Raw genomic sequence first — 115,343 nt, 5'->3', positions numbered from 1 at the left:
TCGCCGAACAGGCTGCCGCCGGGGGAGAACTTCCGGAAGGCGATCACGTTGCCGGCCATCGGCAGGTAGCGGAAGACCAGGAAGAACAGCAGCGGCGCCACGGCGAGGGAATAGAGCTGCCAGTCCTTGCGCAGCGCCTGCCGCCAGGTGCGGCGTCGACCCCGGCGGCGCGGCGCGGGGCGGCCCGCCGGCGCGGGGGCGTCCCGCGTCGGGGGCACCGGCGGGGGATCGAGGGTGTCGGGGACGGTCATCGACGGCCTCCAGGACGGGGCGGAGGTGCCTAGGCGGACTGCGGGACGGCGGCCGGGGCGACCCGCGCCGTCGACACCAGCCGGCGGTGGTGGCCGACGGCGCGTTCGGCGCCGACGAGGCGCAGCGGGAGGGCGGCGGCGAACTCGCCGCTGGAGCGGCCCAGCCGCAGCTCCACGTCGCCGGGCTCGACGACGCGCCGGCCGTGCGTGCCGGTGAACGACGTGACGTCGGCGGGCACGCCGAACGTCACCCGGGCGCTCTCGCCCGGCGCGAGCGGGACGCGGGCGTAGCCGACCAGGCGGACCACCGGCCGGGTGGTCTGCGCGACCGGGTCGTGCAGGTAGAGCTGGACGACCTCGACGCCGGCCCGGTCGCCGGTGTTGCGGACCGTGACGTCGACCTCGACCTCGCCGTCGACCGCCCAGTCGAGGCGGTCGCCGCCGCCGGCGTCGGCGGTGGGGACGTCGTCGACCCCGCGTACGCCCGCGTCGCTCCACTCGAACGTCGTGTAGCTCAACCCGTGGCCGAACGGGAACGCCGGGGTGGGGTCGACCGACGACACCTCCGACCGGCGGCCCAGCGGCGGGTTGAGATAGGTCGACGGCAGGGCGCCGGCGTCCCGGGGCACGCCGACGGGCAGCCGCCCGGACGGGTTCACCGCGCCGGTGAGCACCTCGGCGATGGCCTGCCCGCCGCGCTGGCCGGGGAAGAACGCCTGCACGACGGCCGCGGCGGCGTCGACCTCGGGCCCGAGCGCGTAGGGCCGCCCGGCCAGCAGCACCAGCACCACGGGCGTGCCCGTGGCGAGCACCGCCCGGACCAGCTCGGGCTGCACCCCGGGCAGCCGCAGGTCGGTGGCGTCGCAGCCCTCGCCGGACGTGCCCCGGCCGAACATCCCGGAGCGGTCGCCGACGGCGAGCACACACACGTCGGCCGCGGCGGCCGCCGCCACGGCCGCGGCGAAGCCGGCGGTGTCGTCGCCGGTGACCGCGCACCCGGGGGCGTGGGTGAGCCCCGGCACCAGGCGGCCGAGGGCCTCGCGCAGGGAGGGCAGCTCCACGCCGAGCCCGTGCTCGGGGTGGCGCACCCCCACGTGGGAGGGGAACGTGTAGCAGCCGAGCATCGCCATCGGGTCGTCGGCGACCGGGCCGACGAGGGCGACGCGGCGGCCGGCGTCCAGCGGCAGCAGCCCGCCGTCGTTGCGCAGCAGCACCACGGACTCGCGGGCCAGGCGCAGGGCCACCTCCTGCGCGCCCGCGTCGTCGAGGCGCAGCCCGTCGACGCCGTCGGGCAGCGGCCGCCAGCCCTCGTCGAGCAGGCCCAGCTCGGCCTTCTGCGCCAGCACCCGGCGCAGCGCCCGGTCGACGAGCGCCTCGTCGACCGCGCCGGCCCGGACCGCCTCGACCAGCGGGGGACCGAACGCGTCCACGGTGGGCAGCTCCACGTCGATCCCGGCGCGCAGGGCCAGCCGCGCCGCCTCGACGCCGTCGGCGGCGACCCGGTGCAGCGTCTGGAGGAAGCGTACCGCGAAGTAGTCGGCGACCACCGTGCCGGTGAAGCCCCACTCGTCGCGCAGCAGCCGGGTCAGCAGGCCCTCGTCGGCGGCGGCGGGCAGGCCGTCGATCTCGGCGTAGGAGTGCATCACCGAACGGGCGCCGCCGAGGCGCAGCGCCATCTCGAACGGCGGCAGGATCACGTCGGCCAGCTCCCGGCGACCCATCGACACCGGGGCCAGGTTGCGTCCGCCGCGCGAGGCCGAGTAGCCCGCGAAGTGCTTGAGGGTGGCGACGATGCCGGCGGCCTCCAGGCCGCGCACGTAGGCCGCGCCGGTCGTCCCGACCAGGTACGGGTCTTCGCCGATGGTCTCCTCGGTGCGGCCCCACCGGTAGTCGCGGGTGACGTCGAGCACCGGCGCGAGCCCCTGGTGGACCCCGGCCGCCCGCATCGACCGGCCGATGTGGCCGGCCATCTGCTCGACCAGCTCGGGGTCGAAGGACGCGCCCCAGCCCAGGGGCGTCGGGTACACGGTCGCGCGCCAGGCGGCGAAGCCGGTGAGGCACTCCTCGTGCACCTGCGCGGGGATGCCGAACCGGCTCGCCGCCGCGATCTCGGCCTGGGACGCGGCCAGCGAGCGCGCGCCGGCCACGGGGTCGACCGGCGCGGTGCCGAACGGCCGGGTCAGCTGGCCGAGCCCGTGCCGGATGACGTCGTCCCACCGCAGCTCGCCGTCGACCATGTCGGCCTGGTGCGGCGCGACCCCCTCGCCGGAGGCGTCGGCGCCGACCCACACCCCGACCAGTTGGGCGACCTTCTCCTCCAGCGACATCAGCGGCAGCAGGGCGTCGGCGCGCTCGGTCGGGCTCAGCCGCGGGTCGCGCCACCGCGCGGCGTCCGGGGACGCCTCCGCGTCGTGCACGGGCAGCTGACTGTTCATGCCACACCCCTTCGGTCGGGCCCGGGAGGCTCCCCGGTGGCCCGCGACGACTGACGACGGCGAGCCGGCCCGAAATTTTTCGGAAATCTCCGCGTGACCTATTTCGGGCAACTTAAGGGCCTTAAATGGGCATGTCAAGGCTCGTCCCGCCCGAAGCGGATCGACGGTGGTCATCGTACCCGGGCATCGCGCATGGTACAGTCCTCGAAAATTTCGGAGAGGTTCCATGCCCCAGTTCGACCTGCCCCTCGACCAGCTCCGGCAGTACGTCCCCGCCGTGGCCGAGCCCGCCGACTTCGACGCCTTCTGGCGGGCCACCCTCGCGGCGGCGGCCGAGCACCCCGTGCTCGGCGAGGTCCGGCCCGAGCCGACCCACCTGCGCCTGGTCGACACCTGGGACGTCACGTTCGCCGGCTACGGCGGTGACCCGGTGCGGGCCTGGTACACCCGGCCCGCCGGGGCGGCCGGGCCGCTGCCCGCCGTCGTGGAGTACGTCGGCTACGGGCGCGGCCGGGGCCTGCCGCACGAGCGCCTCACCTGGCCGGTGGCCGGCTACGCGCACCTGCTGATGGACGCCCGGGGCCAGTCCGGCCACTACGCGGCCGGCGACACCCCCGACCCGCGCGCCGGCGCCCCGGGCGGCCCCTGGCCGGTGACCTGGGGCATCCTCGCGCCCGAGAACTACTACTACCGGCGGTTGATCACCGACGCCGTGCGGGCCGTGCAGGCGGCCCGCGCGCTGCCGGGCGTCGACCCCGGCCGGGTCGTCGTCGCCGGCAACAGCCAGGGCGGGGGGCTCGCCCTCGCGGTGGCGGGCCTCGTCGACGACCTGGCGGCCCTGATCACCACCGCGCCCTTCCTGTGCCACGTCCAGCGGGCCATCGAGATCACCGACGCCGAGCCGTACGGCGAGATCGCCCGCTACCTCGCCGCCGACCGGACGGCCGAGGACGCGGTGCGGCGCACCCTGTCCTACGTCGACGGCGTCGCCTTCGCCCGCCGGGCGGTCGCGCCCGCGCACTTCGGCGTCGGCCTGCGCGACACCGTGTGCCCGCCGAGCACCGTGTTCGCCGCCCACAACCAGTACGGCGTCGCCAACGGCCGGCCGGGGCCGCCGCGGCGGGTGATGCACGTCTACCCGTTCAACGGCCACGAGGGCGGGGAGGCGGTGCAGGTCCGCCGGCAGCTCGCGTGGCTCGCCGGGGTGCTCGCCGCGCCGGGCGACGCCACCGGCCCCGCCACCGAGACGACGGAGGAGACCGCGTGAGGATCGTCGACGCCCGGGTCATCGTGACCTGCCCGGGCCGCAACTTCGTCACCCTCAAGATCGTCACCGACGAGGGTGTCACCGGGGTCGGCGACGCCACCCTCAACGGCCGCGAGCTGGCCGTCGAGGCGTACCTGCGCGAGCACGTGGTGCCGCTGCTGATCGGGCGCGACCCGGCCCGGATCGAGGACACCTGGCAGTACCTCTACCAGGGGGCGTACTGGCGGCGCGGCCCGGTCACCATGAGCGCCGTCGCGGCGGTGGACACCGCGCTGTGGGACATCAAGGGCAAGGTCGCCGGCCTGCCGGTCTACCAGCTGCTCGGCGGCCGGTCCCGCGAGGGCGTCACCGTCTACGGCCACGCCAACGGCGAGACCGTGGACGAGGTGCTGGCCGAGGTGGCCCGCTTCGTCGACCTCGGCTACCGGGCGGTGCGCGTGCAGTGCGGCGTGCCGGGCCTGGCCAAGACGTACGGCGTCAGCGCCGACAAGATGTTCTACGAGCCGGCCGACGCGGCGCTGCCCACCGAGACGGTCTGGTCGACGGCCCGCTACCTGGCCCACACCCCCGACGTGTTCGCCCGGGTCCGCGAGGAGTTCGGCCCGACCCTGCGGCTGCTGCACGACGTGCACCACCGGCTCACCCCCATCGAGGCGGCCCGGCTCGGCCGCAGCCTGGAGCCGTACGCGCTGACCTGGCTGGAGGACCCGGTCCCCGCCGAGTTCCAGGAGGGCTTCCGGCTCATCCGGCAGCACACCACCACGCCGATCGCCACCGGCGAGGTGTTCAACTCCGTCTGGGACGCCACCACGCTCATCCGTGAGCAGCTCATCGACTACGTCCGCACCACCGTGGTCCGGGCCGGCGGCATCACCCACCTGCGGCGCATCTTCGACTACGCCGCGCTGCACCACGTGCGCAGCGGCTCGCACGGCGCGACCGACCTGTCGCCGGTCTGCCTGGCCGCCGCCCTGCACCTGGACATCGCGATCCCGAACTTCGGCCTCCAGGAGTACATGCGGCACACCGAGGAGACCGACGCGGTCTTCCCGCACGGCTACCACTTCGCCGACGGCTACCTGCACCCCGCCGAGGCCCCGGGGCTCGGGGTGGACATCGACGAGGAGGCCGCGGCCCGCTACCCCTACTCCCCGGCGTACCTGCCGGTCAACCGGCTGGAGGACGGCACCCTGCACCCCTGGTGACGCCGCCGGCCGGCAAGCCCCGCGAGGGCGCGGTGTCGGGGGGATCTTGTAGCGTCCGGGCCCGTGAGCGCCCAACAGACGTACAGGTACCTCGGATCCTCCGCCCTGAGCCGGTCCGGCCTCGCCCTGTCCACCAGCGGCGGGCCCGCGCCGAACCCCCGCTTCTTCAGCGGCTTCCTCACCACACCGCAGGCCGCCGCCGTCGGGCTGCTCGCGGTCGCCGAGGTCGCCCGCACCCGCTACTTCCGGCCGGTGAGCCCGGCCAGCCTCGACCCGGTGGTCACGGGCAGCCGCGACCGGCTGCGCTTCGAGTCGTTCTCCGGCTGCTGCGGCGTCTACGCCCGCCTGGACGCCCTGCCCGAGGGGCTCGACGGCGACGTGCTGGAACACGGCACCACCAACGTGGACGTCAACAACCCGCTGCGCGAGGCGCTGTCGCGCGTCGGCGGCCTCGACCCGCTGCGCCTGTCCGTCGGCCCCGACGACCTCACCGTGGAGACGATGGACGGCGCGGTCGTGGAGAAGAAGGTGCCGCTGCCGCAGCGGTGGCTGCGCGGCTTCGCCGAGGTGCAGGTGCTCGCCGCCGGGTTCGAGCCGCGCGCCCAGCTCCCGGCGGCCGAGGCGGCGGCGTTCCTGCGCCGGCTGCCCACCGCCACGGACCGGTCGGTGCTCTGGGCCGTGCCCGCCGGGCGGAGCCTGCGGCTGACCTCCCGGCCCGTGGCCGGCGCGGTCTGCCTGGCCGGCGCGGGCCGGCTCGCCGCCCTGCGCGGCCTGCTGCGCCACGCCCGCACCCTGACCGTCTACGGCCCGACCGTCGCGCCCGGCGTCGGGGCGCTGCCCAGCACCTGGGAGCTGGACACCGGGGCGCTGCGGCTGTCGCTGACCCTGTCGCCCGAGCCCTACCGGGGCTTCTCCGGCGAGGGTGCCGCGCTGGCCGCCCTGGCCGGCGACGACGTCGCCGACGACGCCGAGCTGGTTTCGGCGCTGCTGGCCTGGGACCCGACGATCGACGTGGACGCCCTGGCGACCTCCGCCGGCCTCGACGCGGCCCGGGTGCGGGGCGCCCTCGCCCAGCTCGGCACCGCCGGCCGGGTCGGCTACGACGTCGCCGAGGCGGCGTACTTCCACCGCGTGATGCCCTACGACGCCGGCCGGGCCGAGCGCGACAACCCCCGCCTGGTGGGCGCGCGGGCGCTGGTCGAGTCCGGCGCCGTCGACCCCGACGACGCCGGGGCCACCGTCCGCAGCGCGGGCCAGGTCTACCGGGTCCGGCGGCTCGCCGACGACGCGTACACCTGCACCTGCCCCTGGTGGGCCAAGCACCGCGGCCAGCGCGGGCCGTGCAAGCACGCGCTGGCCACCCGGATGGCGGGCGTCGGCGAGCGGGAGGCGGTGTGAAGTCCACGGTCCGGCGTCGGCGGGAGCTGGCGGCCGGCGGCAGCAGCGACCTGTTCGACCTCGTCGACGCCGGGTCGGCCGACCTCGTCGCCGTGGCCCTGACCGGGCTGCCCGAGCAGCGCCGCCGGGCCGTCGGCGTCGAGCTGACCGAGTGGTTCAAGACGCACCGGTCCACCTTCTGGGGCAGCGCCAAGGGCACCGCCCTGGCCGTCGCCGTGGTCGGCTGCCTGCCCACGGCCGCCCAGGCCGCCGCGCTGCTGAGCCGCCGGTCCGTCGCCATCGACGGCGACCGGGCGGCCCGGCTCGTCCGCGTCGTCGCCGTCGAGCGGGGCATCGACTGGCTGCCCGAGCTGGCCCGCCGGATGGCCGACAAGCTGACCCGCGACGTCTGGCTCGGGCACTGGCGGTTCGTCGCCGGGTTGCTGCCCGCCGACGCCGCGCCGCCGACCGGGGAGCGCTTCGTCGAGCTGTGGGTGCAATCGCTGGGCACTCCCGACCGCCGCCGCGGCGCGCCCGTGCCGCTGGTCGACCGGCTGCGCGCCGACCCGCTGCTGCCCGCGCTGCTGCCCCGGCTGTTCGAGATCGACGGGCTCGGCGGGCCGATGATGTTCGACGAGGTCCACACCGACTGGGAGAACCGGCGGCGTCACGTCCTGCCGACCGCGCTCGCGCAGCTCGCCGCCGAGGGCGTCGTCGACCGGGCCGCCCTGCTCGACGGCGCGCTCGGCCGGCTCCTGCGTGGCGACCGCCCGGCCGCGCTGCGCGCGTTCACCGTCCTGCTCGACGAGCTCCAGCCCGGCACGCAGGAGGTCGCCGCCCGCGCCACCGACTACCTGCGGCTGCTCGCCGACGCCCCGGCGCCCGTCGCCGTCATGGCGCAGAAGGCCCTGCGCGCCCTGCCCGACCCCGAGCCGGAGGCGGTGCTCGCGGCCTCCCGCGAGGTGCTGCTGCGCCCCGACAAGGCGCTGGTGCGCGGCCAGCTCACCTGGCTCGACCGGCTCGCCCGCCGGCACCCGGACCGCGCGGCCCAGATCGCCGAGGTGATCGCCGTCGCGGCGGGGCACCCCGCCGTCGACGTGCGCGACCGGGCGGCGGCCCTGACCGCCCGGCACGGTCCCACCCCGGCCGCCGGCGGTCCCGCCCCGGCCGCCGAACCGGCGTCGGCCGGCGGTCCGGCGGTCGCCGGCGCGCGCGGCGACGACCTGCCCCACCCCGGGCCGCCCGCGCCCGCGCCGGCCCCGATCACCGACCTCGACGAGCTCACCGAGGAGGTCGCCGCGCTCGTCGGCACCGAACACCGCGGCGAGCCCCTCGACCGGATCCTCGACGGGCTGGTCCGGCTCGCCCCCACCGACGGCCCGCGGCTGCGCGCCGCGCTCGACCCCGTCCTCGCCCGCAGGCACTGGGCCTGGGCCGCCGAGCACAGCTGGGACCCGTGCTGCCTGTGCGGCCTCGTCAGCGACCTGCTGGAGACCGCCGGGGAGCCCCGCCCGGCCGCCCCGCAGCGCGGCCGGTGGGCCGCGCTGCTCGCCGCCGTGCGACGCACCGACCCGCAGGGGCCGCCGCGCGAGCTGACCGTCACCGACCCCCGGGTGCCGGCGCCGCACGCCCTGCTGCGCGCCCGCCTCGCCGAGGTCGGCCACCACCTCGGCGAGCCCGGCCACCCCGGCCTGCTCGCCGCCCCCACCTCGGCCAACGGCGCGCTCGACCCGCTGGCCCTGCTGGAACGGCTCACGGCGCTCGGCGAGCGCCAGCCCTGGCGGTGGGACCTCACCCAGGCGCTGCTGCGGCTGCCCACCGGCGTCGACGACACCCTCGCCGGCAAGGCGGAGGCGCTGCGCACCCCGGCCGGCGACCGGGTGGCCGCCTGGCTGCGCGCCGGCGGGCTGCCCGACCCGGTCGCCCGGCTCGTCCCGCTCGCCCGCCGCCCCCGCAAGGTCGGCTACGACTGGCAGCACGACCAGCTCCCGCCCCGGCGGATCGCGGTCGAGCTGCGTCCCCCGGCCGGCTACCCCGACCCGTACGGGCTGCTGACCGTCGACCCGCCGCCGATGGAGACGGACCACGCCACCTGGGCACGGATGTGGCCGTCGGTGCTGCCGCACCACCTCGGCGTCGTCGCCGCGTACGTGCTGCCGCAGGTGACCGCCGCCGCCGACCTGGACCGGCGCGACGGCGCGCTGGCGCTGCCCCTGCTCGCCGAGTGCGGCGGCCCCGGCGGGCCCGCCGTCGACGTGGCGCTGGCCTACGGGCTCGCCGCGCGCCACGGCGTCGACCGGGTCGCCACGCTGGACGCCCTGCTCGGCCTGGCCGCGACGGGCCGGCTGGACGCCGCCGGGGTGGGCGCGCGGCTGGGTGACCTGGGCGCGGGCCAGCTGGTGAAGCTGACCCGGGCCGTCGAGCCGCTGCGCGACGCGGCCGGCGCAGGCGCGCCGCTGAGCGTGTGGCGACTGCTCGCCGCGGCGCTGCCGCCGCTGCTCGCCGCGGCGACCCCGCCCCGGGGCCTGCCCGACCTGCTGACCCTGGCCGCCGAGACGGCCACGGCCACCGGGGTGCGCATCGAGGTGCCGGGGCTGGCCGAGGTTGCCGGGCGCGGCGGGACGAGCCGGGTGGTGACCGAGGCGCGCCGCCTGCACCGGGCGCTCGCCGCCGGCTGACCGCCGGTCAGCCGGCGGCGGGAGCGGCGAGCGGGACGCTGTCGCGCAGCGCCCAGTCGCGGCTGATGTCGGCGGCGGTGCGCAGCAGGCGCGGCAGGTGCTCGTCGACCAGGGTCTCCACGCTGGTGTCCGCCGCGTGCACGGTCACGTTCAGCGCGGCGACGATGCGGCCGTCGCCGTTGCGGACGCCGGTGGCCACCGAGCGGATGCCGGGGGCGAGGTCCTGGTCGGCGAGCGCCCAGCCCTTGGCCCGCACGTCGCGCAGCGCCCGGTCCAGCTCGGCCCGGTCCGGCTGCCACCGCGAGACGACCCCGGAGCGGCCCGGCTCCGCCAGGGCCCGGTCCAGGTCGGCGGGGTCGAGCGCGGCGAGCAGGACCTTGCCCATCGACGTGGCGGGGGCGGGGAAGCGGGTGCCGATGGTCACCGCCAGGGTGACGATCTTCGGTACGGCGACCCGCGCGACGTAGACGATGTCGCCCCCGTCGAGCTGGGCCATCGAGGTGGACTCGCCGGTCTGCCCGACGAGCCGCTGCATGTGCGGCCGGGCGACGTCCCACATGGTCAGCGAGTTGATGTAGGACATGCCGAGCTCCAACACCCGGGGGGTGAGCGCATAGCCCCGGTCGGCGACCCGGACGTAGCCGAGCTCCTCCAGGGTGAGCAGGATGCGGCGGACGGTGGGCCGGGCCAGGCCGGTGACGCCCGCGACCTCGCTGAGCGTCATCACCGCCTGGCCCGGCCGGAAGCAGCGCAGCACGTCGAGCCCGCGGGCCAGGGCCTCGATGAAGTCCGGTCCCGCCTCGCGTGCCATCGGGCTCCCTCCGTCCGTGCTCGACCGGCCGCCCGGGCGGTCACCCGGGCGGCAGGCTAATGCTTCCACTGGGCCGAGCCGGCGTCCCACTCGGTGTACGTGTACGGGTTGTCGAGCACCGCGGTGGCCGGGATGTCGGGGTTCATGCCCGTGCGCCACGCCTCCTCGCCCATGGCGTCCATCAGGTACGACACCGTCGCCTCGACCCCGCGCCGCGCGGCGGCCAGGTCCACCCCGACCAGCCGGTGCTCGTGCTTGACCACCCGGCCGTCGACCAGCACGGTGTGCACGTCGCCGCGCTGCGCCTGGAAGGCCACGTGCCCGTACGGGTTGAGCAGCGGGAACATCACCGGCGAGGCGTCGTTCTTGAGCAGCACCACGTCGGCCCTGCGGCCAACCTGGAGGCTGCCCACCTGCGAGTCCATGCCGAGCGCGCGGCTGCCGCCCCGGGTGGCCCAGTCGACGACGTGCTCGGCGCGCAGGTGGGCGTGGGTGACGGTCTCCTGGCGGGCGTGCGCGTCGAGGTGCTCCCGGGCGCGGTCCGCGCCGAGGGTGGCGCGCATGGCCGAGAAGAGGTCCCCGCTCCACCAGACGCTGGTGTCCATCGACAGCGACACGCCGATGCCGTGCCGGCGCAGCGCCCAGGTGGGCGGGTAGCCCTGGCCGGCGCTCTGCTCGCTCTCGGTGGAGACCGACACGGAGCCGCCGGTGGCGGCGATGCGGTGGTACGAGTCGGGGTTCAGCGTCGCCGCGTGCACGTAGACCGTGGACGGCGTCATGAAGCCGTGCTCGTGCATGAGCCGGATGCCGTCGTCGTTGGTGGCGCCCCACACCCCGGCGTGGGTGGTCACCGGCACGTCCAGCTCCCGGGCGACCTCGAAGGCGGCCTTCTCGGGGAACGACGGGTCGCCGGTGACGTCGAAGGCGAGCTGGAAGCCGAGGCGGCCCCCGTCGATGCGGCGGCGGTGGAAGTCGCGGAACTCGGTGCTGGTGGCCCACTCCCAGGGGCCCTGCTGGATGTTGCCGTAGGCGAGGACGAACCGGCCGGGCACGGATTCGAGGGCGTCGGCCGCCGCGTCGGCGTGCTCGACGGTGCGCAGGCCGTGCGACCAGTCGACGGTGGTGGTGACCCCGGCGTCGATCGCCTCCAGGGCGGCGAGCACGTTGCCGGCGTGCACGTCCTCGGGGCGGAACAGCCGGCCGTGGTCCAGGTAGTACCAGACGAAGTACTGGGTGAGGGTCCAGTCGGCGCCGTAGCCGCGCATGGCCGTCTGCCACATGTGCCGGTGCGTGTCGATCATCCCGGGCATGAGGATCCCGCCGGTGGCGTCGATCTCTACCGCGTCGGCGGGTGCTTCGAGGCCGACGCCCACGGCCGCGATGCGGCTGCCGACGACGAGGACGTCGGCGTCCGGCAGCACCGTGTGCCGGTCGTCCATGGTCAGCACCAGCCCGTTGCGGAACACCACCGGCCGGCCGTGCGCCATCGGGTCGCCTGCGCTCATCGCGGCCACCACCCCTTCCCGGGTCGGGGCCCGCCCATCCTGCGGACGGATGTCCGCTCAGCGGTCGGCGAGCCGATTGGCGCAAGTGTGTTCCGGGCCACGAGGCATGTCAAGAACGTGTTTCGGTACCGGCCATACTAGCCCCTTGCCGGGCATTTCGGTCAGGCGAGGTGTCCAGCGTATTGCCAGCGTGCGGCCGTTGACAGCGGCACGGCGGGCGGCAAGACTGGCGAAGCGGCGGACGCTTGTCCGCCTAGCGGTCGAGGAGGGGTGATCGGGTCATGGGGGAGCAACGCTCGGGGCCACTGGACGGGCTCCTCGTCGCGGACTTCTCGCGCATCCTCGCCGGGCCCTACGCGACGATGCTGCTGGCCGACCTCGGCGCGCAGGTGATCAAGGTGGAGGGCCCGGCCGGCGACGACACCCGCACCTGGATGCCGCCGGTGCGCGACGAGGTCTCCACCTACTACCTCGGCATCAACCGCAACAAGCGCTCGATCGCCCTGGACCTGAAGGACCCCGCCGACCTCGACGTCGCCCGGCGGCTCGCCGCCCGCGCCGACGTCATGATCGAGAACTTCCGGCCCGGCGGCCTGACCCGCTTCGCCCTGGACTACGACACCGTCGCCGCCGGCAACTCCCGCGTCGTCTACGCCTCCATCAGCGGCTTCGGCACCGGCGCGGGCGCGAACTACCCCGGCTACGACCTGATGGTCCAGGCGATCTCCGGCCTGATGAGCCTCACCGGTGATCCCGACGGCCCGCCCTACCGGGCCGGGATCTCCGTGTTCGACGTGATGGCCGGCCTGCACGCCAGCATCGGCATCCTCGCCGCCCTGCACCACCGCGCCCGCACCGGCACCGGCCAGCACGTCGAGGTCAACCTGCTCTCCTCGGCCCTGTCCGGCCTGGTCAACCACAGCAGCGGGTACGTCGCGGGCGGCACCGTGCCGTTCCGGATGGGCAACGCCCACCCGAGCCTGTTCCCCTACGAGCCGCTGCCCACCGCCGACGGCGAGCTCATCGTCATCGCCGGCAACGACGGGCAGTTCCGCAAGCTGTGCCAGGTGCTCGACCTGCCCGACCTGCCCGACGACCCCCGCTTCGGCCGCAACCAGGACCGCACCGCCCACCGCGAGGCCCTGCGCCCGATCCTCGTCGAGCGGCTGGCCCGGCGCACCAAGGACGAGTGGTTCCGCGACCTGCTCGCCGCCGGGGTGCCCTGCGCCCCCATCAACACCATCGACGGCGGGGTCGCCCTGGCCGAGGAGCTCGGCCTCGACCCCGTGGTCACCGTCGGCGACGTGCCCGGCGTCCGCAACCCGATCACCTTCTCCGACACCCCGGCCCGGTACGAGCTGCCGCCGCCGGGTCTCGACGAGCACGGCGAGGAGATCCGCGCATGGCTGACCAGCTGAGCTTCCCCACCTCCCTCGGCACCTCCGACCCGACCACGATCCGGCTGCTCGGCCACGACCTCGCCGCCGACCTGATGGGCTCGGTCGGGTTCGGCGAGCTGGCCTACTGGCTGGTCGCCGGCCGCCGTCCCACCCCGGGCGAGGTGCGCGTGTTCGAGGCCGTGCTGGTGGCGCTCGCCGACCACGGCTTCACCCCGACCGCGATCGCCGCCCGGCTGACGTACCTCAGCGCGCCGGAGTCCCTCCAGGGCGCGCTCGCCGCCGGCCTGCTCGGCGGCGGCTCCCGCTTCCTCGGCGTCACCGAGGACTGCGGGCGTTTCCTCGCCGACACCCTCTCCGCCGCCGACGACGCCGCGGCGACCGCCGCCGGGCCCGGCGACTGGGACGCCATCGCCCTCGACGCGGTGCGCCGCGCCCGCGCCGACAGGCGCCTCGTCCCCGGGCTGGGCCACCCGGTGCACAAGGAGCGGGACCCGCGCACGCCGGTGCTGATCCGCATCGCCGAGGAGGAGGGCCTGCGCGGGCCGCACCTGCGCCTGTTCGAGGCCATCGGCCGGGTCCACCCGCAGGTGCTGGGGCGCACCCTGCCGCTCAACGGGGCCGGCGTGTGCGGCGCGGCGCTGGCCGACCTGGGCCTGCCCGTCGAGCTGCTGCGCGGCTTCGCCCTGCTCGCCCGCGCCGCCGGGCTGCTCGGCCACCTGGCCGAGGAGCGCCGCGACCCGATCGGCATGGACGTCTACCTCGCCGTCGACCGCAACGCCGTCTACCAACCACCCGAGAGCTGACCGTCAAGGAGCCGCCATGGCCACCGTCGTCGCGGTGATCGCCTCCACCCACCACCCGTTCTACTACCGGGCCAGCACCGCCACCGGCGCGGACCGTCCCCCCTTCGCCGACGAGTGGGTCAGCAAGATCCTCGCCTTCCGGGAGACCCTGACCAGGGCGAGGCCGGACGTGCTGGTGATGGTCGGCTCCGACCACTTCCACCAGCTCTGGCTCGACAACATGCCGCAGTTCCTCGTCGGCAAGGCCCCGTTCTACGACGCGAACTGGTACAACGAGGAACGCGAGTTCGGGCTGCCGCGGATGCTGCTCACCGGCCAGGAGGACCTGTCCGGGCACATCCTGCGCGCCGGCCTGGACGCCGGCTTCGACCTGGCGTTCAGCAACGAGCTGCGCATCGACCACAGCATCACCTGCCCGATCGTCACGCTGCGCCCCGAGGCCGACCTGCCGATCGTGCCGATCTACACCAACATCTTCGCCCCGCCGCTGCCGCAGCCGAAGCGCTTCGTCCAGCTCGGCCAGGCCATCCGCGAGATCGTCGAGTCGTGGCCGTCGCACCTGCGGGTGGCGATCATCGGCACCGGCCACCTGTCGCTGGAGCTCGGCGGGCCCCGCCAGTTCGGCCCGCACGGCCCCGACCCCGAGTTCGACCGCCGGGCCGTGGAGTGGATCGCCAACGGCGACCTCGACGGCTGCCTGTCGGAGGTGACCCTCGACAGCCTGCACGCCCCCGGCAACGCCACCCACGGCTTCATGGACTTCATGCTCATGATGGGCGTCGCGGGCGCGGGCGCGAAGGCCGACCACGTCGACACCCTCGACCTGTTCCACACGATGGAGGCCTACTTCACCTGGTACCCGAACGGAGCGCCGGCATGAGCAGGTACCTGGTGGACAAGTTCCTCTACACCGTCGACCGGGACCCGGAGCTGGTGGAGCGCTACCGGGCCGACCCGGAGGCCCTGGTGCGGTGGTGGGAGGCCGAGCGGGCCAACGCCGTGCTCAACTGCCACACCGGCGAGGCCAGCACCTGGCTGCGGTTCACCCCGGCCGAGCGGGCCGCCCTGATCGCCCACGACCACGTCGCGCTGTTCCGGCTGGGCGCCCACCCGTTCCTCACCCTGACGCTGTTCATCGCCATGTTCGAGCGGGACAACACCGAGCCGCTGGAGTACCAGAAGGCGTACGCCGCCCGGCTGGCCCACTTCGACCTGCCGTACCCGGACATCGCGACCTGACCGGTGGGCGCGGCGGCCGGGAAGCCGCGATGTGCGCGCTCACACCGGCCGGCCCCACCCATTCGGGTACGTCGACCAGTGGCGCGTCGTGGCGGTGGCCCGGCCGGGCCACCGCCACGCGCGGGTCAGCTCAGCAGGAAGGTCGTCCGGTTCCCGGCCGCCGGCCCGACGATCAGCCGGCCCCGGTCGTGCCGCAGGTACGCGGTGGCGTCGCCGGCGAGCTGGAGGGAGATCCCGCCACCGTCGCGGGGCACCCGGCGGAAGCTCGCCGAGGTCGCCTCGGGGCTGCCGGCCACCACCGGGACGATCTGGACGGTCCCGTCGACGACCCGGACGTGCCGGTCGGGGAAGTTGACCGACCGCAGCGACTCGGTGCCCGCGCCGGCCAGCCCCGGCACGAACCGGAACTGGGTGTCGGCCAGCTCGCGCACGCCGGAGTCGACCCGCAGCACGTACTCCCAGTGCCGCACGAACGCGCCGCGGGCGTCGGCGGGGGACAGGCGCACGATCGGGCCGCCCTCGCCCACGGGCACCCCGAACAGCGGCGAGCCGTCGCCGTGCCAGTACAGCCGCTGCACGCGCGTGTGCCGGTTGGGGTCGTAGAGCGGGTCGCCGGTGATGTCGCGGTAGTCGCGGGCGTGGTAGACGAGCACGTCGGTCACCCCGTCCTCGGCGACGGTGAACGAGTTGTGCCCCGGGCCGTACCGCCGGGTCTGCTCCCAGGTGGCGAAGACCGGGTCGGGGGTCTTCACCCACGACCGGTTGTCCAGCAGGTTCGCGCCCGCGTCGGCGGTCAGCAGGCCCATGCAGTAGCGGGCGTCCGTGGCGCTGGCGGAGAAGGTCAGGAACACCCGCCCGTTGCGCACCAGCACCGCCGGGCCCTCGTTGACCGCGAAGCCCTGCGTCTCCCACGCCCGCGTCGGGGTGGCGATGCGCACCGGCTTGGTGCGGATGGACCACGGCGTGTTCATCTCGGCGATGTACAGGCTGGTGTTGACCGCGATCTCTGGCTCGGCCTGCGCCCACACCAGGTAGCGCCGCCCGGCGTGCGCGAAGGTGGTCGCGTCGAGGGAGAAGTCGTCCCACTCCGTGGCGATCTGGCCGCGCAGCGTCCACCCGGCGGGGTCGCGCGGGTCGGCCAGCCCCGACTCCAGCACGTACATCCGGATGCGGAACACGTTGTCGGAGTCCCCGGCGGCGAAGTAGACGTACCACCGCCCGTCGATGCGGTGCAGCTCCGGCGCCCAGATGTGCCCGGCCATCTTCCCGCTGGCGGGCCGCCGCCAGATCACGGACTCGGCCGCGGTGGCCAGACCGGCGATGGTGGACGCGCCCCGCACGACGATCCGGTCGTACTCCGGCACGGAGCCGGTGAAGTAGTACGTCCCGGCGACCGGCCGGGTGATGAACGGGTCGGCGCGCTGGGTGATCAGTGGGTCGACGGTGGTGACGCCGTAGACCTCGGCGTCGGTGCGGGCCACGCCGGGCCGGGGGCCGGCGGTGGCCGCGGAGGACAGCCCGGCGACCATGCCGGTCGCCGCCACCCCCAGCCCGCCGCGCAGCAGGACACGTCGGCTCATCGGGTACGTCATCGTGGCTACCTCACTTGGTCCGGATGCGCAGGAAGGTGACGGAGTTGGGCGCGAAGGTGCGGGTGAAGGTGCCGGCGATGCCGCCGACGGTCCGGGTGGCCGGCTGGATCGGCTCGGCCGAGCGGGTGTTCTGCTCGCCCGGGTCGCCGGTGATCACGGTCATCCGGGCCCGGTCGCGCACCCGCAGCCCGCCCAGGTCCACCCGGGTCACGGCGGGCCGGTCCTGGGCGTTGACCACCTTGACGATCAGCTCGCCGGTGGCGTCGTCGCGGGTGACGACCTGGGTGAACGTGCGGGTCACCCGGTCGTCGGTGAAGCTGGCCCACTCCTGGCCGTCGAGGAACAGGGTGACCCTGGTGCCGCGCACCTGCACCTTGACGTCGTAGGTGGCGCCGGTGGTGATCCGGTTCGGCTTGGCGAGCAGGGTCTCCTTGGCCCCGTTGGTGGCCTTCTCCACCGCGCCCTGGGTGTTGTTCCAGCCGCCGAGGTTCCACCAGTAGAAGTTGCCGGAGTCCTGCACCCCGAACGCGACGAGGAAGCCCTCCGCGCCGGCGTTCTTGCGGGCCTTGAGCGTCAGGTCGTAGTCGCTGGCCGTGACGTCGGCGGCCCTGACCAGCGTGTCCTGCGCGCCGGTGTCCGACTGGGTGTACGCGCCGTCGACCACCGACCAGGAGCCCCGGTTCGCCAGCGGCGTCCAGGCGTCGGCCCCGGCGGAGAAGTCGTCGGCGAACAGCACCGTGCCGTCGGGGGTGGTCACCCGCACGTCGTCGTACGTCGCCGAGGTGGCCCAGGTCGACAGGCCGATCCCGCCGGTGATCGGCGTCGGCGCGGTGGACGGGCCGGTGACCCGGCTCGGCACGGTCCGGTCGCCGACGTTGTTCATGAACAGCTTCTGCACCTGGTAGCTGGTGGAGCCCCACGACTCGTCGTTGTCGAACCAGATCAGGTCCGGGCGCCACTGGACGTTGTCCACGTTGGCCAGCAGCGGCGCGTACGAGGCCATCCGCACCACGTCGGCGTTGCGCTCCAGGCCGGTCAGGTACGCCGCCTCGGCCAGCGAGTTGGCCAGCTTGTTGCCCTGTGAGGCGTACTCGCCGAGGAAGACCTTCGGGCCGGCGCGGTCGTAGGAGTCGTAGCGGGTGGTGTTCTGCAGGAACCACGCCGGGCTGTTGTAGTAGTGCTCGTCGACCATGTCGACGCCGGCGTCGCGGTTGAGCTGCCAGAGCCGGTCGAAGGTCGCGCCGGCGTCGTCGGGGCCGGAGTTGCCGATGACGGTGATCCCCGGGTGCGCCGCCTCGATCGCGGCGCGGAACCTCTGGAAGTTGGCGAAGTAGGCGTCGGGCAGGTTCTCCTCGTTGCCGACGGCGAGGTGGGTCAGGCCGAACGGCCGGGGGTGCCCCATCGAGGCGCGCAGGCGGCCCCAGGTGGAGCTGGCCGGCCCGTTGGCGAACTCGATCAGGTCGAGGGTGTCGGCGATGTGGCGTTGCAGCAGGGCCTCGTCGGCGGTGGCCTGGTTCTGGCCGCAGCCGGTGACCAGGGCGGGCACGACGGGCAGCGGCATCGCGCCGATGTCCTCGGCGAACTGGAAGTACTCGTAGTAGCCCAGGCCGTAGGACTGGTTGTAGCCCCAGAAGTTGGCGTTGGTGGCACGGGTCTCGACCGGGCCGACGGTGTCCTTCCACTGGTAGGAGCGGGCCCGGGGCCAGTTCGAGGCGGCGTCGTAGCCGTACATGCTGCCGGTGTTGACCAGGCAGCCGCCGGGGAAGCGGACGAAGCCGGGCTTCAGCGCCGCGATCTTCTCGGCGAGGTCGCGGCGCAGGCCGTTGGGGCGCTTGCGGAAGGTGTCGCGGGGGAACAGCGAGACCATGTCCAGCCGCAGGACGCCGGTGCCGCCCGCGCGCACGGACAGTCGGCCCGCGTCGGTGCTGCGGGTCGCCTTCAGCGTTCCGGTGTACTTCGTCCAGCGGTCGCCGCGCACGGCGCGGGTCAGGGGCACGGCGAGCGGCTGGCCGGCGGCGTCGTGCAGGGTGACGGTCAGGGGGGTCCCGGCGGCGGCGTCGGTGCGGGCCCAGACCGAGAAGTCGTACGCGCCGCCGGCGCGCAGCGCGATCCCGGTGGTGAAGCCGGCGTTCGTCACGCCGTACCGGCCGCCGCCGGGGTTGTCGAGGTCGAGGCGCAGGTAGGTGCGGTTGCGCTCGTGCAGCCGGGCGGCGTCGTCCGCCGTGGACGCGACGCCGACGCCGCCGGCGTCGGCGGTGGGTGTCCAGCCGGTCAGCGGGCTGTAGGACGGGTTGTCGGCCGGGCCGAACTCGAAGGAGCGGTTGCGGACCAGCTCGGCGTAGAGCCCGCCGTCGGCGGCGAAGTTGATGTCCTCGAAGAACACCCCGTACAGGGAGTGGCTGATCGGGGTGCCGGCGGCGGCCGGGTCGACGGTGATGGTGTATTCGGGCTGCGGGGCCGGCGTCCTGGCCAGGCCGGGCGCGGCGGTGGCGACGGTGGTGGCCACCAGCGCGGCCGCCGCGAGGCCGAGCAGTGGGTGCGGTCGGAACATGTGTGCCTCCTGGACATCGGCACCGCCCCGGGCGCGCCGGGGCCGGGGCCCGACGCGCCGCGCCCCGGCCGGCCGGACGGACCTGGATGTGAGCGCTAACACGGGGGAGTATTGCCGGCCGATGAAAACCGGTCAATAGCCGGGTTACCGGGAAGTGCCTCCGGAGCGCCTCTTCCTGCGGCCGGCGTACCCCCGGTGGCGCTGCGCGACCGGGCGGTCACCCTGGCCACCTGCCCGCCGGGCCGCCCCGGCGCGACGGCTCCGGCCCGGCGGGGTGACCGCGCTCACGGCCGCGATCGGTCCGCGTGAAAACGGCGTCAAGAAACGGCCCGTCGCCGTCACGGTCGCGTTATGGCCCCTGTCCGCGCGCCGCGCGGCGGGATGTGATGGCCCGGCGCGGCCGGCCCGGTCGCGGCGACCGCGTCCGGTAGGAGGAAACGACCGTGTCCGACCTGGGGTACGTGCTGGTGACGGTGGCGCTGTTCGCGGCGCTCGCCCTCCTGGTGAGGGGCGTGGAGAAGCTGTGAACGCCGTCAACGCCGTCGGCCTGGTGCTGGCGATCGGCCTGGGCGTGTTCCTGGTGATCGCCCTGCTGTTTCCGGAGCGGTTCTGATGACCACGACGACAGCCGGCGTGCTGTCCGCGCTCTCGCTCGTGGCGGCCCTGGCCGTCGCCTACCGGCCGTTCGGCGACCACCTGTACCGCGTGGTGGCGGGCACCCGGCACGCCCGCGTCGAGCGGGTCGTCTACCGCCTGGTCGGGGTCGACCCGGCCGCCGGGCAGACCTGGGGCGTGTACGCCCGCGCGGTGCTGGCCTTCTCCGCCGTCTCGATCCTGTTCCTGTACGCGTTCCAGCGCGTGCAGGACCACCTGTGGCTGTCCCTGGGCTTCGCCCCGGTGGTGCCGCACGGGGCGTGGAACACCGCCGTGTCGTTCGTGACCAACACGAACTGGCAGTGGTATTCGGGCGAGTCGACCATGGGCCACCTGGTGCAGATGGCCGGGCTGGCGGTGCAGAACTTCGTCTCCGCCGCCGTCGGCATCGCCGTCGCGGTCGCCCTGGTCCGCGGGTTCGCCCGGGGCCGCACGGGTGAGCTGGGCAACTTCTGGGTCGACCTGACCCGGATCGTGCTGCGGGTCCTGCTGCCCGTGGCGGTGCTCGGGGCGCTCGTGCTGATGCTCGGCGGCGTGGTGCAGAACCTCTCCGCCGGCAGCGACGTCACCACGCTCACCGGCGGGACCCAGACGATCACCGGCGGGCCCGTGGCCAGCCAGGAAGTGATCAAGGAGCTGGGCACCAACGGCGGCGGCTTCTACAACGCCAACAGCGCCCATCCGTTCGAGAACCCGACGGCCTGGACGAACTGGCTGGAGATCTTCCTCCTCCTGGTGATCCCGTTCAGCCTGCCCCGGGTGTTCGGCCGGATGGTCGGCCAGCACCGGCAGGGGTACGCCATCGCCGCGGTCATGGCGGTCCTGGCGGTGGCGAGCGTCGCCCTGACCAACGTCTTCGAGCTGGCGGGCCACGGCACGGTGCCGCAGGCGGTCGGGGCGGCGCTGGAGGGCAAGGAGGTGCGCTTCGGGGTGTCGGGCTCGGCGACCTTCGCCGCGGCGACGACGCTCACCTCCACCGGCGCGGTGAATTCGTTCCACGACTCGTACACGGCCCTGGGCGGGATGATGCCGCTGGTCAACATGATGCTCGGCGAGGTGGCGCCCGGCGGGGTGGGCTCCGGCCTCTACGGCATGCTGGTCCTCGCGGTGATCACCGTCTTCGTCGCCGGCCTGATGGTGGGCCGGACCCCGGAGTACGTGGGCAAGCGGATCGGCGCGCGGGAGATCAAGCTCGCGTCGCTGTACTTCCTGGTCACCCCGGCGCTGGTGCTGACCGGCACGGCGGCTGCCTTCGCCACCGGCAACGACTCGACGGCCCTGAACACCGGCCCGCATGGCCTGTCCGAGGTGCTGTACGCGTTCACCTCGGCGAGCAACAACAACGGCTCCGCGTTCGCCGGCATCACGGTCGGCACCCCGTGGTGGAACACCGCCCTGGGCCTGTGCATGCTGCTGGGCCGGTTCCTGCCGATCATCTTCGTGCTCGCCCTGGCCGGCGCCCTGGCCCGCCAGACGCCCACCCCCGCCACCGAGGGCACCCTGCCGACCCACCGGCCGCTGTTCGTCGGGATGGTCGTCGGCGTCACGGTGCTCCTGGTGGCGCTGACCTTCCTGCCCGCCCTCGCGCTCGGCCCCCTCGCCGAGGGGCTGTGACCACCATGAGAGAGAAGGACATGACCACGTCCACGCCGGCACCGCACGGCACCGCCGGCACGCCCGCCACCCGGGGCAACCCGGCCGGCGGCGGCCTGCTCGACCCGGGGCAGCTCCTGGCCGCCCTGCCGGACGCGCTGCGCAAGCTCGACCCGCGCACCCTGTGGCGCAACCCGGTGCTGCTGATCGTGGAGCTCGGCGCGGCCTTCACCACCGTGCTCGCCGTGACCGACCCCTCGGTCTTCGCCTGGGCCATCACCGGCTGGCTCTGGCTCACCGTCGTCTTCGCCAACCTCGCCGAGGCCGTTGCAGAGGGACGCGGCAAGGCCCAGGCCGCCACCCTGCGCCGGGCCAAGCAGGAGACCATCGCCACCCGGCTGGTCGGCTGGTCTGCGGGCGCGCCCGCAGACGCGTACCGGGACGAGGCGGTGCCCGCCGCCGAGCTGCGGCAGGGCGATGTCGTGCTCGTCCGCGCCGGCGGGACCATCCCCGGCGACGGCGACGTCGTCGAGGGCATCGCCAGCGTCGACGAGTCGGCCATCACCGGCGAGTCCGCCCCCGTCATCCGGGAGTCGGGCGGCGACCGCAGCGCCGTCACCGGCGGCACGAGGGTGCTCTCCGACCGGATCGTCGTGCGGATCACCCAGCGGCCGGGGGAGAGCTTCGTCGACCGGATGATCGCCCTGGTCGAGGGCGCGAACCGGCAGAAGACGCCGAACGAGATCGCGCTCAACATCCTGCTCGCCGCGCTCACCCTCATCTTCCTGCTGGCCGTGGTCACGCTCCAGCCCCTCGCCATCTTCTCGAAGGGCTACCAGGGCGCGGCGCCCGAGACCGGCGCGATCACCGACGCCGGCGTCAGCGGCGTGGTGCTGGTGTCGTTGCTGGTCTGCCTCATTCCCACCACCATCGGCGCGCTGCTCTCGGCGATCGGCATCGCCGGCATGGACCGCCTGGTGCAGCGCAACGTGTTGGCCATGAGCGGCCGGGCCGTCGAGGCCGCCGGTGACGTGCACACCCTGCTGCTGGACAAGACCGGCACCATCACCCTCGGCAACCGGCAGGCGGCCGAGTTCCGGCCCGTCGACGGGGTCGACGCCGCCGAGCTGGCCGACGCGGCCCAACTGTCCAGCCTCGCCGACGAGACCCCCGAGGGCCGGTCCGTGATCGTCCTCGCCAGGAACGACTTCGGGCTGCGGGAGCGGGAACCGGGCCTCGTGCCGCACGCCACGTTCGTGCCGTTCACCGCCCAGACCCGGATGAGCGGCGTCGACCTCGCCCCGGACGGCGCCACCGGTCCCGCCCGGCGGGTCCGCAAGGGCGCGGCGGCAGCCGTGACGAATTGGGTCCGTGAGCACGGCGGCCACCCCACCGAGCAGGTCGGCCAGGTGGTCGACGAGATCAGCGGGCTCGGCGGCACCCCGCTCGTGGTGGCCGAGCACGTCCGGGGCGCACCGGCGCGGGCGCTCGGCGTGATCCACCTCAAGGACGTGGTCAAGCCGGGCATGCGGGAGCGCTTCGACGAGATGCGCCGGATGGGCATCCGCACCGTCATGATCACGGGCGACAATCCGCGCACCGCGCAGGCGATCGCCGACGAGGCCGGGGTGGACGACTTCCTCGCCGAGGCCACGCCGGAGGACAAGCTCGACCTGATCAGGCGCGAGCAGGCCGGCGGCCGGCTGGTCGCGATGACCGGTGACGGCACCAACGACGCCCCGGCGCTGGCCCAGGCCGACGTCGGGGTGGCCATGAACACCGGCACGTCGGCGGCGAAGGAGGCCGGCAACATGGTCGACCTCGACTCCGACCCGACCAAGCTCATCGAGATCGTCGAGATCGGCAAGCAGCTCCTCATCACCCGGGGCGCCCTGACGACCTTCTCCATCGCCAACGACGTCGCGAAGTACTTCGCGATCATCCCGGCCATGTTCGCCGGCATCTACCCGGGCCTGGACACGCTGAACGTCATGCGGCTGGCCAGCCCGGAGTCCGCGATCCTCGCGGCCGTCGTCTTCAACGCGATCGTCATCGTCGCGCTCATCCCGCTGGCCCTGCGGGGCGTGCGCTACCGGCCTGCGGCGGCGGCGACGCTGCTGCGCCGCAACCTGCTGGTCTACGGCCTCGGCGGCATTGTCGTGCCGTTCGTCGGCATCAAGCTCATCGACCTGCTCGTCCAGTTCGTCCCGGGGATCTCGTGATGCGCCCACCCACCTGGCTCGCCCAACACCTGGCCGCCCTGCGCGCCCTGCTCGTGCTCACCGCCCTGCTCGGCCTCGCGTACCCGCTCGCCCTGGTCGCCGCCGCCCGGCTGCCCGGCCTCGACGCCCGCGCCGACGGATCGCTCGTCACCGCCGGCGGCCGGACCGTCGGCAGCGCGTTCCTCGGCCAGGCGTTCACCGACGCCGCCGGCGACCCCGTCCCGCGCTACTTCCAGTCCCGCCCCTCGGCGGCCGGCGACGGCTACGATCCCACCGCCACGGCGGCGAGCAACCTCGGCCCGGAGAGCGTCGTCGACACCCTGGCCGCCGACCCCGCCGATTCGTCGACGAGCCTGCTCACCCGGGTCTGCGCCCGCAGCCGGGCCGTCGGCGCGCTGAACGGGGTGGACGGGCGGCGGCCGTACTGCACCGCCGACGGGGTCGGCGCCGTCCTCGGCGTGTTCCGTCGCGACGGGTTCACCGGCCCGGTCACCCGCGTCGTCAGCGTCAACCAGACCGCCCCCGCCACCCCGTTCGTGGCCACCTGGCAGGGCGTCGCGGTGGAGCTGGCGCGGCCCGGCGAGGACTACGTCGCCGCCGGCGCGGTGCTCGTCCCGGTGCGCGGCGACGCCCCGGCCGACCCGGCCGTGCCCGCCGACGCGGTCACCGCCAGCGGCAGCGGCCTCGACCCGCACATCAGCCCCGCGTACGCCGAACTCCAGGTCGCCCGCGTGGCCCGCGAGCGCGGCGCGGACCCGGCGGCCGTCCGGCGGCTGGTGGCCGCGCACACCACCGGCCGGGCGCTGGGCTTCCTGGGCGAGCCCGGCGTTAACGTGCTGGAGCTGAACCTCGCCCTCGACCGGCGGCTCCCCGGTCGTTGAACCCTGGCCGGGGCGGACCGCCGACGCCCGCCCCGGCCCACGTCGGCCACGTCGACCCATGGAAGGAGGAACACGGTGCCCACCGGAGAGCTGCGCGTCTACCTCGGGGCCGCGCCCGGCGTCGGCAAGACGTACGCGATGCTCGAAGAGGCCCGACGGCGGGCCGCGCGCGGCACCGACGTGGTGATCGGGCTGGTCGAGACCCACGGCCGCCCGCACACCGCCGCCATGGTCGGCGACCTCGAACAGGTGCCCCGGCGGGTCCTCACCCACCGGGGCGTGCAGCTCACCGAGCTGGACCTCGACGGCGTGCTGGCCCGCCGCCCCGAGGTCGTCGTCGTCGACGAGCTGGCCCACACCAACGTGCCCGGCTCCCGCCACGAGAAGCGCTGGCAGGACGTGCGGGAGCTGCTCGACGCCGGCATCACCGTGCTGACCACCGTCAACGTCCAGCACCTGGAGTCGCTCAACGACGTGGTCGCCCGGATCACCGGCACCACCCAGCGCGAGACCGTCCCGGACGCCGTCGTCCGCGCCGCCGAGCAGGTCGAGCTCGTCGACATGACCCCGGAGGCGCTGCGCCGGAGGATGGCCCACGGCAACGTCTACGGCCCCGACCGGATCGACGCCGCCCTCGGCAACTACTTCCGGGTCGGCAACCTCACCGCCCTGCGCGAGCTGGCCCTGCTCTGGCTCGCCGACACCGTCGACGACCAGCTCGGCGCGTACCGCGCCCAGCAGGGCATCTCCGACACCTGGGAGGCCCGCGAACGCGTCGTCGTGGCCCTGACCGGCGGGCCGGAGGGGGACACGCTGATCCGCCGCGCCGCCCGGATCGCCGCCCGGGGCCGGGGCGCGGACCTGCTGGCCGTGCACGTCGCCCGCAGCGACGGCCTGGCCGGCGCCGACCCCGCCCGGCTGGCCCGCCAGCGGGTCCTCGTCGAGGGCCTCGGCGGCACCTACCACCAGGTGCTCGGCGCGGACGTCCCGGCGGCGCTGCTCGACTTCGCCCGGGGTGTCAACGCCACCCAGCTCGTGCTCGGCGCGAGCCGCCGGGGCCGGTTCGCCCAGCTCTTCTCCCGGGGCGTCGGCGTCACCACCACCGCCCTGTCCGGGCCGATCGACGTGCACCTGGTCACCCACCCCGAGGCCGGGCGCGGCCGGCGGGCCGCCGCCACGCCGGCCGCCCTGTCGCGGCGGCGCAGGCTGCTCGGCTTCGCCCTCGCGGCGCTCGGCATGCCGGCGCTCACCCTGGGGCTGCGCACCCTGCCGGATCTCACCCTCACCAACGACATCCTGCTGTTCCTCGCCGGGGTCGTGGGGGTGGCCCTGGTCGGCGGCCTCTGGCCGGCGCTGGTCGCCGCCCTCGGCGGGTCGCTGCTGCTCAACTGGTTCTTCACCCCGCCGTACCGCACGCTGACCATCGCCGAGGCCGACAACCTGCTGGCGCTGGGCGTCTTCGTCGGCGTCGCCGTCGCCGTGAGCTGGGTCGTCGACGTTGCCGCCCGGCGCACCAGGGAGGCCGCCCGGGCCTCCGCCGACGCGCAGACCCTCGCCACCGTGGCCGGCGGCGTGCTGCGCGGCGAGCGTCCGCTGCCGGCCCTGCTGGACCGGCTGCGGGAGACGTTCGCGCTGCGCGCGGTCAGCGTCCTGGAGCTGGTCGACGAGGCGCGGGGCCGCCCCGACCGGGACCGGGACCGGGCCGCCTGGCGGGTGGTGGCCAGCGTCGGGGACGCCCCGGCCGGCAGCCCCGACGCGGGGGAGACGGCCGTGCCCGTCGACGACACGCTCACCGTCGTGCTGTCCGGCCGGCGGTTGGCGGCCGCCGACCGGCGCGTCGTCGAGGCGTTCGCCGCCCAGGCCGCCGTCGCGCTGCGGCAGGAACGCCTCGCTGTTCAGGCCGCCGCCGCCGGGCCCCTCGCGGAGGCCGACCGGATGCGCACCGCGCTGCTCGCCGCCGTCAGCCACGACCTGCGTACGCCCCTGGCGTCGGCGAAGGCGGCGGTGAGCAGCCTGCGCAGCCCCGACGTCGAGTTCGACGCCGACGACCGCGAGGAGCTGCTCGCCACCGCCGACGAGTCCCTCGACCGGTTGGGTCGGCTGGTGGCGAACCTGCTGGACATGAGCCGGTTGCAGGCCGGCGCGCTCGGCGTCACCGCCACCGCGGTCGGGCTGGAGGACGTGGTGCCCCGGGCGTTGGACGAGCTCGGCCCGGCCGCCGCCGACGTCGGCACCGACCTCCCCACGGACCTGCCCGCCGCGTGGGCCGACCCCGGGCTGCTGGAACGCGTGCTGGTCAACGTCGTCGCGAACGCCCTGCGGCACAGCCCGCCCGGCCGGCCGCCCACCGTCGCCGCCAGCGCCCACGCCGGCCAGGTCGAGCTGCGGGTGGTCGACACCGGCCCCGGCATCCCCGCCGACCAGTGGGAGCACGTCTTCCTGCCGTTCCAGCGCCTCGGCGACCGCGACAACCAGACCGGGGTGGGCCTCGGTCTCGCCCTGTCCCGCGGCCTCGTCGAGGCCATGGGTGGCACCATCACCCCCGAGACCACCCCCGGTGGGGGGCTGACCATGGTGCTGCGCCTGCCCGCCGCCGGTCCGCCGGTCCGCCCCGGGCCGCCGGAGGCCGGGGAACGGGGTCAGCCGCAAGCGCAGCACCAGCCGGAGGGGCCGCAGGAATGAGCCGCATCCTCGTCGTCGACGACGAGCCCCAGATCCTGCGCGCGCTGCGCATCAACCTGCGTGCCCGCGGCTATGACGTGCGGGTCGCCGAGACGGGCACGGCCGTGTTGAAGGCCGCCGCCGCCCACCCGCCGGACCTGGTGGTGCTCGACCTCGGGCTGCCCGACCTCGACGGCGTGGAGGTGATCCGGGGCCTGCGCGGGTGGACGAGCGTGCCGATCATCGTGCTGTCGGGCCGGGCCGGCAGCGAGGACAAGGTCGCCGCCCTCGACGCGGGCGCCGACGACTACGTCACCAAGCCCTTCGGCGTCGACGAACTGCTCGCCCGCATCCGCGCCGTCACCCGCCGCCTCGCCACCCCGTCGGCGGACGGCGCGACCCCGGCCCCGCGGGTGGGGCGGCACACGGTCGACCTGGTCGACCGCACGGTCACCCGCGACGACGGCGCGCCGGTGCGGCTCACCCCCACCCAGTGGGCGGTGCTCGACAAGCTGCTGCGCCACCCCGGCAAGCTGGTCAGCCAGCGGCAGCTGCTGCACGACGTGTGGGGACCGGAATACCAGAACGAAACCAACTACCTGCGGCAGTACATGGCCCAACTGCGGCGCAAGCTGGAGGACGACCCGGCCCGGCCCCGGCACCTGATCACCGAACCGGGCATGGGCTACCGCTACCGCCCCTGACCCCGACGGCGCAGGTCATTGCCGGGCCGCCGGCTCGGCGGCGTCGCGCTCCTCGGGGCCGGCCGACGATCCGGCGGCTACGGCGCGTCGACGACCTCCCGCCCCAGGGGCCAGAACGCGGCGGGGACGAGCTTGAAGTTGGCGATCCCGAACGGGATGCCGATGATCGTGACGCAGAGGGCGACGCCGGCGACGATGTGCGACAGGGCCAGCCACCAGCCCGCGAGCACCACCCACAGCACGTTGGCCAGACCGGAGCCGACGCCCGCGCCCGGCTTCGGCACCACCGTCCGGCCGAAGGGCCACAGCGAGTAGCTGGCCAGCCGCAGCGACGCGACGCCGAACGGGATCGTGACGACCAGCACGAAGCAGATCAGCGCCGCGATCCCGTACCCGAGGGCCAGGACGATCCCGCCGCCGAAGACGAGCCACAATACGTTCAACAGAAAGCGAATCACCCTTCGAGCATGACCGACGCCCGCCACCGGCGGTCGGGCGTGGACCCTCACCCCCGGGTGCGCAGGGCGCGGCGCGGTGGCCGGCCGAGCAGCGCGTCGAGGCGCGCGTCGAGCTGGTCTGGGTCGCGCAGCGGCCGGGCGAAGGGCAGTCGCACGTCGTGCGCACGCGCGGTGGACCCGGCGGGGGCCTGCACCCGCAGGACGATGCCGGCGCGGTCCAGCCGCAGCAGGTGGATCCGGGCGTCGGCCGGCCGCAGCCGCGCGGGGACCAGCCCGGTGAGCTGTTCCACGGTGCTCGCGTCGGTGGCGAGGCGACGCAGCAGCTCCGTCTCGGCGGGGGCGAGCGGGTCGGGGCGGGCCGTGGCGAACGCGTCCGGGTCGACCGGGGTGGTGCCGCCGGTGTCGGTGATCCCGGCCGTGGCGAGGTGCAGCACCGCGACGAGGTCGGGCCGCCGGCCGCGCAGCCCCTCGACGGTCAGCCAGCCGGTGAGGGTGGCCCGGCCGCGTACCCGGTCGGGCATCGGGACCGGGGCGAGGTCCGCCGCGTGCACGACGGCGGGCAGGTCCCCCTCCCGGGCCAGCTCCCGGGCCGCGCCGGAGTCGGCCGGCAGCTCGACGCGGAGCCGGCCGTCGGGGCCCACCCGGTGCCGGCCGGTGAGCTCGGCCCGGTGTGTCGGGGTCAGCAGCGTCACCGAGTCGGCGGCAACGAGCAGGGTACGCAGCCGCTCGGCCGGTGTGCCGGCGGCCACCGCGACGGTGGCCGGGGGGATGTTGCCCGACATCTGCACCTCCTATTAGGTTAGGCTTACCTTACCTGAGAGGCAGATGATGAATCAGTCCCGCCCCAAGGCCAAGCGGTCGCGCCGCCTCGGCATCGCCCTGACCCCCAAGTGCGTGCGGTACCTGGAGCGCCGCCCGTTCCCGCCCGGGGACCACGGCCGGGCCCGGACCAAGGACAGCGACTACAAGGTCCGGCTGCTGGAGAAGCAGCGCCTCAAGGCGCAGTACGACCTGCGGGAGGGGCAGCTGCGGCGGGCGTTCGACCGGGCGGCGCGCCGGCCGGGCAAGACCGGCGAGGAGCTCGTCGTCGACCTGGAGACCCGGCTCGACGCCCTCGTGCTGCGCGCGGGGTTCGCCCGCACCATCTACCAGGCCCGGCAGCTCGTCACCCACCAGCACCTGACCGTCAACGGCCGCCGGGTGGACCGTCCGTCGGCGCGGCTGCGCCCCGGCGACGAGATCGCGGTGGCCGCGCGCAGCCGGGGCAAGACGCCGTTCCTGGTCGCCGCCGGGGGAGCGCACGCGCCGCAGCGGCCCGCGCCGTACCTCGACGTCGACCTGGCGGGCCTCGCCGCCCGGCTCACCCGGCTGCCCCGGCGGGCCGAGGTGCCGGTGATCTGCGACGAGCAGCTCGTCGTCGAGCACTACTCCCGCTGACCGGGCGGGCCGGCCCCGCCGGTGCTGGTCAGCCGTTGAGCTCCAGGTGCCGGTCGATCATCGCGTTGACCTGGTCCGGCACCTCGAGCTGGACGAAGTGCCCCGAGCCGGCGGCCTGGCCGATGTTCGCCTGCGGGGCCAGCCGGGCGAGCCGGGCGTAGTCGGCGAACGGCGCGTTGCTGCCGACCAGGAGCAGCGGGCGGTCCCACCGGGTCAGGGCCGCCTCGTCGCCGCCGTCGCCGACGAACGCGGCCAGGGCGGCGATCGGCGCGTACGCGACCTCGGTGGACGGGCGCGCCATGGCCGAGACCACCCACTCCACCAGCCGGGGGTCGGACTGCGGCAGGAAGTACGACCGGACGATCGACTCCCGGACCGCGCCGGTGGTGTCGTCGCGCAGCGACCGGGCGATCTCCTCGATCGCGCCGGCGGCACCCGGCGGCCCGGCCACGGCGGAGTCGAGCATGACCAGGCCGGCGAAGCGGTCCCGGTCGCCGGCGGCGGCGGCGAGCGACCAGACCCCGCCCAGGCTGTGCCCGATCACGACCACCCGCCGCAGGTCGAGCTCGGCGGCCAGGGCCCGGAGCCGGGCGGCGAGCTGCTCCACGCCGTAGCCCTCGGGCGGCGGCGGGCTCTGCCCGTGCCCCGGCATGTCGACCGCGATCACCCGGGCGGGTCGGCCGGCCAGGTGCCGGGCGACCGGCTCCATGAACCGGTGGTCGCAGCACCAGCCGTGCACCAGCAGAAACGTGTCGCGCCGGCCGCGTCCGTACGTCCAGTAGCGCATCCCGGCGGCGGTGTGTCGGTCGGTCATCGGGCCCTCCCGGGCGGTGGGTGGATGAGCTTCTCGTTCCACTGAAGCGCGGCCGTCGCGGGCCGCCATAGCGTACTGTGGCCTTCGTGCCATTACATCCGTTTCGTCAGCTATAGCGGAAGGGGTGTGCGGGTGCGTGGTGACAGGAGCGCCCCGTGAGCGCGGAACTCGACCGGTTCTTCACCGGCCTCCCGGAGGCGTCCCGGGGCCGACTGCCCACCACGCCCACCGGGCTCATCGCGTTCCGCTTCGTCACCGACGACGGGTCGACCAGCACCTGGTTCGTCACCCTCGACGGCGGGCGGGCCCGGGTGGCCCGCCACGGCCACGACCCGGACTGCCTGGTGGAGATGCGGCCCGAGACGTTCGAACGGCTGGTCGCCGGCGCCGACCACAGCGTGGCGATGCTCTTTCGCGGCGTGGTGTCCGTCGAGGGCGACCTGCCGTTGTTCCTGGTCTTCCGCCGGCTGCTGCCCGTCCGCGCCGACAGCCGTGCCACCGGACCGGGCGCCGACGTGCTGCCCGACGTCGAGCGCGACGGCGTCGGGTCGCACGACACGACCAGCATCTTCTACGGCAACATGTTCATGATCAGCTCCCGCAACGGGGACGTCGTGGCCGAACCGGTCACCCCGCTCGGCCTCTTCTTCTTCGACACCCGCTTCCTGTCGACCTGGCGGCTGAGCCTCGACGGGGAACGACTCACCGAACTGTCGATCGACGACGTGCGCTCCTTCGAGTCGAAGTTCGCCCTGGTGCCCGGCGAGCCCACCCACTACGTCAACGCCACCACGTCGATCCTGCGGCACCGCTTCGTGGGGGAGGCCTTCGAGGAGGAGGTCACCCTGTTCAACTACGGTGCGGACCCGGTGCGGTACACCGTCCGGCTGGACGTCGGGGCGGACTTCGCGGAGGTGCAGGACATCCGCGACGGCCTGCGCCGGGCCCGCGAGGTGACCACCACGATCGACGGCAGCTCGCTGCGGCTGCACTACCGCAGACACACCCTGCACCGGGAGACGGTCGTCTCGGCCAGCGCGCCCGCCAGCGTCGACGAGCGCGGATTCTCCTTCGCGGTCTCCGTCGCCCCGCACGACACCTGGACGGTCCGGCTGCGCGTGCTGACCCTGGTGCGGGACCTGCGCCGACGGGACCTGCGGGAACGGCTGCGCAGCTCCATCCACCGGTCCCGCGCCGAGGCCGGCCGGGAGATCGACGAGATCGTCGCCGGGGTGCCCGAGCTGCGCGCCGACCACGGGCCGCTGGCCGAGGCGTACCGGCGCAGCGTGCGCGACCTGGCCGCCCTGTACTACCCGGGCCTCAACTACCGCGACCGGCTGCCCGCCACCGGCCTGCCCTGGTCGATGACCCTGCTCGGCCGGGAGAGCCTGGTCAGCAGCCTCCAGGTGCTGCCGTTCCTGCCGCACCGGGCCGTGAGCACGCTGCGGATCCTGGCGCTGAGCCAGGGCGCCCGGATGGACCCGTTCCGCGGCGAGCAGCCGGGCCGGATCGTCCAGGAGAGCCGCTACGGCGAGTCGGCCGCCTTCGCCGACACCCCCGACGCGACCGACTTCTCCGCCGCCGACACCACGCCGCTGTTCGTCATCCTGCTCGACGAGTACGAACGCTGGACCGGCGACGCCGAGCTGGTCCGCCGCTACGAGTTCGAGGTCCGCGCCGCGATCGGCTGGCTCGACGACTACGCCGACGCGGTCGGCGACGGCTACGTCTGGTCCAGCCGCCGGCAGCGCCGGGCCGGGCCGGTCAACGAGAGCTGGCGCAACTCGGCGCAGGCCATCTGCTTCCGCGACGGCCGGCTCGCCAGCTACCCGCAGGCGATCTGCGAGATCCAGGGGTACGCCTACGACGCCCGGCTGCGGGCGGCCCGGATGGCCCGGCTGTTCTGGAACGACCCGGCCTACGCCGACCGGCTCGAACGCGACGCCGTCGCCCTGCGGGAGCGGTTCGACCGGGACTTCTGGATGCCCGACCGGGGCTGCTACGCGCTGGCGTTGCAGGCCGACGGCCAGCGGGTCGACGCGCTGGCGTCCAACCTCGGGCACCTGCTGTGGAGCGGGATCGTCGCGCCGGAACGCGCCGCGGGCGTGGTGGGCCACCTCCTCGGGCCGGCCCTGTTCTCCGGCTGGGGGGTGCGCACCCTGGCCAGCACCGAGGGGCAGTTCAATCCGCTGGGCCACCACACCGGCGCGATCTGGCCGGCGGACAACTCCCTCATCGTCTGGGGGCTGCGCCGCTACGGCTTCCGCCAGGAGGCGGCCCGGATCGCGCTGGCGCTGCTGGAGGCGGGACAGCACTTCGAGGGCGCGCTGCCCCCGTACTTCGCCGGCTACGACCGGGCCGTCACCCGGGTGCCCGTGCCGCACCACTTCACCGACAACCCGTACGCGCCCTCCGCCGGGGCGCCGCTGCTGCTGCTGCGCGCGCTGCTCGGCCTCGAACCCCACAACGACCACCTGGCGGTCGACGCCGGGGTGCCGGAGGAGATGGGCCAGATCGAGCTGCTCGACATCCGGGGCCGCTGGGGGTACGCCGACGCCCTGGGCCGGGGCCGGCCCTTCCGGTGATCCGCCCCGGTGACCGTCACAGGCCGGCGCACGGGGTGTCCGCCACCGCGCACGCCTCGGGCGCCTTGACGAACGGGTCGGCGTCGCGGACGTCGAACCGGACGGTCTGCGATCCGCCCGGTGGCACCGCCGGCCCGGTGATGGTCACGGACCGGCCGTCCTGCTCCCACTCGCCGCCTTCGACGTCGTCGATCGTGCTGCCCGAGGGCAGGGTGAGCACCACCGTCCAGTCGCGGGCCGCCGCGCCGGCCGCGTTGTCGACGACCACCTCGCCGGTGTAGCCGAAGAACCGGGTGTCCACGGTCTCGTACCGGGCGGCGAGGGGCGTCGCCGGCGTCGGGGCCGCGGTGGGCGTCCGCGACGGCGTGGGCGGGGCGGAGCGGCTCGGGCGGGCGCTGGGGGTGGCCTCGCGGGTGGGCCGGGCGGTCGGGGTGGCCCGGGGCGGACCGCTGGTGGCGGCGGTGGTCGCGACGGGCGGGACGGTCGCCGGTTCCGGGGCGGCGGCGCGGTCCGGGTCCGAGGGCAGCAGCGCCCAGGTCGCGAGCCCGGTGACCAGCACGCCACCGCCGAGCGCCGCGACCAGCGGGGCCCGTCGCCGACGGCGCGCCCGGGGCGCGGGGCCGGCCGCCTCGACGACCGGCATCTCGGCCGTCGGCGGGCCCTGGTCGCGGAGCAGGTCGACCTGCTGGAACGCCAGCCAGTCGAGGATGGCGGGCAGCCGGCCGGTGAGCGCCTGCTGGTAGAACTGCTCGCGGCGCACGCGCTGCTCGACGGGCCAGGGGCCGTGGTCGAGGGCTTCGCGGACCGTCAGCCGGCAGCCCTCGGCGGTGGGGGTGACGGCGCAGCTCAGCAGGGTGCGCCGGCCGGCCTCCTGGCAGCGCAGGGCGAGCGCGTCCGGCTCCCGCCGCTCGGTCACCTCCGCGTCGACGGCGGCGTCGAAGCCGGGCAGCCCCGCCGTGTAGAGCAGCAGCCGGCCCGGCCGGCCGACGGCGGGCTCGACCTCGGTGTACCAGCGGGCCAGCAGCGTCGGGTCCGTCAACGCGCGCCAGACCCGGCCGGTGGGGTGGGGCAGGTCGACCCGTGCGCCGATCTCGATCACGGCGAGACTCTACGGGTTCCGCCGCCCGCCGGCCCGCCGGGGCGACGCCCCGGGTTCCCCCGGTGACCCTCCGGAACTGGCAGGAGTCTTGACGGAAAGATGATGCATCGACAGACTTCGCTATAGAGAGAGCGCTCTCTGCGCGCCGTCGCCGGGCGGCCGCCTCACTCTCGTCGCCGCCCGGACCGTCCACCGAGGAGACCCAGTGACCAGACTCCGATCCGTCCCCCGGGCGCTCGCCCTCGCCGCCGCCGCGCTCGTCGCCTCCACCGTGTCCCTCGTCCTGCCCGGCCACGCCGAACCCGCCGCCGCGGCCATCGGGGCGATCACCTGGCAGGACGAGTTCAACGCCCCGGCCGGCACGCCCGTCGACCAGAGCCGGTGGCGGTTCGACATCGGCGGCAGCGGCTGGGGCAACAACGAGCGGCAGTACTACACCAACAGCACCAGCAACGCCGTGCACGACGGCCAGGGCAACCTGGTCATCACCGCGCGCAAGGAGAACCCGGCGAACTACCAGTGCCACTACGGCCGGTGCGAGTACACCTCCGCCCGGCTGCTGACCGCCGCGACCTTCACCCAGGCGTACGGCCGGTTCGAGGCCCGGATCAAGATTCCCCGGGGCCAGGGCATCTGGCCGGCGTTCTGGATGCTCGGCAACGACATGGGCAGCGTCGGCTGGCCGAACGCGGGCGAGATCGACATCATGGAGAACATCGGCCGCGAGCCGAACACCGTGTACGGCACCATCCACGGCCCCGGCTACTCCGGTGGCGGCGGCATCACCAACAGCCGCACCATCGGCGCCCCGCTGGCCGACGCCTTCCACACCTACCGGGTCGACTGGGAGCCCAACTCGATCATCTGGTACCTCGACGGCGTCGAGTACCACCGGGTCGACCCGAGCCGGCTCGGCGGCAACCGCTGGGTGTTCGACCACCCGTTCTTCATGATCCTCAACGTGGCGGTGGGCGGCAACTGGCCGGGCTACCCCGACGCCACCACGCAGTTCCCGCAGCAGATGCTGGTCGACTACGTCCGGGTCTCCGGGTACACCTCCGGCGGCAACCCGCCGGCCGGCACCACCCGGCTGCGCGGCGCGCAGAGCGGCCGGTGCGTCGACATCCCCAACGCCGACCCCGTCGACGGCGCCAAGCTCCAGATCTGGGACTGCAACACCACCGCCGCCCAGGCCTGGACGTTCGCCTCCGACGGCACCGTGCGGGCGATGGGCAAGTGCATGGACCCGGCCTGGGCCGGCACCGCGAACGGCACCGAGGTCAACCTCGTCACCTGCAACGGCAACCCGGTCCAGCGGTTCACCCTCAACGGCAACGGTGACCTGGTGAACCTCAGCGCCAACCGCTGCGTCGACGTCCGCGACCAGAACCCGGCCAACGGCGGCAAGCTCCAGCTCTGGGACTGCACGGGCGCGGCCAACCAGAAGTGGTCGCGTTACTGACCGGACCCACCCGCGCCACGCCGCCGCCGGGGTGCCGGCGGCGGCGTGGCCGTCCCGCGCGGGGCGGCCGGTGGCGACGACCGGAACGCCGCGCCGGGCGTCGATCGATCCCGGCCCCGGATCCGTACTCCCCGGTGCCGCCCACCGGGAGAGAGGTCAGCGCATGTCCGTACCCGAGACGCGTCCCGCACCGTCCGACGCCGACGGTCGCCGGCCGCGCGTCGTCACGGGGGTCGTGGTGGAGCCCGATCCCCACGTCGACGTCGACGCCGCGCGCCGGGCCGACGCGTACGGCGGGTCGGGCTTCTTCGCGGGCCCGGTGATCGACGTCGAACCCGGGCGCCGCGCGGGCCCCCGCCGTCGACCGGTCCTCGGCGTCGTCGGAGTCGGGGTGATCCTGGCCCTGCTCGCCGCCGGCGCGTTCGCCCTCGCCTCGGGCCCGCCCGGCCTGCGCGCGGCGGGGACCGGGCCGGCGGTGGGCGGCGGTGGCCCGGCAGCCGGCGGTGGCCTCCCGCACACGGTCACCGCGCCCCTGGGCGGGCGGTCCCGGGCCGCGTTCGAGCTGGTCACCGGCACGACCGCCGTCGACCTGCGCCTCGCCGACCTCGGCGCGGACCTCTACCGGATCAGCACCCCGGTCGACGGCGACAGCGTCCCGCGGCCGGTGCGCACCGCCGAGGGCGTCGCGCTGCACCTGACGCCCACCGGCCGCGCCGGCCCCGGGGCGGTGCAGATCCGGCTCACCTCGCGGGTGGCCTGGCGGCTGGTGATGGGCGGCGGCGCGAGCACCCAGCTGCTCGACCTGCGCGCCGGCCGGCTGATCGGCGTGGATCTCGCCGGGGGCACCGACCGCACGGAGCTGCGGCTGCCGGCCGCGGCGGGCAGCCTGGCCGTGCGGCTGACGGCCGGGGCCAACCAGCTCACGGTGACCATGCCGGACCTGCGGCCGGTGCGGGTGCGGGCCGTCCGGGGGGCCGGCTCGGTCACCGTGCACGCCGAGCGGCGCGTCGGCGTGGCCGGCGGCGCGGTCATCGCCACCCCGGGCTGGGAGACCGCCACCGACCGCCTCGACCTGGACCTGGTCGGCGGGGCCGAGGCGGTCACCGTGCTGCGGCGCTGACCGAGCGTCCCGCCCGCGCGGCCCGCGGGCGGGACGGTCACCGGGGCGTCAGGGGCCGCAGTAGAGCATCCGGTTCGGCGAGCCGGCGCCCGCGCTGCCGACGACACCGACGGTCGCGGTCGCGGCGAGGTGCGCCGCCACCTGCGCCGGCGTCCAGGTGGGATGGTCGGAGAGCACGAGGGCGGCGCAGCCGGCGACGTGCGCGGCGGCCATCGGGCTGCCGCTGACCGTGTTGGTGGCCGTGTCGCTGGTGTTCCAGGTCGAGGTGATGCTGCCGCCGGGGGCGAAGATGTCCACGCAGACGCCGTAGTTGGCCGAGCTCATCTTCACGTCGGTGGGGAGGGTGCCGGAGACCGTCAGCGCCGTGGGCACCCGCGCGGGCGAGAAGTTGCAGGCGTCGCTGGACGAGCTGCCCGAGGGCACCGTGTACGTGACGCCGGAGCTGATGGAGGCGGTCAGCGCGGCATCCACGGTGCTGCTGGCGCTGCCGCCGAGGCCCATGGTGGCCACGGCGGGTTTCACCGCGTTGCGGGTGACCCAGTCGATGCCGGCGATGACCTGGGCCCAGGTGCCGCTGCCGGTGCAGTTGAGCACCCGCACCGGCACCAGCCGGACGTCCTTGGCCACCCCGTGCAGCTGGCCGCCGACCGTGCCGGCGAGGTGGGTGCCGTGGCCGTTGCAGTCGTCGGCCGGCAGCGCCCCGTCGACCGCGTCGTATCCGCCGGTCACCGAGCCGCCGAAGTCGACGTGGCTGGCGCGGATGCCGGTGTCCAGGACGTAGGCGCGCACGTTCGGCGCGGTGTTCGGGTAGGCGTACCGGCCGTCGAGCGGGAGCGCGCGCTGGTCGATGCGGTCCAGTCCCCACGAGGGCGGGTTGAGCTGGACGCCGGCCGCGAGCGTCGTCACGTGGTTCTGCTCGACGTACGCCACGGCCGGGTCGGCGGCGAGGCGGCGGGCGGCCCGCTCGGGCAGGCGGATCTCGAAGCCGCGTACGGCGGCGTGGTAGACGTGGCCGCGTACGCCGCCGAACCTGCCGGCGAGGCGGTCGGCGGTGGCGGCGACCGCGGCGGCCGACCCGGCGGCGGCCCGGTCGTCCAGCAGCACGAGGTAGCTGTCGGGCACGGCGGTCGCGCCGCCGGCGTGCCGGATGGGTCCGGTGGCCGCGGCGGCCGGCGACGCGGCGGCCGGGCCCGCGCCGAGCGCGAGGGCGACGCCGAGGGCGGCCGCCAGCGACCGCCGGCGTCGGGTGCCAGGAACGATCATGTCCGGTCCTTTCCTCCGACGCGCCGGCCCCGGGGTGGTCACCCCGGGGCCGGCGGCTGGTCGTCAGGTCAGCTGGTGGGGGAGAGGTAGAGCAGGCGGTTCGGCGAGCCGCTGCCGGGGCTGCCCACCGTGCCGGTGCTGGCGGTGGAGGTCAGGTACGACGCCACCTGCGCCGGGGTCCACGACGGGTTGTTCTGCAACACGCGGGCGGCGCCGCCGGCCACGTGCGGCGAGGCCATCGAGGTGCCGCTGATGGTGTTGGTGGCCGTGTCGCTGGTGTACCAGGCGGACAGCACGGCCGAGCCCGGCGCGAAGATGTCCAGGCAGGAGCCGTAGTTCGAGTACGACGCGCGGGCGCCGTCGCTCTGGGTCGCGCCGACGGTGAGGGCCGTGGGCACGGCGGCCGGGGAGGTGTTGCAGGCGTTGGCGTTGGAGTTGCCGGCGGCCACCGCGTAGGTGACGCCGTCGGCGATCGAGTTGGCCACGGCGGTGTTCAGGGAGGTGTTGAGGCCGCCGCCGAGGCTCATGTTCGCCACCGCCGGCTGGCCGGCCTGGTGGTTGGAGGTCACCCAGTTGATGCCGGCGATGACGCCCGCGGTGGTGCCGCTGCCGGAGCAGTTGAGCACCCGCACGGCCACCAGCCGGACGCTCTTGGCCACGCCGTAGGTCGACCCGCCGACGGTGCCGGCGACGTGCGTGCCGTGGCCGTTGCAGTCCGCGGCCGGCAGGGCGTTGTCGACCGCGTCGTAGCCGTCGACGGCCCGCCCGCCGAACTGGCTGTGGGTGGTCCGGATGCCGGTGTCGATGATGTACGCGGTGACGCCCGAGCCGGTGCTGACGTAGCTGTAGGTGCCCGACAGCGGGAGGGCGGCCTGGTCGATCCGGTCCAGGCCCCACGGCGGGTTGGTCTGGGTCGTGGTGGCCGTCACGGTCTGGTTCTGCTCGACGTACGCCACGGCCGGGTCGGCGGCCAGCCGCTTGGCGGCCCGCTCCGACAGCCGGACCTCGAAGCCGTTGAGCGCCTCGCCGTACACGTGGCCGACAGTGGCGCCGTACCGGCCGGCGAGGGTGCCGGCCGAGCTCGCGACGGCGGCGGCCCGGGTACCGGCCCGGCCACCGACGGCGCTGTCCTTCAGCACCACGATGTAGCTGTCCTTGACCGCCGTGGCGCTGCCGGCGGACAGGATCTCGCCGGTGGCGGGCGCCGCGCTGGCCGGCGCACCGACCGTGGCGGCGGCCAACGCGGCGGTGGTGAGGACGCCGAAGGCGGCCAACCGGCGGGGGCTCGTGCGGGGGAGTGTCATCTCCCGGTCCTCCCTTGTTCTGGCCGGCCCGGGCTTCGTGAACCCGTAGGGCCGGTCCGAGCGGTTGTGGGGAGCCTAAGGTCAATCCGCGGACATCGATATATACCGAACGGTTCATAGCGTGGCCCTATGGTCGGCGGGTCGGATCCCGGGCTCGCCCGCGCGGTCCGGCCGCGGCGCGCCGGCCCGGCGGTGCCGCCGGAAACAAATGCCCCATATGGTACGAAAGCCGCAGGGATCATCTTCGCGAAGGAGGCCTAAGCCTCCTTTCGGCGCTGTTCGGCGCGCTTCCAGGTTGCGGGAATGTTGCCGCGAAATGTCGGCGTAGCCCTTGACACCGCCCTTCGGCGATCCTTACGGTCCCCTGAGTTGTACATGGTTGTCCATGAACATGGGGTCGGGATGAAGATAGCAGTGATCGGCAGCTACGGCGCCGGGCTGACCATGCGGGTGCCCCGGGTGCCGGTGGCCGGGGAGACCCTCTCCGGCGGCAGCTTCGCCTCGGGCCACGGCGGCAAGGGCTCGAACCAGGCCGTCGCCGCCGCCCGGCTCGGCGCGCGGGTCAGCCTGCTGACCGCCGTCGGCGCCGACCAGTTCGGCGCCGCCGCCCGGGAGCTCTGGGCGCGGGAGGGGGTGGACGCGGCGGGCGTGCGCACCACCACCGCCTCCGCCACCATGGTCGGCGTCATCCTCGTCGACGCCGACGGCGAGAACCGCATCGCCATCGCCCCCGGCGCGCTCGACGAGCTGACCCCCGCCGACGTCGCGGGCTTCGCCGACCGCATCGCCGAGGCGGACCTGGTCGTGGTCTCCCTGGAGATCCCGCTGCCGGTGGCCCTCGCCGCGCTGCGCACCGCCCACGAGCGCGGCGTACGCACGCTGCTCAACCCCGCCCCCGCCGTCGCGCTGCCCGACGAGGCGTGGGCCTGGATCGACGTGGTCACGCCCAACGCCAGCGAGGCCCGGGTGCTCACCGGTCGCGACCCCGCGGACCCGGCCACCGGCGACGAGCTGGTGGACCTGCTGCGCACCCGGTACGCCGGGACGATCGTGCTCACCCTCGGCGCCGACGGCGCCCTCGTCGACCACGACGGGCGGCGCACCCGCGTCGACCCGGTCACCGTCGCCCGCGTCGTCGACACCACCGGCGCGGGTGACGCGTTCACCGGGGCGCTCGCCGTGGCCCTGGCCCGTGGCGACGCCCTCACCGACGCGGTGCGCTTCGCCGCCGCGGCCGGCGCGCACGCCGTCGGCGTCGCCGAGGTGATTCCCGCCCTGCCCTACCCGGACGACGTCGCGGCCCTGCTGAGGAGATGAGACCGATGGCCCAGACCACCACCCCCGTGGCGCCCCCGGTGGCGAAGCCCGCCGCCGCCCCGCCCGCCCGTTCCCCGCTGCGCCGCTTCCTGCACGCCCGGGAGGCCAGCACCTTCCTCGCCCTCGTCGTGCTGTTCGCCCTGGGCACCCTGATCGCCCCGGGCTTCGTGGGGACGGGCAACTTCCTCACCGTCGGTCAGCAGATCGCCCAGATCGGCATCATGGCCGTCGGCGTCACGTTCGTGATCATCAACGCCGAGATCGACCTCTCGGTGGGCTCGATCTACGGCCTCGGCGCCGTCGTCTGCGGGCTGCTCATGACCTCCGACGTCGCCTGGCCGCTGGCCGCCCTCGGCGGCATCGCCGCCGGCGCGGCCGCGGGGCTGCTCAACGGGCTGATGACGGTCGGCTTCGGCATCCCGTCGTTCATCGTCACGCTCGGCACCCTGAGCGTCTACCGGGGCGTGACGCTGCTGCTCAGCGGCGGCGCGCCGATCTCGCTGTCGGCCAAGGACCCCGCCGTGGCCGAGTTCAACCTGCTCGGCCAGGGCAAGCTGTTCGGCGTCGTGCCGATGCAGCTCGTGCTGTTCGCGCTCGTCGCCGTCGTCGGCACGATCGTGCTGTCCCGCTCCCGCTACGGCTTCAACACCTACGCCGTGGGCGGCAGCGCCGAGGCCGCCCGGCTGTGCGGCATCGACACCGGCCGGGTGAAGGTCGCCGCGTTCACCCTGTCCGGGACGCTCGCCGGCCTGGCCGGCGTGCTCGGCCTGTCGTTCCTGTCCTACGTGCAGGGCGTGACCGGCACCGGCATGGAGCTGACCGCCATCTCCGCCGTGATCATCGGCGGGGCGGCCCTGTTCGGCGGCTCCGGCACCATGCTCGGCACCGTCATCGGCGTCGCGTTCATCGGCGTCCTGCAGAACATCCTCAACCTGCGCGGCATCTCCTCGTTCTGGCAGACCGTGGCGACCGGCGCGGTGATCATCCTCGCCGTCGCCGCCGACACCTGGCTGCGCAGACGCTCCGGGCGTCGGTGACCGTCCCCGGCCCGCGCCTTCTCCCCTTCCCCCCACACCCCAAGGAGCCAACCCGATGAAGCTGTCCCTCCGGCGCCGGGTCGCGGTCGTCGCGACCCTCGGCCTGGCGCTGCTGGCGAACTCCGCCTGCGGCGCGGTCACCCCGGCCAGCACCGCCTCCGCCGAGAACGGCGGCGGGTTCAAGCTCGCCGACTACATCAAGGAAGCCGTAGAAAAGGGCGAACCGCTCAAGATCAAGCTCAGCTACCACGACCCGTCGCTGGCCTTCGCCGTCCCGATCCGGCAGGGCATGGAGCGCGGCGCCAAGGAGTTCGGCGTCGACGCCCAGATGATCGGCCCGTCCGGCGGCAACCCCGCCGACCAGGTCGCCGAGCTGCAGACCCTGATCAACCAGAAGCAGATCCACGGCCTCGCGGTCTCCTCGGCCAGCAACGACGCCCTCAAGCCGGTCATCGCCCAGGCGTACGACGCCGGCATCCCGATCATCTCGTTCAACACCAACAACCCCGAGTCCAAGCAGATGGGCTTCGTCGGCCAGGATCTCGTCGCCTCCGGCCGGTCCCTGGCCAAGGAGCTGCTGGGCGTGCTCAAGGGCAGGACCGGCAAGGTCGTCGTCGCCTCGGTCGACTCCGGCGCCGGCTGGTCCAACGACCGGTTCTCCGGCTTCCAGGAGGGGGTCAAGGACTCCGGCCTGCAGATCGTCGGCCCGGTGAACACCGGCAACGAGCCCAGCGCCGCGTACAACACCATCGAGTCGACGATGGCCGCGCAGAAGGACGCGATCGCCCTGGTCTCGCTCGACTGCTGCAGCTTCACGGCCGGGGCCAAGTGGCTCCAGCAGTCCGGCAACGTCGGCAAGATCCACTCGGTGGGCTTCGACGTGCAGCCGCAGACCGTCGAGTACCTCAAGGCCGGCGTGGTCGACCTGACCATCAGCCAGGCCCCGGCCGAGCAGGGCTACCAGGCGGTCAAGCTGCTGGCCGAGTTCCTCAAGAACGGCACCCCGATCGCCGGCGTCGACACGGGCGTCCTCGTCGTCACCCCCGCCACCGTCGACGACGTGCCGGTGGAGGGCTGACCGATGACCAGCCCGGCCACGATCGCCGCACCGCCGACGGCCGCCGTCGAGGTGACCGGCCTGTCGAGGCACTTCGGCGTCGTCCGCGCCCTGCAGGACGTCACCCTGAGCGTCCCCGCCGGCAGCCTCACCGCCGTGATGGGGGAGAACGGCGCCGGCAAGTCGACACTCATGAAGATTCTGGCCGGGCTGGACACGCCCACCACCGGTACGGTCCGGGTGGCCGGCGAGGAGGTACGCCGCTTCGACCCGGCCACCCTGCTCAGCCGCCACCGCGTCGCGCTGGTCCCGCAGGAGCTCGCCCTGGCCCAGGACCGCACCGTCGCCGAGAACATCATGCTCGGCGCCGAGCCGGGATCCCGGCCCTTCCCGCACCGGCGGCGGATGGACGAGCGCGCGGCCGAGCTGCTGGACCGGCTCGGCCTGCGGGTCGACCCCCGGCGCACCGTCCGCCACCTCGACGCCGCCGCGCAGCAACTGGTGGTGGTCGCCCGGTCCCTGGCCCGCGAGGCGCGGGTGGTCATCCTCGACGAACCGACGTCGATCCTGTCCCCGGCCGAGTCGGACCGGCTGTTCGAGGTGATCCGCTCCCTGCAGGCCGACGGCGTCACCCTGCTCTACGTCTCGCACCGGATGCCCGAGGTCTTCGCGCTGTCCCAGCACATCCACGTGCTGCGCGACGGTCGGCACGTCGCCGACTGGCCCACCGCCCGGGTCAGCCCCGACGAGGTGGTCTCGGCGATGGTCGGCCGCGAGCTGGCCGCCGAGTTCGCCCGGCACGACACCGTCGCTCCCGCGGCGACGGCCACCCCACGGCTGCGGATGCGGGCCGTGACCGGGGCCGGGTTCACCGGCGTCGACCTCGACGTCGCGCCCGGCGAGGTGCTCGGCGTGGCCGGCCTGCCCGACAGCGGCCGCGTCGAGCTGCTGCGCGGCGTCTTCGGCGCCGACCCGGTCCACGGCGGCGAGCTGCGGCTCGACGGCGAGCCGTTCGCCGCGCGTAGGCCCCGCGACGCGATCCGCGCCCGCGTCGCCTACCTGCCCGGGGAACGCCGGCAGCAGGGCATCCTGCCGACGATGAGCGTCGCCGACAACGTCAACGTCCTGACGCTCGGCCGCCGGCAGCGCCTCGGCCTGCTGCGGCGCGGGGCGCTGCGCCGCGACGCCGACACCCGGGCCCGCGAGCTCACGGTGAAGACGTCCGGCACCGCGCAGGGCATCACCCAGCTCTCCGGCGGCAACCAGCAGAAGGCCCTGCTCGCCCGCTGGCTGTCCATCGAGCCCCGGCTGATGCTGCTCGACGAACCCACCCGCGGCGTCGACGTCGGCGCCAAGGCGGAGATCTACCGGCTGTTCCGCCGCCTGACCTCCGACGGCGTGTCGATCGTCGTCTCCTCCTCGGACCTGCCCGAGCTGCTGACCGTCAGCGACCGGATCGCCGTCATGGCCGCCGGGCGTCTGGTCGGCGTGCTCCCGGCGGAGCAGGCCACCGAGGAGAAGGTCATGGCGCTGGCCACCGGCGCGCACACCATGAAGGAGAACGCATGAAACGCAGAGGCCTGCTCCACGCCGAGCTGTCCGGGGTGCTCGCCACCCTCGGCCACACCGACCTCCTGCTCGTGGTCGACGCCGGGTTCCCGATCCCCCGCACGGCGCACCGCATCGACCTCGCCGTCGCCGAGGACCTGCCTGGGCTCACCACCGTGCTCGACCTCGTCGCCGACGAGATCATCGTCGAGGGCGTCGTCGTGGCCGAGGACGTGACCACCCACAACCGTCCCCTCGCGGACTGGCTGGGGCAGCGCTTCCCCGGCGCGCCGCTGACCACCCGCCCGCACGCCGAGATGCTCGGCGAACTGGCCCACCAGGCCAAGGCGATCGTCCGCACGGGCGCGTTCAACCCGTGGGGCAACGTCGGGCTGGTCTGCGGCGTGGACGTGCCGCGCTGGTTCGACGAGCCCGGCGTCGTCGTCCCCGACTACTACCGGGACCGCATGTAGCCCGGCATCCGCCCGCACCACGACGCACCGACTTGGAGAAGAACGTGAGCACAGCCATCCTGCCCGACGCCGAGATCACCCCGGCGGCGCTGGCGCCCTACATCCAACACACGCTGATCGACGTCGGCGTCACCCGCGACCGGATGGTCGCGCACGCCGAGGAGACCCTCCGGTACGGCTTCGACGCGGCCATGGTGCCCGGCTCCTGGGTCGCCGAGGTGGCCGAGGTGCTGCGCGGCACCGACGCGGGCGTCGCCTCGGCGCTCGACTTTCCCACCGTCGGCGTGACCACCAGCGCCGGCAAGGCCGCCGAGGCGGAGAGCCTGGTCCGGGCCGGGGCCACGCAGATCGACATCGGCGTGCAGATCGGCTGGCTCAAGAGCGGCCGCTACGACGACTTCCGCGACGACATCGCCGGCGTCGTCCGGGCGGCCGGCGTGCCGATCAAGGTCATGCTGGAGCTGCCGCTGCTCACCCCGGCCGAGCGGGAGGCCGCCGTCGAGCTGTCCATCGAGGCCGGCGCCGCGTACCTGAAGAACGCCAGCAGCGGCACGGTGGAGATCGCCAACCCCGACAGCGTCGCCTACCTGGTCGCCCGCGCCCCGCAGGGGGTTCGGGTCAAGGCCTCGGGCGGCATCAAGTCCTTCGCGCAGGCCGTGTCCCTGTTGCGGGCGGGGGCGGTGCTGCTGGGCACCAGCGCCGGGGTGGCTATCGTCACCGACGAAGTCAACGAGCACACCACGAGCTACTGACCGTCCGTCGCCCCTCGACGCCGGTGGCGGCACCGGCCACCACGTCGAGGGGCGGCGGCCCCCACGGGAAGGCGCCATGTCCGACCAGTCCAGCCCGCACGAGGCGACCGAGCAGCTCGACCGCGACGCTCCGGCGCCCCTGCACGCCCAGGTGTCGGAGCAGATCCGGGCCCGGATCCTGGCGGGCGAGTGGCCGCCGCACTACCGGCTGCGCAGCGAGCCCGAGCTCGCCGCCGACCTGGGCATCTCCCGGGGCACCCTGCGCCGGGCCCTGTCCACGCTGATCCGCGACGGCCTGCTCGTGCAGGTCCGGGGGAGGGGCACCTTCGTCACCTCCACCGCCATCGAGCCGTCCATCGCCCAGAAGCTGACCACGCTGTCCGAGGACTTCGCCCGGCAGGGCGTCTCGTACACCACCCAGGTGGTGACCCAGCGGGTGATGGCGGCTCCGCCGCCGCTGGCGACGCTGCTCGACCTGAACCCCGGGCAGTCCGTGCTGCGGCTGGAGCGGCTGCGCTGCGCCGCCAGCGGGCCGGTGGCGTGGCTGGTCAACTATGTCCGCACCGACCTGGCCCCCGGTCTGGAACGGGCGGACCTGGCCGACCGGTCCCTGTTCGGCCTGCTGGAGAACGACTACGGGCTGAAGATCACCACCGGCCGGCGGACGTTCACCGCGACCGCGGCCACCGGGCGCATCGCCGAGGCCCTCGGCGTGCCGGAGCACTTCCCCCTGCTCTACCTGGAGCAGATCACCTACCTCGACGACGGTCGCGCGATCGAGTATTCCGACGTGTGGATCCACAGCGAACGGATGCGGGTCACCTCCCTGCTCAGCCGCCGCTGATCGCGGGAGCACATCGGGTCGGCCCGATTATGGGCACCCCGCGCGATGTCCGCCAGGTGGAACGTGATCCCGATCTCATTGTCTCGTCTCGATGTGTTGCGGGCGCGTTGCGATCCTGTGTGTGAGCTGTGGAAGGCTGCCGGCCGTTTCCCCGGCGGCGCGGCGTGCGAGGTCGGCGAACGGGTCGTGCCCGGGGTGGGGTGCCGCGCCGCGTCGGATACCGGAGAGTCGTCTCGCGAAATTGTCATCCGTGGGATTCGCGCGGCGCACTGCGGCCCCACGTTCCCGGGCGCCGATGGCGGTCGTCCGACCGGGGTCGGACGGTGTCACTCGGGAGTGACATGGGGATCGCGGCTGCTGGGGCGGCGGTTCGCCGGGTGTCGGGCTCCGCGCCCGCCGTCGCCCGGCTGCGCGGTGGAGCCCGCCGCGGGGTGCGCCGTCGCCGCCCGGCAGGCAAGGGGCGATTCGTCCGCGCGTTGTCGTGGGGCCTGCTGGCCGCGCCTGCCCGTCCACTGAATGGCGAATGTGATTCGGCGAGTGCCACGGACAGTTCCGCGGGCAATCGTCCACCGGTGCCCGGCCCCGCCGAACGTACGGGTTTTCGCGTCCGGGGACGACGATCCCTCCGTCATTTTCGCGGCGGCGGGGCGGAAACGAACGATCCGGGCGGGCTTCGGATCTGCCAACGGGCGGCCGGCGTGCCTTTTCCCATTACATATTCGGCCTGCCGAAATGCGATCCCGCCCCGATTCTGGTCTTCGGCTGCTCGGTCCGCCGGCCCGGCGGCGCGGCTGAGCAACCACGGTGCGGGGCAGGGGCGGGCCGGACGGGCCGAGGCCGATCGGTCCGCCTCGACGCTCTGTGGTTATCCAGGGCAAATGTTCTCCGAGGCAACCACATGATGTTGTAGAAATCGCCAGAGGAAACCGACCTGATCTCTCGGTGACCGGCGGGCGTCACGTCGGTTAATTGTCGTCGATCAACCAAGCTGGCCGCATCGCCGCAGCTCAGAGTGGTGATGACCGGAATGTAGCCTTCGGTGTGAACGGCTGGACTGGCCCCCATCTCGGCTCGTTCGCCGCCTTATGGGGCTGATCCCCACGCCTGCGGTCTTCGCCGGCAAGGATCCCTTCCGTCGGCATGAGGCGAGGTGTCCACCAGCTCAGCGCTGCGGTTTCCGGTGTTGTTACGTACTACTGATAGTGATTGCCGCTGGTCAGCGGCATTCCCAGCTTGCTTTCAGGAAACTTTATGGATGTGATACACGTCACACGTGGCCCGGGTATTTGTCGGGGTTCATGGTCAACATGCAGGGGCTTACTGCGTCGGCGGTCTTTCCGATAGGTGCCTGCGGCAACCGGGTGCCCTGCCTATCCATTGACCGACAGGAACGCCGTAACTAGCCTCTTGGCCATCCCACACCCGCATTGGACGGCTGCTTTATCTCGGGCTGACGACTGATCGGAGCAAGCCCATGTTCGATGTAATCGTTGTCGGTGCGCGCTGCGCTGGTTCGCCGGTCGCAATGCTATTGGCCAGGCGCGGCCACCGGGTCCTGATGGTCGACCGCTCCTCCTTTCCGAGCGACGCGGTGTCGACCCACTACATCCACCAGTCCGGGCTCGCCCGCCTCCAGGCATGGGGCCTGCTCGACGAGGTGATCGACGCGAAGACCCCGGCCATCCGCAAGATGAACTACGCCAACCACGGCATCCCCCTGGTGGGCTTCGCCGATCCCATCGACGGGATCGACGCGGTCTACTGCCCCCGGCGCATCGTGCTCGACGAGATCCTGGTCAACGCCGCCCGCCGCGCCGGTGTCGAGGTTCTCGAGCAGTTCACCGTGTCCGACCTGGTCTTCGCCGACGGCCGGGTGGTCGGCATCCGCGGTCGCGAGGGCGACGGGCCGGACCGGGAGTTCCGGGCCAGCGTCGTCGTGGGCGCCGACGGGTTCCACTCCACCGTGGCCAGGAAGGTCGGCGCGGAGCTCTACAACGTGCGGCCCGCCGCCGGGTTCACCTACTACTCCTACTACAGCGGGCTGGACTGGGGCCTGCACCACAAGACCGGCTTCCACGAGCAGTGGTACGGCACCTGGCCGACCAACGACGACCTGAACATGGTCGCCGTCATCTGCACCCGGCGGCAGCTCAAGGAGTTCCGCCAGGACCCCGAGGCCCGCTTCCTGGCGGTCCTCGACGACGTCGAGCCGGAGATGGCCCAGCAGCTGCGCGACCAGGGCCGGCGCGAGGAGCCGCTGCGGCCGATGCGCTACCCCGACAACTACTACCGCCAGTCGCACGGGCCGGGCTGGGCGCTCGTCGGCGACGCCGGCTACCACAAGGACCCGATCACCGGCTGGGGCATGACCGACGCCTTCCTGCACGGCGAGCTGCTCGCCGACCGCATCCACGAGGGACTGTCGGGGGCGCGGACCATGGACGACGCCCTCGCCGACTACGTCAAGGTGCGCGACGAGGAGACCGCCCCCGTCTACGACTACACGACGAGCGTCGCCGAACTCACCCTGACGCCCTACCTGGAGACGGTGCTGGGCGCGATCAGCAGCAGCCAGGAGTGGACCACCAAGATGCTCGGCATCATCGCCGGCGGGGTGGAGGGTTACGAGATCTTCGCGCCGGACAACCTGGACCGGCTCTACGACGACGCCGGCGTGCCCCAGCACAAGCGCATCTACGAACCGTCCTGACCTGACTGAGGCCGCGCCGGGCGAGCGCGGCACGACGGGGGAGGGCCGCGGCCCTCCGCCCCTCGTTCGGTGCACTTCATCCTCAAGGAGTCAAGCAGATGACGCGCGCGTCCAGCATGTTCGACCTCATCGGCCAACAGGACGACCAGCGGGCCTACTACGACACCGGCGGCCGTGGCCGGTCCCACGCGTTCTACACCGGCGAGGAGCAGTACCGCCGGGAGATGGAACGCATCTACGGCCGCCGGTGGCTGCCGGTGGACCACGTCTCCCGGTTCCCCGAGAAGGGGTCCTACGTCACCCTGACCATCGGCACCGGCTCGGTGCTGATCATCAACGGCGACGACGGCATCCAGGCGTACCACAACTACTGCCGGCACCGCGGCTACCGGCTCGTGGAGGAGGCCGCCGGCAAGCGGCAGAGCCTCGTCTGCATCTACCACTGCTGGGTCTACGACCGCAACGGCAAGCTGAAGAGCCTCAACGGCACCTACTTCGACCACTTCTTCGACAAGGAGAAGAACGGCCTGCTGCCGGTGCGCACCGAGGTCCGGTACGGCGTCGTCTTCATCACCTTCTCCGAGGACGCCCCCGACCTCGACGCCTCCCTCGGCGAGTTCGGCGAGTTCGCCCGCGTCTACGAGCTGGCCGACCTCAAGTGCGTGCAGGCCAAGGACTACCCGGTCGCCTCCAACTGGAAGCTCGTGGCGCACAACGTCAACGAGAGCCTGCACTTCCCGACGGCCCACAAGGACCTGCACCGGATCACCGACTTCGACGACGCGGGCACCTACGAGCTCAAGGGCGACATCGTCGGCGCCTGGCAGGTCATCCGGGACAGCTACAACTCGGTCTCCATGACCGGGCGCAGCCAGCGCGCCCCCATGCCGCTGGTCCCCGAGGCCGACCTCAAGAAGATCAACTGGATCACGATCCTGCCGAACCTGCTCTTCGGCTTCACCGCCGACTACGTGATGATGCAGTGGGTCTGGCCCGAGAGCCCCAGCACCTGCATCGTCCGGCACTTCTGGCTGTTCCACCCCGCCGAGACGGCCAAGAGCGACTTCTCGCACGAGGCCGTCTTCGCCCTCTGGGACAAGGCCAACTACGAGGACTGGGAGCTGTGCGAGCGCACCCACCGCGGCCTGTCCAACCCGCTGTGGTCGCCCGGCCAGCTCTCCCTCGACGAGGAGGTCGTCTCCCAGATCGACGCCTGGGTGGCCCGGGAGACCGCTGACCCCGTCGAGAACGAGGGATGACTGCCGTGGTCAACTGCTTCCTCATCGGCGGCACCCGGGTCCTCGCCCGCTGCGCCGACCAGCTCGTCGCGGCCGGCGTACGCGTCGAGGGCGTCTTCACCGACGATCCGGCCGCCGCCTGGGCGGCCGAGCACGGCGTGCCCGTGCTCGACCCGCGCGCCGACCTCGTCGCCGCCCTGACCGACACCCCCGTCGACTACCTGTTCAGCATCGTCAACTTCCGCATCCTGCCCGGCGCCGTGCTGGAGCTGCCCCGGGTGGCCGCCGTCAACTTCCACGACGGCCCGCTGCCCCGCTACGGCGGCAGCAACGTCGCCGCCTGGGCGCTCTACGAGGGCGCCTCCCGGCACGCCGCGACGTGGCACCGGATGACCGAACGCGTCGACGCGGGCTCCGTCCTGCTCGAACGGTGGTTCCCGATCCGGACCCACTCCACCGCCCTGTCGCTGACCTACGAGACGGCCGAGGTCGGCATCGCCCTCTTCGCCGACCTCGTCCCGCACGTCGCGGCGGGGACGCTGCCCGAACCCGTCGACACCAGCGGGCGGGAGCGCCGCTTCTACCTCCAGTCCGACCGCATCGCCGCCGGTGGCCTCATCCACGCCGGCACCACGGCCGCCGAGGCCGAACGCATCTCCAAGGCCCTCGACTACGGCACCTTCCCCAACCCGCTCGGCGTGCCGACCCTCGTCACCGCCCAGGGCGCGGTCTTCACCCGCCAGGTCCGCCGCATCCCCCGCGAGGACCCGCTGCCCGAGACCGTCGCCACGGCCGTCACCGACTCGGCCCTGACGCTGTCCGCCCCCGACGCCGACCTGCTGCTGAGCGACTTCGTGGCCGTCGACGGCAGCGCGCTGTCCGCGCGGGCCGCCGCCCAGCGCCTCGGCATCGCCCCGGGTCGGCCGCTGCCCGCCGCGCCGCCCGAGCGGCTCGCCGCGATCGCCGGGGCGCAGGCCCCGCTGCGCCGGCACGAGCCCTGGTGGAAGGCGCGCCTGGCCGACCTGCGTCCCGCGCCGCTGCCCGCCGCCGACTTCTCCGCCGCCGCCGCGCACTACGGCCGCTACGAGCTGGCCTACCTGCCCCGGACCCGGGCCGAGACCGTCAGCGTCGTCCGCGCGTTCCTCGCCGTGCTCGCCGAGCGCATGGAGGCCCCCACCTTCGACTTCGCCTGGTCGCCGCCGTCGGCCCGCGCGCTGGCCGAGGCGACCTGCGGGCTCGCCGCCGCGCGCGTGCCGGTCCGGTTCGACGCCGCCGACGCCGAGGCCCTCGCCGACCGGCTCGACGAGGCCGCCGCCCGCCACGGGTACGCCACCGACCTGGAGGTCCGCCTCGGGCTGGCGTACCGCCCGCCCGGCTCCGACGGGCCGACCTTCACCCGCGTCATGGTGCTGGAGCGCGACCCCGACGAGGAGGCCGCCACCGACCCGGACACCGAGATCGCCCTGCTCTGCCTGCACGACGGGCCGCCGATCGTGTTCGTCCGCGAGACCGCGATGGCCGCCGACGACGCCCTCGACTTCGCCGAGCGGGTCGAGGACATCGCCCTCGGCGCGATGCTCCCCGGCGCGGCCGGTCCGGCCGCGCCGCGCGCCGCCGCGCCGGTGTCGCCGGCCCCCGAACCGGCCGCCGGAGCGACCCCCGCGCCGGCCGCCCCCGCGCCGGCCGCGGCGTCCGGCAGCGCCGCGGTCGACAACGTGGCGTCCGACGCCGCCGGGGCGGAGCCGACGTCGACCGGCCCCACCGTGCTCGACCTGGTCGCGGCCACCGTGGCCGCCCGGCCGCACGCCGTCGCCGTGCGCGCCGGCGACCGCAGCATCGACTACGCCACCCTGGACGCCTGGGCCGACGCCGTCGCCGCCCACCTGTACGACCAGGGCATCGAGGCCGGCAGCGTCGTCGGCCTGCTCACCGAGCGCGGCCCCGACCTCGTCCCCGCGATGCTGGGCATCCTGCGCGCCGGGGCCGCGTTCCTGCCGCTGGACCCCAACTACCCGGTGGAGCGGCTGCGCCGCTACGTGGAGGTCGCCCAGTGCGACCTGATCCTGGCCGACGCGCCCAGCCGCGCCTTCGGCGAGACCGTCGGGACCGTCCTGCCCATCCCCGGCCCGGACGCCTCCGCGCTGGCCGTGCCGCCCACCGTCACCGGCGCGGACCTCGCCTACGTGCTGTTCACCAGCGGCTCCACCGGCGAGCCGAAGGGCGTGGAGATCGGGCACGCCGCGCTGGCGAACTTCCTCACCGGCATCGGCGGGCGACTCGGCTCCTCCGCCGCCGACGTGATGCTCGCGCACACCACCGTCGCCTTCGACATCTCCCTGCTGGAGCTGCTGCTGCCGCTGACCGTCGGCGGCACGGTCGCGCTCGCGTCCCGGGCCGTGGCCCGCGACCCGCACCGCCTGGCCGACCTCATCGGCGAGGTCACCGTCGCCCAGGCGACCCCCAGCATGTGGCGGCTGCTGCTGGAGACCGGCTGGACGCCCGGCCCGGGGCTCACCGTCCTCTCCGGCGGCGAGGCCCTCGCGCCGGCCGTCGCCGAGCGGCTGCACGCCACCTCCCGCGCCCTGTGGAACCTGTACGGCCCCACCGAGGCGACGATCTGGGCGTCCGCCCACCGGGTCGACGCCGTCGGGTCGTACCTGCCGCTCGGCGAGCCGCTGCCCAACCTGGACCTGCACGTCCTCGACGCCGAGCTGAACCCGGTCGCCCCCGGCGGCGCCGGCGAACTCCACCTCTCCGGCGTCGGCCTGGCCCGTGGCTACGCCAACCGCCCCGACCGCACCGCCGAGGTCTTCCTCACCCACCCGGCCACCGGCCTGCGCCTCTACCGCACCGGCGACACGGTGCGGCTGCACACCGACGGCACGATCGAGTGGCTGGGCCGCGCCGACTCGCAGGTCAAGGTCCGGGGCAACCGGATCGAGCCGGCCGAGATCGAACGCGTCCTCGGCGGCTACGACGGCGTCACCGCCGCCGCCGTGATCGCCGTCCCGTTCGAGGGCCGCGGCGAGCCGCGGCTCACCGCGTACCTGGTCGCCGACCGCACCCTCGTCAAGGCCGACCTCGACGAGTTCGTCGGGCAGCGCCTGCCGGAGTACATGGTGCCCGACGCCTACGTGCGCCTCGACGCCATGCCGCTGACCGACAACGGCAAGATCGCCCGGTCGCGGCTGCCCCAGCCGTCCCGGGACACGATCATCCGCACCGGCGTGCCCTCCGTCGCCGCCGTCGAGCAGCCGACGGCCGAGTCGACCGAGCCGCCGGCGCAGCGCATCGCCCGGATCTTCGCCACCGTCCTCGGCCACGACGTCTTCCTGGCCACGGACAACTTCTTCGACCTCGGCGGCGACTCGGCCAACGTCACGATCGCGGCGGCGGCCCTCACCGAGGAGTTCGGCGTCGAGGTGACCCCGCCGGCCGTCTTCGCCACCGGCACCCCGCAGCGGCTCGCCGAACTGCTCCAGCCCGGCGCGGCCCCGGCCGACCGGCCCCGCACCGGGACCGGCACGGTGCGCAGCGGCGCCGGCAAGACCCCCGAGCAGGCCGTCGTCGCCGCCGCGGAGGCGGTCGTCGCCGCCGAGGCGGGGGCCGCGACCGACCCGGCGGAACAGCCCGCGACCGGCGCCCCGGCCGCCGACCGGCCGGAACCGGCCCGCCCCCGGCCGCCGGCCGCGCCCCCGGCCGCCCCGGCCGCGGGCGACACCCGCGCCGACCAGGGCCGGGCCCGCGCCGGCCACGACACGGCCCGCGCCGGCCACGGCGACGTTCCCGCCGACGCCCCCGCCGACCACGGCGACGCCCTCGCCGTCATCGGCATGGCCTGCCGCTTCCCCGGCGCGGCCACCCCCGACGAGTTCTGGGTCAACCTCGCCGGCGGCGTCACCAGCGTCGGCGACGCGCCGGCCGGCCACCGGGGCTGGGCGCACCTGTGGACCGACGCCGACGAGGTGCCGACCGGCTGGGTCGACCGCGTCGAGTACTTCGACGCGGCCCGCTTCCACCTCACCGACCGGGAAGCCCGGCGGCTGGACCCGTTGCAGCGCATCCTGCTCAGCGTCACCGACGAGGCGCTGGAGAGCTGCGGTCACGACGCCGCCTCCCTCGGCACCGCCACCGGCGTCTTCGTCGGCACCATCGCCAGCGACTTCCCCGAGCTGGTGGCCGGCAGCATCGGCCCCGGCGACCCGCACGTGGCCACCGGCACCGCCGTGTCCATGGTCGCCAACCGGCTGTCGCACGCGTTCAACTGGACCGGGCCGAGCTTCGCCGTCGACACGGCCTGCTCGTCGTCGCTGGTCGCCCTGCACCAGGCGGCCATGTACCTGCGTACCGGCGAGATCGACGCCGCCGTCGTCGGCGCGGCCAACCTGGTCCTCACCCCGACCAAGACCCGGTCCTTCCTGCGCAACGGCATGCTCTCGCCCAACGGGGTCTGCCGCACCTTCGACGACGACGCCGACGGCTACGTCCGCGGCGAGGGCGCCGGGGTGCTCGTCCTCAAGCGGCTCGCCGACGCCCAGCGCGACGGCGACCCGGTCCTCGCCCTCGTGCGGGGCGCCGCGGTCAACCACACCGGCGCCGCCGGGTTCCTCACCGCGCCCAGCAGCACCGCCCAGGAGGCGGTCATCCGCACCGCGATGCGGCGGGCCGGCGTCGACGCCGACGGCGTCGGCTACGTCGAGGCGCACGGCACCGGCACCCAGCTCGGCGACCTCATCGAGCTGGAGGCGCTGCGCGCCGCCCTCGGCGGGTCCGGCCGCGCCACCGTGGCCGTCGGGTCGGTGAAGACGAACATCGGCCACCTCGAACCGGCGGCCGGCATCGCCGGGCTGATCAAGACGATCCTGGCGTTGCAGGCCGAGCGCATCCCGCCCTCGGCCAACCTCACCTTCCCCAACCGCGGCTTCCGCTTCGAGGACTCGCCGCTGTTCGTCCCCGACCGGCTCGTGCCCTGGACGGGGCCCCGGGTCGCCGGGGTCAGCAGCTTCGGCTTCGGCGGCGTCAACGCCCACGCCGTGCTCGCGGCCGCGCCGCGACCCGCCCCGGCCCCCGTCGACGCCGGCCCCGGCCTGCTCACCCTGTCGGCGGACTCCGCCGAAGGGCTGCGGACCCTCGCCGGCCGACTGGTCCTGCTGCTGCGCTCGCCGTACTGCCCGCCGCTGGCCTGGCTCTGCGTGGCCAGCCGCCAGCGCCCCGCGGCGACCCACCGGCTCGCCTGCGTCGTCGACACCGTCGAGCAGCTCGACGACAAGCTCATGCTGTTCCTCGCCCGCGCCGAGGGCACCCGCAACCTGCACGTCGGCGTCGTCGACCCGGCGGCGACCGGCGGCACCATCGCGCCGCCGGGCGTCGACCGCGACGCCCTCGACGCGGCGGCCCGCCGCTTCGTCGCCGGCGACACCCTCCCGGCCACCGAACGCGCCCCCGTGCGCTTCCCCACCGCGCCCCACGAGGAGAAGCACCTCTGGCTCGAACCCGTCCCCGCGCAGCTCACGGCGGCTCCGCCGCGCCCGCGTGGCTGGACGTGGAGCGAGCACCCCGAGGCCGGCGAGCACGTCGTCCTGGGCAACCCCACGCTGCCCGGCTCCGGCTACCCCGGCAAGGTCGCCGAGGTCGTCGGCCGCGCCGCGTACGCCCTGCGGGACCTCACCTTCCGGGCGACCGTGCAGCCCCCGGCCACGCTCACCGCCGAGCGCACCGGCGACCGGATCACCTTCCGGGACGGCACCTCCGGCGTCGTGGCCGACCTGGAGCTGACCGAGCCGACGCCCGCCGACCCGGCGCTCACGCCCCCGGCGAGCGCGGTCGGCTTCACCCCGGTCGGCCTCGACGAGATGTACCGCGACTTCGACCGCAACGGCCTGCGCTACGGCCCCGGCTTCCGCTGCGTGCGGTCGCTGTCCACGGCGTACGGGCAGGCGCTCGGCGCCCTGCGCGCCGACGGCGACCCCACCGGCGCGGTCGACGCCCGGCTGCTCGACGGCGCCTTCCAGGTGGCCCTCGCCGCCTGCGGGGCCCAGGGCCTGTACGTGCCCTTCACCATCGCGCGGCTGACCGTGCACGCCCCGCTCCCCGCCGCCGTGCGCGTCTACGCCCGCCGCGACCGCGGCAGCGCGCCCGACGCGGGCCTGCTCACCGCCAGCCTCGTCGTCCTCGACGGCGACCGGCCCGTGCTCACGGCCGAGGGCATCACCTGGCGGCGGATCTCCCCGGCCCCGCCGCCCGGCCAGCCCGGCTCCGCCGGCGCGCAGGACCGGGCCCGGCACGACGGCGCGGCCACCGCGACGACCGCCGCCGGCAACGGCCGCGCCCCGGCCGCGCCCGCGCACCCCGCCGTGCCGAGCGGCCACCACCGCGCCAACGGCTCCGCCGCCTCCGCCTCCCTCGGGCCGGCGCTGGCCCGGTGGATCGCCGAAGGGCTGGAGACCGACGTCGAGTCCCTCGAACTGGACCGCCCGCTGGAGGCCCAGGGCCTCGACTCGATGCTCGCCGTGTCCCTGGCCCAGGACATCCGCGCCCGGCTCGGCGTCGACATCCCGGTGACGCTGCTGCTCGAAGTGGGGACCGTGGAGAACCTCGTCACCGAGCTGCGCGACACGTACGGGGTCACCGCCGTGCCCGGGGCCGAGGCCGCCCCGGCCGCGCCGCCGACCGTCGCGCCCCCGGCCGAAGCGCCGGCCGGCGGGTCACCGACGCCCGCGCCCACCCCGGCGGCCGCGCCGCCGCCTGCCGTCGCGGCCGCCCCCGCCGCCCCCGTGGCCCCGGCGGCGGTGGCCCCGGCGGCGCGGCAGGCGACCGACCGGCACGACATGGCGATCGTCGGCTTCGACGGGGTCTTCCCGAACGCCGGCAGCCCGGACGAGCTGTGGGAGGTCGTCACCAGGGGCGAGGACTGCCTGCGCGAGGTGCCCAAGTCCCGCTGGGACATCGACGACTACTACTCCGAGGACGCCGAGCCCGGCACCGTCTACCTGCGCCGCGCGGGCTTCGTCGACGAGCTGACCGGCTTCGACGCGGCGTTCTTCCGGATCTCGCCCGCCGAGGCACAGTGGATCGACCCCCAGCAGCGCCACCTCATCCAGTCCGCCTGGCGGGCCCTGGAGGACGCCGGGCTCTCCGGCCGCGCCGCCGACCGGTCGACGGGCGTGTTCGTCGGCGCCAGCTACCAGCACTACCGCGACATGGTCGTCGGCGACGTCGTGCAGACCGCCGCCGGCCTCGGCAACCACAACGCGATCCTGGCGAACCGGGTGAGTTATTTCCTGGATCTGTCGGGTCCGAGCATGACGATCGACACGTTGTGTTCGTCGTCGTTGGTGGCGTTGCACACGGCGGTGCGCAGCATCCGCAGCGGCGAGTGCGACCAGGCCATCGTCGCCGGCGTGCACCTCGCGATGTCCCCGCAGTACTTCCAGCTCGGCTCCCGGCTGCGGTCGTTCTCCCCGACGGGTGCGTCGCGGGCGTTCGACGCGGCGGCGGACGGGTTCGTGCCGGGGGAGGGTGTGGTCACGGTGGTGATCAAGCCTCTGGCCGACGCGGTGCGTGACGGGGACCGGATCCGTGGGGTGATCCGGGGAACGGCGGTGAACCACGGTGGCCGGACGAGCGGGTTGACGGTGCCGAGCAGCTCGGCGCAGCGGGACGTGATCCTGGCGGCGTTGCGGGATGCGGGGGTGGGTCCGGACGGGATCGGTCTGGTGGAGGCCCACGGCACGGGTACGTCTTTGGGTGATCCGATCGAGGTGGAGGGTTTGACGCGGGCGTGGCGGGAGTTCACGTCGCGGACGCAGTTCTGTGCGATTGGTTCGGTGAAGTCGAACATTGGTCATTTGGAGCCGGCTGCGGGTTTGGCTGGTGTGGTGAAGGTGTTGTTGGCGTTTGAGCGGGAGCTGATTCCGCCGACGTTGCACGTCAACCGGCCGAATGATCATATCCGGTTCGAGGAGTCGCCGTTCTTTGTGGCCGATCAGGCTCTCCCGTGGCCTTGGGTGGCGGGTTCGCCGCGGCGGGGTGCGGTGTCGGCGTTCGGGATGGGTGGGGTGAACGCTCACGTGATTCTGGAGGAGCCGCCGGTTGTCGCTCTGCGGGAGGCGATTGCTCAGGAGTCGTTTGTGGTGCGGGTGTCGGCGTCGGGTGAGGAGGGTGTGCGGCGGTTGGCGGGTGATTATGCGCGGGCGTTGTCGTCGGTGTCGGATGTGGGTGGGTTGGGGGATTTCGGGTTTACGGCGAATGTGGGTCGGGCGTCGCATCGGTTCCGGGTGGCGGTGTCGGGTGTGGATGGTGTGGGTGTGGTGGAGGGGTTGTCGGCGGTGGCGGCGGGTGGTCGGCCGGTGGGTCGGTTGGTGAATGCGGCGCCGGTGTCGGTGTTCATGTTTTCGGGTCAGGGTTCGCAGTATGCGGGGATGGCTCGGGGTTTGTATGGGGTGGAGCCGGTGTTCCGGTCGGCGTTGGATGAGTGTGCGGAGTTGGTGTCGTCGTTGGGTGTGCCGTTGTTGGATTTGTTGTTCGGTGGTCGGGGTGAGGAGTTGGTGGAGACGCGGTTTGCGCAGGTGGGGATTGTGGCGGTGCAGGTGGGGTTGGTGCGGTTGTTGGAGTCGTGGGGGATCCGGCCGGGGTTGGTGGTGGGTCATTCGGTGGGTGAGTTGTCGGCGGCGTGGGCGGCGGGGGTGTTCGGGTTGGGGGATGTGTTGGGTTTGGCGGTGGTGCGGGGCTCGTTGATGCAGGGGCAGCGGTCGGGTGGGGCGATGGCGGCGGTGTTCGCCGAGGCGGCCGAGGTGGTGGGGTCGGTGGTGGGTTCTTATCCGGGGTTGGAGGTGGCGGCGTCCAATGGGCCGCGGAGTGTGACGGTGTCGGGTCCGGCCGAGGTGGTGGACGCGTTCTGCGTGAACTCTGGTTTGCGGTGTCAGCGGCTGGTGGTGAGTCATGCGTTTCATTCGGAGGCGATGGCGGGTGCGGTCGAGCCGTTTGCGGAGGCGGTGTCGCGGGTGGCGGTGTCGGCGCCGCGGGTTGGTTTCGCGTCGTCGATCACTGGCGGGTGGCATGACGCGGAATCGGTGGCCGATGCCGGGTTGTGGGGTGTGGGGATTCGTCGGCCGGTGTTGTTCGGTGAGGCGTTGGGGTTGGTGGGTGCGGCTGGTGGTGGGGTGTTCTGGGATATCGGTGCTCATCCGGTGTTGGCGGGTCTGGGGAAGCAGGTGTTGCCGGATCCGGGGTTGGTGTGGTTGTCGACGTTGCGGCGCGACCGTTCGGATCAGGCGCAGTTGCATGCGGCGGTGGCGGAGTTCTACAGCCGGGGCCTGGGTGAGGTGGACTGGGCGGGGGTGCACACCGGCAAGGGACACCGCACGACCACCATTCCCACCTACCCGTTCGAACGCCGCGAGCTGAGCGCGCCCCGCGTCCACGAGACCGCCGCCGCGCACCGCCGTCGCCCCGAAGCACAGGTTTCCGTACCCACCGCAGGTGACGAGGCCGGCGGCCATCCGCTGTTCGACCGTCACTACGAGCACTGAGCGAGGGAACGTGACGTACCGGGTTGAGACCTACGAGAAGACCTTCGCGGGGCACGAGCCGTTCATCGCCCAGCACCGTTCCTCCGGCTTCGGCATCCTGCCCGCGTCCGTACAACTGGAGATGGCCCTGCTCGGGGTCGCCCAGCGCCGGGCCTTCGCCCCGCTCGAACTCGTCGACGTCGCCTTCGTCCGGCCGTTCACCGTCGCCGACGGCGAGCGGGTCACCGGCCGACTCGACGTGACCTTCGCCGAGCGGACCCGCTTCGAGCTGAGCGCGGTCACCCCCGACGGCCGCAAGGCCGTCTCGACCGGTACCGGCGGGCCGCTGCCGGCCGACGCCCGGCCGCCGGCCGCGTGGGAGGTGACCTGCCCGGTGCCGGTCCCGCCCGAGCGGATCTACCGCGGCTGGGCCGAGGCCGGCCTGACCTACGGGCCGGACTTCCACACCGTGCGCCGGCTCTCCGTCGGCGCCGGCGCCGCCGAGGCGAGCCTCGCCACGGTGGCCCAGCCGGTGCCCTGGTACTCCCACCCCCTGCTCGTCGACGGCGTCTTCCAGGTGGTCAGCTGCGCCCTTCAGGATCTCGCCGACGGCGACGCGCCCGGCCCGATGCTGCCCATCGGCGTCGCGCGGTTCACCCTGTACGCGAACCTGTCCGCGCTCACCACCGGGGTGACCGTCCGGGTGCGCCGCACCGCCGTGCAGGACGCCTGGTCCGTCGCGGACGCCGTGCTGCTGGACCCCGCCGGCCAGGTCGTCGCCGAGCTGACCGGGGTACGCATGCGCCGGCTGCCGGCGCACCGGTCCGCCACGGCTCCCGGGCTGCTCACCCGCATCGAATGGACCGCCGCCGACGCCCCCGCGCCCCGCCGCCCGGCGACCGGCACCTGGGTCGTCCTGCGCCACGGCGGCGCCGACGCCGCGGGCGCGGCCACGGTGCGCGCGCTGCGCGCCGACGGCGCCCGGGTCGTCGAGGTGCTGCCCGAGGGGCCCACCCCGGCGGCCGGGGCCGACCTGCGGGTCGTGCCCCAGCCCGACGAGGCCGCGTTCCGGCAGCTCTGGGAGGAACTCGCCACGCCCGTCGAGGGCGTCGTGCACCTGTGGAACACCGGCCCGGCCCGACCGGAGCAGGCCGAGCTGGGCGGCGGCCTCTACGCCTGCCTCGCCGCCCTGAAGACCCTCGGTCAGCGGCAGCGCACGGGCCGCTTCCTCGTCGTCACCGAACGGGCCCAGCCGGTCGCCGCCGGGGACGCCCCCGAGCCGGCGCGCGCCGCCCTGTGGGGCCTGGTCCGCACCGCCGCCATCGAGTACCCGGGGCTGCGGCCCCGCCTGGTCGACCTCGACCTGGACCCCGCCTCCGCCGACGCGCTCGCGGCCGAGCTGGGCGGCGACGGGCCGGTCGAGGTCGGCTACCGCGCCGGCCGGCGGCACGTGCCGGTCCGCGCCCCGCTGCGCGCGTCCGACGGCGGTCGGCCGCCCGTGCGGCGCGACGGCCGGTACCTGATCCTCGGTGGGCACGGCGGGCTGGGCCTCGCCGTCGCCCGCCGCCTCGCCGGCGACGGGGCCGGCCTCGTCGCCCTGGTCAGCCGCTCCGGCGGGACCGGAGCCGACGCCGACGCCCTGGCCGGGATCGAGTCGTACGGCTGCCGCACCGCCTCGTTCGCCGCCGACGTCGCCGCGCCCGGCGCGCTGACGGCGGTGGTGGCGGAGATCCGGCAGCGCTTCGGCGACCTGCACGGCGTGGTGCACGCCGCCGGCGCCCTCCGCGACGGCCTGCTGCGCGGCACCACCGCCGAGGACGTGGCGCAGGTGCTGCGCCCCAAGGTCGACGGGCTGCACGAGCTGACCGCCGCCGTCGCCGGCACCGACCTGGACTTCGCGGTGCTGTTCGCCTCGGTCTCCGGGACGTTCGGCAACCTCGGCCAGGGCGGGTACGCCGCCGCCAACGCCTACCTCGACGCGTACGCGCACGCGCGGGGCGCCCCCTGGACCAGCGTCGACTGGGGACTGTGGGGCGAGGTGGGCATGGGCACCGGCGTCGCCGAGCAGCTTCGCCGTCGCGGCGTCCGGCCGCTGGGCACCGTCGAGGCGCTCGACGCCCTGATGACCGTGCTGCGCGACGACGTCCGGCAGGTCGTCATCGCCCACCCCGACGCCCCGGCCGGCACCCGGGCCGAGGCGGCGACCGGCACGGCGTCGGCCACGCCGCCGACACCGGTGGTGCCGGCGGCCCCGGTCCCCGCGCCCGCCACGGCGACCGGCCCGGCCCCGGCCGGTGACGTCGACGCCGGGCGCACCGAGGACGGGCTCGCCGAGTTCCTCGCCGAGCGGCTCGGCGTCGACGGCTTCGACCGGACCGCGCCGCTCACCGACTACGGCATCAACTCGATCATGAGCGTCGAGCTGGCCGAGGAGCTGTCCCGCCGCTGGCGGGTCACCCTCCCGGCGACCCTCTTCCTCGAGTACGGCGACTTCGCCGAGCTCGCCGCCGCCCTCGCCACCCGCTACGCGGCCGGACCCCCCGCCGCCCCCGAGTCAGCTCCCGCCGCCCCCGAGCCGCCGGTCGCCGCCCCGGCCACCCCCACGCCCGCGCCGGCCGCCTCCACGCCGACCACTCCCGAGCCGGAGCCCGCGTCGGTGTCCACACCCGCGCCGGTGTCCATGCCCGCGTCGGTGTCCACACCCGCGTCGGTGTCCATGCCCGCGTCGGTGTCCACACCCGCCCCCGAGCCGGCCGCCCGGCCCGCTGCGCGCGGCGGCGACATCGCGGTGGTGGCCGTGTCCGGCGACCTGCCGGGCGCCCGCGACCTGACCGACCTGTGGCCGATGCTCCGCTCCGGCGCGGACGCCTTCACCGAGATCCCGGCCCACCGGTGGAACATCGACGAGCACTTCCAGCGGCGCGGCCCCGAGATGACCGGCACCTACTGCCGCACCGGCGCGTTCGTGACCGCGATCGACCGCCTCGACCCGAGGTTCTTCGGCATCGCCGTGCGCGAGGCACAGGAGATGGACCCGCAGCAGAAGCTGCTGCTGGAGCACGCCTGGTCCGTCGTCGACGACAGCGGCTGCGCCGGGCGGCGGGACGTCGGCGTCTTCGTCGGCGCCACCTACACCCACCACCGCGACGCCACCGGCCTCGACGCCGTCGGGCCGCACACCGCCCTCGGCTCGATGAACGCCGTCCTGGCCAACCGCATCTCCTACGCGCTGGACCTGACCGGCCCCTCGCAGACCGTCGACACCCTCTGCTCGTCGTCCCTGGTCGCCCTGCACCAGGCGGTGGTGAGCCTGCGCACCGGGCAGTGCGGGGCGGCCATCGTCGCCGCCTGCCACGTCGGACTGACCCCCTGGTACTACCGCAGCCTCAGCCAGCTCGGCGCGCTGTCGCCCACCCGCCCCCGGCCGTTCGACGACCGGGCCGACGGGTTCGTGCCCGGCGAGGGCGCGGTCGCGGTCATGCTCAAGCGGCTCGACGACGCCGAACGCGACGGCGACCGGATCCACGCGGTGATCCGGGGCGCGGCGGTCAACCACGGCGGCCGGGGCAGCGCCCTGCCGGTGCCGCGCAGCGAGGCGCAGGTGGCGGTGATCCGGGCCGCGCTGGCCGACGCCGGCCTCGCCCCGGCCGACATCTCCCTGGTCGAGACCCACGGCACCGCGACCCGGCTGGGCGACCCGATCGAGATCGCCGCCCTGGCCGAGGTCTTCGCCGGCGACCGGACCGAGCCGGTGCACGTCGGCTCGGTCAAGGCGAACATCGGCCACTTGGAGCCCGCCAGCGGCCTGGCCGGCCTGGTGAAGGTCCTGCTCTGCCTGCGGCACGGCGAGATCCCGCCGCTGGCCGGGTTCGAGACGCTCGGCGCGCACATCGCGCTGCCCGCCGGCCGGCTGGCCATCCCCACCGAGCCCCGGCCGTGGCGCTCCGTCGGCCCCCGCCGGGCCGGCATCAGCGCCTTCGGCATGGGCGGCACCAACGCCCACGTCGTCGTCGAGGAGTACGTCCCGGACCCCACCGGCGTCGCCGCCCGCCCCGACGAGCCCGTCCGCGAACACCTGCTCGTCCTCTCGGCGCACACCCCGCAGCTGCTCGTCCGGCGGATCGCCGACGTGGAGCGGCTGATCGGGCGGGACCGGTCGGTCGACGCCGGGGCGCTGTGCTTCTCCGCGTCGGTCGGGCGCGCCCACCTGCCGTACCGGATCGCCGTGCTCGGCGCGACCGCCGACGAGCTGGGCGCGGGCCTGCGCCAGGCCCTGCGTCTCGGGCCGGACCCGTCGGCGACGGTGCTGCGCGGCGCGACCGTCCTGGCGGGCGACCCGGTCCCCTGCGGCCCCGACCTCGCCGGCCGGCTCGCCGCGTACGTGCCGCTGACCGCCGAGCGGATCGCCGCCGGGCTGCGCACCCCCGACGGCTCGCCGACCGCCGCCCTGGCCCACCTGTACGTCGCCGGGCGCGACGTCGACTGGCGGCGGTTCCACGCGGGCGGCGGGCAGCGCCGGGTGCCGCTGCCGTCCTACCCCTTCCGCGACCTCGCCGGCCCCGCCCGGCCGGGCCCCGCCGGCCCGTCCCGCCCGGCCAGCCCCGCCGCGCCCGACGACCGCGTCCTGGACCGGCTGCTGGGCGCGCACCGGGTCTTCGGCGAGGAGACGCTGCCGGCCGCGTTCCTCGTCGCCAGCGGCTTCGCCCGCGCCGCTGTCCTGCGCCGGCTCGCGTTCACCGCGCGGGGCACCGGCCGGCACCGGCTCACCGGCGACGCCTCCGGCGACACGACGATCTTCTCCTACGGCGGGCGGCCCGTCGGCCACCTCACCGTCGGCCCGGCCGAACCCGCCGACCCCGCCCCCGAGCCGGTGGCGCTGGACGCGCTGCGCGCCGGCTACCCCCGCACGCTCGACCCCGCCGGCCTGTACGCGTGGTTCGCCGCCAAGCACGTCGACTTCGGGGCCCCGCTGCGCGTCATCGGGCACGTCGCGTACGGCGCCACCGGCGTACTCACCCAGGTCGACCTCGCCGACGCGGACCCGGGCGTGCGGGCGGTGGCCGCCCTCGACGCGGCGTTGCAGACCATGGCGGTGCTGACCCTGGCCGACCCGGCCGCGTCCACGCTGACCTACCTGCCGGTCTCGATCGGCCGGGCGGTGCGTTGGGGCGACCCGGCCGGCACCCGCCACGTCCACCTGCGCCTCGCCGGGCAGGACGCCGACGGCAGCCGGCGGGCCGCCGCCACCCTCCTGGACGCCGCCGGCCGGGCCCTGGTCCTCCTCGACGACGTCGTGTACCGGCCCGTCGCGGCGGGCGCGCCCGATCCGGGCCGGGTCACCCCGCCGGCCGCCGCCCCCATGCCCGACCGGGTCCCGCCGGCCAGCGGCCCCGCCGCCGGCCAGCCGCCGGCCGGTGCCGTTCCGGCCCCGTCCCGCCCCCGGGTGACGGAGGAGACGGTGGTCGACCTGGTCCGCGCGGTGCTGCGGGACCCGCAGGTCAGCGCGACGAGCCCGCTCGCCGCCGCCGGCATCGACTCCATGCTGGCCACCATGGTCGCCGCCGAGGTGCAGGACCGGCTCGGGGCGACGCTGAGCCCGGTCGACGTGCTCCAGGCGCGCGACTGCCGGGCCCTCACCGCCGTGGTGGCGTCCCTCGTGCCCGACGAGCCCGCTGCGCCGGCCGCCCCCGACGCGCCGCCCACCCCCGACGCCGCCCCCACCGGGTCGGACGCGGCGACCGGCGGGGACGCCCGCGACATGGCGATCGTCGGCATCGCCTGCGCGCTGCCCGGCGCGACGGACCCCGAGGGGTTCTGGTCCCTCCTCGCGGGCGGGGGCAGCGGCGTCGGCCCGGCGCCCGCGTTCCGCTGGCCCGCCGACGGCGACCCCGACGGCACGCCGGTGGGCGGCTTCCTCGCGCAGGTCGACGAGTTCGACGCCCGGTTCTTCGACTTCTTCGCCAAGCAGGCGGAGGTGCTCGACCCGCAGGTCCGCTGGCTGCTGCGCACCGCGTGGGAGGCGCTGGAGTCCGCCGGGACCGCGCCGCTGTCCACGCCCGCCTCGACCGGCGTCTTCGTCGGCGCCAGCTACCAGCACTACAAGGACTACAACATCCCGCCGGAGCTGGACGCCGCCGCCGGCCTCGGCAACCACAACGCCTTCCTGGCGAACCGGGTGAGTTACTTCCTGGATCTGTCGGGTCCGAGCATGACGATCGACACGTTGTGTTCGTCGTCGTTGGTGGCGTTGCACACGGCGGTGCGCAGCATCCGCAGCGGCGAGTGCGACCAGGCCATCGTCGCCGGCGTACGCCTCGCCATGTCGCCCCTGCACTACACCGCGATGCGGAACCTGCGCGCGCTGTCCCCGACGGGTGCGTCGCGGGCGTTCGACGCGGCGGCGGACGGGTTCGTGCCGGGGGAGGGTGTGGTCACGGTGGTGGTCAAGCCCTTGGCCGACGCGGTGCGTGACGGGGACCGGATCCGTGGGGTGATCCGGGGAACGGCGGTGAACCACGGTGGCCGGACGAGCGGGTTGACGGTGCCGAGCAGTTCGGCGCAGCGGGACGTGATTCTGGCGGCGTTGCGGGATGCGGGGGTGGGTCCGGAAGGGATCGGTCTGGTGGAGGCGCATGGGACGGGTACGTCTTTGGGTGATCCGATCGAGGTGGAGGGTTTGACGCGGGCGTGGCGGGAGTTCACGTCGCGGACGCAGTTCTGTGCGATTGGTTCGGTGAAGTCGAACATTGGTCATTTGGAGCCGGCTGCGGGTTTGGCTGGTGTGGTGAAGGTGTTGTTGGCGTTTGAGCGGGAGCTGATTCCGCCGACGTTGCACGTCAACCGGCCGAATGATCATATCCGGTTCGAGGAGTCGCCGTTCTTTGTGGCCGATCAGGTCGTGCCGTGGCCTCGGGTGGTGGGTGTGCCGCGGCGGGGTGCGGTGTCGGCGTTCGGGATGGGTGGGGTGAACGCCCACGTGATCCTGGAGGAGCCGCCCGTCGCCGCCCCGCGCCAGCCGGTGCCGCCGCGATCGCACCTGGTCCGGGTCTCCGCCGCCAGCGAGGAGGCGGTCCGCCGGCTCGCCGCCGCGTACGCCGAGGTGTTCGCCGCCTCCGACGACGACCGGCGGACCGCCGACCTCTGCCACACTGCGAACGTCGGCCGCTCCCCCCTCGGCTACCAGAGCGCGGTCACCGGCCCCACCGGCCCGGCCCTCGCCGAGCAGCTCCGGGCCGTCGCCGACGGCCACCTCCCGGTGGCCCGCGTCGACGCCGCCCTGGCCGCCGCCGCGCCGCCGGCCACTCCCGACGGGCCGCCGGACGTCTGGCACGAGGCGCTGGCCGACCTGGCCCGGCGCGGCCACCCCGGCATCGACTGGGCGGCGCTGTCCGCGCCGGGCTCCCGGATCGTCGCGCTGCCCACCTACCCGTTCGCCCGGGGCCACTACTGGCACACCCGCAGCGCCCCGGCGACCGTGGCGACGACGGCGGCGGCCGCACCGTCGTCCACCGCGCCGCAGCCCGCCGCGTCGGCCGGCGCTCCTACAGCCACCGCCGCCGCGCCCGAGGCGCTGTGCACGCGGTGGCGGGCCACCGCGCCCCGCACCGGTGGATCGGCCTACGGCGTCACCGTCCGGGTGGTCGCCGCCGACCGGGCCACCGAGGGCGTCGTCTCCGCCGCGCTGTCCGCCCAGGGCGCCGACATCGCCGCCCCGGGCGCGCCCGCCCGCGCCCTCGTCGTGGTCGCCGACCCGGCCGCGCCCACCGACGCCGAACCGGACCTGAGCGGCTTCTGGGAGCAGCTCCGCGAGGTCACGGCGACCCTCCCGGCGCAGGCGAGGGTGGTCTGGGTCGAGCACCGGTCGGCCCCGGTCGACGAGGCCGACCGGGCCCTGCTCGACCCGGCGGCCGCCGCGCGGGCGTTCACCGTCCGCGCCGCCGCCGCCGAGCACCGGTTCGCCGTCGCGGCCCTCGACCTCGACGCCGGCGACCCGGCCGAGACCCGCGCCCGGCAGATCGCCGCCGAGTTCGCCGCGCTGCGCCCCGGCGTCAACACCGCCGTCGCCTACCGGCGGGGCATCCGGTACGCCCCGGAGCAGGTCGCGGCCCGGCCCGGCCCGGCGACCCCGCTGGACGGCGACGGGTACCACCTCGTCACCGGCGGTCTCGGCGCGATCGGCCGGCGGCTCGTCGCGCACCTGGTGCGCGGCGGCGCGCGACGCGTCGGCATCGTCGGCCGGTCCCCGGTCGACCCCGGCGCCGAGGCGTTCCTGGCGCAGCTGCGGCCGCACGCCGAGGTCGACTACCTCCGGTGCGACGTCGCCGACGCCGCCGCGCTCGCCGACGCCGCCGCGTCCTTCGGTAGCCGGTGGGGCCGGCTGCTCGGCGTGGTGCACTGCTCCGGCGGGGTCAACCCGTTCGGGTCGCTGCGTCGCCGGCCCTGGTCGGAGGCGGCCCGGGTGGCCGCGCCGAAGGTCGCCGGCTCCCGCAACGTGACGCGGCTCGCCCGCGCCCAGGGCGCGGGCTACGTCGCCCTGGTCTCCTCGATCGCCGGCGCGCTGCCGCCCGCCGGCCGGGGACTGGTGGACTACGCCCTGGCCAACGCCTACCAGCTGGCGCTGGCCGAGGCCGCCGGCGACGACGGCACGACGGTGACCGCGCACGCCTGGCCGAACTGGGTCGGCATCGGCATGGAGGCCGACGAGTCCGTGGCCGCCGGGCACTCGATCACCCTCGACCAGGCGCTGACCGGATTCACCACGCACCTGCGCACGGGCGGGGGCGTCGTGTTCCCTGGCGCCGCCGCGCCGGACAGCGCGCCGCCGACCGCGCCCCCGACGGCATCCGCCCAGCCGGCCCCGACAGCACCGGCCATGGCGGCCCCGGCCCCGACAGCACCGGGCCCGGCGGCACCGCGACCGGCGTCGGCCGCGCGACCCGCCGCCGAGCCCGCGCCGGCGACGGCCGCCGCGCCCGGCCCCACGTACACGCTGGTGCGCGACGCTTTCGTCGACGTGCTCGGCGAGGACCCCGGCGACTGCCCCCTGCCGGACCTCGGCCTGGACTCGCTGGTCATCGTCGACCTCACCAACGCCATCGAACGGCTCGGCGGGATCACCGTCGACCCGTCCCTGGTGATGCGGGCCCGCACCATGGCCGACCTCGCGGCCCGGCTGCCCGGCGTCGCCGGCGCGCAGCCCGCCGCCCCGCAGGAGGCGGCCGGGTCCGGCACGCCGACGCCCGACGCGGACGGACCGGCCCCCGCGCCGGCCCCGGACCTCGGCGCGCTGCTGCGGCCCCTGCTCGTCCACGGCCAGCAGCAGGGCCACTGACATGCCCACCGAGCGGGACGGAAGGAGCGACGCGACCATGACGGACGATCGGATCGCGGTGATCGGCATGGCCGTACGGCTTCCCGGCGCCGAGGACGTGACCGACCTGCGGTGGATGCTGACCCACGACTCGGTCGAGGTCGACGAGGTCCCGCCCAGCCGCTGGGCCCGCGACCTCTACCTCGGCGACGGCGACCACCAGGGCACCCACCACCGGGGGGCCTTCCTCCAGGACCCGTTCTCCTTCGACCACGAGGCGTTCGGGCTCACCGCGGCCGACGCCGTCCTGCTCGACCCGCAGCAGCGGGTCATGCTGGAGGTCGGGGCCCGCGCCCTGGAGGACGCCGGATACCTGGCCGCCCGGCGGCGGCTCGACGCGGGCGTCTTCGTCGGCGCGCGGATGAACTCCTACGGCTTCGACCACGGCCGCGGCGTCGCCCCCGCCGGCCGGGCCGGTGCCCCGGCCGCCGGCCCGCCGGTCCCGGCGGCCCTCTGGGGGCGCTCGCAGAACTTCGTCGCGGCCTGGCTGTCCGACCGGCTCGACCTCGCCGGCCCCAGCCTGGTCGTCGACACCGCCTGCTCGTCGTCGCTGACGGCGGTCTGGCTGGCCTGCCAGAGCCTCGCCGCCGGCAGCTGCGAGATCGCCGTGGTCGGCGCGGTGGACCTGCTGGTCGACCCGCTGACCTTCGTGCTGCTGTCCCGCACCGGCGCGCTCTCCCCGGACGGGCTGTGCCAGACCTTCGACGAGAAGGCCAACGGGTACGTCCCCGGGGAGGGCGCGGTCGCCCTGGTGCTCAAGCCGATGGCGGCGGCCGTCGCCGACGGCGACGTGATCCTCGGGGCGATCACCGGCACCGGCGTCAACAACGACGGCCGCACCATGGGGGTGACCACCCCCAACCTGGAGGCCCAGGTCGAGCTCCTCACCCGCGTCTACGACCGGGTCGACCCCGCGACCGTCCAGTACGTCGAGACCCACGGCACCGGCACCGCCATCGGCGACCCGATCGAGGTGCGGGCGCTCACCGAGGTCTTCGGTCGGCACGGCGTCGCCCGGGGCAGCGTCGCGCTGGGCTCCCTGAAGCGGCGCATCGGGCACCTGCACTCGGCGTCCGGCCTGGCCGGGCTCGCCAAGATCGTCCTCTGCCTGCGGGACGGGACGGTGCCGGGGGCGCCGGTGCCCGCCGTCAACCCGCGCCTGCGGCTGGACGCCAGCCCGTTCCACCTGCCGCCGCGCGCCGCGCCCTGGCCGGCGGCGTCGACCCGGCGGGCCGCGGTGAGCGGCTTCGGCTTCGGCGGCACCAACGCGCACGTCGTCGCCGAGGCGGCCGGCCCGCCCGCCGTACCGGCCGGCGTCGGGCGCGCCGCCGAGGTGCTGCTCCTGTCCGCCGACAGCCCGGACGGCCTGCGCGAGCTGGCCGCGCAGTGGCTGGAGTTCCTCCCGACGGTCGCCGACGACCTGCCCGACGTGCTGGCCACCGCCCGGCTCGGGCGGCCCCACCGCGCCGTGCGGTGCGCCGTCACCGGCACCGACGCCGCCGGCCTCGCCGCCGCCCTGCGGGCCCGCCTGCTCGCCGCCGACGCCCCGCTCGGCGAGACCCCCCGGCGGCGGCCCGCCGTCACCGTGCGCCCGGCCGCCGCGCCGGCCCCGCCGGCCTGGCTGCTCGCGCTCACCGGGGCCGTGCCGGCGGTGCGGGAGATCGTCGCCCGGTTCGAGGCCGCCGTCGGCAGCCCCGTGACGACGTTCTCCGGGCCGCTGCTGCGGATCTGCGCCGGGGTCGTGCTGACCGTGGCGCTGCGCGACACCGGCGTGCCCGAGCAGGCGGTGGACCTGCCGGCCGGCTGGGCGCCGATCGCCGACTTCGCGCACGGGCGTACCACGCTGGAGCAGGCGCTGAGCGCGGTCCTGACCGGCCCGGCGGCGACCGACGTCGAGCCGGCCGCCGGCCCCGACGCCGACGCCGGCCCGGAGCTGTGCGCCCGGCTGGCCGACGCCACGGACGAACGCGACGTCGCCGCGCTGCTCGCCGCCGTCGCGGCGGAGTTGCACGAGGCCGGCGCGGACGTCGACTGGGCCGCCTTCCAGGGGCCGGGCGGGTGGCGCAAGCGGCTGCTGCCCGCCGCCCAGGCCCGCGGGCCCGCGCTGGACCTGCGGGAACCCCTGCGTTCCGCCGAGCCCGGCGGCCCGACCACCCTGGACGCCGACGAGGGCCCGGCCGGGTACGCCTTCTCCCGGGTGTTCGGGGCGGGCGAGACGCCCATCGCCCAGCACTCCGTGTACCGCCGGATCATGCTCCCCGGCGTCGCCTGGTTCGACTTCCTGCGCCAGGGCGCGCTGCTGCGCGGCGACGCGTTCCACGGGGTGCGGGACGTGCTGTTCCACCGGCCGCTGATCCCCACCGGCGCGCACCGCGTGCTGTGCCGGGTCGACGGGCAGGGCCGGTTCACGGTCGCCGACGCCGACGGCACCCCCTTCGTCACCGGCCGGTACGCCCCGCAGCCCGACCCGGCCCCGACCACCGAGCCGCTGCCGGAGCTGCTCGCCGCCTGCTCGCGGCTGCACGCCGGCTCCACGGTCTACCGGTGGCTGCGCCGCATCGGCTACCACCACGGCCGGTACTACCGCAACATCTCCTGGGTGGCCGGCCTCGCGGGCGGGGGCACGCTCGCCCGCATCGAGGGCGGCCGGCAGCGCGGGCTGAACCCGGCGGACGTCCAGCTCTTCCCGGGCCTGCTGGACAGCGTCACCATCGCCGCCATCGACCCGGACAACCCCGTCTTCGGCACCGAGCACGCGTCCGCGTTCATCCCGCTGTCGGCGGACCGGGTGAGCGTGCACGGCCCGCTCGACGACGCCGCCTACGTCCGCACCGAGGTCTCCTTCTGGAACGAGGAGGCGTGCCGGGTCACCCAGGTCGTCCTCGACGCGCGGGGCGTACCCCTGCTGACCTTCGGCGACATCTCGTCGAAGCGGGTGCCCCTGCTCGCCTTCAGCGACCAGCCGCCGGCCCCCGCCGCGCCCCGCCCGGCCCCGGCGGCCGTCGCGTCCGCCCCGGCCCCGGTCGCGGCGGCCCGGCCTCCGGCGCCCCCGGCCCCGGCCGTCCCGGCCGGGCAGCCCACTCCGGCCGGGGCCGCGCAGCCCACCCCCACCGCGGCCCCGCCCGCTCCGGCCGCCACGCCTGCACCGCCCCCGGCGGCGCGTGCCGGCGGTGTCGCGTCGGCGTCGCCCGTCGCGCGGGCGCTCGCCTGGTTCCTGGCCCTGTCCGGCACGGACGCCGAGCACGCCGACACCGAGTTTCTCTCGGCCGGCTTCGACTCCGTCGGCCTGGTCGGGCTGAGCGACCGGCTGTCCCGGGAACACGGCCTGGCGCTCTACCCGACCGTCTTCTTCGAGTATCCGACGCCCCGCAGCTTCGCCCAGCACCTCGTCGACGAGGCCCCCGACTTCGTCGCCTCGCTGGCGGCACCGCCGGCCGAGCCGGCGGGCCCGGCCACCGCCGACCCGACCCGGGACCGGCCCGCCGACCCGACCCCGGCCGCCGGGCCCGCCGTGCCGGCTGCCCCTGCCGGGCCGACCGCGTCCGGGCACGCCGTGGCTCCCGAACCGGTCGAGGTGGTGCCGTCGGCCGCGACCGCCGGGCCGCCGCCGGTGGTCACCGCGCCCCCGACCGTCGACGACGCGCCAGCCGCCGGGCGTACGGACACCGGGCGCGACATCGCCGTCGTCGGCGCCGCGATCCGGGTGCCCACCGCCGACGACCTCGACGGGTACTGGTCCCTGCTGGCCGAGGGGCGCGACACCGTCCGCGCCCTGCCCGAGGGCCGCTGGCAGCGCGCCGAGGAGGGCCCGGTCCCGCAGGCGTCCTTCCTGGACCGGGTCGACGAGTTCGACCCCGTGCCGTTCCGGATCTCCGCCCGGGAGGCGCCGCTGATCGACCCGCAGGCCCGCATCGTGTACGAGACCATCTGGGCGGCCCTGGAGGACGCCGGCCGGATGGGGCGGGGCGACCGGGAGAACCGGATCGGCCTGTGGATCGCCTACAGCCACGACCACTACCACGAGGAGCGGTCCCGGCACGGGGTGCCCGACGGGCGTGGCCTCGGCCTAGAGGCGATGATCCCGAACCGGCTGTCGTACCTGATGGACTGGCACGGACCGAGCGTCGTGGTCAACACGCTGTGCTCGTCGTCGCTGGTGGCCCTGCACACGGCCCTCCAGCACCTGCGCGCCGGCGACATCGACACGGCGGTCATCGGTGGCGTGCACGCCGCGATCAGTCCCGAGTACTTCCGGTCCATGCAGGACCTCCGGGCCCTGTCGCCCACCTTCCGGTGCCGCGCGTTCGACGTCGACGCCGACGGCTTCGTGCCCGGGGAGGGCGCGGTCGCGGTCGTGCTGCGCCGCCGTGCCGACGCCGAGCGGGACGCCGACCGGATCCGGGGCCTGATCAAGGGCGCGGCGGTCAACCACGGCGGCCGGACCACCCGCTACTCCGCCCCGAGCCCCGCCGGACAGCGGGACGTGATTCTGGCGGCGTTGCGGGATGCGGGGGTGGGTCCGGAAGGGATCGGTCTGGTGGAGGCGCATGGGACGGGTACGTCTTTGGGTGATCCGATCGAGGTGGAGGGTTTGACGCGGGCGTGGCGGGAGTTCACGTCGCGGACGCAGTTCTGTGCGATTGGTTCGGTGAAGTCGAACATTGGTCATTTGGAGCCGGCTGCGGGTTTGGCTGGTGTGGTGAAGGTGTTGTTGGCGTTTGAGCGGGAGCTGATTCCGCCGACGTTGCACGTCAACCGGCCGAATGATCATATCCGGTTCGAGGAGTCGCCGTTCTTTGTGGCCGATCAGGTCGTGCCGTGGCCTCGGGTGGTGGGTGTGCCGCGGCGGGGTGCGGTGTCGGCGTTCGGGATGGGTGGGGTGAATGCTCACGTGATCCTGGAGGAGCCGCCGGTTGTCGCTCGGCGGGAGGCGATTGCTCAGGAGTCGTTTGTGGTGCGGGTGTCGGCGTCGGGTGAGGAGGGTGTGCGGCGGTTGGCGGCTGATTATGCGCGGGCGTTGTCGTCGGTGTCGGATGTGGGTGGGTTGGGGGATTTCGGGTTTACGGCGAATGTGGGTCGGGCGTCGCATCGGTTCCGGGTGGCGGTGTCGGGTGTGGATGGTGTGGGTGTGGTGGAGGGGTTGTCGGCGGTGGCGGATGGGTCTCGGTCGGTGGGTCGGTTGGTGAATGCGGCGCCGGTGTCGGTGTTCATGTTTTCGGGTCAGGGTTCGCAGTATGCGGGGATGGCTCGGGGTTTGTATGGGGTGGAGCCGGTGTTCCGGTCGGCGTTGGATGAGTGTGCGGGGTTGGTGTCGTCGTTGGGTGTGCCGTTGTTGGATTTGTTGTTCGGTGGTCGGGGTGAGGAGTTGGTGGAGACGCGGTTTGCGCAGGTGGGGATTGTGGCGGTGCAGGTGGGGTTGGTGCGGTTGTTGGAGTCGTGGGGGGTTCGGCCGGGGTTGGTGGTGGGTCATTCGGTGGGTGAGTTGTCGGCGGCGTGGGCGGCGGGGGTGTTCGGGTTGGGGGATGTGTTGGGTTTGGCGGTGGTGCGGGGCTCGTTGATGCAGGGGCAGCGGTCGGGTGGGGCGATGGCGGCGGTGTTCGCTGATGCCGAGGTGGTGGGGTCGGTGGTGGGGTCTTATCCGGGGTTGGAGGTGGCGGCGTCCAATGGGCCGCGGAGTGTGACGGTGTCGGGTCCGGCCGAGGTGGTGGAGGCGTTCTGCGTGAACTCTGGTTTGCGGTGTCAGCGGCTGGTGGTGAGTCATGCGTTTCATTCGGTGGCGATGGCGGGTGCGGTCGAGCCGTTTGCGGAGGCGGTGTCGCGGGTGGTGGTGTCGGCGCCGCGGGTTGGTTTCGCGTCGTCGATCACTGGCGGGTGGCATGACGCGGAATCGGTGGCCGATGCCGGGTTGTGGGGTGTGGGGATTCGCCGGCCGGTGTTGTTCGGTGAGGCGTTGGGGTTGGTGGGTGCGGCTGGTGGTGGGGTGTTCTGGGATATCGGTGCTCATCCGGTGTTGGCGGGTCTGGGGAAGCAGGTGTTGCCGGATCCGGGGTTGGTGTGGTTGTCGACGTTGCGGCGCGACCGTTCGGATCAGGCGCAGTTGCATGCGGCGGTGGCGGAGTTCTACAGCCGGGGCCTGGGTGAGGTGGACTGGGCGGGGGTGCACACCGGCAAGGGACACCGCACGACCACCATTCCCACCTACCCATTCGAACGCCGGACGTACTGGGTCCCCAGTGGACGAGGCGAGTCGATGATCGCCGCGACGAGCCGTCCCGCTTCCTTGAGGGAGGAAACACGCAAACCTAAGATCCACCTCTACCCGCCCGCTGAGGGAATCTCTGTCGTGAAGGACCGGATGCAATGACTGGCGAATACGGACTCAAGCGCCACTTCAACGGTGACGCCGCCCGCCTCATCGGTGGGAAGATCCGCGAGGTCCACCCGGAGTTCGATGTCGAGGACTACGCCGTCGAGGTCGAACGGCGGATCCCCGGAAAGGAGCTGAAGGACCGCGTCCTCGTCCTGGCGGAGGGGCTGCGCAGCCGGCTCCCGCAGGACTACCCCGAGAGCGTGCGCATCCTCGTGTCGATCCTCGGCGACGAGCTCGCCGAGGGGGAGGGGATGTTCAACGTCAGCTGGTACCTCATGCCGGTGGCCCGGTTCGTCGAGGAGTACGGCCTGGACCACCCGGAGGTGTCCCTCGACGCCCTCGTCGAGATCACCAAGCGGCACACCGCCGAGTACGCCATCCGCCCGTACATCGAGCAGCACTACGACCTGACGATGAAGCGGATGGCCGACTGGGCGCGCGACCCCAGCCACAACGTGCGCCGGATGGCCAGCGAGGGCACCCGCCCCCGGCTGCCCTGGGCGCGCACGCTCACCATGTTCGTCAGGGACCCGCAGCCCGTCCTGGAGATCCTCGAACCGCTGCGCAGCGACCCCTCGGAGTACGTCCGCAAGTCCGTGGCGAACAACCTCAACGACATCTCCAAGGACGCCCCCGACGTCGCGTTGACCACGGCGCTGCGCTGGCGGCAGGAGAGCCCGACGCCGGAGACCGCCTGGATCGTCCGGCACGCGCTGCGCACCCTGGTCAAGAAGGGCAACCAGGAGGCCCTCGCGATCGTCGGCGTCACCGGCGGCGAGCACATCCGGGTGCCGTCGATGCGGCTGTCGCCCCGGTCGCTGACCCTCGGCGAGTCGACCCTCATCCGCCTCGACGTCGAGAACACCGACAGCCGTCGGCACACCGTCGCCGTCGACTACGTCGTGCACCACGTGCGCAAGAACGGCCAGAGCATCCCGAAGGTCTTCAAGCTCACCACCCTCGAACTGGCCCCCGGCGAGCGCCGGACGGTGGAGAAGTCCCACCCGGTGCGGGAGGTCTCCACCCGGCGCTACTACCCCGGCGAGCACCTCGTCGACATCCAGGTCAACGGCCAGGTCCTGGCCACCGACAGATTCGACCTGCGGCTGTGAGCGGCCACCGCATCCCGCTGGCCGCCGACGACCCGGTGCTGCGCGACCACCGGATCGGCGGGACGCCCGTGCTGGCCGGGGCCGCGCAGGTCGACGCCGTGCTCACCGCGTGCGACGCGGCGCGGCCCGGCGGGAGTTGGTCCCTGGACCAGGTCGCGTTCCTCGCGCCGCTGCGGGTGCCGCCCGGCACGACCGTCGAGGTCGAGACCACCCTGACCGACGACGGGGAGTGCCTGCTCGTCTCCTGGGCGCCGGGCGCGTCCACCCCGACGCCGCACAGCCGGGCCCGGGCCACCCGCAGCGCGCTGCCGCCCCCGCACTACCTGGACGTGGCCGAACTGCGCGCCGGCTGCGTCGACGAGGTGCCGCTGGCCGCCGTCGCCGACTGGCGGCGGGGCAGCGGCATCGAGTACGGCCCGACCTTCCACGCCATTCGCGCCGCCCACCGGGGGCCGGGCCGGATGCTGGCGCTGCTCCGCGCGTCCGGCGGGCTGACCGACCCGCACCTCGTCCCGCCGGCGCTGCTGGACAGCGTCTTCCAGTGCCTCGGGATGCTCGACGACGGCACCGCCGGCCCCTGCCTGCCCTGGTACGTGGGGCGGGTCACCGTGCGGCGGCGGGTCACCGGCACGGTCCTGGCGCTGGTCGAGCGCACCGACCCGCCGGGCGGGTCCGGCGGCTCGGTGCGCGGGCGGGCCACCGTCTGCAACCAGCAGGGCGAGGTGCTGCTCGAACTCGACCGGATCGTCCTGAAGGCCCCGGGGCGGGCCGGCGGATCCGACCACCCGGCGGGGGCGCCGGCCCGGCACCGGCCGGTCCCCGCCGGGTCGGTCACCGCCGTGACCTGGCAGCCCGTCGCCCCGACGCCAGAGCCGGAGCCGACGGGCGGCCACACCTGGCTGGTGTCCCGGGAGCTGTCCGCCGGATCGCCCGACGATGGGCCCGTGCTGCTCGACCCGACGGACCTGCACGACGAGCGCGTCGACCGGGCGCGCGCGCAGACCCCGCCGGCCGAGGTGGTCTACGTCGCGCCGCGCGGGGTGCGCGACGCCGACGAGGCCGCCGCCGTCCTCCAAGGCGTGTTCACCCTCGTCCGGCGGCTCGCCGCGCAGCCGCCGATGCCGGCGCTCACGATCGTCACCAACGCCGCCCACCAGGTCACCGGCGGCGAGCCGGTCGAGCCCGTGCAGACCGCGCTGTGGGGGCTGGCGCGCACCCTGCGCATCGAGCACCCGCAGGTCCGCGTACGCCTGGTCGACCTCGGCCTCGGCGGTGCCACGCCCCCGCCGACGCTCGACGAGGTGCGCCACGGCGAGGCGGAGCTGGCCTGGCGCGACGGCACCTGGTACGCCCCGGCGCACCCGGCGGTCGACGCCGCCCCCGGCGAGCCGGCGGGCCGGGCGGTCGGCGGCCGGTTCCTGATCACCGGCGGCCTGGGCGGCATCGGCCTGCACGTGGCGGAGTCCCTGGCCGGCGCGGGCTGCGCCCACCTCACGCTGGTGGGCCGGACGGTGCCGACGCAGGGGCCGGCGCGGGACCGGCTGGACAAGCTCGCCGCCGCCTGCGACCTGCGGCTCCTCGCCGCCGACGTGCGCGACCTGCCCGAGGCGCTGGCCGACGCGGAGCCCTTCGACGGGGTCTTCCACGCCGCCGGCGTCCTGCGCGACGGGCTGGCGCGCAGCCTGTCGCCCGAACGCGTCGACGAGGTGTTCGCCCCGAAGATCGGCGGCGTGCACGCGCTCGACGCGGCGTTCGGCGCGCGGGCGCGCCCCGGGTACGTGGTGCTGTTCTCCTCGATCTCGGCCACGCACGGCAACCTCGGCCAGAGCTCCTACGCCTGCGCCAACGCCTACCTCGACGGCTACGCCGCGCGCCGCCGGGCCGAGGGGGAGGCCTGGTACAGCCTCGGCTGGGGCCTGTGGGCCGTCGGCATGGGGGAGCGGGTCGCCGACGCGGCGGCGGCGCGCGGCATCCCGGCGCTCGCCGCCGACGACGGCGTCGCGCTCCTGCGGCACACCCTCGGGCTGCCGCCCGGCAACTACGTCCTGTCCGCAGTCGACACCCCGAAGGACGACGAGATGACGACCCCTGTGACCTCTCCCGACAGCCGGCTGTGGCCGGAGCTGTCGGCGATCCTGAAGCGGACCCTGCACGTCGCCCAGGTGTCGCCGGAGGACAACCTGCTGGACCTGGGGCTGGACTCGATGATGGCGGTCGAGGTCTCCGCCGCGCTGGCCGGCGCGGGCGTCGAGATCGACCCGGCCACCTTCTTCGACCACCCCGGCGTCGGCGCGCTGCTGCGGCATCTGGAGGGGCTCCCGCGCCCCGCCACCCCGGCCGCGCCCGCCCCGCCCACCGCGCCTCCGGCGACCGGGCCCGCCGGGCCGCCCGCGCCCGTCGCCGTACCCCCGGTGGCGGCCGCGTCGCACCCGGCCGTCGGGTCGGGCGGGCCGGCGGGCCGCCCGTTCGTCCCGGACTGGGACCGGTTCCGCGACGCCGACGCCGTCGTGCGCCGCCCGGCCGGGCGCGCCGCCGAGCCGGCGGCGCTCGACGGACGGCCCCCGGCGGCGAACGGGCGGCCCGCCGCCGCGCAGCCCCCGGCGGCGGCGAACGGGCGGCCCGCGCCCGCCCCCGCCGCCGGCCACCGCCCGGCGCCGGCCGGGCCGCCGCCGGCCGCGCCCCGGCCCGCCGGGCCGCCCGGTGTCGCCGCAACCCCCGGCGGGTCGGTTCCCCGCCGCACCCTGCCCGGCCGGCTCGCCGACCGCCCCGACGGCACGTTCCTCGACCGGCGCATCGACGCGCTGTCGGTGGACGACCGGCTCGTCATCGCGCGGGACGACTACTTCTACGAGCCGGTCATCGAGGAGTCCAAGGGCGCCTGGATCAAGTTCGACGGCCGCTGGTTCCTCAACTTCGCCTCCTACAGCTACCTGGGGCTCATCGGCCACGACTACATCAACCACCAGGCGCAGCGTGCCCTGGAGCGGCACGGCACCGGCGCGCACGGCGTCCGGCTGCTCGCCGGCACCCTGCACCTGCACCGCGAGCTGGAGCTGGCGATCGCGCGGTTCGTCGGCGCCGAGGACGCCATCGTCTACACCAGCGGCTACATGGCCAACGTGGCGACGGTCGGCGCCCTGGTCGGCCCGGGCGACGTGGTCATCGGCGACGTCTACAACCACGCGAGCATCCTCGACGGCTACCGGCTGTCCGGCGCGACGGTCATCACCTACGCCCACAACGACCTGGCCGACCTGGAACGCGCCCTGCGCCGGGCGGGCGACGCCGGCAAGCTGGTCGTCACCGACGCGGTGTTCAGCATGGACGGCGACGTCGCCGACCTGCCCGGCATCCTGGAGCTCTGCGAGCGCCACGACGCGCCGCTGATGGTCGACGAGGCGCACAGCCTCGGCGTCCTGGGCGCCACCGGCCGGGGCATCACCGAGCACTTCGGCATCGACCCGGCCCGGATCGCGGTGAAGATGGGCACGCTGTCCAAGACGGTGCCGAGCACCGGCGGCTACGTGGCGGGCTCCAGCGACCTGATCTTCGCCCTGAAGAACAACGCCCGGGGCTGGATGTTCTCCGCCGCCGGCACCCCGATGCAGGTGGCCGCCGCGCGGGCGGCCGTCGAGGTCATGGAGGCGGCCCCGCACCTCACCGGCGAGCTGCGGGAGCGCACCGACCGGTACCGCGCGCAGCTGCGCGGCCTCGGCTTCGACACCCTCGGCAGCGTGACGCCGGTGGTGCCGATCATCTGCGCCAGCGCCGGCCAGGCCCAGGAGATGGCCCGGCTCTGCCAGCGCGAGGGCATCTTCGTCCAGCCCATCGTCTATCCCACCGTGCCCAAGGCGCTGCCGCGCCTGCGGACCATCGTCAACCTCAGCCACTCCGTCGACGACCTCGACCACGCCGTCACCGTCTTCGCCGACGCCGGCCGGCGGGTCGGGCTCATCGCCTGAGAGCAGCCGGGAGCGTTCCGGTCGCGACACCACCCGTGTAGCCGGCCGCCCGCAGCGGGCGCGCCGGCGGAAGAAACCCCGTCGAGAGGAGACCACAGTGAGCGACATCGACAGCAGGGCCTTCTTCGGTGCCGTCCTGAAGGCCATCGCCTGCACCCGCAACCACAACCCGGACGAGTCCGGCTACGCCGAGGGCGTGCTCGCGCCCACGGCCCGCATCCGCGAGTTCGAGAAGGAGCTGGGCGACCGGCCGCTCGGCCCCGCCGAGGTGGACCAGGTCCTCGCCTGGCTCGACTCCACGTTCCGGACCAAGCACACCCCGGCCGAGGAGCGGGAGCACTACCTGCGTCGCGTCGCCGAGGTGACCGGGCAGGCCCGGGCCCGGGCGGCCGTCGCCGCGTAACCGGTCGCCCCCCGAGCGGGCCGCGGCGTCGACACCCCCCCGTCGGCGTCGCGGCCGGCGACCACCCGCCCCCTCCGACCCGAGCGCCAAGGACGTCGCACATGTCGAATCTCGCCTGGTACAGCCACGAGGTCTGCTTCTGGCACGACCCCGGCCAGGGGTCGGGCTACCTGCCGGTCGGCCCGGGCATCGAACCCCTGCGCCAGTTCGCCGTCGACCCCGACCTGCGCCGCGCCGAGGGGCTGGTGCGGATGGCCGGGGTGCTGGACCACTTCACCCAGGTCACCCCCGACCCGGCCGGCGACGACGACCTGCTGCTCGTGCACACCCGGGAGCACGTCGACCGCGTCGAGGCGGCCTCCGCGCTCGGCGCGGGCGACGCCGGGGTGTACGCGCACGTCAACCACCACAGCGCCCACGCCGCCCGGGTGGCCGTGGGCGCCTGCGTGCAGGCCACCACCGCCGTGCTCGACGGGCGGCACGACCGGGCGTACTGCCTCGTCCGGCCGCCCGGGCACCACGCCGAGCCCGACCGGGCGATGGCCCTCTGCCTCTACAACAACGTGGCGATCGCCGCGCGGGCGGCCCAGCGCCACGGCGCACGCCGGGTGCTGGTGCTCGACTGGGACGTGCACCACGGCAACGGCATCCAGCGCGCCTTCTACACCGACCCGGACGTCCTCTACGTCTCGATCCACCAGGAGGGGCTCTTCCCGCCCGCCTCGGGCCTGGTCACCGAGACGGGGGAGGGCGCCGGGGCGGGCCGCACCCTCAACGTGCCGCTGCCGGCGGGCTCGGGGCACGAGGCGTACCTGGCGGCGCTGACCCGGCTGGTCGAGCCGGCGGCCCGCGCCTTCGGCCCGGAGCTGATCCTCGTCGCGGCGGGCCTCGACGCGGGTGGCCACGACCCGATGGGCCGGATGATGTGCACCAGCCGGACGTTCCACGCCATGACGGCCCGGATGTGCGCCCTCGCCGACGAGCTGACCGGCGGGCGGATCGTCCTGGCCCACGAGGGCGGCTACTCGGCGTGGTACCAGCCGACGCTGGTGCTGGCCGTCGCGTCCGCGCTCGCGGGCCTGCCCGAGCCGCCGGATCCCTTCCTGCACTCGCTGGAGCACCTGCCGGGGCAGCGCCTGCGACCGCACCAGAACCGCGTGCTGGCCCACCTCGAAGCCCACCATCCGTTGCTGGCGTGAGGACGACGATGAACCCCTGGTTGCTGAAGGTGGGCGGCGGCGCACGACCGGCCGGCGCCGCAGCCGGGCCGGACGCCCCGTGGGCGCGGCTGGTGGCGCTGCCGCACGCCGGCGGCTGGCCCTCGGCGTTCCGGTCCTGGACGCGGGTCGTCCCCGCCGGGGTCGAGTTCCTGGTCGCCCAGTTGCCCGGCCGAGGCCTGCGCGCCGCCGAGCCGCCGCTGCGGCGGGTTGGGGCGCTCGTCGACGGCCTCGCCGGTGCCCTCGCCGAGCGGGCGCCCCTGCCGTACGTGATCGTCGGGCACAGCTTCGGCAGCGTGCTCGGCTACGAGCTGACCCGGGCGATGGAGCGGGCGGGACTGCCGCCGCGGCACCTCGTCGTGTCGGCCCGGCAGCCGCCCTGCTTCCCCAGCGAGCCGCCGTACGGGCACCGGCGCACCGACGCCGAGCTGCTGGAACACCTGGTGGACATCGGCGGCATCGCCCCCGACCTGCTGCACCGGGCGGACCTGGTGCGACCGGCGCTGGCCGCGATCCGCGCCGACCTGGAGGCCATGGAGACCTACGAGCGGCCGGCCACCGGCACCGGCGTGCCGATCCTGTCGTTGGGCGCGGCGGACGACCCGATCGTCGTCGCCGACCGGCTGCACCTGTGGTCGCTGGAGACGACGGGGCCGTTCGCCCGCCGGATGTTCACCGGCGGCCACTTCTACCTGTACGAGTCGCACGTCGCCGAGGCGGTGGTCACGCAGCTGACGACCCACTGCCTCCCCCGCCCGGCGGCACATCCAGAAAGGATCCACATTGCCCACCACGATCGAACCGCAGCACCGGGCGGGCCCCCGGGAATGGCTCGGCCTGGCAGTGCTGGCGCTGCCGACGCTCCTGCTCTCCATCGACATGAGCGTCCTGCACCTCGCGGTGCCGCACATCAGCGAGAGCCTGCTGCCCAGCGCCCCGCAGATGCTGTGGATCATCGACATCTACGGCTTCATGATCGCCGGGTTCCTGGTCACCATGGGAACCCTCGGTGACCGGATCGGCCGGCGGCGGCTGCTGCTGATCGGCGCCGCCGCGTTCGGCGTCGCCTCCGTGGTCGCCGCGTACGCCGACACGCCGGCCATGCTGATCGCCTCGCGGGCCGCGCTGGGCGTCGCCGGGGCCACCCTGATGCCCTCCACCCTCGCGCTGATCAGCAACATGTTCCAGGACGCGCGGCAGCGGGGCGTCGCCATCGCGGTCTGGGTCACCATGTTCTCGGTCGGCGTCGCGCTCGGCCCCGTCGTCGGCGGCGCGCTGCTGGAGTTCTTCTGGTGGGGCTCGGTGTTCCTGCTCAACGTGCCGATCATGGCCGTGCTGCTGGTGGCGGGGCCGCGGCTGCTGCCGGAATACCGGCACGCCGACGCCGGCCGGCTCGACCTGGCCAGCGTGGCGCTGTCCCTGGCCGCGATCCTGCCGATCATCTTCGGGCTGAAGGAGTTGGCCAAGGACGACGCGGGCCCGCTGCCGCTGCTCGCCGTCGTCGTCGGCCTGGTCGTCGGCGTGTTCTTCGTCCGCCGGCAGCGCGCCCTGGCCAGCCCGCTGATCGACCTGCGGCTGTTCCGCAACCGTCCGCTGGCCACGGCGCTGGTGGCGATGCTGTTCAGCATGCTCATCGCTGGCGGCACCTACCTGTTCGTGACGCAGTACCTGCAACTCGTCGTCGGGCTCTCCCCGCTGCGGGCCGGGCTCTGGCTGCTGCCGGCGGCGCTCGCGTTGATCGTCACGTCCATGCTGTCGCCGGTGCTGGCGGCGAAGATCGCGCCGGCCCGGGTGGTGGCGGCCGGCCTGGCGGTCTCGGCGGTCGGGCACCTGATGCTCGCCCTGCTCGACAGCCAGGGCGGCCTCACCCAGCTGGTCGTCGGCTTCCTGCTCGTCTACGCCGGTGGCGGCCCGCTCATCGCGCTGGGCACCGACATCGTCGTCGGGTCGGCGCCCCCCGAGCAGGCGGGCTCCGCCTCCGCCGTGTCGGAGACCAGCACCGAGCTGGGCATGGCGCTCGGCGTCGCCATCCTGGGCAGCGTCGGCGCGATCGTCTACCGCAGCCAGTTCACCGCGCCCGAAGGCTCGGCCGCGGGCGACACCCTCGCCGCGGCCGTCGCCGCGGCGCAGGAGCTGCCCGGCGACGCGGGCGCGGCGCTGCTGGCCGGCGCCCGGGACGCCTTCACCGGCGGGCTCAACCTCGTCGGGGCGATCAGCACCGTGATCACCGTCCTGCTCGCGGTGGCGGTCCTGGCCATGGTCCGCGACCGCCCGGCCGGCGACGTCGAGGCCGACGCGGACGACGCCGTGCCGGCGCGGACGGCCTCCTGAGGCCCGGCCGTCCCGGCGGGTCACCGCCCGCCGGGACGGCTACCGCCCGCCGGCAGCCGTCCCGGCGGGCGACGGGCCGGCCTCCGGGAGGTGGAACGGCACGGGGTCGGTGAGCTCGCCGACGAACACGCCGTCGACCCGGTCCAGGAAACCGATGAGCGCCCATCCCCGGTCGCCGTCGGGCACCAGGCGGGGCGCGTACAGGTGGGGGTGCGGGACCGGCCGCGCGGCGGCGACGTCCCAGGGGCCGCGCACGCCCGGCGCGTCCGCCACCCAGATCCGGTGGTCGGGCAGGCGCGGGTCCGCGACGGCGTTGGTGCAGAACAGCAGGAGGGGCCGGCCGTCGACGACGGCCACCTGCGGCACCTCGAGGTGGCCGAACCCGGCGGGCGTGGACAGCGGCGGCCGGACGGTCCAGGTGACCAGGTCGGGCGAGGTGGCGTGCCCGACGACGCCCCGCCCGCCCGCCGGGCCCCGGTTGGCGCGGGCGGTGACGAGCATGTGCCAGCCGTCGCCGTCGGGGTCGGCGAAGACCCAGGGGTCACGCCAGGCCTGCTCGTACCACGCGTCCCGGTCGAGCAGCTCGTACCACGTCGGGTCGGCCTCGACGAGGGGGCCGTCGCCGTGCCGGTGCCATGTGGTCAGGTCGTCGGAGACGGCCAGGCCGATGCGCTGGACGAGGCCGTCCTCGGCGCGACCGACCCCGGTGTAGAACAGGCGCCACCGCCCGTCGGGTCCGCGGACGGTGCAGCCGGTCCAGGTGGCCAGGTCGTCCCAGGCGGGCCCGTCGGCGGGCACGAGCGCGTCGGGGAGCAGGGTCCAGGAGCGCAGGTCGGTGGAGACGGCGTGGCCGATCGACGCCCGGTGGTGGCGACGGTCGGGGTCGTGCAGGGCCCGGGAGGCGCGCAGGAAGAACACGTGCCACCGGCCGTCGTCGTCCTGGACGTACCAGCTGTCCCACACCCAGTGGTCCGGCAATCGCAGCATGGCCGGCAACCTACCAGTGAATCGGTTTAGCAACCACCTCGGCCGGCGGTGTGGCGGCGCTCATCGGCCTACGCCGGGGCTCGCCGGGGCGCCGGGACGCCGGTTGTCGGCGCGGCGACGGACCGGCGGCGACGCAGCGGCATGGGGACGTACGACGGCCCGGCGTCGCCCCCGTCGAGCACGAGCTCCACGGCGCGGCGGCCCATCCGCTCGTGCGGCAGGGCGGCGGTGGTCAGGCCGGGGCGCAGCCAGGCGGCGATGGGATCGTCGTCGAACGAGACGACGGAGATGTCGTCGGGGATGGCCAGGCCGGCCTCGCCGAGCGCCTGGTACGCCCCGAACGCCAGCCGGTCGTTCATGCAGACGACGGCCGTCGGCCGGGGCGACCGGGACAGCAGGGCGCGCATGGCGGCGTACCCGTGCTCCGGCAGCCACTCCGTGCAGAAGCACTCGGCGAGCAGGCCGACGTCGGCCGCGGCGAGGGCGGCGCGGACCCCGCGCAGGCGGGCCGGCGCGGCGATGGAGACCTCCGGGTCGCCCTCCTTGAGGCGGTTGCGGCCGATCAGCGCGATGCGGTCGCGGTGGCCGTGCGCGAGCAGGGCCTCGACGAGGGCGACGGCCGCCTGCTCGTCGTCGGGCAGCACGCAGGGCAGCTCCTCCGGGCTGACGGCGTTGAGCAGCACCACCGGGCCGCCGAGGATGGCGGGGGGCACCGTGAGCCGGCGGGTGGCCATCGCCGCGTAGACGACGCCGTCGACCTGGCGGTCGAGCATCGCCTCGATGGCGTACCGCTCGAACGCGGCGTCGCCCTGGGTCTCGGTGATCAGCAGCACGTGGTCCCGTTCCCGGGCGGCGTCCAGCGCGCCCCGGATCAGGTCGCCCGCGAACCGCGTGGTGGCGACGATGTCGGAGACGAACGCGATGGTGGCGGTCTTGCGGGTGCGCAGGCTGCGCGCGGCCATGTTGGGCCGGTAGCCGAGCTCCTCGGCGGCGGCGAAGACGCGTTGGTGGGCCTCCGCGGACAGCCGGGTCCCCTCCCGCCCGTTGAGCACCATCGAGGCGGCAGTCTTCGACAGTCCGGCCAGCCGCGCGACATCGGCCAGGGTTGCTCTGTTGCGGCCCATGACTCCTCCGAATCACCGTGACGCGTCCCGCGTCGCCCCGTCACATCATCATGCGCGAGTCACGAGGGCCACCCCCGGCGGGTGGGTGACGGGCCGCGGGACGTGTGAACCGGTCGTTTCCGAGTCGTTGCGAACTCGTCCTTGACAGGTCCGGAGCGCCGCGCGCATGCTCTGCTAAATCATTTTAGCTACGCCGTTTGGCCGTGCGGAAGGGCACCTCGACCCTCCCCGTGATCATGTCGACCGGCTCGGTCGCGACCCGCAGAGTCGGGCCGCGCGGGCCGGACACGACACGGTCGGGCCGGTGCGCGCCGGCCCGCCGGGCGGCGTGACGCGGCGTGAAATCAAGGAGTGGTTGACGTGCCGGATTTCTCGACCAGGTTCTCGCGGCGCGGCCTGGCACTACTGGTGCCGGCCCTGGCCGCGGGCCTGGTGATGAGCGCGTGTAGCGCGCCAGGATCGGACCAGCCGTCGTCGACCGGGTCCGACGCACCCGTCAGCACCGAGCTCGGCACCGGGCCGATCACCCTGGAGCTGTACGCGGAGACCGGCTTCCCGCTGGTCAAGGCGCTGGCCGACGAGTTCACCAAGCAGCACCCGAACGTGAAGTTCAACATCCGTGAGGACCAGTTCACGGTGATCACGGAGAACGCGCCCCGGGTGCTCGCCTCGGACAACGCGCCCGACATCATCCGCCTGCCCACCATGGTCGACCTGGTCAAGGACGACCTGCTGAAGAACCTCGACCCCTACGTCGCGGCCTACGGCTGGGACAAGTTCCCCGCCTCGCAGCTCGTCCAGCTCCGGCTGGCCGACGGGGGCAAGGTGCGCGGCTCGGGCTCGCTGTACGGGCTGGGCCTCGGCTACAGCGTGACCGGGGTGTTCTACAACAAGAAGCTGGCCCAGCAGGTCGGCATGACCGAGCCCCCGGCCACCGTCGCCGAGTTCGAGGAACTGCTGGCCAAGGCCAAGGCCGCCGGCGTGCAGCCGATCGTGCAGTTCAACAAGAACACCGCGGGCATCAACTTCCCGCACCAGGCGTTGCAGAACCAGTTCGGCGACCCCGCCCAGATCGCGGACTGGATCTTCCAGAAGCCCGGCGCCACCTTCGACACCCCCGCCGCGCTGAAGGCCACCGAGACCATCCAGCGGTGGGCCAAGGCGGGCTACTTCACCAAGGACGCCAACGCCCTGGACTACGCCACCATGGTCGGCGACTTCGCCAAGGGCGGCGGCCTGTTCATGTTCAACGGCGACTGGGAGTCGGGCAACCTGGACAAGAACATGGCCGGCAACGCCGGCTTCTTCCTGTTCCCGACCGAGGCCGCCGGCGGCAAGCACGTGGCGATGTCCGCGCCGAACACCTTCGGCGTCGGCGCCCGGGCCAAGAACCCGGACGCCGCCGCGTACTTCCTGAACTGGGCGCACACCGACGCCAAGGCCCGGGAGATCTCCGTGAAGGTCGGCGGCTCCAGCCCCGGCGGCCCCGCCGAGCTGCCCCTGCCGCCCGTCGCCGAGGGCACTGTGCTGGCCGAGACGCTCAAGGCGTCGCAGCAGCTCGGCGCGGAGAACGGCGCGGTCGACTTCACCGCGAACGCCACCGGCGGCATCTTCGCCGCGGCGATCACCCCGGAGTTGCAGAAGCTGATCGCCGGGCAGCAGACCCCCGAGGGGTACGTGAAGGCGGTCCAGGCCGAGTACGAGAAGGAACTGTCCCGATGACCGCTGCCGTCGGCGGCACCGCCGGTGCCCCGGCCGGCGGCGCACACCAGCAGTCACCCGTGCGGCCCCACCGGAGGCGGTGGGGCCGCACGGCCGGGTGGCTCGGCTGGCTGTGGGTCCTGCCGGCCCTGCTCATGTACGCGATCTTCGTGCTGCGCCCGCTGCTGCTCACGATGCAGTACTCGCTGTACCGCTGGAACGGCATCGGCCAGGCCGAGTGGGTCGGGCTGACCAACTACCTGACCGTGTTCACCGACAGCGACCTGCTGAAGATCATCGGAAACGCGTTCGTCCTGATCATCTTCTTCAGCTTCGTCCCGGTCGCCCTCGGTCTGCTGGTCGCCAGCCTCGTGCGTCGGATGAGCGGCGGCGCGTTCGGCACCGTCGTGCGTACCGTGCTGTTCCTGCCGCAGGTGATCCCCCTGGTCGCGGCCGGCATCGCGTGGAGCTGGCTGCTGTCCACCGACGGCCTGGTCAACCAGGTGCTGCGGGCGGTCGGCCTGGGCGGGGTCACCCGGGCCTGGCTCGGCGAGTTCGACACCGCGCTGCCGTCGGTGGGCGTGATCGGCACCTGGGTCATGCTCGGCCTGTGCACGATCCTGCTCGTCACCGGCATGAGCAAGATCGACCCGGCGCTCTACGAGGCGGCCCGCATCGACGGCGCCGGGCCGGTACGGGAGTTCTTCGCCGTCACCCTGCCGAGCCTGCGCCAGGAGGTCGGCGTCTGCCTGACCGTGACCATCATCGCCGCCCTCGCCAGCTTCGACATCGTCTACATCTCCACCAGCGGCGGCCCCGGCATCCAGACCACCGTGCCCGGGCTGGAGATCTACCGGCTCGCCTTCTCCCAGCGGCAGGTCGGGCTGGCCTCGGCGCTGGCGGTGGTGCTCATGGTGCTGGTGCTGGCCTGCGTGCTGCCGATCCAGCGGCTGACCCGGGAGGACAAGGCATGAACCTCACCAGCCGCAGCGAGCGACTGACCGGCCGGATCTTCCTGATCGCGCTGGTCGTCGTCACCCTGCTGCCGTTCCTGAGCATGCTGTCGGCGGCGTTGCAGCCGCGCGGCACCGTCCCCACCGGGCTGGCCTGGCCGACGGACCCGCAGTGGGGCAACTTCGCCGACGCGTTCACCGCCGCCAACATGGGGGCGCTGCTGCGCTCCAGCCTGCTGATCGTGGTCGGGGTCGTGCCGATCGGCGTGGTCATCGCCACGATGGCCGGCTTCGGGCTGGGCCACCTGCGGGTGCCCGGCGGCCGGATCGCCTTCGGCCTGCTCCTGCTCGGCCTGACCCTGCCGTTCGAGGCCGTGGTCACCCCGCTGTACTACCAGATGCGCGACCTCGGCCTGCTCAACACCCGGTGGGCGATCATCCTGCCGCTGATCGGCCTGTACATGCCGTTCTCGGTGTTCTGGATGCGGGCGCACTTCGCCACCGTGCCCAAGGAGCTCTCCGAGGCGGCGCGGGTCGACGGCAGCAACACCTGGCAGCTGTTCTGGCGCGTCCAGGTGCCGCTGGCCCGACCGGCCATCGCGTCGCTGACCATCCTGCTGTTCCTGTGGACCTGGAACCAGTTCCTGCTCGCCATCGTGCTCGTCGACGACGCCACGAAACGCACCATGGCCGGCGCGCTCGGGGCGTTCCAGGGGCAGTGGGGGACGGACCTGGTGCTGCTGTGCGCCGGCTCCCTGCTCATCCTCACCCCCACCCTCATCGTGTTCCTGATCTTCCAACGCCAGTTCATCAAGGCCCTCATCCAGGGATCGCTGAAGGGATAGCGCGTGACGACGCCTGCACCGGTCCACGGCGACGCCGACGAGGGCTTCGGCCCGGTCGTCGACGTCTTCCGGGACAACTTCACCGCGCGCGGCGACGTGGGCGCCGCGGTCGCCCTCTACGTGCGGGGCCGCAAGGTCGTCGACCTGCACGGCGGGCTCGCCGACCCGCGTTCCGGCCGCCGGTGGGTCGCCGACACCCCGGCGGTCGTCTTCTCCTGCACCAAAGGGATCCTGGCGGTCTGCGCGTACCTGTTGGTCCAGCAGGGCCGCCTCGACCTGGACGCCCCCGTCACCCGGTACTGGCCCGAGTTCGGCCAGCACGGCAAGGACGGGATCCCGGTGCGCTGGCTGCTCACCCACCAGGCCGGCCTGCCGGCCCTGGACCGGCCGCTGACCCGCGCGGACGTGGTCGCCTGGACGCCGGTGGTCGAGGCGATCGAGGCGCAGCCGCCGCTCTGGCCCCCGGGCACCGCGCACAGCTACCACGCGATGACCTACGGCTGGCTGGTCGGCGAGGTGATCCGCCGGGTCACCGGGCAACTGCCCGGCGCGTTCTTCCGCGCGGCGCTCGCCGAGCCGCTCGGCCTGCGTACCTGGATCGGCCTTCCCGAGGCCGAGCGCCCGGCGGTGGCCTGGATGCTGGCGCCGCCGGCCGGCGCGCTGCCCGCCCTGGATCCGGTCGCCGAGCGGGGACTGACCATGAACGGGGCCTACGCCTTCCCGGCCGACGACGACGGCCTGGTCAGCTTCAACGACCCGGTCATCCAGGCCGCCGGGATCCCCGGCGCCGGCGCGGTCAGCACCGCCGAGGGCCTCGCCCGGCTCTACGCCGCCGCCGTCTCCGCCGTCGACGGCGCCGGGCGGCTGCTCACCGTGGCGTCGGTCGACGACGCGACCACGCCCCGGGTCTGGGGCCGGCAGCGCTACGGGCCGCCGGACGAGGGGCAGCGTTGGGGGACCGGCTTCCTGCTGGACTCCCCGCCGGCCCGGCCGCTGCTGGGGGCGCGCAGCTTCGGCCACGACGGCGCGGGCGGTCACGTGGCCTTCGGCGACGACGCCCACCAGGTCGGCTTCGCGTACGTGGTCAACCAGATGGGCGGGGTGGGCGACGAGCGGGGCGACCGGCTGGTCGCCGCCGTGCGTCGGTGCCTGGAGAGCTGACCCGCCGGCGGCCGCGATTGTTTCCACCGGATTTCCATTGTGTCTTGACAGGGGTGCGGCGGGGCGCGTTAGCTCCAGCTAAATCATTTTAGCGTCGATGGATGGCGGCGGGCGGGCCACGCCCGCCGCCACCGGAGACCGCGGGAGGGACGAAACCGCATGACCCCTCGCCTGAGGACCGTCGCGCTGCTGACCGCCGCCATCCTGTCGACATCGGCCGGCGCGGCGTACGGCGCGGACCGCACCGGCCACGGCGGCGACACCGCCACGGGCATCCGGAGCATCACCCCCATCACCCAGGTCCACCCGTACGGCCAGCAGGTCTCGGCCGTCGCCGTCGAGTACGGCGCGACCGTCGATCCCCGGACCCTCGACCCGGGCACGTTCTCCGTCGCCGACACCGTCTACAACTTCCGCTTCAACCCCATCGAGGACCTGCCCAAACTGGCGGACCGGAGCATCACCCACGTCTACACCAACAGCCGCCCCGCCACCCGGGGCGACCACCGGGCCGTCACCGGCCGCTACGTGATCGTCGAACTCGACCCGGCCGACGGCAAGGGCTCGACGGTGATCGTCTCGAAGTGCCCCACGTTCCTGTGCACCGTCAAGGTGAACCCGGACCTGCCCACGCGGGTGGTGCAGCGTGAAGACGTGCGCGGCGTGCCGGGTCGCGGCCGGGGCAAGGGACCGGTGCTGGCCAAGGGGGCGCCGCACCGGTCGCACCCGATGACCGAGGAGCCCGTCGACCTCCTGGTCGACGACTTCACCTACGGCTCGTACCTCAGCGGCGGGATGGTCCTGCCCTACCACTACCACCTGCCGAAGAACTACCAGCCGGGCCGCAGGTACCCGCTGATGGTGGTGCTGCCCGGTCACGGCATGGGCTGGGACGGCGACAACACCGGCGTGCAACTCGCCGCGGACATCCCGGCGACGGCGTGGCTGCAACGCGAATGGACCGGCACCGACGAGGACGTCATCGTGCTGGCCCCCCAGCACCAGCGCGTGGGGGCCGCCGCCGAGGCCGACCTGCTCGTCAAGCTGGTCGAGCGGTTCGTCGCCGACCACCCCGTCAACGCCGACCGCGTCTACGCGACCACCGTCTCCTACGGCTCGCAACTGGCCTGGCAGGCGTTCGCCAAGCGCCCGGACCTCTTCGCCGCCGGCCTGATCACCGGCGGCTTCCAGGTCGGCGCCGACCAGGCGGCGGCCATCGCCGCCGCCGAGATCCCGGTCTGGATCACCCACGGCGTCAACGACCACCTGCTCAACGTCTCCCTCGCCCGCAACTCCCGCGCCGCCCTCCAGGCGGCCTACGCGGCCGACGGCAAGACCCCCCAGCAGATCGACGCCCTGCTGCGCTACACCGAGTACGGCAACGACGCCTTCACCCAGCCGGACTACCACGCCGCCTTCGGGCCGACCTACGCCGACCAGGGCATCCTGCGCTGGCTGCTCGCCCAGCGCAGGTAGCGGACGCCGTCCGGCCCGATCCGTCGGCCCGCGCCCGATCCCGTCGGGTGCCGGGCGGCGGGTCGGCCCGGACGGGGCGGCCGTGTGGTCCACAATGGCGCGATGAGCGTGGGGGAGGGCGGGGCGACCGGCCGTTGGCCCGGTGGCGGGGCGGCCGGGTGGAATGTGCCGGCCGCCCCGGCTCGCGATGCGATCACCGCGCCGGCCACCCTGGACTACTACCTGGTCCATCCGGGCCCGGCCGGCGGTGAGCCGCGCGGGCGGGCGGAGGGTCTGGTCGTCGAGGAGTTCGAGTATGCGGCGGACCACTCGGCGGCGTGTCTGCACAGCGCCGCGTGGACCCCGCAGGACGGCGGCTGGTGGAGCTCGGCGGACTTCAGCCGGACCATGCGCCTCGACGCCGCCCTGCGCCGCCGGGTGGTGGCCGTCGCCCGGCCGGACGCCGCAGCCGCCTACCACGAGCTCGGCGGCGGCGACCTGCCCGACGAGGGGACGCTGCGCGGCCACTTCCACGACGCCGCGCCGCTGGCCACGGCACCGCTGCGGCTGACGCCCGGACACCCTGCGGCCGGGCCGGGCGAGACCCGGGTCTACCGGGTGCTGTTCGCCGACGCCCTGGGGCCGGACGGCCTGGCGCACCTGCGCGCCACGTGGCGGATGACCGTCGCGGGCGACGCGGGCGACCCCGGGGCCCGGGTGCTCGGCGTCGCCCGGCGGCGGGTCGGTGACGACGCGTTCACCTGGCACCTGCGCCGCATCGGCGCGGGCGGGCCGTGGTGCCTGGACCTGACCGTCGACCTGGCCGGCGGTCGGGACGACACGATCCGGCCGATGCTGCGGGAGCTGACCACGACGCTGCGGATGCGAGGACTGCTGCCCGTCACCGTCGAACGCTTCTCCTGACCGCCCGGCGGGTGCGCGCCGGGCGGCCAGGAGGGCGGGCGGCGGCGGCTCAGGACGCCGGCGACGGGCTGACCGCCGCGCACGCGGCCAGCGCCTCGGTCGTCTTCGGGTCGCCGGAGTCGATGTCGGCGGGGTCGACGCCCCGGTTGCTCAGGCAGGTGCGGTAGGCGGCGCGGCGACCGTCGTCCTGCCCGCCCCCCGGCGCGCCGGAGCCACCCGGCCGGGCGCCCGGGCCGCCACTGGGCCGCACCGAGGCGCACGCCTGCTGCGCCTTCTCCCACGTGGCCTCGTCGACGCCGTCGGGGCGTCCCAGGCCCGGTCCGCCGCGTCCCGCGCCCGCCGAGGCGTCCGGCCGGGCCGAGGGACGCGCGCTGCGCAGGCCGGACGGCCGGGCCGTCGGGAAGCCGGACGGTCGCGCCGTCGGGAAGCCGGACGGCCGCGCGCCGCCCGAGGGCAGGGTGACGCCGTTGTCCTGGAGGCAGTCCCGGTAGGCGGCGAAGGCGTTCTGGCCGCCCTGCCCGTTGTCGCCGGCCGGATCCGCCGCGTCGTCGGTGCCGGCGCAGGCGGTCGACAGCGCCAACGCGGCGACGGTCAGCGCGGCCGCGAGCAGGCGGCCTCTTCCAGACAACGACATGCGAAACTCCTCAACCTTCTCCGGGGCCCGTCCAGGTAACCGGGCCCACCTCACCGGCCGCTCGGTCCCGGCTCGGAGTTGCCTCGGAGTCCGCGCCGCACCACGGCGACGGCCCGTCGGCGCGGCAACCCGCCGGGGGGGCGTTCCCAGGCAACTCCGAGCTGAGGCCGAGCCGGTGCCGAGCCGTGGTGGGCAGACTGGCCGCCCATGGGAGACGGCCTGAACCGACGGTGGCGCACCCGGCGTGCGCGTCGGGTCGTGGCGGGCGGCGTCGCCCTGCTCCTGATCGTGGCCGGCGGCGTGTGGCTGCTGGCCACGAACGCCGATCCGACGCCCGCCCGCCCGTCGACCGTGGCCGTCGACCGGGGCCCCGTCGCCGTCGAGGTGGCCACCTCGGGCACCGTGGCGCCGGCGACCACCCGCGCCCTGGGCTTCTCCGTCGTCGGCACGGTGCAGACCATCTCGGTGCGGCCCGGCGACGTGGTGCGGGCGGGACAGCCGTTGGCCGCCGTCGCCGACGACGACGCCGCCGTGGCCGCCGAGGCGGTGGACGAGGCCGAGGACGACCTGACCGAGGCGCGGGACGCGCTCGACCGGGCCCGCGAGGACACGGCCGACGGGGCGACCGGCTGCCCGACCGGTGCCGGCGTACGACCGGTCGCCCTGCGCTCGGCCACCGCCACCGCCACCGCGACCGCGCCGACTCCCGGTGCCTCCGCCAGCTCCGCGACCGCCTCCCCGACGCCGACGGCCACCAGGTCGACGCCCGCACCGACGGCCACCGGCGGCCGGTCGGCCCGCCCGTCCGCGTCCGGCCCGTCCGCGTCCGGCCCGACCGCGCCCGCGCCGGGCGGCACCTGCGCCGGCGGCGGCGCGGCCGGCGCCGCCGACCCGATCCTGCAGGCCCAGCGCCGGGTCAACCAGGCCGAGGCGAGCCTCGCCGAGGCGCGGGAGACGCTGGCCGGCACCACGATCACCGCGCCGATCGCCGGCACGGTCCTGTCCGTCGCCGGGAAGGTGGGCAGCGAGGTCGGCCGGGGCAGCACCTTCATCACCCTCGCCGACACGTTCGCGATGCAGGTCGAGGCCAGGTTCCCCGAGGCCGACGCCGTGGCCCTGGCGGTCGGGCAGCAGGCGACGCTCACCCTCCCCGACCGGCCCGACCGCACCTTCGCGGCGACCGTCGTCCAGGTCGACCCGGTCGGCGTCAGCGACGGCAGCCTGGTCCGCTACGGCGTCGTGCTCTCCTTCACCGAGGCGCCGCAGGACCTGCTCGTCGGGCAGAGCGCCGCGGTGACCGTCGAGACCGCGGCCGTGGCGGACGCGGTGCGGGTGCCGTCCACGGCCGTCCACGACGTCGCCGACCGGACCGGCACCGTCCGCGTCGGCGTCGAGGGCACGCCGCGCACCGTCACCGTCGGGCTGCGGGGCGGCCGGTTCACCGAGGTGACCTCCGGTCTCACCGTCGGTGAGCTGGTGCTCCGCTCCTGGTGACAGCGGGGACACAGCTTCCGCACAGGGCGCGTGGAGCAGCCTCCGGTAGGCAGTGGTGGTGCGAACCGACATTCTCCGGCCACCTACCGGACGGACCGCCACGGCCGTCGACGGCGCCTGCGCCGCGCGGGTCCTCGTGGTCGACGACGAACCGAACATCTCCACGCTGCTCGCGGTCACCCTGGGGCTCGTCTCGTACGAGACCCGGGTGGCCGCCAGCGGCCGGGCGGCGCTGGCCCTGGTGGAGGAGTTCGACCCGCACCTGGTGGTCCTCGACGTGATGCTGCCCGACGTGGACGGTTTCGAGGTCGCCCGCCGGCTGCGCGCGGCCGGCCGGCCGGTGCCGGTGCTCTTCCTCACCGCGCGGGACACCGTGGAGGACCGGGTGACCGGGCTGGTCGTCGGCGGGGACGACTACGTGGCCAAGCCGTTCAGCCTCGAGGAGGTGGTGCTGCGCATCCGGGCCATCCTGCGGCGCAGCCACCCGGAGCAGCCGGCGGCCGCGCCGCCCGCACCCCCGCCGCCGGCCGTCCTGCGCTACGCCGACCTGGAACTCGACGACGACGCGCACGAGGTGCGCCGGGCCGGTCGTCCGGTCGACCTGTCGCCGACGGAGTTCCGGCTGCTGCGCTACCTGCTCACCAACGCCGGGCGGGTGGTCAGCAAGGCGCAGATCCTCGACCGGGTCTGGAACTACGACTTCGGCGGGGACGGGCGCATCGTCGAGTCCTACGTCTACTACCTGCGTCGCAAGATCGACAAGCTCGGGCCGCCGCTGATCCACACCGTGCGCGGCGTGGGGTACACGCTGCGGCTGCCGCGCGGCGACGAGTGAGCCGGCGGCCGATCCGCCCCTGGGCGCACTGGACGCTGCGGTCCCGGCTGGTGCTCCTCGTCGGAATCCTCGCCACCCTGGCCCTGCTGGGGGCGAACGCCGCCGGGCTGGTGCTGCTGCGCGGCTACCTGGTGCAGCGGGTCGACCAGCAGCTCACCGGGCTGGCCCGCCCCTTCACCGACGCCCCGCGCGCCACCTCCGGGTTCCCGGCCGGGGGCGCGACCACCGGCGGGCCGCGCAACCCCGGCCGGTTCGCGCGCCTCGGGCCGGACCAACTGGTCGTCCACTACCGGGCCGACGGCGCCCGGGACCCCGAGCGCAGCAGCACGCCGTCGGCCGCCGCGCCCGATCCCGGCCCGCTGGCCGAGGTGGCGGCGCGGGCCCGGGCCGGCCGCCCGTACACCGTCGCCGGCGACGGGGACGCGTGGCGGCTGCTGGCGGTCCCGGTCGGCGACGGCGGGGAGGTCGTGGTGCTCGGCGCGTCCCTGGCCGAGGCGGAGCGGACCGTCGACCGGCTCGTGGTGATCGACGCCGCGGTGACCGGCAGCGTCCTGATCGTGCTGGGCCTGCTCGCCGCCTTCGTGGTCCGCCTCGGGCTGAGCCCCCTGACCAGGATGGAACGCGTCGTCGCGGGCATCACCGGCGGCGACCTGGCCCGCCGGCTGCACGACACCGACCCGCACACCGAGCCCGGCCGCCTCGGCGCGGCGGTGAACCTCATGCTGGACCGGATCGGCACGGAGATGACCGCCCGCGCCGCGGCCGACCGCCGGCTGCGCCAGTTCGTCGCCGACGCCTCGCACGAGCTGCGCACCCCGCTGACCTCGATCCGGGGCTTCGCCGAGCTGTACCGCCGCGGCGGCGCCCCGCCCGGACCGGCCCTGGACGAGGCGATGGGCCGGATCGAGGCCGAGGCCGCCCGGATGGGGGTGCTCGTCGAGGATCTGCTGCTGCTCGCCCGGCTGGACCGCCACCGCGCCCCGGTGCTGCGCCCGGTCGACGTGTTGGAGGTCGCCGCCGACACCATCCGCGACGCGCACGCCCGCGCCCCGGGGCGGCGGGTCCGGCTGACCACGCTCACCGAGGACGACGAGACGTTCGAGCCGCCGACCGTGCTCGGCGACGAGCACCGGCTGCGCCAGGTCGCGGCGAACCTGGTCGGCAACGCCATGCAGCACACCGGGCCGGGGGCGCGGGTGACCGTCCGCATCGGCCGGCTGCCCGCCGCCGTGGCCGGCCCGCCGCCCGCGCCGGCCCGGGGCGGCGTGGTGGTCCGGTCCGGGCCGACGCCCGCACCGCCCGCCGGCGGGCTGGCCGTGCTGGAGGTGCACGACGACGGCCCGGGCATCCCCGCCGAGCACGCCACCCGGGTCTTCGAGCGGCTCTACCGCGCCGATGCGAGCCGGGGCCGGGGCGACGGCGGCGGCTCCGGGCTCGGCCTGTCCATCGCGGCGTCGATCGTGCACGCCCACGGCGGCTGGATCGAGCTGCACAGCGGCCCCGGGGCGGGCACAGCCTTCCGCGTGCTGCTGCCCGTCGCCGGTTCCCCGGCGGAGGGCGACCGGCCGGCGCGGCCGGTCCGCGACGCGCCGCCGCCGACTCCGAGCCAGCTATGAGGTGACGTCGAAGATCCTCCGAGGCGGGGCCGCCAGGATCCCCTCCATGCGTGCACGCCTGCCGGCGGCCCTGCGCCGGCCCACCGTGGCGGTCAACGCCGTCCTGACCCTGTTGCTGGTCGGCGGCGGCACCTGGGCCTGGCTGTCCGTGCGCGGCGACGCGTCGGCGCGGGCCGGGACGACCGGCGGCACCCGGACGGTCCAGGTCTCCCGGGGCACGGTGACCGCGACGGTCACGGCGGACGGTTCGCTGGAGAGCGCCGCCACCGCCACCGCCACCTTCGCCACGGCCGGGACGGTCACCTCGGTCGCGGTGACCGTCGGCCAGAAGGTACGCAAGGGGCAGCTGCTCGCCGAGGTCGACCCGGCCGACGCCCGGCGCGACCTGAAGATGGCGCAGGCGAACCTGGACGCGGCGGAGGACGCGCTGGACCGGGCGCGGGACGCCGGCTCCGACACCGCCACGGCGGAGAACGAGGTGACCCAGGCCGAGTTGGCCGTCGACGAGGCCGAGGCCGCGGTGGAGGGCACCCGGCTCACCGCGCCGATGGCCGGCACCGTCGTCGCCGTCAACGGCACCGTCGGCGGCCCGTCCGGCGGCTCGTCGGGTTCCGGCTCCTCGGGTTCCGGGTCACCGGGCTCCGGCTCGTCCGGGGCCGCCTCCGGCGGGTCGTCCGGCGCCTCGTCCGGCTTCGTCGACCTCGCCGACCTGTCGAAGCTCCAGGTCACCGCCGCGGTCGCCGAGGCCGACGCCACCCGGCTCAAGGCCGGCCAGCCGGCCACCGTCACCTGGAACGCCCTGGACGGGGCCACCGCCACCGGTGCGGTGCGGGCGATCGACCCGCAGGCCACCACCGCCAACGGCGTGGTCACCTACGGGGTCACCCTCGGCGTCGCCGACCTGCCCACCGGGGCCAGGCCGGGGCAGACCGTGCGGGTGGCCGTCGTGACCGGCACGGCCGAGAACGTGCTGCAGGTCAACTCGGCCGCGGTGAGCGGCAGCGGCGACCGGCGGATCGTCACCGTCCTCACCGACACCGGCCAGGAGACCCGGCGGGTGCAGGTCGGCCTGGCCGGCGACCGGGCCTACGAGATCACCTCCGGGCTCACCGAGGGGGAGCGGGTCGTGCTGCCCGAGACCAGCACCTCCGGCACCAGCGGCGGCCTGACCGGCGGCGGGGGCCGCTTCCCCGGCGGCGGAGGCTTCCCCGGCGGCGGTTTCCCCGCCGGGGGACAGGGCGGCCCCCGGGCCGGCACCGGGACCCGCTGATGGAGCCCCGGACCACGCCGCGCCGTCCGGTCCTGGACGTCCGCGCGCTGACCAAGGTGTACGGCGAGGGCCCCGCCGCCGTCCACGCGTTGCGCGGGGTGTCGCTGACGGTGGACGCCGGCGACTACGTGGCGATCATGGGCTCCTCCGGGTCCGGCAAGTCCACCCTGATGAACATCATCGGCTGCCTCGACGCGCCCTCCGGCGGCAGTTACCTGCTCGACGGCGTCGACGTCGGTCGCCTGGCGGACCGCCAGCTCGCCCTCGTGCGCAACCGGCTCATCGGGTTCGTCTTCCAGGCGTTCAACCTCATTCCCCGCACCAGCGCGGTGGCCAACGTCGAGCTGCCGCTGGCGTACGCGGGCGTGCGGGCGGGGCAGCGGCGGCGACGGGCGCTCGCCGCGCTGGACGCGGTGGGGCTGGCCGACCGCGCCGACCACCACCCCAATCAGCTCTCCGGCGGGCAGCAGCAACGCGTCGCGGTGGCCCGCGCGCTGGTCACCGAGCCCGCGCTGGTGCTCGCCGACGAGCCCACCGGCAACCTGGACAGCCGCTCCACCGAGGACATCCTGGCCGTGTTCGACCAGCTCAACGCCGCCGGCAGGACGATCGTGCTGATCACCCACGAGCCGGAGGTCGGCGACCGCGCCCGGCGGCTGATCCGGCTTCTCGACGGCCGGGTCCGCTCCGACGAGCGCCAGGACCGCACGGGCCGGCACGCGGCGGTGGCCGGCCGATGACCGTCACCGAGACGATCCGGTTCGCCCTGCGCGGCGTGGCCGCCAACAAGCTGCGCTCGGCGCTGACCATGCTGGGCATCCTCATCGGCGTCGCCGCGGTGATCCTGCTGGTGGCCGTCGGCAACGGGTCGGCGCAGGCCGTGACCAGCCGGATCGAGGCGCTGGGCACCAACACCCTCACCGTGACCGGCGCCAGCCGCGGCTCGGGACCGGGCGGCCTGACCGTCGAGGTCGCCGACGCGCTCGCCGACCCGGTGCTCGCCCCCGGCGTCCGTTCGGTGTCCCCGCTGGCGACCACCTCCACGACGGTGACCTACGAGGGCGCCGACCACGAGGTCGCCCAGTTCGTGGGCACCCGGCCGGGCTGGTTCGCCGCGTCCAACTCGCCGGTGGCCGCGGGGGCCGCGTTCACGGCCGACGACGAGGCGCAGGGCCGCCGGGTGGTCGTCATCGGGCAGACCGTCGCCGACGAGCTGTTCGCCGGCCTCGACCCGGTCGGCCGGCAGGTCACCGCCGGTGGGGCCCTGTTCACGGTGGTCGGGGTGCTCGCGCCGAAGTCCTCGACCGGCTTCCAGGACGCCAACGACACCGCCGTCGCGCCGCTGAGCGCCGTGCGGGAGGTGCTCACCGGGTACGGGCCGATCAGCTCGATCCTCGTCGAGGCGGCCGACCCGGGCGAGGTGGACGCCGTGCAGGCCCAGATCTCCACGGTGCTCGCCCAGCGGCTGCCCGCCACCGGTTCGGCCAGCGCGCCGTACCGGATCCAGAACGCCGCGCAGCTGTTGCAGACCCAGACCGAGACGGCCGACACCTTCACCACCCTGCTCGGCGCGGTCGCCGCGATCAGCCTCCTGGTCGGCGGCATCGGGATCACCAACATCATGCTCGTGACCGTCACCGAACGGACGCGGGAGATCGGCATCCGCAAGGCGCTCGGTGCCCGGCGCCGGACGGTGCTGACCCAGTTCCTGATCGAGGCGACCTTGCTGAGCCTCCTCGGCGGGGCGCTCGGGGTGGCCGCCGCGCTGCTCGGGTCCCGGTTCACCATCGTCGGTGTCCGACCCGTGATCGTGCCCAGCTCCGTCGCGCTGGCCCTCGGCGTCTCCATCGCGATCGGCCTCTTCTTCGGCGGCCTGCCGGCGGCGCGGGCGGCCCGGCTGCGCCCCATCGACGCCCTGCGCTACGAGTAGGCCAGCGTGCCCGACAGGCAAGGATCGAACATGGACAACAGCGACACCGTCGTCTTCGCCCGGGTCGGCGGCGCCGCCACGGACCCGACCGGCCCGGCGGAGCCGGACGACGACCGCGCCCCCGCGTCGCCGGCCGCCGCGGGACCCGACGGCGACCTCACCGCCGCGCTGGCCGCGGCGGCTCCCCGCCGGTGGTGGAACCGGGGCACGCTGGTTCTCGGCGCGCTCGTGCTCGTCGTCGCCGGCTTCCTCGGCGGGGTGCAGGTGCAGCAGCGGTGGGGCGAGCCGGCGGGGGGCTCGGCGCGGGCCGGGGCGTTCCCGGGGGGCCTGCCCGGCGGGGCGGCCGGGCCGGGGCGCGGCCAGGGCGGCACCGGGCCGGGCGGGCAGCCGGGCGTCGCTGCGAGCGCGGCCGCGGGCAGCGCCACCGGCACGGTGACGCTCGTCGACGGGGACACCCTCTACGTCGAGACCGCAGACGGCACCGTGGTCACGGTCCGCACCACCGACGGCACGGCCGTGCGGACCACCCGGGCCAGCAAGCTGACCGCGATCAAGCGCGGCCAGACCGTCACCGTGCAGGGCGGCGCGCTCACGGACAACGCCATGACCGCCAGCTCCGTCACGGCCGGCGACTGACCCTGCCCGATAGGTCCGTTTTCCCCTCCTGTCCGCGCCCGCCGTAGAACCATGTGGGGGCGGGCAGGCGCCTCCGACGCCGTACGGCCGCACCGGACGTACGACGCGGAGGGGTCGACGTGGAGGGGCTCGTCCTGATCGTGGTGCTGGCGGCCACCGTGCTCGTCGGCACCACCATCGGCGGGCGCTACCGGGTCGCCCCGCCGGTCCTGCTCATCGGGATGGGCGCGCTGCTGGCGCTCGCCCCGCCGCTGTCGGACGTGGTCCTCGAACCGGACGTGGTGCTGCTGCTGTTCCTGCCCGCGATCCTCTACCGGGAGAGCCTCACCATCAGCCTGCGGGAGATCCGCGCCAACCTGACCGTCATCGCCCTGCTCGCCGTGGGTCTGGTCGCGGTCACGATGGTGACGGTGGCGCTGGTCGCCCAGGCGGCCGGCGTCGAGGGGCCGGCGGCGTGGGTGCTCGGTGCGGTGCTGGCCCCGACCGACGCCGCCGCGGTCGCCGGCCTGGCCAAGCGGATGCCCCGTCGCTTCCTCACCGTCCTGCGCGCGGAGAGCCTGATCAACGACGGCACCGCGCTCGTCCTCTTCGCCGTCGCGCTCGGCCTGATCACCGGCAGCGCGCCGCCGGGGGCGCTGCCGCTCGTCGTACGCGTCGGCGGGTCGTTCCTCGGCGGTGTCGCGGCCGGGCTGGTGACCGGGGTGGTGGTCGTGCTGATCCGCCGCCGCCTCGACGACCCGCTGCGCGAGGGCGCGCTCAGCGTGCTCACGCCGTTCGTCGCGTTCCTGGCCGCCGAGGAACTGCACTCCAGCGGGGTGCTCGCGGTGGTGGTCGCCGGTCTGGTGCTCTCCTTCGCCGGTCCCCGGGTGATCCGGGCGCCCTCCCGGGTGCTGGCCTACGCCTTCTGGGACCTCACCACGTTCCTGATCAACGGGGGCCTGTTCGTCCTGCTCGGCATGCAGATCCCCCGTGCGGTGCGCGGGGTCACCAGCACGTCGGCGAGGCAGGCGCTGCTCATCGCGGTGCTGGTCGCCGGCACCGTGCTGGCGACCCGGATGGCCTGGCTGCACCTGTCGGCGTACCTGTTGCCGCTGGTCGACCGCCGCAAGTCGCAGCGGGCCCTGCGGGTCGGCTGGCGGATTCGCACGGCCGCCGGGTGGGCCGGCTTCCGCGGCGCGGTGTCCCTGGCCGCGGCCCTCGCGGTGCCGCTGTCCACGCCGGCGGGGGAGCCCGTCCACGAACGGGACCTGATCATCTTCTGCACGGCGCTGGTGATCGTCATGATCATGCTGGTGCAGGGCACCACCCTCCCGCTCGTGGTCCGCTGGGCGGGCCTCGTCGGCGACCAGCAGCGCGCCGACGAGGTGCGGATGGCCCGGCTGCGGGCCACCGAGGCCGGGCTGGCGGCGCTGCCGGAGGCGGCCGACCGGCTGGGCGTGCACCGGGACGTCGCCGACCGGATCCGCAGCGACTACCAGGACCACCTCGACGACATCCGCGCCGCCGAGCAGGGCGAGGCCGCCGAGGCGGCCCGCGACCTGGAGCGCCGGCTGCGGCTGGCGGTCCTGGACCGCAAGCGGCGCGAGGTCACCCGGCTGCGCAACGCCAACGAGATCGACGACACGGTGCTGCGCGAGTTGCAGGCCGCGCTCGACATCGAGGAGATCCGCCTGCTGGGCCCGCCCACGCCCGAGTGAGCACCGGCCGGGCCGGGACGCGGCGTCAGGCCCCGTCCAGATCGGTCCGGACCGGCGTGGCGACGCCGAGCGGCCCGGGCGCGGCGCGCAGCCGACCCGGAACGGCCCACCACTGATCGGGCCGGTCGACGACCGGAGCGTCGAACCCGTCCCCGGTCACCCGGGCCAGCCGCAGCAGGAAGGCGGCGATGCCCGCGGCGCCCTGCATCCATCCCGTCCCGGGTGGCAGCAGCGGCGGGTCCTGGCGGTGCTCCACGAACCGCCAGCGGGCCCCGTCGTCGTCGCGGATCGCCCGCTCGACGAGCGCGTCGCCCATCATGCAGGCGGCGTCGCGCAACGGCCCCCGCACGGCCGGCTGGTCCTGTGCGACGTCCAGCAGCGCGTCGCCGACCCCGGCGGTGCCGCAGCAGCGGCCGTCGTTGTCCCAGAAGCCGGGGCGCAGCCGGCGCGGAACGCCGGCGGCGAGCACGGCGTGCAGGCAGCGCCGTCGCAGCTCACCCGTCCCGACGCCGCCGACCTGCGCCACCCCGGTGTGGGCCAGGGCGGCGAACAGGTACGAGGTCCCGGTCGGACCATGGCACCAGCCGTACGTGACCGGTTCGACGTCCCGTCGCGAGAACGGCAGGGTGTGCGGCACGACGAACCCGTCATCGTCGAGGGAGCCCACGGCGAGCAGGTGCCCGGCGCCTCGGCGGGCGGCGTCGAGGAAGTCGCCCCGGCCGAGTGCCCGCCCGGCGACCGCCAGTGCCGTGGCCACACCGGCCGTGCCGTGCGAGTAGTTCGGCGTGCTCGACGGGTGGCCCGGGCGGATGCGCCAGGCCAGTCCGCCGCCGGCCGGTTCGGCTGCCCGTAGCAGCGCCTCCCCGCCGGCGGACATGATCCCGTCGGCGAGGTCGCCGCCCGCCCAGGCGGCAGCCAGCACCACCCCGGCCGTGCCCATGATCAGGTCGGTGAGCGGACCGTCGTGTCCCGCCCCGACCGTCAGGGTCGTGTCCCACCCCGCTGGGGTACGCAGTTCGGCGAGCCGCTCCAGCGCGATCCGTTCCCGTCCCGGGGCGAGCAGCCGCAGCGCCACCACGTCCCCGGCCAGTCCGTCGCAGAACGACGGCTCGACGCGGACGGCCGCCATGGTCGACAGCCGGTCCGTGACGCCGGCCGCGAGGGATCGCTCCACGTCCGTCAGCGGGCGGTGCTGCCCGATCTCCGCCAGTACCGGGGCGAGTCCGGCGATCCCCGCGTACAGCGAGTCCCGGTCATCGGCGGGCCCGGCCGGCGACCCGTCATCAGGCACCGACACGGGAAGCCACGGCCCGTCGTCGTCCCGGATCTGCCCGAGCACCCACGTCCAGGCCGCCTCGCCCCACTCCCGGTACACCCCCGTGTCGGCCACGGCGTCACGCTAGCCCGTGCCGCGGACGACCGCTGACCCGATCCACCCGCCGACTCCCAGCATGGCGCGAGGGCGTCAGGCCCGGACCGGCACGCCGCCCGCGCCCTCCCGCAGCGCCAGGTCCGAGAGGTGGCAGGCGACCTCGCGGTCGGCGTCGCCCGGCGTCGGGCCGAGCACGGGCTGCACCTGCCCGCACTGCTCGCGGGCCAGCCGGCAGCGGGTGTGGAACCGGCAGCCAGGCGGCGGGTCGGACGGGCTGGGCGGGTCGCCGGCGAGCACGATGCGCCGGCTGCCGCCGCGCCGGCCCGTGGGGTCGACCACGGGGGAGGCGGACAACAGCGCCTGGGTGTACGGGTGGGCCGGCCGGGTGTAGACGGTCTCGGTGTCGCCGATCTCGGCGAGCCGCCCGAGGTACATGACCGCCGTGCGGTCGGCGACGTGCCGCACCACGGACAGGTCGTGGGCGATGAACACCAGGGCGATGTCCATCCGGCGTTGCAGGTCCCGCAGCAGGTTGACCACCTGCGCCTGGACGCTGACGTCGAGGGCGGAGACGGGCTCGTCGCAGACGAGGATCTCCGGCTCCAGGGCGAGGGCGCGGGCGATGCCGATGCGCTGGCGCTGCCCGCCGGAGAACTGGTGCGGATAGCGGTGCATCAGCTCCGGCGCCAGCCCGACGAGGCCGAGCAGCTCGGCGACCCGGTCGGCGCGGGCGCGGCGGTCGCCGCGGCCGTGCACCACGAGGGGCTCGGCGATCAGGTCGCGCACGCACATGCGCGGGTCCAGCGAGGTGTACGGGTCCTGGAAGACCATCTGCACCTGGCGGCGCAGCAGCCGCCGGTCCCGCCCCCGCACGCCGGTGATGTCGCGGCCCCGCACCACGATGCTGCCCGCGTCGGGGCGTTCGAGGCCGACCAGCAGCCGGGCCAGGGTGGACTTGCCGCAGCCCGACTCGCCGACGATGCCGAGGGACTCCCCGGCGTGCAGCCGCAGGCTCACCCCGTCGACGGCGCTGACCCGGGTGCGGCCGAGCCCGGCCCGGCCGGTGGTGAACGTCTTGCGCAGGTCCGTGGCGACCAGGACGGGTTCAGCCGGTGATGGCATGCGACAACTCCTCGGTGCGGTGGCAGGCGGCGGCGCGGCCGCCGGTGACCCTCAGCGCGGGGCGTTCGGTGCGGCACCGCTCGACGACCCGGTCGCAGCGGGGGTGGAACGCGCAGCCGGGCGGCTTGCGGGCCGGGTTGGGCGGGGTGCCGGGGATGGCGTACAGGTCGTCGCCGCGCTGGTGGGCCTGGGGCACGGAGCGCAGCAGGGCGTCGGTGTACGGGTGGGCGGGCGCGCCGAGGACCTCGGCGGTGGCGCCCGTCTCCACGACCCGCCCGGCGTACATGACCACCACCCGGTCGGCGACCTCGGAGACGACGCCGAGGTCGTGGGTGATCAGCAGGATGCCGACGCCGAGGTCCCGGCGCAGCCCGTTGAGCAGCTCCAGGATCTGCGCCTGGACGGTGACGTCGAGGGCGGTGGTCGGCTCGTCGGCGATGATCAGCTCGGGGCGCAGGGCGATGGCCATCGCGATGAGGATGCGCTGGCGCATCCCGCCGGAGAACTGGTGCGGATACTCGTCGACCCGGCGGGCCGGGGCGGGGATGCCGACCTGGGCGAGCAGGTCGACGGCGGCGGCGCGGGCCTGCTTGCGGGAGGCGCCGCGATGGGTGCGGAACAGCTCGCCGAGCTGGTCACCGATGCTGAGCACCGGGTTCAGGGCGGACAGGGCGTCCTGGAAGACCATGCTCATCCGGTTGCCGCGCACGGCCCGGCGGCCAGCCTCGGTGAGCGTGGTGAGGTCGGTGCCGCCGAGCGCGATCCGGTCGGCCTCGACGCGCACGGTCGGCGGGTGCAGCCCCATGATCGCCTTCGCGGTGACCGACTTGCCGGAGCCCGACTCGCCGAGCAGCGCGACCAGTTCGCCGGCGGCGACGTCGAGGTCGACGTCCACGGCGGCGGGCACGTCGCCGCGCCGGGTGGCGAAGGTCACGGACAGCCCGCGTACCGACAGGGCCTGTCCTCCTCCGTCCGGTGGGGCGGTGGTTGGGGCGTCTGGCTGATTCACCGCGGGCCTCCAGCTACGCATAACGGACGCCCGTGCCGGTAATCCCCGCTGTGACGGTCATCCGTGCCTGTTCCTGAACTGCATCTTGACTTCCGTGCCGAATCATTGCAACCCTCTAATCGGTCGCGCCGGTTCTGGGCGCCGACCCCGGCGGCCGCGCCCCTTCTTCGCGGGCCGCGAATCTGAAAGGGACCCACGCGGATGCTTGAACAGGCGAAGCGCTACACCGGCTACACGGCGTACGACTACCTGGAGGCCGGCAAGGACTTCAAGAAGTTCCGGTACGCCGAGCAGATCGGCCGGGTGCCGGCCTACGCCGGCCTCGACCTCTCCGACAGCCAGCGGGAACGCACGCAGCGGCTGCTGCGCGACGAGATCGTCATCTCGCTGCACGACCACGTCCAGGTCTTCCCCGAGGACATGGGCCAGCTCCGCGAGCACATCCGGGCCGGCCGCGAACCCACCGGCTACCTCGGCCTGTCCCGCTCCGGCATGACCGCCGTGTTCGACAACGGCATGGACGGCACCTGCTGCATCTCCAGCGACGCCGGCTGGAAGTACACCGACGTGCTGTTCGACCTCGGCGTGCGGATGGCCGACATCGCCCACCAGGACTACGTGATCAAGGCCGAGTCGCTCAAGGACATCTACCACGCCCACGAGACCGGCCGGCTCGCGCACGTGTTCGCCCTCGAAGCCGCCACCATGATCGAGAACGAGGTCGACCGCCTCGACGTGCTCTACGGCTTCGGCGTCCGGCAGATCGGCATCGCCTACTCCGAGGCCAACATGCTCGGCGGCGGCCTCAAGGAGCGCGGCGACGGCGGCCTGACCTACTTCGGCGAGCGGGCCGTCGAACGCATGAACAAGCTCGGCCTGGCCATCGACATCTCCCACTCCGGCGACCGCACCGCCATGGACGTGATCCAGAAGTCCACCAAGCCGGTGTTCATCACCCACTGCGGCTCCCGCGAGGTGTGGCCGACCAACCGGATGAAGCCCGACGCGGTCATCGCCGCCTGCGCCGAGCGCGGCGGGGTGCTCGGCCTGGAGGCCGCCCCGCACACCACCCTGTCCCCGGCCCACCCCCGGCACAGCCTGGAATCGGTCATGGACCACTTCGTCCACGCGGTCGACCTCATCGGCATCGACCACGTGGCCTTCGGCCCCGACACCCTCTTCGGCGACCACGTCGGGCTGCACGACGCCTTCGCGGCGAACCTGTCCACCAAGGAGGCCCACGGCCGCGTCGAGTACCCCAAGGTCGAGTACGTCGACGGCCTGGAGAACCCCGCCGAGTGCTTCTACAACATCATCGGGTGGCTCGTGGCCCACGACTACTCCGACGACGAGATCCGCAAGGTCATCGGTGGCAACACCATCCGCGTCCTCGAGGAGGTCTGGGTCTGATGCGTCTCCGCCTACCCCTCGTCGCCGCCACCGCGCTCGCCGCGGTGGCCGCGACGGCAGCCTGCAGCCCCAGCGCGCCGAGCGAATCGGCCGGCCAGGGCGGCGACAAGAACGCCACCCTCACCGTCGCCACCACCACCGACGTGGTCAACTTCAACCCGCTGCTGGGCAACAGCCGCACCGACGGCTGGATCACCAACCTGATGTACCCGCGGCTGCTCACCATCGACGCCAACGGCGCCAAGCAGCCGTACCTGGCCGCCGACCGCGGCTACAGCGACCCCACCACCGGCTTCTACGAGCTGCGCGGCGACATGAAGTGGAGCGACGGCACCGCCGTCAGCGCCGCCGACGTCGCGTACACCATCAACACGATCATGACGAAGAAGCCCGCCGGCAACGTCGTCTACGGCCAGCTCGCCAACGTCGAGTCCGCCTCCGCCCCGACGGCCACCCGCGTCGAGCTCAAGCTCAAGCGGCCCGACGCCACCGTCGTCGACGAGGTCGGCTTCTGGATGAACGTCGTGCCCAAGCACGTCTTCGAGAAGGCCCCCGACGCGGGCACCTTCGCCAACAACAGCGACTGGGTCAGCGCCGGGCCGTTCAAGCTCACCACCGTCGCCAAGGGCCAGAGCTACACCCTGGAACGGGTCACCCCGTACCCGATGGCCCCCGCCGGCACCCCCAACGTGGCGAAGGTCGTCTACCGGGTCTACCCCGACGTCAACACCGAGATCCTCGCCCTGCGCAACGGCGACGTGGACCTCATCGCCAACGCCCTGCCCCCGGCCCAGGTCAAGACCCTCCAGTCGACCCCCGGCGTCAAGGTCCAGGAGGTGCCGGGCCTCGGGTACGCCCACATGACGTACAACATGACCCGCAAGCCCCTGGACAACCTCAAGGTGCGGCAGGCCCTCGCCCACGCCGTCGACTACGAGGCCATCCGCTCCGTCGTGCTCCAGGGCCAGGCGGTCACCACCGGCTCCAGCCCCATCCCGCCGGTGCTCAAGGACTTCGTCAAGCCCGACCTCAAGGAGTACGCCTTCGACCCGGCGCTGGCCCGCAAGCTGGTCACCGAGTCCGGCGTCGGCACCCTGCGCCCGCTCACGATGATCTACTCGCTCCAGGACGCCGTCACCTCGCAGTGGGCGCAGCTGGTCAAGGACAACGCCGCCCAGGCCGGCATCACCATCGAGCTGCAGGGCATGGACCGCAACACCTACCTGGCCAAGACCGCCGCCGGCGAGTACGACATCTACGCCGGCAACTTCGCCATCATGGACGACCCAGCCACCAACATGGCCCTGACGTTCCTGCCCGACGGCGCCATCAACTACACCAAGGTCGACGACCCGGCGCTGAGCGCGCTGATCACCAAGGCCACCGCGACCACCGACAAGGCCGCCCAGAAGGACCTGATCTGGCAGGCCGCCACCCTCGTGCACGACAACGTCTACGACAACGTCATGTACATGCAGAACCTCTACGTCGCGCACAGCGACAAGTGGGACGGCTTCGTGGTCAAGCCCAGCGAGCTGCTGTCGGTGGTCGACCCGCAGTCCCTGGCGAACGCGCGGAAGGTCGGCTGAGCACATGCCACCGGTTGTCGGCTTCGTCGCGCGGCGGCTCGGACGGGCGGTCCTGACGCTCTGGTTCGCCACCACGATCACCTTCCTGCTGCTGCGGCTGCTGCCCGGCAACCCGGCGCTCGCCGTCGCCACCCCCAACATGACCCCGCAGACCCAGGCGATCCTGCTGCGCCAGTACGGCCTCGACGAGCCCCTGCTCGTCCAGTACGGCAAGTACCTGTGGCAGCTCGTCCAGGGCAACCTCGGGGTCTCCATCACCCAGTCCGTTCCGGTGACCGACGTGCTGCTGGAACGCCTCCCGTGGACCCTGCTGCTCACCGGGTCCTCCCTGCTGGTGACGGTCGCCGTCGGCATCCCCCTCGGGGTGCTGGCGGCGACCCGCCCCAGCGGCCTGCTCGACCGGCTCGTCCAGGTCGGCGGCGTCGTCGGCCAGTCGGTCTTCGTGCCCAGCGTCGCGATCGCCCTGCTGTTCCTGTTCGGCCTCCAACTGCGGTGGCTGCCCATCGGCGGCGCGTACAGCCCCGGCGTCTACGGCGGGCGGTGGTACCTCGACGTGGCCGCCCACCTGGTGCTGCCCTGCGCCAGCCTGGTCCTGGTGCAGCTCGGCTCCTACGTGCTGGCCCTGCGGGCCACCCTCATCGACTCCCTCGGCGAGGACTACTGCGTCCTGGCCACCGCCAAGGGCCTGCCCCACCGCAAGGTGGTGTGGAAGCACGCCCTGCGCAACGCGCTGCTGCCCACCACCACCCTGGTCGGCCTGCAACTGGGCTTCCTCGTGGGCGGCGCGGTGCTCACCGAGACCGTCTTCGCCTACCCGGGCATCGGCCGGGGCATCTACGAGGCGGTCACCCAGCTCGACTACCCCGTCCTGCAGGGCGCGTTCGTCCTGCTCGCCGCGACCGTCGTGCTCGCCAACGTGCTCACCGACCTGGCGTACGGCCTGCTCGACCCGAGGGTGAGGACCCAGTGACCGCCACCGGCATCGCCCTCGACCAGGTCGTCGCCGACGAGCCGACCGCCGCGAGCGCCACCTGGACCGCGTTCCGCCGCAACCCGCTGGGCCTGGCCTCCCTCGCCGTGCTCGCCGCCCTCGTCGTCGTCGCGGTCGCCGCCCCGCTCATCGCCGACTACCCCGGCGGCTACGGCCCGGCGGTGCTCACCCCACCGTCCGGGCAGCACTGGTTCGGCACCGACAACCTCGGCCGCGACATCTTCGCCGAGGTCGTCTGGGGCACCCGGATCAGCATGCTCGTCGCCGCGCTCTCCTCCGCCCTGGCCATCGTCATCGGCGTGCTCGTCGCGGTGCTCGGCGCGTACTTCCCGAGGGTCGACGCCGTGGTCGGCCCGGTCGTCGACCTGGCCCTGTCACTGCCCGTCCTGCCCCTGATGATCCTCGTCGCCGCCCTGGCCGGGCCCAGCCTCGCCACGGTGGTCGTGGTCATCGCCCTGTTCTCCTGGCCGGAGGTGGCCCGCGTGGTCCGCTCCCAGGCCCTGGCCGTGGTCCGGCTGCCCTACGTCGACGCCGCCCGGCTCACCGGCGGCTCCTGGCTGTGGATCATCCGCCGGCACCTGGTGCCCGCCGTCGCCCCCGTCATCGTGGTGTCGGTCGTGCTCACCGCCTCCCGGGCCGTGCTGTCGGCCGCCGGCCTGGCCTTCCTCGGCCTCGGCGACCCCAACAGCTGGTCGTGGGGCCGGATCCTCTACGAGGCCCAGCAGTCCGGCGCGATGTCCAGCGCCTGGTGGACCACCCTGTTCCCCTCGCTGGCGATGCTCGCCCTCGTCGTCTCCGCCACCCTCATCTCCATCGCCTACAACGACGCCCGCAACCCACGCACCCGGGAGAACTGACGTGCTGTCGACCCAACGGCTCCCCGTGGACTTCTACCGGTCGGTGCAGGACGACGTGCGCGCCGCCGCCGACCGTGCCGGCCTGGCCGCCGTCCTCACCGACCACCCCGACGACGTCGCCTACCTCACCGGCTTCTTCCACCACCCCTGCGAACGACCGGTGGCCGTGCTGCTGCCCGTCGACGGGCCCACCCGGCTGCTGCTGCCCGAGCTGGAGCGCGAGCACGCGCAGGCCCAGCACGCCGCCGCCGACCTGGTGTCCTACCCGGAGTTCCCCGGCCGCGTCCCGCCGTTCACCCACCTGCGCGACGTCGCCGGCCGGGTCGGTCACCCCGGCAGCACCGCCGCCGCCCGCGTCGCCGAGATCGCCCGGGACCTGCCCCGCGCCGCGCTGGAGATCGCCGACGTGGTCGGCACGGCCCGGCTGCGCAAGCGGCCCGAGGAGATCGCCCTGCACGCCGAGGCCGCCCGGATCACCGACCTCATGCTGGTCGCCGGCCGCGAGCTCGTCGAGCAGGCCCTCGCCGCCGGCGGCGAACTGCCGAGCGAGGCCGAGCTGGCCGCGCACGTCACCCGGGTCGGCACCACCACGATGTACGCCGACCACGCCGACGTCGTGGTGGTGCCCCTGCTCGCCGGCGGCCTCGTCTACGCCGGCCCCAACAGCGCCCACCCGCACGGCCTGCCCTCGGGCTACCGGCTGCGCCCCGGCGACACGTTCATGCTCTCTCTCGGCTGCGCCGTCGGCGGCCGGTACGTCGAGGGCGAGCGCACGTTCCTCCTCGGCGAGCCCAGCGCCGCGCAGCGCCGCTACTACGAGGCGGTGCGCGCCGCGCAGCAGGCCGGCACCGAGTTCCTCGGCCCGGGAGTGGTCTGCGCCGACGCCAACCGGCACTGCCTCGACGTGATCCGCGCCGCCGGCCTGGCCGGGTTCCTGCGCCACCGGCAGGGCCACGGCATCGGCCTCGGCATGCACGAGCCGCCCTGGCTGGCCGACGGCGACCCGACCGTCCTGGAGGAGGGCATGGTCGTCTCCAACGAGCCCGGCATCTACGTGCCCGGCCACGCCGGCTACCGCATCTCCGACTCGATGCTGATCACCGAATCCGGGGCCCGCCCCTTCACCAGCTACCCCCGTTCCCTCGACGACGTCGTCATCCCCGTCCCCTGAACCGTCGTCCCGTCCCCGAGGAGTGCCCACCGTGCGACTGCCGATCAACGGAAACGAACTGGAGGTGGAGGTCTTCGGCGCCGAGGACGCTCCGCTGCTCATCGCCCACCACGGCGCGCCCGGCCTGGGCTCCCGCGCCGAGCCCCGCGCCACGTTCCGGCCGTTCGCCGACACGTTCCGCGTCCTGGTCTTCGACGCCCGCGGCAGCGGCGTCAGCGAGGGCCGGCCGCCGTTCAGCCACGAGCAGTGGGTCGCCGACGTCGACGCGCTGCGGCGGTGGGCCGGCGCGGAGCGGTTCGTCCTGGCCGGCGGCTCCTACGGCGGCTTCATCGCCATGGAGTACGCGATCCGCCACCCGGAACGGCTCACCGCCCTCGTGCTGCGCGACACCTCCGCCGACCACGAGAACGAGAAGGCCGCCCGGCGTAACGCCGAGGCATCCACCCGTGTGAAGATCGACCCCGACAAGCTGGACCGCATCAACACCGGACGGGTGCGCGACGATGACGACCTGCGGGACTGCTGGCGGGAGATCCTGCCGCTCTACGACCACGTCTACGATCCGGCGGCCGTCGAGGCCAAGGTCGCGGCCACGTTCTACCGCTACGAGACGCACAACCACGCGTTCGCGGTGAACCAGCCCGCGTACGACATCAAGGCCGACCTGCACCGGATCACCTGCCCGACGCTGGTGACCGTCGGCCGCGACGACTGGATCACCCCGGTGGCCAGCAGCCAGACCATCGTCGACCTGATCCCCGACGCACGGCTGGTGGTGTTCGAGAAGTCGGGCCACTCCCCGCAGGTGGAGGAGGCCGAGCTGTGGCGCGAGACGGTACGCGCCTTCCTACGCGAGGTGGGGGCGGATGAGCAGCGGTCCTGAGCACCTGGACGAGCTGGACCGGCGGATCATCCTGGCGTTGCAGGCCGACGGGCGGGCCACCTGGACCGAGATCGCCGAGCGGTGCCAGACGTCGGTGACCACCGTGGCGCGCCGGGGCCAGCAGCTGCTCCGGGACGGCATCGTCCGGGTCGCGGTGATGCCCGACGTCGAGTACCCGGGCGCGGCGGACCTGTTCGTGCTGCGCATCACCTGCGAGCCGGGCACCCAGAAGCGGGTGCTGGCCCGGCTCGCCGACCGGGCCGACCTGCGCTTCCTGGCCCTGGTCACCGGCCCGGCGGACATCATCGCCGAGCTGAGCCTGCGGCGGGGCGACTCGCTGCACGCCCGGATCGTCGAGGAGATCCAGGCGATCGAGGGCGTGCAGCGCTGCGACACCGACCTGACCCTGCACGTCTACAAGGTCTCCCACGACTGGGGCCAGCAACTGGTCGTGCCGGGCACGCCCGACACCGTGGTCGAGGTGCACCAGTGCGCGCCGGGGCACTTCGACGCCGCCGACGAGAAGATCATCGACTTCATGCAGGAGGACGGCCGGGCCAGCTTCCGCGCGGTCGCCAAGGCCCTCGGCGTCGACGAGAGCACCGTGCGCCGCCGGTTCGAGGTGCTCCAGCGCCGGGGCTGCATCAGCGTGGTCACGCTGGTCTCCGCGCCGGCGCTCGGCTTCGAGTCCGAGATCATCTTCAACATCACCGTCGACCCGGCCCGCCTCGACACCCTCGCGCACGAGCTGGGCACCCACCGGGGCGTCCGGTACGTCGCGGCCACCCTCAACCGCAACGCGCTGTTCTGCGAGGTCATCCTGCCCACCACCGACGACGTGCACGCGTTCACCACCCGGACGCTCGGCCGCCTCGACGGGGTGCAGGGCTGGACGGCCAGCATGGTGCTGCTCACCATCCGGCGGGGCTTCGTCGAGACGCCGTGGTGGCGCGACAACGTCTGAGGTAGGCATTCGGGCAGGTCGAAGGCCTTTCCCGGCGGGGGAGGGGGGCCGATGTGGCGGGCGCGAGAGGACAGGGTAATGTTCTGCCCCGG

General features: G+C 74.5%; 73 protein-coding genes and 2 pseudogenes (1 of these 75 cut by a window edge). 57 read left to right on the top strand and 18 right to left on the bottom strand.

Annotated elements, in window-relative coordinates; genetic code table 11:
• Together HDA31_RS15080 and HDA31_RS15075 are read right to left on the bottom strand one after the other, a co-directional pair.
• On the bottom strand, positions 1-251 hold the 5' portion of the coding sequence (locus HDA31_RS15080) for an ABC transporter permease (RefSeq protein WP_074476101.1). 748 nt of this gene lie to the left of the window's left edge; only the first 251 of its 999 coding nucleotides appear in the window; its start codon is at positions 249-251; its stop codon lies off the left edge, out of view.
• A 29-nt stretch (positions 252-280) separates the two neighbouring features.
• Entirely contained in the window at positions 281-2,686 is a 2,406-nt protein-coding gene (locus tag HDA31_RS15075; RefSeq protein WP_178064734.1) for a beta-xylosidase/alpha-l-arabinosidase, read from the bottom strand.
• 226 nt (positions 2,687-2,912) lie between these two features.
• Here HDA31_RS15075 and HDA31_RS15070 point away from each other — a divergent pair, with 226 nt between their 5' ends.
• The 4 genes from HDA31_RS15070 (at position 2,913) to HDA31_RS15055 (ending at position 9,213) form a co-directional block, all read left to right on the top strand.
• On the top strand, positions 2,913-3,953 hold the full coding sequence (locus HDA31_RS15070; RefSeq protein ID WP_178064735.1) for an acetylxylan esterase: 1,041 nt from the start codon (positions 2,913-2,915) through the stop codon (positions 3,951-3,953).
• A complete protein-coding gene (gene manD, locus HDA31_RS15065; RefSeq protein WP_178064736.1) occupies positions 3,950-5,158 on the top strand; it encodes a D-mannonate dehydratase ManD in 1,209 nt (402 codons plus the stop codon). Before HDA31_RS15070 ends, manD begins: the two co-directional genes overlap by 4 nt.
• A gap of 63 nt (positions 5,159-5,221) precedes the next feature.
• The gene (locus HDA31_RS15060; protein WP_178064737.1) at positions 5,222-6,556 is read left to right on the top strand and encodes an SWIM zinc finger family protein; all 1,335 of its coding nucleotides are present in this window, start codon (positions 5,222-5,224) and stop codon (positions 6,554-6,556) included.
• A complete protein-coding gene (locus tag HDA31_RS15055) occupies positions 6,553-9,213 on the top strand; it encodes a DUF6493 family protein (protein ID WP_246384620.1) in 2,661 nt (886 codons plus the stop codon). Before HDA31_RS15060 ends, HDA31_RS15055 begins: the two co-directional genes overlap by 4 nt.
• Before the next feature lie 7 nt (positions 9,214-9,220).
• Here HDA31_RS15055 and HDA31_RS15050 read toward each other — a convergent pair whose 3' ends face one another.
• Positions 9,221-10,024 (bottom strand): IclR family transcriptional regulator domain-containing protein, encoded by an 804-nt coding sequence (locus HDA31_RS15050; protein ID WP_074476096.1) that lies wholly within the window; start codon positions 10,022-10,024, stop codon positions 9,221-9,223.
• Between the two features lie 56 nt (positions 10,025-10,080).
• Positions 10,081-11,529 carry an amidohydrolase family protein gene (locus HDA31_RS15045; protein WP_246384621.1) on the bottom strand — a complete coding sequence of 483 codons (1,449 nt, stop codon included), beginning with the start codon at positions 11,527-11,529 and terminating at the stop codon, positions 10,081-10,083.
• A gap of 281 nt (positions 11,530-11,810) precedes the next feature.
• Between HDA31_RS15045 and HDA31_RS15040 the strand changes: the two genes are divergently transcribed.
• From HDA31_RS15040 to HDA31_RS15025, 4 genes are read left to right on the top strand one after another with little or no spacing between them, the layout of a single operon-like run.
• The gene (locus HDA31_RS15040) at positions 11,811-12,947 is read left to right on the top strand and encodes a CaiB/BaiF CoA transferase family protein (RefSeq protein ID WP_178064738.1); all 1,137 of its coding nucleotides are present in this window, start codon (positions 11,811-11,813) and stop codon (positions 12,945-12,947) included.
• On the top strand, positions 12,932-13,732 hold the full coding sequence (locus HDA31_RS15035) for a citryl-CoA lyase (protein ID WP_178064739.1): 801 nt from the start codon (positions 12,932-12,934) through the stop codon (positions 13,730-13,732). Before HDA31_RS15040 ends, HDA31_RS15035 begins: the two co-directional genes overlap by 16 nt.
• A gap of 16 nt (positions 13,733-13,748) precedes the next feature.
• A complete protein-coding gene (locus HDA31_RS15030) occupies positions 13,749-14,612 on the top strand; it encodes a DODA-type extradiol aromatic ring-opening family dioxygenase (RefSeq protein ID WP_074476092.1) in 864 nt (287 codons plus the stop codon).
• Entirely contained in the window at positions 14,609-14,971 is a 363-nt protein-coding gene (locus HDA31_RS15025) for a hypothetical protein (RefSeq protein ID WP_178064740.1), read from the top strand. The genes HDA31_RS15030 and HDA31_RS15025 overlap by 4 nt, the downstream gene beginning before the upstream one ends.
• 125 nt (positions 14,972-15,096) lie before the next feature.
• Here HDA31_RS15025 and HDA31_RS15020 read toward each other — a convergent pair whose 3' ends face one another.
• Together HDA31_RS15020 and HDA31_RS15015 are read right to left on the bottom strand one after the other, a co-directional pair.
• Positions 15,097-16,551 carry a family 43 glycosylhydrolase gene (locus tag HDA31_RS15020; RefSeq protein WP_246384622.1) on the bottom strand — a complete coding sequence of 485 codons (1,455 nt, stop codon included), beginning with the start codon at positions 16,549-16,551 and terminating at the stop codon, positions 15,097-15,099.
• A 22-nt stretch (positions 16,552-16,573) separates the two neighbouring features.
• Positions 16,574-19,114: an alpha-L-arabinofuranosidase family protein gene (locus HDA31_RS15015; protein ID WP_178064742.1), complete on the bottom strand. Its 2,541-nt coding sequence runs from the start codon at positions 19,112-19,114 to the stop codon at positions 16,574-16,576.
• 523 nt (positions 19,115-19,637) lie between these two features.
• On the opposite strand from HDA31_RS15015, the gene kdpF reads away from it, so the two are divergent.
• From kdpF to HDA31_RS14985, 6 genes are all read left to right on the top strand, one after another.
• Positions 19,638-19,727, top strand: a complete 90-nt coding sequence (kdpF, locus tag HDA31_RS32255) for a K(+)-transporting ATPase subunit F (RefSeq protein ID WP_178064743.1) — start codon at positions 19,638-19,640, stop codon at positions 19,725-19,727.
• Positions 19,727-21,382, top strand: coding sequence for a potassium-transporting ATPase subunit KdpA (gene kdpA, locus HDA31_RS15005; protein ID WP_178064744.1), 1,656 nt, complete (start codon positions 19,727-19,729; stop codon positions 21,380-21,382). The genes kdpF and kdpA overlap by 1 nt, the downstream gene beginning before the upstream one ends.
• A 20-nt stretch (positions 21,383-21,402) precedes the next feature.
• Positions 21,403-23,583, top strand: coding sequence for a potassium-transporting ATPase subunit KdpB (kdpB, locus tag HDA31_RS15000; protein WP_178064745.1), 2,181 nt, complete (start codon positions 21,403-21,405; stop codon positions 23,581-23,583).
• Positions 23,583-24,464 (top strand): potassium-transporting ATPase subunit C, encoded by an 882-nt coding sequence (locus HDA31_RS14995; RefSeq protein ID WP_178064746.1) that lies wholly within the window; start codon positions 23,583-23,585, stop codon positions 24,462-24,464. Before kdpB ends, HDA31_RS14995 begins: the two co-directional genes overlap by 1 nt.
• A gap of 75 nt (positions 24,465-24,539) precedes the next feature.
• Positions 24,540-27,146 (top strand): sensor histidine kinase, encoded by a 2,607-nt coding sequence (locus HDA31_RS14990; RefSeq protein WP_178064747.1) that lies wholly within the window; start codon positions 24,540-24,542, stop codon positions 27,144-27,146.
• Positions 27,143-27,829 (top strand): response regulator, encoded by a 687-nt coding sequence (locus HDA31_RS14985; protein WP_178064748.1) that lies wholly within the window; start codon positions 27,143-27,145, stop codon positions 27,827-27,829. Before HDA31_RS14990 ends, HDA31_RS14985 begins: the two co-directional genes overlap by 4 nt.
• Positions 27,830-27,906: 77 nt before the next feature.
• On the opposite strand, the gene HDA31_RS14980 is transcribed toward HDA31_RS14985, so the two are convergent.
• Together HDA31_RS14980 and HDA31_RS32980 are read right to left on the bottom strand one after the other, a co-directional pair.
• Positions 27,907-28,287 carry a YccF domain-containing protein gene (locus HDA31_RS14980; protein WP_178064749.1) on the bottom strand — a complete coding sequence of 127 codons (381 nt, stop codon included), beginning with the start codon at positions 28,285-28,287 and terminating at the stop codon, positions 27,907-27,909.
• Between the two features lie 47 nt (positions 28,288-28,334).
• Complete coding sequence (locus HDA31_RS32980; protein ID WP_178064750.1) at positions 28,335-29,069, bottom strand: DUF2470 domain-containing protein; 735 nt, start codon at positions 29,067-29,069, stop codon at positions 28,335-28,337.
• 46 nt (positions 29,070-29,115) lie between these two features.
• On the opposite strand from HDA31_RS32980, the gene rpsD reads away from it, so the two are divergent.
• Positions 29,116-29,724: a 30S ribosomal protein S4 gene (rpsD, locus tag HDA31_RS14970; protein WP_074476080.1), complete on the top strand. Its 609-nt coding sequence runs from the start codon at positions 29,116-29,118 to the stop codon at positions 29,722-29,724.
• Positions 29,725-29,752: 28 nt separating this feature from the next.
• On the opposite strand, the gene HDA31_RS14965 is transcribed toward rpsD, so the two are convergent.
• Entirely contained in the window at positions 29,753-30,538 is a 786-nt protein-coding gene (locus HDA31_RS14965; protein WP_178064751.1) for an alpha/beta fold hydrolase, read from the bottom strand.
• Positions 30,539-30,693: 155 nt separating this feature from the next.
• On the opposite strand from HDA31_RS14965, the gene HDA31_RS14960 reads away from it, so the two are divergent.
• Positions 30,694-33,123 (top strand): glycogen debranching N-terminal domain-containing protein, encoded by a 2,430-nt coding sequence (locus HDA31_RS14960; protein ID WP_178064752.1) that lies wholly within the window; start codon positions 30,694-30,696, stop codon positions 33,121-33,123.
• 16 nt (positions 33,124-33,139) lie between these two features.
• Here the strand turns inward: HDA31_RS14960 and HDA31_RS14955 are convergent, their stop codons facing one another.
• Positions 33,140-34,222, bottom strand: coding sequence for an SRPBCC family protein (locus HDA31_RS14955; RefSeq protein WP_178064753.1), 1,083 nt, complete (start codon positions 34,220-34,222; stop codon positions 33,140-33,142).
• Between the two features lie 205 nt (positions 34,223-34,427).
• Here HDA31_RS14955 and HDA31_RS14950 point away from each other — a divergent pair, with 205 nt between their 5' ends.
• Both HDA31_RS14950 and HDA31_RS14945 read left to right on the top strand, forming a co-directional pair.
• The gene (locus HDA31_RS14950; protein ID WP_074476077.1) at positions 34,428-35,684 is read left to right on the top strand and encodes a glycoside hydrolase family 16 protein; all 1,257 of its coding nucleotides are present in this window, start codon (positions 34,428-34,430) and stop codon (positions 35,682-35,684) included.
• Positions 35,685-35,847: 163 nt separating this feature from the next.
• Positions 35,848-36,804, top strand: a complete 957-nt coding sequence (locus HDA31_RS14945) for a hypothetical protein (protein WP_178064754.1) — start codon at positions 35,848-35,850, stop codon at positions 36,802-36,804.
• 48 nt (positions 36,805-36,852) lie between these two features.
• Here HDA31_RS14945 and HDA31_RS14940 read toward each other — a convergent pair whose 3' ends face one another.
• Positions 36,853-38,067, bottom strand: a complete 1,215-nt coding sequence (locus HDA31_RS14940) for a S8 family peptidase (RefSeq protein ID WP_178064755.1) — start codon at positions 38,065-38,067, stop codon at positions 36,853-36,855.
• 68 nt (positions 38,068-38,135) lie between these two features.
• Positions 38,136-39,371, bottom strand: a complete 1,236-nt coding sequence (locus tag HDA31_RS14935) for a S8 family peptidase (protein WP_178064756.1) — start codon at positions 39,369-39,371, stop codon at positions 38,136-38,138.
• Positions 39,372-39,773: 402 nt separating this feature from the next.
• Between HDA31_RS14935 and HDA31_RS14930 the strand changes: the two genes are divergently transcribed.
• From HDA31_RS14930 to HDA31_RS14845, 18 genes and pseudogenes are all read left to right on the top strand, one after another.
• Positions 39,774-40,688 carry a ribokinase gene (locus HDA31_RS14930; RefSeq protein ID WP_178064757.1) on the top strand — a complete coding sequence of 305 codons (915 nt, stop codon included), beginning with the start codon at positions 39,774-39,776 and terminating at the stop codon, positions 40,686-40,688.
• Between the two features lie 5 nt (positions 40,689-40,693).
• Positions 40,694-41,671: pseudogene (locus HDA31_RS14925) on the top strand (ABC transporter permease); the annotation flags it as partial.
• Positions 41,672-41,780: 109 nt separating this feature from the next.
• Positions 41,781-42,803 (top strand): substrate-binding domain-containing protein, encoded by a 1,023-nt coding sequence (locus HDA31_RS14920; protein ID WP_077937873.1) that lies wholly within the window; start codon positions 41,781-41,783, stop codon positions 42,801-42,803.
• Positions 42,804-42,806: 3 nt separating this feature from the next.
• Complete coding sequence (locus HDA31_RS14915) at positions 42,807-44,351, top strand: sugar ABC transporter ATP-binding protein (RefSeq protein WP_043963489.1); 1,545 nt, start codon at positions 42,807-42,809, stop codon at positions 44,349-44,351.
• Positions 44,348-44,803 (top strand): D-ribose pyranase, encoded by a 456-nt coding sequence (gene rbsD, locus HDA31_RS14910; protein WP_178064758.1) that lies wholly within the window; start codon positions 44,348-44,350, stop codon positions 44,801-44,803. The genes HDA31_RS14915 and rbsD overlap by 4 nt, the downstream gene beginning before the upstream one ends.
• A 44-nt stretch (positions 44,804-44,847) precedes the next feature.
• Positions 44,848-45,555 (top strand): deoxyribose-phosphate aldolase, encoded by a 708-nt coding sequence (gene deoC / locus HDA31_RS14905; RefSeq protein WP_178064759.1) that lies wholly within the window; start codon positions 44,848-44,850, stop codon positions 45,553-45,555.
• A gap of 76 nt (positions 45,556-45,631) precedes the next feature.
• Positions 45,632-46,399, top strand: a complete 768-nt coding sequence (locus tag HDA31_RS14900; protein WP_178064760.1) for a GntR family transcriptional regulator — start codon at positions 45,632-45,634, stop codon at positions 46,397-46,399.
• A 1,474-nt stretch (positions 46,400-47,873) separates the two neighbouring features.
• Positions 47,874-49,109, top strand: coding sequence for an NAD(P)/FAD-dependent oxidoreductase (locus HDA31_RS14895; protein WP_178064761.1), 1,236 nt, complete (start codon positions 47,874-47,876; stop codon positions 49,107-49,109).
• A 98-nt stretch (positions 49,110-49,207) separates the two neighbouring features.
• A complete protein-coding gene (locus HDA31_RS14890) occupies positions 49,208-50,368 on the top strand; it encodes an aromatic ring-hydroxylating oxygenase subunit alpha (protein ID WP_219825056.1) in 1,161 nt (386 codons plus the stop codon).
• Positions 50,365-59,877: a polyketide synthase gene (locus HDA31_RS14885; protein WP_178064762.1), complete on the top strand. Its 9,513-nt coding sequence runs from the start codon at positions 50,365-50,367 to the stop codon at positions 59,875-59,877. The genes HDA31_RS14890 and HDA31_RS14885 overlap by 4 nt, the downstream gene beginning before the upstream one ends.
• Before the next feature lie 10 nt (positions 59,878-59,887).
• A complete protein-coding gene (locus HDA31_RS14880; protein WP_178064763.1) occupies positions 59,888-69,187 on the top strand; it encodes an SDR family NAD(P)-dependent oxidoreductase in 9,300 nt (3,099 codons plus the stop codon).
• Positions 69,188-69,224: 37 nt separating this feature from the next.
• Entirely contained in the window at positions 69,225-75,590 is a 6,366-nt protein-coding gene (locus HDA31_RS14875) for a type I polyketide synthase (protein WP_184871963.1), read from the top strand.
• Positions 75,587-76,708 (top strand): DNA alkylation repair protein, encoded by a 1,122-nt coding sequence (locus HDA31_RS14870; RefSeq protein ID WP_178064764.1) that lies wholly within the window; start codon positions 75,587-75,589, stop codon positions 76,706-76,708. Before HDA31_RS14875 ends, HDA31_RS14870 begins: the two co-directional genes overlap by 4 nt.
• A complete protein-coding gene (locus HDA31_RS14865) occupies positions 76,705-80,670 on the top strand; it encodes a bifunctional SDR family oxidoreductase/pyridoxal phosphate-dependent aminotransferase family protein (protein WP_178064765.1) in 3,966 nt (1,321 codons plus the stop codon). The genes HDA31_RS14870 and HDA31_RS14865 overlap by 4 nt, the downstream gene beginning before the upstream one ends.
• Before the next feature lie 97 nt (positions 80,671-80,767).
• A complete protein-coding gene (locus HDA31_RS14860) occupies positions 80,768-81,073 on the top strand; it encodes a hypothetical protein (protein WP_074476069.1) in 306 nt (101 codons plus the stop codon).
• Between the two features lie 101 nt (positions 81,074-81,174).
• Complete coding sequence (locus HDA31_RS14855; RefSeq protein ID WP_178064766.1) at positions 81,175-82,272, top strand: class II histone deacetylase; 1,098 nt, start codon at positions 81,175-81,177, stop codon at positions 82,270-82,272.
• 8 nt (positions 82,273-82,280) lie between these two features.
• Positions 82,281-83,009: pseudogene (locus HDA31_RS32245) on the top strand (thioesterase II family protein); the annotation flags it as partial.
• A gap of 160 nt (positions 83,010-83,169) precedes the next feature.
• Positions 83,170-84,621: an MFS transporter gene (locus tag HDA31_RS14845; protein WP_219825111.1), complete on the top strand. Its 1,452-nt coding sequence runs from the start codon at positions 83,170-83,172 to the stop codon at positions 84,619-84,621.
• A gap of 39 nt (positions 84,622-84,660) precedes the next feature.
• Here the strand turns inward: HDA31_RS14845 and HDA31_RS14840 are convergent, their stop codons facing one another.
• Both HDA31_RS14840 and HDA31_RS14835 read right to left on the bottom strand, forming a co-directional pair.
• On the bottom strand, positions 84,661-85,608 hold the full coding sequence (locus HDA31_RS14840) for a glycoside hydrolase family 68 protein (RefSeq protein WP_178064767.1): 948 nt from the start codon (positions 85,606-85,608) through the stop codon (positions 84,661-84,663).
• A gap of 68 nt (positions 85,609-85,676) precedes the next feature.
• Entirely contained in the window at positions 85,677-86,732 is a 1,056-nt protein-coding gene (locus tag HDA31_RS14835; protein WP_178064768.1) for a LacI family DNA-binding transcriptional regulator, read from the bottom strand.
• Positions 86,733-87,092: 360 nt separating this feature from the next.
• Between HDA31_RS14835 and HDA31_RS14830 the strand changes: the two genes are divergently transcribed.
• From HDA31_RS14830 to HDA31_RS14805, 6 genes are all read left to right on the top strand, one after another.
• Positions 87,093-88,454 (top strand): ABC transporter substrate-binding protein, encoded by a 1,362-nt coding sequence (locus HDA31_RS14830; RefSeq protein ID WP_219825059.1) that lies wholly within the window; start codon positions 87,093-87,095, stop codon positions 88,452-88,454.
• Positions 88,451-89,407: a carbohydrate ABC transporter permease gene (locus HDA31_RS14825; protein ID WP_178064769.1), complete on the top strand. Its 957-nt coding sequence runs from the start codon at positions 88,451-88,453 to the stop codon at positions 89,405-89,407. The genes HDA31_RS14830 and HDA31_RS14825 overlap by 4 nt, the downstream gene beginning before the upstream one ends.
• Positions 89,404-90,231: a carbohydrate ABC transporter permease gene (locus HDA31_RS14820; protein ID WP_074476062.1), complete on the top strand. Its 828-nt coding sequence runs from the start codon at positions 89,404-89,406 to the stop codon at positions 90,229-90,231. Before HDA31_RS14825 ends, HDA31_RS14820 begins: the two co-directional genes overlap by 4 nt.
• A gap of 3 nt (positions 90,232-90,234) precedes the next feature.
• Positions 90,235-91,392: a serine hydrolase domain-containing protein gene (locus HDA31_RS14815; RefSeq protein WP_178064770.1), complete on the top strand. Its 1,158-nt coding sequence runs from the start codon at positions 90,235-90,237 to the stop codon at positions 91,390-91,392.
• Positions 91,393-91,551: 159 nt separating this feature from the next.
• Entirely contained in the window at positions 91,552-92,868 is a 1,317-nt protein-coding gene (locus HDA31_RS14810; RefSeq protein ID WP_178064771.1) for a PHB depolymerase family esterase, read from the top strand.
• A 102-nt stretch (positions 92,869-92,970) separates the two neighbouring features.
• Positions 92,971-93,771, top strand: coding sequence for a hypothetical protein (locus HDA31_RS14805; RefSeq protein WP_178062715.1), 801 nt, complete (start codon positions 92,971-92,973; stop codon positions 93,769-93,771).
• Positions 93,772-93,820: 49 nt separating this feature from the next.
• Here HDA31_RS14805 and HDA31_RS14800 read toward each other — a convergent pair whose 3' ends face one another.
• Complete coding sequence (locus HDA31_RS14800; RefSeq protein WP_178064772.1) at positions 93,821-94,405, bottom strand: hypothetical protein; 585 nt, start codon at positions 94,403-94,405, stop codon at positions 93,821-93,823.
• Between the two features lie 207 nt (positions 94,406-94,612).
• Between HDA31_RS14800 and HDA31_RS14795 the strand changes: the two genes are divergently transcribed.
• From HDA31_RS14795 to HDA31_RS14760, 8 genes are all read left to right on the top strand, one after another.
• Positions 94,613-95,899: an efflux RND transporter periplasmic adaptor subunit gene (locus HDA31_RS14795; protein WP_178064773.1), complete on the top strand. Its 1,287-nt coding sequence runs from the start codon at positions 94,613-94,615 to the stop codon at positions 95,897-95,899.
• A 70-nt stretch (positions 95,900-95,969) separates the two neighbouring features.
• Positions 95,970-96,734, top strand: a complete 765-nt coding sequence (locus tag HDA31_RS14790; protein WP_178067410.1) for a response regulator transcription factor — start codon at positions 95,970-95,972, stop codon at positions 96,732-96,734.
• Positions 96,731-98,350: a sensor histidine kinase gene (locus tag HDA31_RS14785; RefSeq protein WP_178064774.1), complete on the top strand. Its 1,620-nt coding sequence runs from the start codon at positions 96,731-96,733 to the stop codon at positions 98,348-98,350. Before HDA31_RS14790 ends, HDA31_RS14785 begins: the two co-directional genes overlap by 4 nt.
• A 46-nt stretch (positions 98,351-98,396) precedes the next feature.
• Complete coding sequence (locus HDA31_RS14780; protein WP_178064775.1) at positions 98,397-99,620, top strand: efflux RND transporter periplasmic adaptor subunit; 1,224 nt, start codon at positions 98,397-98,399, stop codon at positions 99,618-99,620.
• On the top strand, positions 99,620-100,360 hold the full coding sequence (locus HDA31_RS14775; RefSeq protein WP_043963511.1) for an ABC transporter ATP-binding protein: 741 nt from the start codon (positions 99,620-99,622) through the stop codon (positions 100,358-100,360). Before HDA31_RS14780 ends, HDA31_RS14775 begins: the two co-directional genes overlap by 1 nt.
• Positions 100,357-101,550: an ABC transporter permease gene (locus tag HDA31_RS14770; RefSeq protein ID WP_178064776.1), complete on the top strand. Its 1,194-nt coding sequence runs from the start codon at positions 100,357-100,359 to the stop codon at positions 101,548-101,550. The genes HDA31_RS14775 and HDA31_RS14770 overlap by 4 nt, the downstream gene beginning before the upstream one ends.
• A gap of 30 nt (positions 101,551-101,580) precedes the next feature.
• Positions 101,581-102,186, top strand: coding sequence for a hypothetical protein (locus HDA31_RS14765; protein ID WP_178064777.1), 606 nt, complete (start codon positions 101,581-101,583; stop codon positions 102,184-102,186).
• Between the two features lie 119 nt (positions 102,187-102,305).
• Positions 102,306-103,883, top strand: coding sequence for a Na+/H+ antiporter (locus HDA31_RS14760; RefSeq protein ID WP_178064778.1), 1,578 nt, complete (start codon positions 102,306-102,308; stop codon positions 103,881-103,883).
• A 25-nt stretch (positions 103,884-103,908) separates the two neighbouring features.
• Here HDA31_RS14760 and HDA31_RS14755 read toward each other — a convergent pair whose 3' ends face one another.
• The 3 genes from HDA31_RS14755 to HDA31_RS14745 form a co-directional block, all read right to left on the bottom strand.
• The gene (locus HDA31_RS14755; protein ID WP_178064779.1) at positions 103,909-105,273 is read right to left on the bottom strand and encodes a lanthionine synthetase LanC family protein; all 1,365 of its coding nucleotides are present in this window, start codon (positions 105,271-105,273) and stop codon (positions 103,909-103,911) included.
• A gap of 75 nt (positions 105,274-105,348) precedes the next feature.
• Complete coding sequence (locus tag HDA31_RS14750) at positions 105,349-106,377, bottom strand: ABC transporter ATP-binding protein (RefSeq protein ID WP_178064780.1); 1,029 nt, start codon at positions 106,375-106,377, stop codon at positions 105,349-105,351.
• Positions 106,361-107,407 carry an ABC transporter ATP-binding protein gene (locus HDA31_RS14745; RefSeq protein WP_178064781.1) on the bottom strand — a complete coding sequence of 349 codons (1,047 nt, stop codon included), beginning with the start codon at positions 107,405-107,407 and terminating at the stop codon, positions 106,361-106,363. The genes HDA31_RS14750 and HDA31_RS14745 overlap by 17 nt, the downstream gene beginning before the upstream one ends.
• A 180-nt stretch (positions 107,408-107,587) precedes the next feature.
• On the opposite strand from HDA31_RS14745, the gene HDA31_RS14740 reads away from it, so the two are divergent.
• From HDA31_RS14740 to HDA31_RS14710, 7 genes are read left to right on the top strand one after another with little or no spacing between them, the layout of a single operon-like run.
• Positions 107,588-108,796 (top strand): dipeptidase, encoded by a 1,209-nt coding sequence (locus HDA31_RS14740; protein WP_074476047.1) that lies wholly within the window; start codon positions 107,588-107,590, stop codon positions 108,794-108,796.
• Entirely contained in the window at positions 108,796-110,385 is a 1,590-nt protein-coding gene (locus HDA31_RS14735) for an ABC transporter substrate-binding protein (protein ID WP_178064782.1), read from the top strand. Before HDA31_RS14740 ends, HDA31_RS14735 begins: the two co-directional genes overlap by 1 nt.
• Positions 110,386-110,389: 4 nt before the next feature.
• The gene (locus HDA31_RS14730) at positions 110,390-111,355 is read left to right on the top strand and encodes an ABC transporter permease (protein WP_178064783.1); all 966 of its coding nucleotides are present in this window, start codon (positions 110,390-110,392) and stop codon (positions 111,353-111,355) included.
• Entirely contained in the window at positions 111,352-112,233 is an 882-nt protein-coding gene (locus HDA31_RS14725; RefSeq protein WP_178064784.1) for an ABC transporter permease, read from the top strand. Before HDA31_RS14730 ends, HDA31_RS14725 begins: the two co-directional genes overlap by 4 nt.
• Position 112,234: 1 nt before the next feature.
• The gene (locus tag HDA31_RS14720) at positions 112,235-113,404 is read left to right on the top strand and encodes a M24 family metallopeptidase (RefSeq protein ID WP_219825060.1); all 1,170 of its coding nucleotides are present in this window, start codon (positions 112,235-112,237) and stop codon (positions 113,402-113,404) included.
• Between the two features lie 31 nt (positions 113,405-113,435).
• A complete protein-coding gene (locus tag HDA31_RS14715) occupies positions 113,436-114,287 on the top strand; it encodes an alpha/beta fold hydrolase (protein ID WP_178064785.1) in 852 nt (283 codons plus the stop codon).
• Positions 114,271-115,251, top strand: coding sequence for an Lrp/AsnC family transcriptional regulator (locus HDA31_RS14710; RefSeq protein ID WP_178064786.1), 981 nt, complete (start codon positions 114,271-114,273; stop codon positions 115,249-115,251). Before HDA31_RS14715 ends, HDA31_RS14710 begins: the two co-directional genes overlap by 17 nt.
• Positions 115,252-115,343: the final 92 nt, after the last annotated feature.

This window comes from Micromonospora carbonacea, from assembly GCF_014205165.1.
Lineage (GTDB): Bacteria > Actinomycetota > Actinomycetes > Mycobacteriales > Micromonosporaceae > Micromonospora > Micromonospora carbonacea.
Note: the sequence above shows the minus strand (reverse complement) of the source record. Positions and strands in the feature narration are given on the sequence as shown.

Bases quoted from the DNA above. Each gene is read 5' to 3' on its own strand.
- HDA31_RS15075 (WP_178064734.1), bottom strand. From the start codon at position 2,686: ATGAACAGTCAGCTGCCCGTGCACGACGCGGAGGCGTCCCCGGACGCC.
- HDA31_RS15070 (WP_178064735.1), top strand. From the start codon at position 2,913: ATGCCCCAGTTCGACCTGCCCCTCGACCAGCTCCGGCAGTACGTCCCC.
- HDA31_RS15050 (WP_074476096.1), bottom strand. From the start codon at position 10,024: ATGGCACGCGAGGCGGGACCGGACTTCATCGAGGCCCTGGCCCGCGGG.
- HDA31_RS15045 (WP_246384621.1), bottom strand. From the start codon at position 11,529: ATGAGCGCAGGCGACCCGATGGCGCACGGCCGGCCGGTGGTGTTCCGC.
- HDA31_RS15040 (WP_178064738.1), top strand. From the start codon at position 11,811: ATGGGGGAGCAACGCTCGGGGCCACTGGACGGGCTCCTCGTCGCGGAC.
- HDA31_RS15035 (WP_178064739.1), top strand. From the start codon at position 12,932: ATGGCTGACCAGCTGAGCTTCCCCACCTCCCTCGGCACCTCCGACCCG.
- HDA31_RS15030 (WP_074476092.1), top strand. From the start codon at position 13,749: ATGGCCACCGTCGTCGCGGTGATCGCCTCCACCCACCACCCGTTCTAC.
- HDA31_RS15025 (WP_178064740.1), top strand. From the start codon at position 14,609: ATGAGCAGGTACCTGGTGGACAAGTTCCTCTACACCGTCGACCGGGAC.
- HDA31_RS15020 (WP_246384622.1), bottom strand. From the start codon at position 16,551: ATGAGCCGACGTGTCCTGCTGCGCGGCGGGCTGGGGGTGGCGGCGACC.
- HDA31_RS15015 (WP_178064742.1), bottom strand. From the start codon at position 19,114: ATGTTCCGACCGCACCCACTGCTCGGCCTCGCGGCGGCCGCGCTGGTG.
- kdpA (WP_178064744.1), top strand. From the start codon at position 19,727: ATGACCACGACGACAGCCGGCGTGCTGTCCGCGCTCTCGCTCGTGGCG.
- kdpB (WP_178064745.1), top strand. From the start codon at position 21,403: ATGACCACGTCCACGCCGGCACCGCACGGCACCGCCGGCACGCCCGCC.
- HDA31_RS14995 (WP_178064746.1), top strand. From the start codon at position 23,583: ATGCGCCCACCCACCTGGCTCGCCCAACACCTGGCCGCCCTGCGCGCC.
- HDA31_RS14985 (WP_178064748.1), top strand. From the start codon at position 27,143: ATGAGCCGCATCCTCGTCGTCGACGACGAGCCCCAGATCCTGCGCGCG.
- HDA31_RS32980 (WP_178064750.1), bottom strand. From the start codon at position 29,069: ATGTCGGGCAACATCCCCCCGGCCACCGTCGCGGTGGCCGCCGGCACA.
- rpsD (WP_074476080.1), top strand. From the start codon at position 29,116: ATGAATCAGTCCCGCCCCAAGGCCAAGCGGTCGCGCCGCCTCGGCATC.
- HDA31_RS14965 (WP_178064751.1), bottom strand. From the start codon at position 30,538: ATGACCGACCGACACACCGCCGCCGGGATGCGCTACTGGACGTACGGA.
- HDA31_RS14945 (WP_178064754.1), top strand. From the start codon at position 35,848: ATGTCCGTACCCGAGACGCGTCCCGCACCGTCCGACGCCGACGGTCGC.
- HDA31_RS14940 (WP_178064755.1), bottom strand. From the start codon at position 38,067: ATGATCGTTCCTGGCACCCGACGCCGGCGGTCGCTGGCGGCCGCCCTC.
- HDA31_RS14935 (WP_178064756.1), bottom strand. From the start codon at position 39,371: ATGACACTCCCCCGCACGAGCCCCCGCCGGTTGGCCGCCTTCGGCGTC.
- HDA31_RS14930 (WP_178064757.1), top strand. From the start codon at position 39,774: ATGAAGATAGCAGTGATCGGCAGCTACGGCGCCGGGCTGACCATGCGG.
- HDA31_RS14920 (WP_077937873.1), top strand. From the start codon at position 41,781: ATGAAGCTGTCCCTCCGGCGCCGGGTCGCGGTCGTCGCGACCCTCGGC.
- HDA31_RS14915 (WP_043963489.1), top strand. From the start codon at position 42,807: ATGACCAGCCCGGCCACGATCGCCGCACCGCCGACGGCCGCCGTCGAG.
- rbsD (WP_178064758.1), top strand. From the start codon at position 44,348: ATGAAACGCAGAGGCCTGCTCCACGCCGAGCTGTCCGGGGTGCTCGCC.
- HDA31_RS14900 (WP_178064760.1), top strand. From the start codon at position 45,632: ATGTCCGACCAGTCCAGCCCGCACGAGGCGACCGAGCAGCTCGACCGC.
- HDA31_RS14895 (WP_178064761.1), top strand. From the start codon at position 47,874: ATGTTCGATGTAATCGTTGTCGGTGCGCGCTGCGCTGGTTCGCCGGTC.
- HDA31_RS14890 (WP_219825056.1), top strand. From the start codon at position 49,208: ATGACGCGCGCGTCCAGCATGTTCGACCTCATCGGCCAACAGGACGAC.
- HDA31_RS14885 (WP_178064762.1), top strand. From the start codon at position 50,365: ATGACTGCCGTGGTCAACTGCTTCCTCATCGGCGGCACCCGGGTCCTC.
- HDA31_RS14875 (WP_184871963.1), top strand. From the start codon at position 69,225: ATGACGGACGATCGGATCGCGGTGATCGGCATGGCCGTACGGCTTCCC.
- HDA31_RS14870 (WP_178064764.1), top strand. From the start codon at position 75,587: ATGACTGGCGAATACGGACTCAAGCGCCACTTCAACGGTGACGCCGCC.
- HDA31_RS14855 (WP_178064766.1), top strand. From the start codon at position 81,175: ATGTCGAATCTCGCCTGGTACAGCCACGAGGTCTGCTTCTGGCACGAC.
- HDA31_RS14845 (WP_219825111.1), top strand. From the start codon at position 83,170: ATGAGCGTCCTGCACCTCGCGGTGCCGCACATCAGCGAGAGCCTGCTG.
- HDA31_RS14840 (WP_178064767.1), bottom strand. From the start codon at position 85,608: ATGCTGCGATTGCCGGACCACTGGGTGTGGGACAGCTGGTACGTCCAG.
- HDA31_RS14835 (WP_178064768.1), bottom strand. From the start codon at position 86,732: ATGGGCCGCAACAGAGCAACCCTGGCCGATGTCGCGCGGCTGGCCGGA.
- HDA31_RS14825 (WP_178064769.1), top strand. From the start codon at position 88,451: ATGACCGCTGCCGTCGGCGGCACCGCCGGTGCCCCGGCCGGCGGCGCA.
- HDA31_RS14820 (WP_074476062.1), top strand. From the start codon at position 89,404: ATGAACCTCACCAGCCGCAGCGAGCGACTGACCGGCCGGATCTTCCTG.
- HDA31_RS14810 (WP_178064771.1), top strand. From the start codon at position 91,552: ATGACCCCTCGCCTGAGGACCGTCGCGCTGCTGACCGCCGCCATCCTG.
- HDA31_RS14805 (WP_178062715.1), top strand. From the start codon at position 92,971: ATGAGCGTGGGGGAGGGCGGGGCGACCGGCCGTTGGCCCGGTGGCGGG.
- HDA31_RS14800 (WP_178064772.1), bottom strand. From the start codon at position 94,405: ATGTCGTTGTCTGGAAGAGGCCGCCTGCTCGCGGCCGCGCTGACCGTC.
- HDA31_RS14795 (WP_178064773.1), top strand. From the start codon at position 94,613: ATGGGAGACGGCCTGAACCGACGGTGGCGCACCCGGCGTGCGCGTCGG.
- HDA31_RS14780 (WP_178064775.1), top strand. From the start codon at position 98,397: ATGCGTGCACGCCTGCCGGCGGCCCTGCGCCGGCCCACCGTGGCGGTC.
- HDA31_RS14775 (WP_043963511.1), top strand. From the start codon at position 99,620: ATGGAGCCCCGGACCACGCCGCGCCGTCCGGTCCTGGACGTCCGCGCG.
- HDA31_RS14770 (WP_178064776.1), top strand. From the start codon at position 100,357: ATGACCGTCACCGAGACGATCCGGTTCGCCCTGCGCGGCGTGGCCGCC.
- HDA31_RS14765 (WP_178064777.1), top strand. From the start codon at position 101,581: ATGGACAACAGCGACACCGTCGTCTTCGCCCGGGTCGGCGGCGCCGCC.
- HDA31_RS14750 (WP_178064780.1), bottom strand. From the start codon at position 106,377: ATGCCATCACCGGCTGAACCCGTCCTGGTCGCCACGGACCTGCGCAAG.
- HDA31_RS14745 (WP_178064781.1), bottom strand. From the start codon at position 107,407: ATGCGTAGCTGGAGGCCCGCGGTGAATCAGCCAGACGCCCCAACCACC.
- HDA31_RS14740 (WP_074476047.1), top strand. From the start codon at position 107,588: ATGCTTGAACAGGCGAAGCGCTACACCGGCTACACGGCGTACGACTAC.
- HDA31_RS14735 (WP_178064782.1), top strand. From the start codon at position 108,796: ATGCGTCTCCGCCTACCCCTCGTCGCCGCCACCGCGCTCGCCGCGGTG.
- HDA31_RS14730 (WP_178064783.1), top strand. From the start codon at position 110,390: ATGCCACCGGTTGTCGGCTTCGTCGCGCGGCGGCTCGGACGGGCGGTC.
- HDA31_RS14710 (WP_178064786.1), top strand. From the start codon at position 114,271: ATGAGCAGCGGTCCTGAGCACCTGGACGAGCTGGACCGGCGGATCATC.